The organism is Halomonas jincaotanensis (genome assembly GCF_018448785.1).
Lineage (GTDB): Bacteria > Pseudomonadota > Gammaproteobacteria > Pseudomonadales > Halomonadaceae > Halomonas > Halomonas jincaotanensis.
On record NZ_JAHCLU010000006.1, the window covers coordinates 55,442 to 169,447 of the forward strand.

Genomic DNA, 114,006 nt, shown 5'->3' on the forward strand with positions numbered 1-114,006 from the left:
GATGGCCCAGAAGGGCAGCAGGGCGATCAGGATGAAGATGACCTCGCCGGCGAACATGTTACCGAACAGACGAAGGCCGAGACCTAGTGGCTTGACCAGCAGGCCGATGACCTCGAGCACCAGGTTGAAGGGAATCAGGGCCCAGTGATTGAACGGCGTCAATGAAAGCTCCTTGGCGAAGCCGCCGGCGCCCTTGACCTTGATGCTGTAATAGATGATCAGGCAGAAGACGCCCAACGCCATGCCCAGCGTCGCATTGGGGTCGGTGGTGGGCACGATCTTCATGTAATCGACGCCGAGGCGGATGAAGAGCTCGGGGAAGTAATCGACCGGGATGATCTTGAGCGTATTCATGAGCAGGATCCACACGAATAGCGTCAGCGCCAGCGGGGCGATGACCGGGTTTCTACCGTGGAAGGCCGAGCGCACGAGATTCTCGATGAATTCAACGACCATCTCGACCGCGTTCTGCAAGCCGCTCGGCACCCCGGTGGTCGCCATGCGGCCCGCCTTGCGGAACAACCAGATAAACAGTGCCCCCATGGCGATGGACCAGCCCATGGTATCCAAGTGCAGGGCCCAAAACCCCATCTCGCGAGCCTCGAGAGCGGAATGGGCCATCGACCAGCCATTCTCGGGGTGATAACCGAAGGTCAGATTCTGAAGGTGGTGCTGAATATATTCCGTCGGCGAGGGGTTGTTACCAGCCATGGATCTGCCTCTCGTTGGGGTCGGTCAGGCACGCAGCAGCCAAGGGGACAGCCAGTGCATAAGGTGAACCGCCACGTATGCGCTAAAGAAAAAAACCGGGTTTGAGGGAGGCGCTGACACGAATACTAGAGCGAACAGTGCCACCGTCAAACCAAACTTGCCTGCTTCGGCGCGATAGAAATCGATCACGAAGCGTGTTGTCTGCCGTCTACCCTTGGCGGGGATGAGTCGCCAGACGAAATACAGGTTAGGCAGAAAACACACCAGTCCGCCACCTAGCGACGATATAGCGGCCTTGGGTCCGCCGAACATCAGACCGAGCAGAGTTATGGCCAACACTGCCAAGCCTTGACTCAGCAACAAGCGTCGAAAATCAGGCCCTCGTCGCATGACTGCCGGCCCGTGCCTGCGCCTTATCTGGCAGTCTTATCGACCTCGCCTTGCTCGGAAAATCTGGCCTCCGCCAAGCAAACAAACACCGGCGGATTATAGGGAACCCCCCCTGACCATTCAACCAAAGAGGCGGCGATTCAAGCATTAAACGGTTTTTTTTCGACCAAAGGGGGACGCTAGCCCACCCTGGATGAGCAAAAGCAGGACATGCCCGACTTACGCTCAATGTATATGCTCCAGGATGCCATCCAGCTCGTCGAGGCTGGCATAACGAATTGTGACCCGTCCCTTGCCACTGCGCCCGTGCTGGATCTTGACCGGCGCCCCCAGCACTTCGCCCAGACGGGTTTCCAGGCAGGCCACATCGGGGCTCGGCGACGGCGTTGTCGGTTTGGCGGTATCGCCCGCCACCAGCCGCTTGACCAGTGCCTCGGTATCGCGAACGGTAAGATCCTTGTTGACCACCTCATGGGCCGCCTTGCGTTGCTTAGCACCGGACAACGCCAACAGGGCACGCGCGTGGCCCATGTCCAGGTCGCCACGCTCGAGCAGCGTCTGGACCTCGGGGTCGAGCGCCAGGAGGCGCAGCAGGTTGGCGACCTGGGCCCGCGAGCGACCCACGGCATCGGCAACCTGCTGCTGGGTCAAGGCGAAGTCCTCGAGCAGGCGCTTGAACGCCATCGCCTCTTCGACGGGGTTGAGATCTTCGCGCTGAATGTTCTCGATCAACGCCAGGGCCAGTGCGACCTCGTCACTGACCTCTCGGATAACGGCCGGGATGGTGTCGAGCTCGGCGAGCTGGGCAGCCCGCCAGCGTCGCTCGCCAGCGATAATCTCATAGCGCGACTCGCCGATAGGCCGCACCACGATGGGCTGCATAACGCCCTGGGCGCGGATCGAGTCAGCCAGTTCCTCAAGCGCCTCGGGCTGGATATCGCGCCGCGGTTGATACTTGCCGCGAGTCAGCTGACCCAGCGGCAGGCGCTCGAGTCGCTCTTCGGCGACGGGTGATGCGTCAGGCTCGCGGTCATCACTCGCTATGGCCGGATTGAATTCCGGCAGGTCCAGGCTCTCGCGGCGACGGGCGTTGGCACCGATCAAGGCATCCAGGCCACGTCCCAGGGCGCGTTTACGCGTCATCGACTTTCCCTCATCACGGCAGACGGTGTGTCAGCGCTGGTGCTACAACGACAGGCGCCGGATCAATTCCTTGGCCAGCACCCGATGGGCCTGGCTCCCCCGCGAGAAGCGCGCGTACTTGGTCACCGGCAGGCCATGGCTCGGCGCCTCGGCAACCCGCACGTTGCGCGGAATGGTGGTCTTGAGCAGCACGTTGCCGAAATAATCGCGAAGCTGCTTGCTGACGTCGCGCGTCAGGCTGATGCGTGAATCGAACATGGTACGCAGGATGCCGTAGATTTCGAGATCGGGATTCACGCTATCCTTGAGCTGCTCGACGGTATCGAGCAGTGCCGAGAGGCCTTCCATGGCGTAAAACTCGCATTGCAGCGGAATCAATACGCCATCGGCGGCGGTCAAGGCGTTGACGGTGAGCATGTTCAGCGACGGCGGGCAGTCGATCAGCACGACATCGTATTCACCGGCCACCTTGCCGAGCGCCTCGACCAGGCAGCGTTCTCGCCCTTCCTCGCGATCGAGAAGTTCTACCTCGGCGGCCGTCAAATCGCCATTGCCCGGCAGCAGCGCGTACCCAGCGGTGGGGCAGTCGAGAATCACCTCAGTAGCCAGCTTATCGCCCAGCAAGATGTCAAGCACGCTGCCATCGAGCTCGTGCTTGTCTACACCGCTCCCCATGGTGGCATGACCCTGAGGGTCAAGATCGACCAGCAGCACGCGACGATCCAAGGCCGCCAGGCTGGCGGCGAGATTGACGGCCGTGGTGGTCTTGCCCACGCCGCCCTTCTGGTTGGTCAAGGCGATAATCTTGGTCACAATTGACATCCTTGGGGTAACAGAGGCCTCAGGGGAGGTCTTGAGTGGAACCTTGGCGCTCGAGAATCACCAATTGACGGTTGCCCTCCTCGAAGGGCACCGCCAGGGCATGGCGCGACACCAGTGCCACGGCCTCGGGCAGTGCAGCAAGTTCATCCTCCACAGCCGGTCCCTTCATGGCCAGCCACTGGCCATTGGGCGACAGCAGATGCCTGGTGAGGCCAATGAAATCACCAAGGCTTGCAAATGCCCGCGAGATCAGCTGATCGAAGTGTCCCTCGAATGTCTCGACCCGCGCCTGCACCGGGGTGACATTGGTTAGCCCCAATTCCAGCACGGCCTGGCGTTGAAAGCGTACCTTCTTGCCGTTGCTGTCCAGTAGCATGACCGCGAGCTCCGGCTTGAGTATCGCCAGCGCCAGCCCGGGAAACCCCGCGCCCGACCCCACATCGAGAAGGTTCGGACCGATGACATGCGGCAGGACTGCGGCACTATCGAGGAGGTGACGAGACACCATCTGCTCGGGTGAGCGCACCGCGGTGAGGTTATAGGCGTGGTTCCACTTGTGCAACAGTCCTATCAGCGCCAGCAAGTCCTGGCGCTGGCGGTCGCTCACCACGAGATTGAGACGCGCTAAACCGGTGACCAGGCGGTGCTCGACGGTCGACGGCGTGACACTCGTCATCCGTTGGCGACCCGGTCGTCCTGCACCAAGCGGCGCTTCTTGAGATGGATCAGCAGGATCGACACCGCGGCAGGCGTCACCCCGGAAATCCGCGAGGCGTGCGCCAGCGTCTCAGGGCGTGCCTCCTCGAGCTTCTGGCGGATCTCGTTGGACAAGCCCTCCACTCGGCTGAAGTCCAGGTTGCTGGGCAGCGGAGTGGCTTCGTGGCGCTTGAGCTTGTCGATCTCGTCCTGCTGACGGTCGATGTAGCCTTGATACTTGGCCTGGATCTGCACCTGCTCGGCGACGGCCGGGTCCGTCGCGGCCTCACCGGCGATGTCCGGCAGATCTGCGAGATCGGCATAGGTCAGCTCAGGACGCTTGAGCAGGTCACTCAGCCGGTACTCACGGGATAGCGGCTTGCCGAGTTTCTCGTCGATCACCGCGGCGGCGGCGGAGCCAGGCTGTACCCAGTGGGACTCGAGTCGAGTGGTTTCCTGTTCGATCGCCTCGCGCTTGGCGACGAAATCGGTCCAGCGTTGATCGTCGACCAGCCCCAAGGTGCGGCCGGCCTCGGTCAGTCGTAGGTCGGCGTTGTCCTCGCGCAGCAGCAGCCGGTATTCGGCGCGGGAGGTGAACATTCGATACGGCTCCTTGGTGCCCAAGGTGATCAGATCGTCGACCAGGACCCCGAGATAAGCCTCGTCACGGCGGGGCCACCAGGCCTCGAGCCCCTGGGCGCGTCGAGCGGCATTAAGGCCCGCCAGCAGACCCTGTGCGCCCGCTTCCTCATAGCCGGTGGTGCCGTTGATCTGCCCGGCGAAGAACAGGTTGTGGATAAATTTCGTCTCCAGCGAATGCTTGAGGTCGCGGGGATCGAAGAAGTCGTACTCAATGGCATAGCCTGGGCGGGTGATGTGCGCGTTTTCCATGCCCTCGATGGAGCGCACCACCTGAAGCTGGACATCGAAGGGCAGCGAGGTCGAGATGCCGTTGGGGTAGAGCTCATGGGTGTCCAGTCCTTCGGGCTCGACAAAGATCTGGTGGCTCGTCTTGTCAGCAAAACGGTGGACCTTGTCCTCGATCGACGGGCAGTAACGGGGCCCGACACCCTCGATAACGCCCGAGTACATGGGTGAGCGCTCGAGGTTGGCCAGTATGATCTCGTGGGTGCGCTCATTGGTATGGGCAATATGACAGCTCACCTGGCGAGGGTGCATGGCCTGCGAACCGCGGTAGGACATCACCGGCACGGGCATATCCCCTGGCTGCTCCTCGAGTCGTGACAGGTCGAGGCTCCTGGCGTCTAGGCGCGGCGGCGTGCCGGTCTTGAGGCGATCGACCCGGAATGGCAAGGCACGAAGTCGCTCAGCAAGGGCGTTGGATGGCGCATCACCAGCACGTCCGCCGCGACTGATGTCGAGTCCGATGTGAATCACCCCGCCAAGAAAAGTCCCGGTGCACAGCACTACGCTTTGAGCGTGAAAGCGAATCCCGGTTTCGGTGATCACGCCACGTACGGTGTCGCCGTCGACGAGCAAATCCCCGGCCGCCTGCTGAAAGAGCGTCAGGTTGGGCTGGTTTTCCAGCATGCTGCGAATTGCTGCCTTGTAGCGGACCCGATCAGCTTGAGCACGGGTCGCGCGAACTGCGGGACCCTTGCGGGCATTTAGCACGCGAAACTGGATACCACCCTGGTCGGTGGCAAGTGCCATGGCCCCTCCCAACGCATCGATCTCCTTGACCAGATGACTCTTGCCGATCCCGCCGATAGCGGGATTGCAGGACATCTGACCCAGCGTCTCGATGTTGTGCGTCAGCAGCAGCGTTTGACAGCCCATACGAGCGGAGGCCAGTGCGGCTTCGGTTCCCGCATGACCACCGCCGATGACGATGACGTCGAAGCGGTCGGGGTAATCCAAGGTACACCTCGTTGGGCGCCGTAGCGCCTGTGTTGCAGCAAGTCAGTAACGAAATCAGCCCGGCAGTATAAACCTCCTGTGGGTAAACGTCAGGGTTTTCCACATCCGATCTTGGGTTTCTCGAGCCCTTCAGCGTTATTATTAAATTAAACAAAATATAAAGAGAAGTTCTGTTGTTGTTGTAACTACTGGTGTGGACAAAATCCGTGGATAACCCTGTAAACTTACTATCTAACAGCATCTTGCATTGTTGACTATCATACGGATAAACGGCGAATGGACTGCGTACTGCCTGCAGGGAAGCTGTGGACGAAAAGCCGCTTTGTCCACCGCACCCAAACCGCACCGCTTATCCACCGTCGAGTACCTGGTTTGTCACCGTGGTCGTGAACATCCGCGTCCTGAGTGGCAAAACCCTTGCGACATCACGGTTTCAGGGCAATAAGGCGATGAAAGCCGTTTATGTTATCCACAGCCATAAAAACATAAAAAAGGCCCTGTCGATAACGACAGGGCCTTGGATGTTGCAAAAACAGCGGTAGGTCAGTGTTTCAAAACCCGCGAAAGAAAGCTGCGGGTACGCTCGTTGCGTGGCGCATCGAAGACCTGTGCGGGAGGTCCTTCTTCGGCAATCTCACCTTTGTGAATATACACGACACGATCGGCCACCTCGCGGGCGAAGCCCATTTCATGGGTGACGATCATCATGGTCATGCCTTCCTTGGCGAGTTCGCGCATGGCATCGAGTACCTCACCGATCATCTCCGGGTCTAGGGCCGATGTCGGCTCGTCGAAGAGCATCAGGCGGGGTTCCATGGCCAGCGCCCTTGCCAGGGCCACGCGCTGCTGCTGGCCGCCGGAGAGCTGGGTGGGGTATTTGGCCGCTTGATCGCTGATGTCGACGCGCTCCAACAGCCGCTCGGCGGTTTCGGTGGCATCTTCCCGATTCCAGCCTCGTACCTTCATCGGCGCCAGCGTGACGTTGTCGAGCACGCTAAGGTGGGGAAAGAGGTTGAACTGCTGGAAGACCATGCCGACTTCGGTACGGATCTTCTGCAGTGCCTTGGTCGCCTTGCCATGGGGCACCAGATCGTTGCCGTCGACCTGAATATGCCCTTGCTGGAACTCTTCCAGGCCGTTGATGCAGCGGATCAGCGTCGACTTGCCCGAACCGCTGGCCCCGATGACGACCACGACCTCGCCGGAAGCGACGGCCAGATCGATGTCCTTCAGCACGTGGAGACTGCCGAAATGCTTGTTGACCTTGTCCAGGCGCACGATGGGGTCGGCGCCGGAAAGGGACTCGTCATGGTTCATGTCACGCATTCCTTATTGTCCGACCAAGCCTTTGCGCTCGAGCATGCGCAACGCAAACGAGAGGGTGAGGGTGATCGCCAGGTAGAGCATGGCGACCATCAGATAGACTTCCAGGGCGTTGAAGGTGGTGGCAATGTAGACCTGGCCCTGGCGCACCAGCTCACCGACCCCGATCACCGAGAACAGCGAGGTGTCCTTGATGCTGATGATGCCCTGGTTGCCCAGCGAGGGAATCATGCGCCGGAACGCCTGAGGCCAGATGATGTAGCGGAAGGTCTGGCGTCGCGAGAGACCTAGCGAAAGGCCCGCCTCGCGTTGACCGCGCTCGATGGACTGTACGCCGCCACGCACGATTTCCGAGATATAGGCACCGGAATTGACCGCGATGGCGGCGATACCGGCGACCAGCGCATTGATCGGGCTACCGATAATTTGCGGCAGGCCATAGAAAATGAACAGCACCTGGACCAATACCGGGGTGCCACGGAACACTTCGATATAGACCACGGCTGGCACACGCAGCCAGGCGGTGGGGCTGATTCTCAGCAATCCGAAGAGGATGCCGATCAGAAAGCCGATGGCAAGGCCCCCAAACGAGATCAACAGCGTGTAGGGGATGCCCTTCAGCAGAAAGGGAATGGAGCCGAAAGCGGCCTGCCAGTCGAATTGAAAGGTGACGTCCACAAGGTTCTCCCATCAAGAGGCGTCGTAAAAAGAGAGGAACGGCGAGATAGGATGACCAAACGCAACGGGGTCGGGCACTCGACCCGACCCCGTACGGCGTTTAACGTGCGAGCTTACTCGTCGCTGTCGCTGCCGAACCACTTGGCGTGGATGTCATCATAGGTGCCGTCTTCTTTCATCTCGGCCAGGGCCTCATTGACGGGCTCGACCCATTCACTACCCTTGACCAGCACAATGCCGTACTGCTGGCCTTCATAGAGAGGGCCGACGACCTTGACGCGACCTTCGCCACGGGTCTGGGAGAAATACCCCACGTTGGGCGCGTCGTAGAAGACCGCATCGACACTGCCGCCGAGCAGGGCCATGTACATGTCGCTGCTACCCGGATAAGGCGTGATGTCGGCCTCGTCGCCGAGGTTTTCCTCGAGATAGTCGTAGCTCGTCGAGCCGACCTTGGTGCCGATCTTCTTGCCCTTCAGGTCCTCGATTTCCTCGACGCTGTCGTCGTCGGCGCTGACCAGGATACGCAGGCCGCTGTCGTAGTAGGGATCGGAGAAGTCGACGATCTCGGCGCGTTCCTCGGTAATGGTCACGCCGGCGATGGCGATGTCGACGTTACCGGTCTGGATGGCGGGGATGATGCCATTGAAGTCCATGGTCTCGAGGTCGTACTCGAACCCGGCACGCTCAGCGACTTCGCTGATGATGTCCATGTCGAAACCCACCATCTCGCCGGTTTCCTGGTCCATCATCTCGAAGGGGACGAAGCTTGGGTCGGTGACCACCGCCAGCGGCTCGTCATTGGCGCTGGCCAGGGGCGCGGTGCCCATTCCCAAGGCAATGCACGAGGCCAAGGACGCCATTTTCAGTTGATGTTTCATTACGTTTCCCCAATGGATGAAATTATTGTGGTGTACGTCATCAACCATGGCGAGTTAGCGAGTAAGCGTCAAGCCGGGGGAAATCAATCGCTTCCCTGATGGGTTAACGCTCAGGCGTCAAACCATGAAGGAGGCCCCGCACCCGCAGGTGGTGGTGGCGTTGGGGTTCTGGACCAGAAATCGAGCACCGGCGAGGCCTTCCTCGTAGTCCACCGTTGAGCCGACCAGGTATTGATAGGAGAGCGGGTCGACTACTAGGGCGACATCGCCAAAGGGGATCAAGGTGTCATCCTCCGCAATGGCGTCGGCAAAGTCGAAACCGTACTGGAAGCCCGAGCAGCCCCCGCCGGTCACGTAGACCCGCAACTTGAGTTCGTGATTGTTCTCTTCCTCGATCATGCTCTGCAGGCGCGCTCGGGCGCCGGCGGAGAGCATCAAGGGGGTAGGAACGAAGGATTCTGCACCGCTCATGGGCGGACCTCCCCAGAGCCGAGCAGCCCTATGGGCAGGACCCGGCAGGCTGCTGAATGAATGTTCTCCCGGTGATTATCCCTAATCCCCAGCAAAAGGGTCAACTTTTCCCGATAGGCTCGATGCCTGGCAGAGGTCGAGTCGGCTCAGGGCATGATCGCCGGTGCGTCGAGTCCTGCTGTTTCACGCAGGTGAAACATCAGGTTGAAGTTATGGATCGCTTGACCCGAGGCGCCCTTGACCAAGTTGTCGATCACCGCGAGGACTACCACAGTGTCGCCGTCGTCGGGCTGGTGAACCGCCAGTCGGCAGAGGTTGGCGCCCTTTACGCTGCGAGTCTCGGGGTGACTGCCCGCCGGCATGACGTCGACAAAGGGCTCGCCGGCAAAACGCGTTTCGAAGAGGGATTGCAGCTCGCCAGGCTTCGTGGTCAGCCGTCCCGATCTTAGCCTGGAATAAAGCGTCGCGTGTATGCCGCGGATCATTGGTGTCAGGTGGGGCACGAAGGTGAGGCCGACCCGGCGTCCGGCGGCGTCGCCGAGTCCCTGGCGGATCTCGGGCAGGTGGCGATGCCCGGAGGCGCCGTACGCCTTCATCGACTCGCTGGCCTCGGCCATCAGCGACGGCACCTTGGCCCCGCGGCCTGCGCCGGTGACGCCCGACTTGCAGTCGGCGATGAGGTGGTCGGTCTCGATCAGGCCGGCCTCGAGCAACGGCAGCAGTCCGAGTTGCACGGCGGTGGGATAACAGCCCGGGACGGCGATCAGCCGCGCGTTACGGATCGCTTCACGGTTGACTTCCGGCAGACCATAGACGGCGCGTTCGAGCAGTGCCGGGGCGCCGTGGGGCTGGCCGTACCAGGCGGCCCACTCCTCGGCATCGCGCAGGCGGAAGTCGGCCGACAGGTCGATCACACGAGTCCCCTTGTCCAGCAGTTCCTCCGCTAGGGCGTGGGCGACACCGTGAGGGGTGGCAAAGAACACGGCGTCGCAAGCGCCTAGGCGCTCGATGTCGGGCTCGCTGAAGCACAGCCCGTCATAATGCCCCCTGAGGTTGGGGTACATGTCGTCGACACGCATGCCGGCTTCGGAGCGAGAGGTAATGGCCTCGACCTCAACGTCGGGATGCTGGGCCAGCAGTCTGAGCAGTTCGACGCCGGTGTAACCGGTGCCACCGACTATTCCGACCTTGATCACGTTTTGCTCCTTCCTGACAGTTCGATTTATGGCGACTCATTGAGCCCGATGGATGGGAAGAGTCGTCTCGCCCGATGACAACCGGGGCGGGACCTCTGAGGATGATTATGATACACAAGAGCTGGGTGACCTACCCAACTCAGGGTCTCCCATCAAGACCCGGATGAACAGGACCCTCAGCGTGCCGCGTTTTTCATTCCCCGATCTCAGCCTGGAAGCCTTTCGTCGCCAGTTGGCCAGCGTCGACGCGCTGCCCCAGCTTTGCCTGCTCGGGGTCGTGTCGGGACTGATCACCGGTGGATTGATGGTGGGTTTTCGGTTGTTGCTCGAGGTAGGCGCTATGGCTTTCATGCCGGCAGGGGACCCCGAGGCATTCGAAGGTCTTCCCGCGTTGGGCCGAGCCGTGATGCCGGTGATCGCGGTGGTGATCATCGGCAGCCTGCTGTGGCGCCAACCGGCGGCGGCGCGCAAGCTCGGCGTCGGCCATGTCATCGAGCGGTTGACCTACCACCAGGGCCGTTTTCCGCTGCGCAACTGGCTCAATCAGTGGTGGGTCGGTGTGGTCTCGGTACTCGGTGGCCTTTCGGCCGGACGTGAGGGACCCGCGATTCACCTGGGGGCAGCCGCATCCAGCGGGGTGGGGGAGCGGCTCAGGTTGCCGCACAACAGCCTGCGGGTGCTGGTGGCCTGCGGGACCGCGGCGGGGATCGCGGCCTCGTTCAACACCCCCATCGCCGGGGTCATTTTTGCCATGGAAGTGGTGATGATGGAGTATACTATCGCCGGTTTCATGCCAGTGATTCTCGCCTCTTCCATGGGTGCGGTGGTGGCGCAACTGGTCTATGGTTCTGCACCGGCTTTCCAGGTGCCGACGGTAAGCCTGGGCTCGATGGCCAACCTGCCCTGGATCGTGGTGACGGCCTTGCTGATCGGCCTGCTGGCCGGGCTCTTCATCCATGTGGCCAAGAACAAGAAAATCGCCGACCTGCCCGTCTCGTGGCGGTTGTCGCTGGTCGCCATGGCCACCGCCGGGGTCGCCTGGTGGTACCCCGAGGTGCAGGGCATCGGCTACGACAGCCTGGCGGCGTCGCTTTCCGGTGAACTGGCCATCGACGTATTGGTGGTGCTGGTGGTGGCCAAGCTACTGCTTACCGCGTTGACCGTGGCCAGCGGCATCCCGATCGGCATCATCGGCCCGGTCTTGGTCGTGGGGGCTGCGGCGGGTGCGCTGATGGGCATGGCGGGCAGCTGGATGTGGCCGGGTAACGCGGCTGATCCGGGCTTCTATGCCATGCTCGGCATGGCGGCGATGATGGGCGCGGTACTGCAGGCGCCGTTGGGCGCGTTGATGGCGTTGCTGGAACTCACGCACAATCCCAACATCATTCTGCCCGGCATGTTGGCCGTGGTGGTCTCCGGGTTGACCTCGCGTCAGCTGTGCCGCTGTGATGGTTACTTCATCAGCGTTACGCGTCACGGCCTGCACCCTCTTCAGCAACCCTTGATGCAGGCCCTTTCGCGCGTGTCGGTACCGGCAGTCATGGAGCGCAGCCTGGTGCGCACGCTGCGCATGGTGACGCATGAGCAGGCGCGGCGGCTGCTCGAAGCCAAGCCGGTATGGATACTGATCGAGCGTTCCCGTGACGACAAGCCGACCCTGGCGCTCAAGGCAGCCGACCTGGCGCGCTTCTTGATGGAACACCCTCTGCCACCCGAGGGTGAAGACGGCGAAATGATCGATCTGCTGGAGATTCCTGGCCTGCGACTGGACATGGCGCCGATCCATCTCCAGGCGACCTTGTCCGAGGCCTTTTCCAGGCTCAACGATCAGGCACTGGATGCGCTTTACGTCGAGCACGGTTACCGACCGAAACAGAAGCGGATATCGGGTATCATCACACGCGGTGCTATCGAACGTTACTATCGCTACAACGACCGATCCCCCGATTCGGATTCCCCTTCTTGAGGAGCATTAATGTACCTGTGGATTAAGGCCCTTCACCTCGTCGCCATGGTGACCTGGTTCGCCGCCCTGTTCTATCTCCCGCGTCTCTATGTCTACCATGCCATGGCGCGGGACCGTGATGAGCAACAGGCCATTGCGCATTTTGCGGTAATGGAGCGCAAGCTCTACCGCGGCATCATGACGCCGTCGATGATCGCCGTGCTGGTATTCGGTGGCGCCCTGCTGGTGCTCAATCCGAGCTGGCTGGCCCAGGGTTGGATACATGCCAAGTTACTGCTGGTAGTCCTGCTGGTGGGCTATCATCACCTCTGCCTGGCGTACCTGAAACAGTTCGCCGAAAGGCGCTGTGCGCGGAGCCATGTGTTCTTTCGATGGTTCAACGAGGTGCCAGTGATTGCGTTGCTTCTGATCGTTTTCCTGGCCGTGCTCAAGCCCTTTTGATGGTGATGGTGAACGAGGTGGAGGCCCACTTGCCGGTCGTTCTGGTACTGGCCGGTCATGATCCCACCGGCGGGGCCGGCCTGGTCGCCGATGCCGAGGCGGTTGCCGCCTGCGGAGGCTGGGCGTTAACGATACCTACCGCCCTCACGGTGCAGAACTGCCGAAATGTCACCGAGGTGATGGCAGTGGATCCGGATGCCATCAGGCGCACGTCCGATGCGCTGGGGGAATTCGAGATCGCCGCCATCAAGGTCGGCCTGATAGCGGATATGGCGTCCCTGGATGCCGTGACCGACGTTATTCGACGCCGGCCCGGCGTTCCGGTCGTGGTAGATCCGGTACTCAGAGCCGGCGGTGGCAGTGAGTTATCCACCGCCGAGTTGGTCGATGCCTTTCGCGATAGATTGCTACCCCTTGTGGATATCCTGACGCCGAATCGATACGAGCTGGCGCACCTTTGTCGCGACGCTCTCGAAGACGATACGCATCGTGCGGTGGAGTTGATGAGACAGGGGTGTCAGGCGCTGTTGGTGACCGGCACCGACGACCCGACCGGGCGGGTTCCTGCTGACCGCGTCGAGCACACGTTGCATGCGCCCGATATCAGTCGGCAATGGTCCTGGCCGCGTCTGGAAGGCCGGTTTCACGGCTCTGGTTGTACCTTGGCGTCGTCATTGGCGGCACGACTCGCCGCTGGCGAATCCTTGGTGACGGCCTGCGAGCAGGCTCAAGCCTTCACCTGGCAGGCGTTGGCCCATGGCTGGCAGCCGGGACGAGATCAGTCGCTACCAAGGCGGCTCTGGCGGCTTCCGGCGGTGATAGAATCTGCCACCCAGACGCTACGCAATTGAGAGCTGGCCATCGTTGCGGCAAGCACCGAGAATGGGAAAATAGTTCGCGTCAGGGCAGGCTTTTTAACGTCTTTTCACTGCTTGCTCGCAACTTGTCCAGAGATTTATCCACAACTTGAGGTAGACATGACCACTTCCGCTCAGCTCTTCGAACAGGCTTGTCGCCATATTCCCGGTGGCGTCAATTCGCCGGTACGTGCCTTCAAGGGGATGGATCGTCCGCCGGTGTTCATGGAGCGTGCTCTGGGGGCCTGTCTGTTCGACGTCGAGGGTAAGCGTTACGTTGACTATGTCGGATCCTGGGGACCGATGATTACCGGCCATGCCGACCCGGATGTGCTTGGGGCGGTGCGTGAGCGCCTCGACAACGGGCTCTCCTTCGGCACACCCACGGCCCTCGAAACCACCATGGCCGATCTGGTCTGCGAGATCATTCCCTCCATCGAGATGGTGAGAATGACCAGCTCCGGCACCGAGGCCACGATGTCGGCGATTCGCCTGGCGCGCGGTGTCACGGGGCGCGACAGAATCGTCAAGTTCGAAGGCAACTATCATGGCCACTCCGATTCGTTGCTGGTCAAGGCGGGCTCGGGAGCGCTGACCCACGGTGAGCCGAGCTCACCGGGCGTACCGGCCTCTCTCGCCGAGCAGACCATCACCCTGCCCTACAACGATATCGATGCCGTGGAGCAATGCTTCGAAGAAATCGGCAGCGAGATCGCCTGCATCATCGTCGAGCCGGTCGCCGGCAACATGAACTGCATTCCCCCCCAGCCCGGCTTTCTGGAAGCGTTACGTCGGGTCTGCAATACCCATGACAGCGTGCTGATATTCGATGAGGTGATGACCGGTTTCCGCGTTGCTCTGGGCGGCGCCCAGGCGCATTACGGCGTCAAGCCGGACCTCACCTGCTTGGGCAAGATCGTGGGCGGCGGCATGCCGGTTGGAGCGTTCGGGGGCAGTGAGACGATCATGTCGAATATCTCGCCGCTAGGACCGATTTACCATGCCGGTACCCTGTCGGGGAACCCGCTGGCCATGGCCGCCGGGGTGGCACTGCTGACCAAGCTGCGTACACCGGGGTTTCACAACGCCTTGGCACAGCGGGTTGATACGCTTTGTCACGGGTTGCAGGAGCGTGCCGATGCGGCAGGCATCGAAATGATCACGCAAAGCGCTGGCGGGATGTTCGGGCTTTTCTTCACCCGCCAAAGCCGTGTCGACAACTTTGCCCAGGCCACTGCCTGCGACGGCGATGCCTTTCGCCGCTTCTTCACGGCGATGCTCGACGAAGGGGTCTACCTGGCGCCGTCGGCTTTCGAGGCCGGCTTCATGTCTAGTGCCCACACCCCAGAAGATATCCAGCTGACGCTGGACGGTGCCGAGAAGGCTTTCGCGAGACTGAATCGAAAGAACTAAGCCGCCTCGCGATAAATCGCAGCACTTGTTCAACAAACAGGGAAAACGCCCGATGAGCCTGACTCGAAAGGACGACGCCTCATCCCACGACGTAATCTTTGAGTGGGACGCATTGGTCGACGATTTGGTCGCCTATCATCGAACCCCCACGGCTCAGGGTGTGTCCGCTGATGACGGACGACAGGCGACGAACCAGTTTGTCCATGGTGAGATCGCCGCTCTGCGGGAACACCTTGCTGGTGCTGAGGATGGTCAACGCTTGGCACATCTCGAGCACTGGCTGGAAGAAGAGCTTGGACGTCTTGCGCCGGTAATGGCCAGACGCAATGATCATCGGCGCCGCAGTTGGGCATGGGAGTATCCGAACAGCCGGCTTTGTCATCAGGGGAGGTCGCTGTTGTGCAACGCCATTGGACAGAATCTCCCGGGGGATGGCGAAGGGGTAATGCTGGACGCTGCGAATGATCTGGCTTCACTATTGGTACGGCTGGAACTCTGCGGAGAACCTCTCCTCGCTCATCGGGCCCTGGATCGCTATCTGCGTCTTACTGGCGACTATGAGCTGACGCAGGTGCTGTCGCTGTTCCGGGTCTGCCAGGCGTTGGCTGGCGCAAGGCGTGTCCTGCAACGCCTGTCGTCACCGGGTCAGGATCCTGAGCACCCGGCGTTGCTTGCCGAGATCATGGGGGAATGCCGCCAGCACTTCACCCTGGCTGAGCGTTATGCCAACTTCCGCTTTCCGCCCTTGGTGATCTCGGTCGGTGTCCCGGGCAGCGGCAAGAGTCGCTTCACGGTGAACCTGGTCGAGCGCTTGGGTGCGATACGCCTCTGTTCCGATGTGGAGCGTCGCCGTCTTGCTGGAATCGATCCACAGGCAGAGTCGACACCTCCTCCTGTGGATATCTTTACCGCCGGGGCTACCGAGCAGACCTATCAACGGCTCGCCGAGCTCGCCGGCATCTCACTGGATGCCGGCCTTTCGGTCTGTGTGGATGGAACCTTTCTGCGGCGCTGGCAACGCGACCTGCTGCGTCAGCAAGCCGAAGCCAGAGGGCTACCGTGTCTGATGGTCAGCTTCGAGGTGGACGAGGCCTCTCTACGACGACGTATCGAGAAACGCGCACGCCGTCATCAGCTGCCGGTGGAAGAGAGTCTGTCGATACTCACGCGTCAAATGGCGCTGTTCGAAGCCTTCGGCGACGAGGAACGGCTACATCTGGTACATCTCGACACCACTGCCGATAATGCCACCGACACCTTGGTGACGTTGATTCAGCGGCATATTATTTGACAATGGTTTCAATCGGCAAGTGAAGCAGAGGGGTAACACTGAGGCCTCTCTTCTTCTAAGATCATGCGCGAGGCGGTCACCGAACAGCCACTGCTCAAGCCGATGGCGAAGGCCCTGGCGACACTGGAGCGGCACGCCGAGCAGGTGGTAAGGCGATGGATGTCCGGCCTGACCAACGCCCGTCTGGAGGGCATGAACGGTCTGTTCCAAGACGCCCGGTCACGCGCACGCGGCTACCGGAACGAGGCCAACTTCATCGCCATGATTTACCTGATCGGCAGCCCGGTGGGCCGCTTGCTTGATCAAGCCAAATCCACATGAAACGTCGAAGACATGATGGATTGACCTGCCTCACCTCAACGTCGTGGGTTACGTTGAGGTGGGGGCACCTAAACCCAGAGCCACTATTGAGGGAGGCAGGTCATGACACAGTCTAACGCAACGCATCAAGCCGTTGTTGAGCGCACTGACGCCGAGCGGCTCAGCGCCGCCAGCGACGTCCATGCCGCCTATATTGGCTTGGACGTGCACAAGGCCACCATTGCGGTATCCCTCGCCGAGGCAGGGCGGCATGAGCCCGAGTTTCGTGGCGAGATCCCCAACGCGCCCAAGGCGATCGACACACTGGTCCGCCAACTGAGCCAGCGTTTCGAGGGGCAGCCTCTACTGTTTAGCTACGAGGCCGGCCCTTGCGGCTATGGGGTCTACCACCAGATTCAGGCCAGTGGCCATGACTGTGAGGTGGTCGCCCCGTCCTTGATCCCCCAGCGTGCCGGGGATCGCGTCAAGACCGACCGGCGAGACGCGAAGATGTTGGCACGTCTATCGCGTTCCGGTGAACTGACGCCGGTGTGGGTCCCCACCCCGGAGCAGGAGGCGGTGCGCGACCTGACGCGGGCCCGTGAGGACATGAAGGCGATCGAGTTCAAGGCCCGGCAACGCCTGGGTGCCTTCCTGTTGCGTCATGGCAAGGTCTATGCCGGCAAGAGCAAGTGGACGCAGGCCCACTTCCACTGGCTGGAAACGGTTCGATTCGACATCCCCGTTCAGCAGATCGTGCTGGAGGAGTATGTCGATGCCGTGAAGGAGGCTCAGCGCCGCGTGGCTGGCCTGGAAAAGCAGATGGCAGCGGCATTACCGAGTTGGTCGCTGGCCCCGGTGGTCGAGGCGCTGATGGCGATGCGCGGCGTGAGCCTGATCACGGCAATGCCGGTGCTCGCTGAACTCGGTGACATCAGCCGCTTCGACTCGCCCCGTCAGCTGATGGCCTACCTGGGCCTGGTGCCCAGCGAGCACTCCAGTGGCGGCAGACGGCGCCAGGGCGGCATCACCAAGACCGGCAACGGTCACGTACGACGCGTGTTGGTGGAGGCCGCCGGCGCTACCGCTTCCCGGCGCGCAAGACACGCATCATCCAGCAGCGAGCCGAGCGAACCTCGCCGACGATCCAGGCCATCGCCTGGGAGGCACAAAAGCGCCTGTGCGGGCGTTACCGCCGGCTGATGGCCACAGGCAAGATCAAGCAGCAGGTCATGACGGCGGTGGCGCGAGAGCTGATGGGGTTCTTGTGGGCGGTTGCCTGTGAGGTCATGGGCAAACCTCACGGCAGCCGAGCCACGGCATGATGGCCACGTCCCAGTGCCTACGTGTCAGGGAGCGTCGGGCCGGTTGGAGACCCCCTGGCGGTTCTATGAGGCCCTTGCCTTCCGGGCCAGGATGACCCTCGAACGAAGAGCTGGGTAGCTCCGCGACGAAGTGATGACAGGTCGGTACCCAACCCACGAATACCAGAGAGATCCACCGTCGCTGATAGCCCTTCGCTTCCTGACCCGTAGGCATTGAGGAAACCGAATGCACTGGAGATAACCGAACCATTGACAGGTCAATCCATACCAGAACCCCATTTCATCGATAGCTTTTTGTTCTTCGACCCCGCTACCGGGAACTCCTGCAGAACTCGTTCCCGGCGACGAGGGCCGCTGTGCCTGAACGGGCTGCCCTGCGATGGTCACGATCACGAGCAATAGAGAAGAAGCCTTGATAGGCCCCAGGGTTCTCATGACGGATCGTCCTTACCCCGGCTCCGACCGCGACCCCGGCTCAGGGGAGGCGGAGCCCCCAGGTTTTGCCTTGCCCAGTTCACTGCCTGGATACGGTTATGGACCTTGATCTTGCGGAAAATGTTATAGAGGTGGGACTTGACAGTGTGTTCACTGACAAACAGCCGATCGGCAATTTCGGTATTTGAAGCCCCGGTGCCCAACATGGCGATCAATTCCAATTCCCGGTGGGTCAGTCCACAGACGGGACGGTAGGAATTGAGCTGCTGGCGGCGAAAGAACAGGATCATTCGTGTCATCAAGGAGCGCGACATCCATAGATGGCCCTTCATCAGGTTATCAATCCCCTTGCAGATCAAGAGCAAGGAGTCGCTTCGATAGAAGATGCCCTGAAAATTGATTCCCGAAAGCACATCGGCGGCATGATCTTCGTCACGTAGATTGAAGGCTGCCAGCGATAGGGTCTCGTCGTCTGCCGCCTTCGTGTGCCAGTGCTGTAGACTGGTTTCGTCAATATGGTCGGCATCAACCAGTATCACGGTATGCTCAGCCTCAGTGGGCTGCCATTCCATGGTCGGAGTCACGACCGTAACGTCGCAGTCAAGCTGCTTATGCAAGTAATCCGTGAATAACTGGGTCTGAGGATTGTTGAGTGTGACCAACAACACCAAGTTTTTATCTTGATTCATCATGCATTCCCTGCTGGTTGTGCGCCAGTCGGCCCTGCGTAGTGACGTAGCTGCGCTGTGAAGTGGATAACCGTAGTGAAGTGTTGGTCATTTTGTTAACTAATGTAACTATTTTTTTTTCATAAGCAGGGAGTATAGAATGATAAAAAAGCACTATGGCGATAAACATTCATTATAAATCATATGCTTAACATTATATTAGAAAAATTGATTTAAGGTGGGTTGTTACAAAAATGGTTGAACTTTTTTGTGACTCGCCCTCATTCTATCCCGTTTTGTGCCTGGCCAACGGCCCCTATCGTTTCGTCCAAGTCGCTTTCAGTAACACCCTCATGCTGCCCCGACGTTTCCCTGCTGGTGTCGGGCCCGTAGAATGGCCCCTCTGTCCCTGCTGAGAGCCCTGTGACGATGTCCAATCCTCTGGTGCTGGCCAGCGGCAATGCCGGTAAATTGCGTGAGTTCCATCGACTGCTCGCTCCGCTGGGACTCGAAGTACTCCCTCAATTAAACTTTCGCGTGACAGATATTGAGGAGACGGGTCTCACGTTTGTCGAAAACGCCCTGCTCAAGGCTCGCCATGCCTGTCGGGTTAGTGGTTTGCCTGCGTTAGCGGATGACTCCGGACTGGAAGTCGATGCCCTGAATGGTAGCCCAGGAATCTACTCCGCTCGCTTTGCCGGTGAGCCGAGAAGCGACGCACGCAACAACGCGCTATTACTCGATAGGTTGTCTGAGGTTCCCGAGGGAAGCCGTGAGGGTCGCTATTGGTGCGTGCTGGTGTATCTGCGCCATGCTGAGGACCCGGTGCCATGCATTGTGCAGCAGGCGTGGGAAGGCGAGATTCTCGCTCATCCTCGTGGAGATGGCGGGTTTGGCTACGATCCCTTGTTCTGGTTGCCGGAGCTTGGTATGAGTGCCGCCGAACTCTCGGCTGATGAAAAGAACCGGCTGAGTCATCGTGGACGAGCGCTTCAGGCATTGGTGCAAGCCTTGGGCCATCCTTTATCAGGTGTCGTGCATGACTGAGTTGACCCCGCTACCCCCGCTTTCGCTCTATGTCCACGTGCCTTGGTGCGTGCGCAAGTGCCCCTACTGCGATTTCAATTCCCATGGAATGGGCCGTGGCGCCGAGCCTCCCGAGACGGCCTATCTTGACGCCTTGATAGCCGATCTAGATGCTGATTTGTCGCTGGTGACGGGTCGACAGCTGGTCAGCATTTTCATCGGTGGGGGAACGCCGAGCTTGATGTCGGCTGACTTCTACCAGCAGCTTATTACTGCCATAAAGCGCCGCTTACCCTTGACCAAAGGGTGCGAGATTACCCTCGAAGCCAACCCCGGCACTCTGGAGCGCGGTCGTTTTGCGGGCTACCGCTCGGCGGGTATCAATCGTCTGTCGCTAGGAATTCAGAGCTTTCAGGATGCCCAGCTGTATGCGCTGGGCCGCATCCACTCCGGTGACGACGCGGTGGTAGCTGTGCGGGAGGCTCGCCAGGCTGGCTTTGATAACCTTAATCTGGACCTGATGCATGGGCTACCGGGTCAGACGTCTGAGTTGGCGCTGGACGACATCGAACATGCGTTGTCACTCTCGCCCGAACATCTCTCCTGGTATCAACTGACGCTTGAGCCCAACACCGAATTTTATTCCTCGCCCCCTGTGCTGCCGGAAGAAGAAGTGTTGTGGGATATCCAGGATCTGGGCCATGAACGTCTGCATGAGGCTGGCCTGGTGCGTTACGAGATATCCGCCTATGCGCGTCAGGGGCGACGCGCGCAGCACAATGTCAATTACTGGCAGTTCGGCGACTATCTCGGTATCGGGGCCGGGGCGCATGGCAAGCTCAGCATGTCTGGTGTAGATGGCTTGCATATCGAGCGGCGCTGGAAGGTGCGACAACCGGATTCCTACCTGCAGCGCCTGAACGATCTGCGAGGCTTCGTTGCCGGGAGTCAGCCTGTCGTCGAGCATGAGCTGCCCCTGGAGTTCGCCATGAATGCGCTGCGCCTTGTTGAGGGAGTGCCCATGTCGAGCTGGGAAGCATATACTGGCCGTGAAGCGACGCAGCTCGCCAAGCGTCTGGTGTCGGCTCGTGAAAAAGGACTTCTGGTGCAAGACAGCGACCGGCTGCAGACATCCCCGCAGGGACTACTATTCTTGAACGATTTGCTGACCATGATCAGTGACGAGCCGGTCAGCAACGCGAGACATTCGTCAACCCGAGAGAGACTGACTTCATGACCAACGTATTACGCTTGATAGCCCCGCTGGCGGCCGCGCTTCTGATTGCCGGTTGCGCCACCACCGACCCCTATTCCGGCCAGACCCAGCGCAACAAGACTGGCGTCGGGGCGGCGGTTGGTGCGGCAGTGGGAGCGGCAGCCGGTGCGCTTAGTGGCGACGGCAGCACGAGCCGCCGTGATCGTGCGCTGATCGGGGCGGCCGTGGGTGCCGCTGCCGGCGGCGGTGTGGGCGCCTACATGGATCGCCAGGAAAACCAACTGCGCCAAAGCGTGCAAGGCACCGGAATCGAGGTGGATCGTCGCGGCGACGATATTGTGCTCAACATGCCGAGCAGCGTGACCTTCGGCTTTGATTCCAGCGAACTTACCTCGAGTGCACGCACTGCCTTGAATGATGTGGGGTCGGTCCTTCAGCAGTATCCGGATACGCGTGTCAATATTGCTGGGCATACCGACAGTACTGGCAATGACAGCTACAATCAGCAGTTGTCCGAGCGTCGTGCCCAGGCGGTGGGTAACTATTTGTCTCAGTCCGGTGTTACACGCGATCGTCTCAATATGACCGGGTACGGGGAAAGCCAGCCGGTGGCGAGCAACGACAATGAGCAGGGGCGTGCTCAGAACCGTCGGGTCGAGATTACCTTGACGCCGATTCAGGACCGCTTCGAGCAGCAATAATTGGGTCCAGAAAGACTGGACGCATGGGGCCCGCCACTATCAAAGTGGCGGGCCCCTTCGCTTTCCGCTATATGAGTATCCATACATGCTTTCCTACCAGCATGCCTACCACGCCGGTAACTTCGCCGATGTTCACAAGCATCTGACGCTGTTTGCTGTCATCGACCACCTGCTGCGAAAAGCCTCTCCGATCACCTATATCGATACCCATGCAGGTCGCGGTCTCTATCCCTTGGCAGCCGAGGAGACGGCGAGGCTCCAGGAATACCAAGACGGCGTCGTGCGGCTTTGGCAGGCGCGGAACCGTCTCAGCGAGACGCCGCTGCTCGGCGAGTGGCTCTCGGCGCTGGGTCGGGTCCAGGATCAGGATAACCGGCTCGACTACTATCCCGGCTCACCTTGGTGGTTATCCGATCGGCTGCGGCAACAGGACAGTCTCAAGCTCATCGAACTGCACCCAGTGGAGCATGGTCATCTAATGCAGCAGTCCCTGCCATCCAACGTGCAGCGATTGCACGGCGATGGACTCAAGGAACTGGATCGGCGACTACCGGTGAAGACGCCACGGCTGTGCGTGCTGATCGACCCGAGTTACGAGCGCAAGGACGAGTATGACGAGGTGGCCAGGACAGCCATCAAGGCCATGGCCAAGGTGCGCCATGCAGTGTTGCTGATCTGGTATCCACTACTGCCATCAGGCCGGCACCGGGAATTGCTTGATGCCCTGCGAACAGGCGGCCTGCGCAAGGTGTGGCGCAGCGAGCTTATCCGCCCGGCGTCCCTGGGCCAACAGCATGGGATGCAGGGTAGCGGGATGCTGGTGATCAATCCGCCCTGGGGACTGGAGGAGCGCCTTGTCACGGCCATGAGCGCTATCACGCTTCTGCTCGGCGAAGCGGTTCGCTACCAGCATGATTGGTGGGTAGTCGAGTAGCCAGATGGCCTCACTTGCCGATGCAGAAACTTCCGAAAATCTCGCCGAGCAGGTCGTCGGCGCTGAATTCCCCGGTGATCTCGCCCAATGCTTGCTGGGCATCTCGCAGATCCTCGGCGAGCAGTTCACCGGCGCCAAAGCCACGTAATTGACTCTCGCCGTTAGTCAGCGCTTGCTTCGCGCGGTCCAAGGCGTCCAAGTGGCGTCGCCGGGCTGAGAAGCGACCCTCTGTGGTCATGGAATAGCCCATCACCGCCTTGAGATGCTCCTTCAGCGTTTCCACCCCGGCGCCGGTCTTCGCCGAGAGCCGCACGATCGGCGTTGCCGCTGATACGCTGACTCCCGGCGCTTCTCGGCTGGTATCGATCTTGTTGCGCACCAGCGTAAGACGTGAGGCGTCCTGCAGGCGATCAACAAAGTCGGGCCAGATGGCCCTGGGGTCGATTTCCGTCGTGGTGCTGGCATCCACCAGCAGCAGGATACGATCAGCTTTTTCGATCTCGGCCCAGGCGCGGGCCACGCCGATCTTCTCGACGGCGTCTGGCGTGTCCCGCAACCCGGCCGTATCGATGATATGCAAGGGCATGCCGTCGAGGTGAATTTGCTCGCGAAGCACGTCACGCGTGGTGCCCTCGATTGCGGTGACGATGGCAGTTTCATGTTCGGTCAGCGCATTGAGCAGGCTGGACTTACCGGCGTTGGGGCGTCCGGCAATCACCACGTTCATACCCTCGCGCATCAGCGCCCCCTGACCCGCGGCGATGCGCACCTGGCCAAGTTCCTTGATGACAACCTGGAGCATTTCGGCGACCTTGCCATCGCCCAGGAAATCGATCTCTTCCTCGGGAAAATCGATGGCCGCCTCGACATAAATACGCAGTTCGATGAGTCGCTGGACCAGCGCCTGCACACGATGTGAAAACTCACCCTGCAGTGAGCGCAAGGCATTCTCGGCGGCGGCGCGTGAGCTGGCTTCGATGAGATCAGCGATGGCCTCGGCCTGGGCCAGGTCGAGCTTGTCATTGAGAAAGGCGCGTTCGGAGAATTCGCCGGGGCGCGCCAGGCGCGCGCCTAATTGAACACAGCGCTCCAGCAGCAGGTCCATGATCACGGGGCCCCCGTGGCCCTGCAGTTCCAGCACGTCTTCACCGGTGAAGGAGCGAGGCCCAGGAAAGAACAGGGCGATGCCCTCGTCGAGAATGGCTGTCTCGCCGTAGAAGGGGCCGTACTGCGCCTGACGAGGGGTTGGGGTATGAGGCAGCATGGCCGCTGCTATCTTGCTGCAGGTCGGTCCGGAAACACGGATGATGCCCACACCACCGCGTCCCGGCGGGGTGGCGAGAGCCGCGATGGTGTCCTGACGATAAAGCATGTCCGGCATCGTCTTCTCCTCGGGGTGCAGCGCCATTGTCGGTATCGTTTGTCACAAACACCAGGCCCCCGCACAAAGGCGGGGGCCTGGAGGTGGACAGCAGGGTGAGGCCTATTTGGTCTTTAGGCCCTTGCCGATGCTGGGGTCCCTCTCGATCTTGCGCGTGATCACGTACTGTTGGGCAATCGAGATGCAGTTGTTGACCACCCAGTAGATGACCAGACCAGCCGGGAACCACAGGAAGAAGAAAGTGAAGACGATTGGCAGCATCTTCATGATCTTCGCCTGCATGGGGTCCGGCGGCGTCGGGTTGAGCTGCTGTTGGACGAACATCGAGGCGCCCATCAGGATCGGCAGGATGAAGTAGGGGTCCTTCACCGACAAATCTTGAATCCAGAAGATGAACGGCGCATGACGTAGTTCCACTGATTCCAGCAGCATCCAGTACAGGGCAATGAAGACCGGCATCTGCACCAGGATCGGCAAACAACCACCCAGAGGATTGATCTTCTCCTTCTGGTAGAACTTCATCATCTCCTGGGACATCTTCTGGCGATCGTCGCCGTACTGTTCCTTGAGACGTTGCATCTCCGGACCCAGTTTGCGCATGCGACCCATGGACTTGTAGGCCTTGGCGGAGAGAGGCCACAGTGCCAGCTTGACCACGATAGTCAGAACCACGATGGACCAACCCCAATTGCCGAGCAGGTCATGGATCTGATCGAGAAGCCAGAACAACGGATTGGCAATGAACCATAGCCAACCGAAATCGACGGTCAGTTTAAGGTTGGGCGCCACCTGTTCGAGATAGTCCTGAACCTTGGGGCCCATATACAGGGTGGCGCCGAGGCGTGCCTGTCCGTCGGCTGCCAGGTTCTGGGTCGCACCAGCGAAGGCGGCGACATTACGATTCTGCGAGTCGGTCGTCGCGTAGTAGAGGTTTTGCTGATCTTGGGGTGGTGCCCAGGCGGACACGAAGTAGTGCTGGATGATGGCGACCCAGCCACCTTCGGCATCCCGGTTGGGGAAGTCGCCACTCTTGATGGCATCGAAGTCGATCTTCTGGTATCGGTCCTCTGGCGAGGAATAGGCGGCTCCCAGGTAGGAGCTCATCCCCATGGCAGGACCGCTGGTGGGATCCGGGCTCTCATCGCGGGCCAACTGGCCAATGAAGCGGGTCGTCAGGGCCTCTTCGGTGTTGTTGGTCAGAAAATATTCGACGTCAACTGCATAGTCCCCGCGCTCGAACGTCAGCCGTTTAGTGATGTCGACACCGTTTACCTCGGCAGTCAGATCCACCTCCAGGCGATCGTCATCCTGCGTCATGCGATACTCGTTCTGCTCGGCACTGAACGCGATGCGTCCCTCGTGGCCTTCCAACTGGAGGCCGGAGCGGGCCACATAGCTGCGCGTCTGGCTGTCGGAGAGCAGAACATAAGGCCGATCGGAGTCCAGCGTGAGGCGATGGTCGGGAAGCGCCGCGTAAACGATATCGCCCCCTTGAGGGTCGATTCGTACGTCGAGCACATCAGTGACCACTGCTACCAGATCGCGGGTATTGTCGGTGGCCGGGGCGTCGGGCATTGCCTCGGCACCTTGATCCTGGCTCGAGGAGGTCGAGGGGACCGCCAGGTCACCTCCGTTGGTGTCAGCAGGTTCGCGCTGCTCGTCGCCGGAAATGGCCGGGGCGTCGGGCAGCGTGGTCACTTGCCCGTAATCCTGATTCCACTGCACCACCAGCAAATAGGCGAGCAGTGCCAGAGGAACCAGCAATAGGAGTCGTTTTACGTCCATGAGGGATCTGCCCGATGGGGGGTTAACATTCCGATAGCCATCTTGCGGCTGCATGCCTGATAGACGCAAAAGCCTGGCAGGGGCAGGCTGCATGTCGGTCGCGACGATACTTCGCTTGGTGCGCTAGCAAACAGGCGGTTCCGGATAAGGGCCGTCATACAGTCTCCATGAGGCTGTCGATTGGCTTGACTGAGACGTGGTGGTAACGGTGGTCGCACGAGGTTTATCGCTTTAGGTCGTTATCAATGACGCATTGCGTGCATCACGCTCAAGGCGTCGCCACATACCGTGGATCTGACGATGCAAGGTGTCATTATCCAGCTCCTGGACCCCTCGCTTGGCCAATACGACAATATCCACAGCGGGCAAACGGCCTTGTTGCAAACGCACCGACTCACGGACTAACCGTTTGAAGCGGTTGCGATCAACGGCACGTCGAACGTTCTTCTTGCTCACGATCAGCCCGAGCCGAGGATGACCCAATTCATTGGGCATGGCCAAGGCCATTAGCCCTTTGCCATGAACCTTGTAAACAGCTTTGTCGAATACATTCCTGTACTCCTCGGCGTTCAGCAAGCGAAGACACCGAGGGAAGCTCTGACGAGACACTAATGAGCCGCGTTCAGGCGCTTAGACGCTTGCGACCCTTGGCGCGACGACGTGCCAGAATGGCGCGACCGTTCTTGGTTGCCATGCGAGCACGAAAGCCGTGCACACGCTTGCGCTTGAGAACGCTAGGTTGAAAAGTGCGCTTCATAACTGGTTATTCCCACGTGATTTTTTAGACAAATCGGCAAGTTCGAGACATCTGAGCTACCCGTTAGGGTATCAGGGGTCGTTTGACTCAAGACCGGAAATTGTAGTGATTTCGCTGCGCGGGTGCAATTCTTCTTGTCGATATGCTGAGATCAGGCCAGGAGAAACATCGACGAAACCCGCGAGTGAAAGGCTGGCTCGGCATCCGGCACAGGTGGCTGCACGGACAATGCTGGGGATCTTTTCTGTTGATAAAGCGTAAAATATTTTAATTATCAGTAATTTAATGTGTTATTTGTTTTGTGAACAAAGCATACAATTGTAGCTTGACCATCCTTATCCGATGCTCTGAGCGGTGAATGTGATTCACACGTGAGGCGGTGCGTAATCGAAGAGAGGTGCCTGGTTTGTCTTAGGATGCGGCTTTTAGAGGATGTCGTTTTCCACAATCTATCGCAAGGCAGGGCTCGTGTGGATAACTTTGCTGCTGGACGATACAATACTCGGCCGTTTTCCGATCAATGGTGAGGTCGCGTGTCGCTTGCGCTTTGGCAACAATGTCTGGACTCCCTACAGGACGAATTGAGCTCACAGCAGTTCAATACCTGGATCCGTCCCCTGCAGGCGGAAGAAGGCGAGGCCAATGAGCTGTGTCTGCTGGCGCCGAATCGGTTTGTCCGTGACTGGGTCAGCGACAAGTATGCCAAGCGTATCAGTGAGCTGATGCGAGATCTCTCGCCGGCCAAGCCCCCGAAAGTAGTGTTGACGGTGGGCAGTCGCCGTCGAACTACCCCCCCTCAGCCGCGCGATCTCGGCAACCCCGTATCAGCGACACCACCAGTCCAGCAACAACCCGGAACGCCCTCGGTGCGAACGCCGAGGCGGGGTACGAGAGATGATGAGCGTGAGATAGACGTGCTACGCGAGGAACAGGAGGGGACGCGTCGGCCCGCAGAGCGGCAGGTACAGGTGGAGGGTGGCCTCAAGCATCACAGTGGCCTTAATCCTAATTTCACCTTCGAAACCTTCGTTGAGGGTAAATCGAATCAGCTTGCCAGAGCGGCTTCTCGACAGGTTTCCGAGAATCCCGGCGGAGCTTATAACCCATTGTTCCTTTACGGTGGCGTAGGCTTGGGCAAGACGCACCTAATGCATGCAGTGGGCAACGCTCTGTCCATTCGACGTGAGAATGCGCAAGTGATTTACCTGCATTCCGAGCGTTTCGTGGCCGACATGGTCAAGGCACTTCAGCTCAACGCCATCAATGACTTCAAGCGTTTCTACCGTAGTGTCGATGCTTTACTGATCGATGATATTCAGTTCTTCGCCGGTAAGGAGCGTTCACAAGAAGAGTTCTTCCACACCTTCAACGCTCTTCTTGAAGGTGGCCAACAAATGATCCTGACCTCGGATCGTTATCCCAAGGAAATCAGCGGTGTAGAGGAACGTCTCAAGTCACGTTTTGGATGGGGTTTAACAGTTGCCATTGAGCCTCCCGAGCTCGAGACGCGTGTGGCGATTCTGATGAAGAAGGCCGACCAGGCGAAGGTCGATCTGCCAAATGATGCAGCCTTTTTTATTGCTCAGAAAATACGCTCCAACGTGCGTGAGCTGGAAGGCGCCCTGAAAAAGGTGATTGCCGACTCCCATTTCATGGGTAAACCGATCACTCAAGATTTCATTCGTGAGTCACTCAAGGATCTGTTGGCGTTACAAGACAAGCAGGTTGGCGTCGATAACATCCAGCGTACCGTAGCCGAATATTACAAGATTAAGCTTTCCGATCTCTTGTCCAAGCGGCGTTCGCGTTCAGTGGCCAGGCCTCGTCAGGTCGCCATGGCGCTAGCCAAGGAGCTGACCAATCACAGTTTGCCGGAGATCGGCGATGCTTTTGGGGGGCGTGATCACACCACCGTCTTGCATGCCTGCCGCAAAGTGAAATCCTTGCAGGAAGAAAGCGCGGATATCCGCGAAGACTACAAGAATCTGCTGCGGTTATTGACGAGCTGAACATCAGTAACCCCGCTCAGTTGGCCGCTATGTACCGGTCATCACCCCTATCAGCACAAGATGTGGAGCTGACATGAAATTTTCCATCTCCCGAGAAGCTCTGCTGCGCCCGTTGACGCTGGTTGCCGGCGTAGTGGAGCGTCGCCAGACCTTGCCGGTGTTGTCCAATGTGCTCATTCAGGTCGATAACGATCAGTTGGCACTAACCGGCACCGATCTTGAGGTCGAGCTGATCGGGCGCACCGTCGCTAGCCTGGTAGAGACCCCCGGTGCCGTTACAGTGCCAGCTCGCAAACTGATGGATATCTGCAAGTCGTTGCCGGAGCAGGCCGATATTCAGCTCGCACTGGAAGATGGGCGTGCCGTACTGCGTAGCGGTCGCTCGCGATTTACCTTGTCGACGCTTCCCGCCGCCGAATTTCCCAACATTGAAGAGAGCGAGGGGAGTACCGAGCTGAGTCTGCCGCGAGGAACACTCAAGCAGCTGATCGACACGACGTCCTTTGCGATGGCGCAGCAGGATGTTCGCTATTATCTCAACGGTATGCTGCTTGAGCTACGTTCCAATCTGGTGCGTGCTGTGGCCACCGATGGCCACCGTCTGGCCGTGTGCGCGCGTCCGGCGGAAATACACGTTGAGACGCCACAGCGATTGATCGTACCGCGTAAGGGCATTATCGAGCTCGCCAGGCTGCTGGACGACAGTGATGAGCCCGTTACGCTGACCTTAGGCTCCAACCACCTGCGTGCGCACACCGGTGATTTCACGTTCACGTCTAAGCTGGTGGATGGCAAGTTCCCCGATTATGAACGTGTGGTCCCCAAGGGCGGCGACAAGGTGCTGATTGCCGATCGTACCGAGTTGCGTCGGGTGCTGTCACGCACGGCGATTCTGTCCAACGAAAAGTATCGGGGTGTCCGCCTTCACTTGGAGGAGGCCAACCTCAAGGTGATGGCGAATAACCCTGAGCAGGAAGAAGCCGAAGAGAATGTGGCCATTGAGTATTCAGGCCCGGCGATGGAAATTGGCTTCAATGTCGGGTATCTGGTCGATGTGCTGGGTGTATTGGACGAGGATCGCGTCCAGATGACGCTCGCCGACTCCAACAGTAGTGCTCTGCTAGAAGAGCCTGGCGGCGGCGATGCGCTGTATGTCGTCATGCCAATGCGCCTCTAAGTGGAATAGTGGCGCTTCCCCAGCGTCGCCTAACGGACTTCCTCGTGCCTCTCGATCGTCTTGTTTTCCAGGGCCTGCGTAATCTTGAGATCCTCGACCTGAGACCCGGGCCGAGGATCAACCTTGTTAGTGGTCCCAATGGTAGCGGCAAGACAAGCCTTCTCGAAGGTATTCATATACTTGGCATGGGTCGCTCCTTCCGCACCCGCCAACTTCGCCATGCCATCTGCCACGATGCTGAGGCCTTGACTGTTCATGGACGATTCGTCGGCGACCCACCAACTCCCTTCGGTGTACGCCGTCATCGCAAGGCCAGTGAACTCGAGATACGCATTGCCGGTGAGCGAATCAACCGCATTGCCGAACTGGTCGACCTTCTGCCGCTTCAGCTGATCAATTCCGATGCTTTCCGCCTTCTGGAAGGTGCCCCGTCTGCTCGGCGGGAGTTTCTCGATTGGGGTGTGTTTCACGTGAAACATGAGTTCCTTGATGCCTGGCATCGGGTTCGCCGGGCTCTCAAACATCGGAACGCCCTGCTCAGGCATGGTAGAATACACGATGCTTCTATGTCGGTTTGGGAGCATGAGTTGGTGCATTGGAGTGAGCGGATCGACGCCATGCGCCGTGATTGGATGGCGGCTTTCCTGCCGGTCTTCGAGAATACCTTAGACGGTCTGTTGCCCTTGCAAGGCCTCGAGCTTCGTTACTCCCGCGGATGGGATGCTCGACGCGAGCTCGCCGACATCCTCCGTCTGGGACGTGAAACAGATCGTCAGATGGGTTTCACGCAGCAGGGGCCTCAACGCGCGGATCTACGCATACGCTTGGCGCGGCGTCCCGCTGTTGAGGTATTGTCTCGCGGTCAGCAGAAGCTGGTCGTTAGTGCCTTGAAGCTTTCCCAAGGACGGCTCCTCGAAGCGAGCACTGGTCGCACCTGCATTTACTTGATCGACGATCTTCCCGCGGAACTCGATGGCCATCATCGGCGTGCCTTCTGCGGTTGGCTCGAAAGAATGCATTGCCAGGTTTTCATCACCAGTGTTGAACATGGTGTGCTGACAGACCTATGGCGATCCGACACATCAGTGGAGATGTTTCACGTGGAACACTCCGAGAAAGGAGCAGGACGCTTGCTGCCCTTTGACAGACAGACTTTATGATGGAGTAGTCAATGAGCGAACATGCTTACGACTCAACGAGCATTAAAGTGCTCAAGGGATTGGATGCAGTACGCAAGCGACCGGGAATGTACATCGGCGATACTGATGATGGTACCGGGCTTCACCATATGGTCTTCGAGCTGGTGGATAATTCCATCGATGAAGCGTTGGCGGGGCATTGCAGTGAAATACGTGTATTAATTCATCCCGACGAGTCGATCACTGTCAGCGATAACGGTCGCGGTGTTCCCACCGATATGCACGAGGGCGAAGGAGTCTCGGCAGCAGAGGTCATTATGACGGTTCTCCATGCAGGGGGTAAGTTTGATGACAATTCCTACAAGGTATCCGGTGGTCTGCACGGTGTCGGCGTTTCGGTAGTCAATGCGCTGTCGGAAGAGCTGAAACTGACGATTTGGCGTGCAGGCGAGGTGCATGAGCAGATCTATCACCATGGGGTCCCGATCTCACCACTATCAGTCGTCGGAACAACCGAGAAAAGTGGTACACGGGTACACTTCAGACCCTCGACAGACACTTTTAACAATATCGAGTTTCACTACGATATCTTGGCCAAGCGGTTGAGAGAGCTTTCGTTCCTTAACTCTGGTGTTGCTATCCGTCTGCTCGATGAGCGTAGCGGTAAGGAAGAGCTCTTTCACTACGACGGTGGGCTCAAGGCATTTGTTGACTACTTGAACACCAACAAGACAGTGTTGAATCCAGTTTTCCACTTCAATGCCGAGCGAGACGATGGTGTGGGTGTCGAAGTGGCAATGCAGTGGAACGACTCGTTTACCGAGAATATTTTCTGCTATACCAACAACATACCTCAGCGCGACGGGGGTGCTCACCTGGCCGGATTTCGTGCTGCGCTGACACGTAGCCTCAATCATTACATCGAGGCCGAAGGCTTGCTCAAGAAGTCTAAGATCAACACCTCGGGCGATGACGCGCGTGAAGGCCTGACGGCGATTATTTCGGTAAAGGTGCCCGATCCCAAGTTTTCGTCTCAGACCAAAGACAAGCTGGTGTCTTCCGAAGTGAAGACAGCGGTGGAGCAGGAGATGGGTCGTCTGTTCTCGGAGTATCTGATCGAGAAGCCCAACGAGGCCAAATCGATCGTCAACAAGATGCTCGATGCGGCCCGTGCCCGCGAAGCCGCCCGCAAGGCGCGCGACATGACGCGCCGCAAGGGCGCCCTGGATATCGCTGGGCTACCCGGCAAGCTGGCTGACTGCCAGGAGAAGGACCCAAGCCTCTCCGAGTTGTTTCTGGTTGAGGGTGATTCGGCCGGGGGTAGCGCTAAACAGGGCCGTGACCGGCGTACCCAAGCGATCCTGCCGCTCAAGGGCAAGATTCTTAACGTCGAGAAGGCGCGGTTCGACAAGATGTTGTCGTCGGCCGAAGTGGGAACCTTGATTACGGCGCTTGGCTGCGGGATTGGGCGCGAGGAATTCACCCCCGACAAGCTGCGTTATCACTCCATCATCATCATGACGGACGCCGATGTCGATGGCTCGCATATCCGGACCCTGCTGCTGACGTTCTTCTTCCGGCAGATGTCCCAACTGATCGAGCGTGGGCATGTCTTCATCGCCCAGCCGCCTCTCTACAAGATCAAGCGTGGCAAGCAGGAGCTCTACCTTAAGGACGAGCAGGCGATGATCGACTACCTGACGGCCACCGCTCTGGATGGTGCGCGTCTCTATGTCAACGCGGACGCACCGGGTATTGCTGGCGCTCAGCTCGAAGCCATCGTCAACCAGTACCGCGACGTCATGAAGCGGATCGATCGTCTCTCACGCGTCTATCCCAACGAGGTGCTGCGCAAGATCGTGCATGCCGCTCGTCTCGATGGTGAAGCCGCGTTGCGAGATCGTGTGACGATCCAGAATTGGATCAAAGACCTACAGGCCGAGATGGATACCCTGGTCGCCTACGAAGGCGGGCCGCGTTATACCTTCCACATCGAGGAAGATGCAGAACGCGGGCTGTTCCTGCCAGCGGTCACACTGGCTGCACACGGCGTTACCACTGACTACGTATGGGGGATCGATTTCTTCACCAGCGCGGATTACCGTTCAATCACTGGTCTGGGTGAAACTCTCGACGGATTAATGGAAGAAGGCGCCTACATTGCCCGCGGCGAGCGGCAAAAGACAGTGTTGACCTTCTACGACGCTCTTGAGTGGTTGATGAATGAGGCGCAGCGAGGGCTTTCCATCCAGCGCTACAAGGGGCTCGGTGAAATGAACCCTGATCAGCTGTGGGATACCACCATGGATCCCGAAACGAGGCGCATGCTTCGAGTTACCATCGAGGATGCCGTCGCCGCCGACATGATGTTTAATACGTTGATGGGTGATGAAGTCGAGCCTCGTCGGGATTTTATCGAGCGGTTTGCCTTGGTAGCCAATCTGGACGTTTGAGCCCTGCCCGACAGGTATGATGTTTCACGTGGAACATTGATCGCTTTATCAATAGAATCCGGCCCGTTTCGTCACAACGGGCCGGATTCTGTTTAGGCATTAATATTAGCCTTGGCTTTATCCATCACCCAGCAGCCAGTTCACAAAAGCGGATAGGTCATCGAAGATCATCGTTTTCCCCAGGCCTTTTCCATTGACCTCTGTGCGCCGCCCCTTCCCGGTTCTCACCAGTACGCTTTGACACCCCTCGTATTCGCCGGCCTGAAGGTCGCGAAGGCTGTCACCGACCATCCAACAACCCTCAAGACTCTCCAGGTGCAACGCCTCGCGTATCTGCACGAGAAGACCGGAGAGTGGTTTCCGGCATTCGCAATGATCGTCGGGCCCGTGTGGACAGTAGGCGATGTGAGCAATCTCACCCCCAGCGTCGCCAACGCGGCGCCTCAATTCTGTATGGATGGCTTCAAGTGTTGCCACATCATAATAACCACGTGCGATGCCGGATTGGTTCGTTGCGATTGCCACATGCCAGCCAGCCTGACTTAGCCTGGCGATAGCCATTATGGCGTCCGGGTAAGGATGCCATTCCTCGAATGACTTGACGTATTCGTCGGAGTCTTGATTGATGACACCATCGCGGTCGAGGATAACCAGTCTCTCTGGAGTGCGAGAATGCATAAAGTCGTCACTGCATTTGATATGGAAGGAATGGATAAAGTGTTTCACGTGAAACATCTTGGTGCTATAGCGGAGCGATATAGGGCATCCCTCGACCGTGAAGATACGAAGCAATGTTTCACGTGAAACAGCGAAGGAGGTGTCGGAGGGCTAACTGAGGCGGGATGAAGCTTCATGAAAAGGGCCACCGAAGTCTGTCCTCGATGGCCCGGTCGATCGACTTAGTCAGTCGTTATTGCTGAAGCTGAGCGATATCGGCCACTTCTAAAAATAACGCCTGAAGGCTTGCCAATAGGGCCAGTCGATTATGGCGAACGGCCTCGTCATCGGCCATGACCATGACCTGATCGAAGAAATCATCGACAGGTGTGCGCAGACTGGCCAGAGCGTCCAGTGCTTCATGGTAGCGTCCTTCGGCGAACAAGGGCATCACCGAGTGCTGGCAGCTCATCACGGCCTCGTAGAGAGCCTTCTCGGCGGCTTCCTGCAACAGCCCCGGCTCGACGTCAGCGACATCGCCAACGTCCTGCTTGGCGAGGATGTTCGACACGCGTTTGTTGGCAGCGGCGAGTGCCGCGGCTTCATCGCGCTGGGTGAAGGCTTGAACGGCGCGCAGCCGCCGTGCGAAATCCAGTGGGTGGGTCACGGGCCGGGCGCGAACAGCCAAGTAAATTTCTGTCTCGATGCCTTCCTCGTGTCCCCAGGCACGGAAGCGATCGAGCATATAATCGAGAACCTCATCGACCAGCTTGTGGGTATCGACGAGCGTTTGATGCTGAGCGACGGCCAGCTCGAGCAGCTCGCGGAGATCCAGGTCCAGCTCGCCCTTGACGAGAATGTTCAGCACGCCAATCGCTGCGCGGCGCAGCGCAAAGGGGTCCTTGGTGCCGCTCGGTCGTGCCCCGATGCCGAAGATGCCTGTGAGGGTGTCGAGCCGGTCAGCCAGCGCCAGGGCCTTGCCGGTGTCGCTGTCGGGGATCGTGTCACCGGCAAAGCGCGGCAGGTATTGCTCTTCCAGTGCCTTGGCGACCTGGTGGGGCTCACCGTCCTGTGCGGCATAATAGTGGCCCATGATGCCTTGAAGCTCAGGAAACTCGAGCACCATCTCGGTGACCAGATCGCACTTGCCGAGCGCCGCTGCGCGGCGTGCCTGGGCGGCAGAGCCACCGATGCGCTCGGCGATGAAGGCCGCTACCTCGGCATTGCGGTGCGCCTTGTCTGCCAGCGAGCCGAGCTGCTTCTGGAAGACCACACCAGCAAGCGCCGGGGCACGGTCGGCGAGGGGGCGTTTGCGATCGGTGGCGTAGAAGAAGGCGGCATCGGCCAGGCGGGGGCGGATCACCTTCTGATTGCCCTGGATCACCTGCTCCGGATCTTCGCTGTCAATGTTCGAGATGGTGATGAATGACGGCCTGAGGCGGCCATCGGCATCGAGAAGGTGGAAGTATTTCTGGTTGGCTTTCATCGAGGAGATCAGGCACTCGGACGGCGCCTCGAGGAAGCGTTCGTCGAAGCTGCCGGTCAGGGCCACGGGCCACTCCACCAGACCGCTTACCTCGACGAGCAATGCCTCGTCGATGACCGCCGTGGCATCTTGTACCTCGGCCTCGGCGAGGACCTGTTCGCGGATCCGTTCACGCCGCTTGCCGCGATCCGCCAGTACCCAGGCGTTCTCGAGCACGCTCAGGTAATCATCGGCGTGCGTCAGCTCAATGGGCTCGGGAGCATGAAAGCGATGACCACGCGTCATCCGACCGGCGCTCAGACCCAGCGACTCGCCTTCGACCACCTCATGGCCGTAGAGCATCACCAGCCAATGCACGGGACGAGAAAACTCTACCCGCGAGCTGCCCCAGCGCATGTTCTTGGGTACCGGGAGGGAGGTGAAGGCCTTGTCGACGATGCCTGGCAGCAGGCTCGAGGTCGTTTCGCCTCGTTGCTGCTCACGATAGCCGAGCCAGATGCCCTTGTCGGTCTCGAGATGAATCAGCTGGTCAACCGCGACGCCACAAGAGCGCGCGAACCCCTCGGCGGCCTTGGTGGGCAGGCCCTCCTTGAAGGCGGCTGCCAGTGCGGGCCCGCGTCGCTCGACCTCGCGGTCGGGCTGCTTGTCGGCCAGCTCGACGATCTGCACGGCAAGGCGGCGCGGGCTGGCATAGGCCCTCACCGCGCCGTATTGGACGTCGGCCTCGTCGAGTCCGCGGCGAATGCCGTCGGCGAGGGAGTCAGAGAGCAGGTCGATGGCGCTCGGTGGCAGCTCCTCGACGCCCAGTTCAACCAGTAGGGTGTTGGCAGCCATCAAGCATTTCCCTCTTCGGTAAGCGGTTCTTCGGCGAGGCATTCATCACGCAGTGCGGCGGGGGCCAGCGGAAAGCCGGCGGCCTTGCGCGACTGGTAATAGGCGCGGGCTACATCTCGTGCCATCGTGCGCACGCGGAGGATGTAGCGCTGACGCTCGGTGACCGAGATGGCGTGGCGGGCATCGAGCAGGTTGAAGGTATGCGAGGCCTTGAGCACCTGTTCGTAGGCGGGGAGCGGCAGGTTCGCCTCGAGCAGCTTGCCGCATTCACGCTCCTGGTGATCGAAGGCCGCGAACAGGAAGTCCACGTCGGCATGCTCGAAGTTGTAGGCCGATTGCTCACGCTCGTTCTGTAGATAGACATCGCCATAGGTCACGCGGGTGCCATCCGGCGCCACGGTCCATACCAGGTCATAGACGCTATCGACATCCTGCAGGTACATGGCAATGCGCTCGAGCCCATAGGTCAGCTCGCCGGTGACGGGGTAGCACTCGAGGCCGCCGGCCTGCTGGAAGTAGGTGAACTGGGTCACTTCCATGCCGTTGAGCCAGACCTCCCAGCCCAGGCCCCAGGCGCCGAGGGTAGGCGATTCCCAGTTGTCCTCGACGAAGCGGATGTCATGGACTAGCGGGTCGAGCCCCAGGTGCTTCAATGAGCCCAGGTAACGCTCCTGAAGGTCGATGGGGGAGGGTTTCATGACGACCTGAAACTGATAGTAGTGCTGCAGGCGGTTGGGGTTCTCGCCATAGCGACCATCGGTAGGCCGACGGGAGGGTTGCACGTAGGCGGCGTTCCAGGTTTCGGGACCGATGGAGCGCAGGAAAGTGGCCGGATGGAAGGTGCCGGCTCCGACTTCCATGTCCAGGGGTTGCAGGATCACGCAACCCTGTTCGGCCCAGTACTGTTGCAGGGCGAGGATCAGGCCCTGGAAGGTTGCCACGTCTGGCGTTGACTGTGTCATTGCAAAAGCACCGTTGGCCATGAATTCACTGGGCGTCAAGTATACAATCACAGGCAGATCGGTTATAGGCGCAGGCCGCTGCGCCGCAACGAGGACTCCCCATGATCGTAGTGACAGGCGGTGCCGGCTTCATCGGCGCCAATCTGGTCAAGGCTCTCACTGCCCGTGGCCACGAGGTGCTGGTGGTCGACGACCTCAGCGACGGCACCAAATTCGTTAACCTGGCCGATTGCACCCTTGGCGATTACCTCGATAAGGACGACTTCTTAGCGAGGGTCAAGGCGGTACTGCATGGCCAGCCGTCTGGCCTGCCGCCCATCGAGGCGATCTTCCACGAAGGAGCCTGCTCCGATACCACCGAGTGGGATGGCCGTTTCATGCTCGAGAACAATTTCGAGTATTCCAAGGTCTTGCTGCGTTACTGCCAGCACGTCGGCATTCCCTTTCTGTATGCCTCGTCGGCCGCCACCTATGGCGGCAGCGAGGTGTTCGTCGAAGCGCCAGAGCACGAGAAGCCGCTCAACGTCTACGGCTATTCCAAGCTCCTGTTCGACCAGTACGTACGTACCCGGCACGACGATTTCACTAGCCAAGTGGTGGGGTTTCGCTACTTCAACGTCTACGGCCCTCGAGAGCAGCACAAGGGCAAGATGGCGAGCGTCGCCTTTCACCATCATAGCCAGATCAGCGCCGGGGCAGACCTGAAGCTGTTCGGGGCCTGGGATGGTTTCGACGCCGGGATGCAGAGCCGGGATTTCGTCTATGTGGGCGACGTGGTCGACGTTAATCTCTGGTTTTTCGACCACCCCGAGGTGTCGGGGATCTTCAACTTGGGAACCGGCCGCGCCGAGCCTTTCAAGGCGATCGGTCAGGCAGTAATTGATTATTATGGCCGTGGGAAGATCGATTACATCGATTTTCCCGAGGAGCTCAAGGGGCGCTACCAGAGCTATACCTGCGCCGATATCACTAAGCTGCGCAAGGCCGGTTACGACGGAAAATTTCGCACCGTGGCGGAGGGGGTGAAAGCCTATCTGGAGTGGTTGCATGGATGATGCAACCGCATCCTTGCTTGATCCTTCATCGAGCGCATCGGGTGAACGGATTCTGGTGGTGGGGCCATCCTGGGTGGGGGATATGGTCATGGCCCAGAGCCTGCTGATGACCCTGAAGGCTCGACATCCCGGTTGCTTTATTGGCGTGGTCGCGCCTGGCTGGTCGAGGCCTATTCTTGCGCGCATGGCAGAAGTCGACGAAGTGGCCAGCCTCGAGGCCGCTCACGGTGAATTTGGCTGGCGGGCTCGGCGCTTGCTTGCCCGGCAGCTGCGTGGCCGCTTCGAGCGTGCCATCGTGTTACCGCGTTCATGGAAGTCGGCGCTGGTCCCCTACCTGGCCCGTATTCCTCGTCGTACCGGGTTTACTGGCGAGCAGCGATACGGCTTGCTCAACGATCGTCGCCCTCTGGACAAGACGGTGCTGGACCAGACCGTCAAGCGTTTCGTGGCCTTGGGGGTCCCTGCCGATGAGGCCGCAACGGGAAACTTTCCCCTCCCGCATCCGTGGCTGACGGTGGATCCCGATAACCTGGTGGAAAAACGGTTGGCCCTTGGGCTGTCGTCACGCCCGGCCATTGGCATGATGCCTGGTGCGGAATATGGCCCGGCGAAGCAGTGGCCACTCGCCTATTTCCGTGAGCTGGCGGGCAGACTCAGCGCCGAAGGCTTCGAGGTGCGTGTATTGGGGGGGGGGAAGGACGTTGCGGCTGGCGATCTGATCAGCGAGGGGCAGCCCCATGTGCACAACCTGTGCGGGCGCACCCGCTTGGAAGATGCTGTCGATCTGTTGGCAGATTGTTGGCAGGTGGTGACCAACGACTCGGGCCTGATGCATGTTGCCGCGGCGGTGGGCACCCGGATCCAGGCATTGTATGGGTCGTCTTCACCGAGATATACGCCACCACTGACACGCAGTGCCGAGATTCACACGCTTGAGCTTGTCTGTTCTCCCTGCTTCGCTCGCACCTGCCCGCTGGGCCATACCCATTGCCTAGTCCAGATGCCCCCTGAACGCGTCCTGGCGTCGATTCTGTCTTCCGGGTCGGTCATCGCCCGTGGCTGAGACGTGATGATTACTGAACGTCGGCGGGTTGCTCGCCGGTAGCGTCTTCCGGAGTCTCGACGACCTGTTCGGTAGTAGAAGCCTCCTCATCGTGTTGTTGTTCCGGTACCAAACCTTCCCAGAGCCGATTCTGAAGCGCAGTTTCCTCGCGCATTCGAGTATTGACGTTCTCGACGCCATGCTGCTCCACCAGTGTTGGGTAAGGAGACAACAGTGAAACGCCGAGGCCGGCGCGATGCTCATCGATTTCGAAGCTCATCGCCTCGAGTATGGTAGGAAAGACATCGAGCGTCGACGCGGAGCGATCGACGTTACCTGGTGGCACATCATTGCCGAGCAGCATGAAGGTATTGTAGCGCTCGCCACTGACCAATTGCTCCCAGGCCGAAACCCGCATCGTCAAATGGTCGCTTGCGATCACCACCAGCGTGTTTTCCAGTAAGCCCTCGTCTTCCAGTCTGTCGATCAGATCACGCGCTAGCCAGGCCGAACACTTCACCGAGTACAGAATGTCGATGCCATCGTAGTCCCCTTGGCGCTGTTCACAGCGACGCGCCGGATAACCTTCCGGCGCATGGCCGGTGAGAGACAGGTTGACGATGGCCCACGGGGCCTCGCCCTGGCTGAGCTGACGCACTTCTTCCACGGTGATGTCGTAAAGCGTGTCGTCGTATAATCCCCAGTTATTGAGGTAGTCGGGGTCGTCCAGTCGAGGCGACAGCTCCTCTCGGCCCATTACACGGTCGAAGCCATGATCCTCGTAGAAGATGCCCTTGCCGGCAAACGCGGTGCTGGCGCCTCCCATATAGGTGAGATGGTAGCCCTGCTCATCGAGCAGGTCACCGAGGCAATCCACACCGGGCACCACCTTGCCCAGGGGCTCGAACTGACTGTCATGGAGCAGGCCAGCGGGCATGAGGGGTGCCCCGCACTGGGTGGCGATCATGCCGGCCATTGTCCAGCCAGTATTATCGAGCTGCTGGATACCTTCGAAGACGCGCGCTCGCTGACCAAGCGCGGCCAGGTCAGCATAGGCATCGCCAAAGCGCTCGGTATCGGCATAGGTGCGCTCAATACTTTCCAGATACAGTAACAGCAGGTTGGGAGGGTCAGCAGGGGCCTCGTTAATGACTGGCGCGACATAGCGCCGTTCCAGCCAGGCGCCGTCATCGGTGACGATCGAAGCACTGCGCTGGCCTACCCCATAAAACAGCGGGTTGCTGGCCAATAAAAGCAAGGCTAATGGTCTTTCGCTTAGTCGCCAACGGTGGTCGACCCGGATCAGCCAGGTAAATGCGATCAGCAGCAAGACCATGGAGAAGGTATAGAGCACAGCGGCGATATTGCGATCGGCGCCGCCATGATCTTCCATACCGGCCTGGAGATGGAAAAAGACCGCACCGAGATCGACATCACCGAAGCTGTCGGCCAGATAGACATAGAGCCCCCCGATCGCGATCGGCAACAATGACCAGGGCCAGACGCGGGTCGGTTCGCGTGGACGACGTGGTGCCCCCCAGCGAAACAGCCAGCCCAGGCCGAGCCAGCCAGCCAGTACTGGCACCATTGTCCAGGGCGGTAGCAGGCTCAGGGTCGCAACGGAATGTGCAATCCATGAGCCAATGATCAGGAGTGCCCACCAGCGTGGTTGGCGAGCACAAGAAAATATTGCAGGGAGAGGCATGACCATGGCGCCGGAATGAATTTCCTGTCAGCTTACCAAGGCCGGGCGGTATAGGGCAGTCCCGGCCGGTGGCCATCGACGCGAGTCACTTCCGCTCGAGGCGTTCCTGCTCGTGTAGTTCATTGAGCTTGGCGTATTTCATGAAAGCATGAAATGCTGTGGTGATCGTGACGGTCATGCCATCAGTGCCTTGCAGAATGCCACCCTTGAGGAACAACTTGCGAATCACGGCACTGCTTGCATGCAACGTTGGACGCCATGGCGAGGGGCCGACTCCCCGCTCCTTCATGGCCCACGCATCGCGAGTCGACAGCTGATCGATGCGTTGCATCCAGTGTGACAGGTTCTCGTAGGTGAAATGGCGAATGTGCGTGCCGGTGTCTTCGACACGTGGAGATGCTACCGAGGAGTGTGCTTTCTTCGGCAGGTAGCCCGAGGTGGTCCGGTTATAAAGCCTGACGACCTTGTCGGGGTAGAAGCCTGCCGCCTTTACCCAATGGGTGCCGCAGAAGTTCCGACGGTTGAAGCGATAGGCGATGTTCGGGTCGTCCAGCGGCAGCGCCTGAATGGCCGCCACGGCATCGTTGTCCAGCCGTTCATCGGCATCCAGCGCCAATATCCAGTCGTGTGAAGCATAGGAGACGCCATGGGCTTTCTGAGGACCGTCACCGAGATACGCCTGGGTCAGGACGCGAGCACCGCAGGCCTCAGCAACATGAACGGTGTCATCTTGGCTCAGCGAATCGACCACGAGGATTTCATCGCAGACCTGCTTGAGGGATTCCACACAGTCGGCGATACGCGACTGTTCGTTTAGGGTGATGACAATACCGGTGATGGGCGTCATGAGATAGGCTCACGAGAGGTTGACGATACAAGAAGCGAGGCGATGTTCTGGGCCGCCGATTCGACATCGAGACGTGACATGTCCTGTTCTCCCGCAGTGGGAGGAGGACAGAAGGCCAGGCGGTGGTCGGCTTGGTTGCATGTCTGCCAGCGCAGCGGCGTGGAAGAGCGCTTGGCCGGATAGAAACCCGCCGTGGGGATATCCAGACAACCGGCGATATGCAGCGGGCCGGTAGAGCCGGCGATGACCAGGTCGGCGGCCGACAGGCTCACGGCGAATTCGTCGAGTCCTTGCCGAGGCGGGTGCAGAGTCGCCTCGAGACCCGCGGCGATCAGCCGTTCATGAAGCCCTCGTGCGCCAGGCTCCTCGCCGGGACCCGCGGTCAGCACCCAGAGGGGCCTGCAGGATGGTGCCAAGCGCGCGTCGATGGTCGTTATCAGACGGGCGTACTGTTCGGCTGAGAGGTTGACCGCCGAACCCCCGCTACCGGCATGCACGAAGACCCAGGGGCGCGTTGTATCCAGTCCGCGCTCCTCGCGTAGCCGCGCCCGCCAGGCCTTGCGGCTCTCGTCGGACAGCGGCCAGTAGGGCGGCGCGGGGCGTGCCGGCAGAGCGTAGCCCATGGCGTCGAGCAACGCCTCGGCCAACTCGAGGTTGTAGACGTATTCGGGTTTCTCGGATCGAGACCTGCGCTGGGTGGTGCGCTGGTTGTAGAATACTTGTGCCCACTTGGTGGCCGGTGCCAGCCGCAGGGGAATGCCGGCTCGCCAGCCCAGCCAACCGACGCGAGGGGTGGAGAAGAGCGTCAGCAGCGCATCGAAGCGGCCACTACGCAACCGGCCCAGCAGTTCGCGCCTGGCCCCCCGACCCTCGCCCGGATCGACGATGATGGCGTCGATCCATGGGCATAGCCTGGCCATTGGGGCCGTGTAGGGCGGAACGAGGACACTGACATGCATCATAGGGTTTGCCGTCTTCAGGCGGGCCAATGCTGGCCAGGCCAGCATGAAATCGCCCAGTTTGTCGTTGCGGACCACCAGCAGGCGAGGCGCCTTGTCATTCATAGCCGCTTTAGACGTTGTTGCCATTCGGGCTCCCGAGCCCCGCGACCTGAAAGGAGCCAACCTTGTCCCACAAGGTCATGCACATTTGCCTCTCCTCTGGCTGGGGCGGACTGGAAATGTATCCTGCGCGGATTATACCCGAGCTGAGGCGTCAGGGGGGCGAGGTTCACGGCCTGGCCCTGGCCGGGTCGCGCGTCGCCGCGAGCCTTGCCGAAGCGGGCGTGACGCCGGTGACCGTGGCATCGAAGGCGCGTGCCCTGCTCGCCGTACCGAAGCTGCTCGGCTACCTTCGGGGTCAGGATATCGACGTGTTGCACTGCCACAAATCCAGTGACTTGCGGTTGGGGGCCTTGCTGGTGACCCTCATGCCGGGGCTGAAGCTCTTCTTTACCGATCACATGGGCGTCACACGGCCCAAGAAGGATCTTTACCATCGTTGGGCCTACGGTCGCGTGACCACGCTCTTTTCGATCAGCGAAGCGACCCGGCAGCGCAACCTCGTAGCGTTTCCGCTACCGGCCGAACGCATACAGCGGCTCTACCTCGGTATCGATCCGACGCCCTATGCCCCTTGCCTGGTTGCGCCGGCGCGCCAGGCACTGCGCGATGCCTTGAACATCCCTCCCGGCGCGGTGGCTATCGGCCTGCCGGGACGGTTGACCGCCGGCAAGGGACAAGCTGAGTGGATCGAAGCCTTGAAAGCGCTTCACGAGAAGGCGCCCGACCTGGCCTGGCAAGGGGTGCTGATCGGGGGTCTGCATGCCGACGAGGGTAGCAACGAAGACTATGTAGCGTGTCTGCGTGAACGCGTGTCGTCATCGGGGCTGGACACCAGGATCACCTTCACCGGCTTTCGGAAAGACTTGCCGCGATTGTTCGAGGCGCTGGATATTGTCTGTGTGCCGTCGCGTAACGAGGCCTTCGGGCTCACCGTGATCGAGGCCATGGCTGCCGCCAAGCCGGTCATCGGCGCCGCCAGCGGGGCCATTCCCGAGCTGATCGATGCCGATACGGGACGCCTGGCACCGCCGGGTGATGCCGACGCCTGGGCAACGGCCATGGCCGAGCTTGCCACCGATGCAGCACTTCGCGAGAGACTCGGTGCTGCTGCCCAGCAGCGGATTGAGCAACACTTCACACTAACGGCTCACGTAGAGGCACTGCGCCGGGCTTACCAAGGCTAGCCTCGAGCGCCGCTATACCCCTGCCGAATGGCGGGCATCGACTCGGCGGCGTCGAATTTGCCGAGCGAGCGTTGCAAACGCTCGAGATTGGCCTCCCGCCACTTGCCCGGCTGACGTTGTCGGCAGCGATCCAGATCGATCAGCCAGACCTTGCCCTGCGGGTCGACGAGCAGATTCCGGGCGTTGAGGTCGACATGATCGAGGCCAGCGTCATGGAAGCGGCGTACGGTGGCACCGACGCGTTCGAGCAAGACCGCGTCGGCCTCACCGCTTAGCAAAAGTTCGGCCAAGGCTCGGGCGCCGGCGATTCTGATGGTGATCAGCGCAGCCTCATAGGTAGGGCCATGGAGGGTGACGCCGGCGGCCAGCGGGCGTGGCACGGGCAGGCCGCGCTCGTACAATTCGGCGGTCAGGCGCATTTCACGAAAGGCACGGGTACGCTCTAGGCCGGTCCATAGGTAGCGGCGCTCGCTGAGCCGGGCAATCAGGCCACCACGGCGATAAGGGCGCAGTACCCACTGTGCCTTGCCAACATTAAGAAACAGGCTGGCGCCGCGTCCCGGGGCCTCGCCGATGACTTGGCCGCTGTGTCGCCAATGGTCGGGGTCGAAGAATCTGGGATCGGTAGGGGGTGTCGTGAGAGCGTCACATAAAGCGCTTGCTTCATATAGAATGAACGATCTACCCGTTCGACATGTTGCCAAGTGCATGAAGCATCCTCTGCCTGCTCGACCCCGGCACATCGGTGTGCTGCGACTCTCCGCCCTGGGTGATGTGTGTAACCTGGTGCCGACGGTTCGTGCACTGCAGCGCCAGTGGCCCGAGGCGCGCATTACCTGGATCATCGGCAAGAGCGAGCACAGTCTACTGGCCGGTCTTTCCGGGGTCGAGTTCGTCGTCTATAACAAGAGTACGGGGGTGGCCGGCATGCGCGCCCTGTGTCGTGAGCTGGCCGACACTCGCTTCGATGTGCTCCTGCACATGCAGCAGTCGTTGCGGGCAAGTCTGCTGTCGCTGGGTCTCAAGGCGGACTTCCGGGTCGGCTACGACAAGGCACGGGCCAAGGACGCCCAGCATTGGTTCACCCATCACCACCTCGACCCTCATCCCCGAGCGCATGTGCTGGAGTCCTTCCTGGACTTCGCGCGCCTGCTCGGGGTCGAGGACCTGTCGCTGGAATGGCAGCTGCCGATACCGGCTGTGGCCTTCGATGAAGCCAGAGCGTTGAGCGGTGAGGCCCCCTACCTGGTGATCAATCCGTGCAGCAGCATGCGACTGCGCAATTTTCGTAACTGGTCCGCCGAGGGCTATGCGTCGGTGATCGAGCATGCCTGGGTGCACCATGGCCTCAAGACGCTGCTGACGGGGGGCAGCAGCACCCAGGAGCGCGAACTTGGCGAGCGCATTCAGTCCCTGTGCCGTCCTGATACGGTGATCGATGCCATTGGTGGCACGTCGCTCAAGGGGCTGCTGGCGTTGATACAGCGCGCGCGTCTGCTGGTGGCACCCGATACCGGGCCCGTGCACATGGCGAATGCACTCGGCACGCCGGTGCTGGGCCTTTACGCCACCTCGAACGTCGACCGGACGGGTCCCTATCTCTGGCGAACCTTCGCAGTTGATCGCTACCCCGAAGCCGTGCGTACCTACATGCACAAGGAGCCCGAGGAGCTGAACTGGGGTCAGCGGGTTCGCCATCCCGACGCCATGTCGCTGATTCGAACCGAAGAGGTGATCGAACGCCTCGACGCCCTGCTCGCGCAACCGCCAGCCCCACAGGACACGGAGACCCGCGCCGATGAAGCTTGATCTCACAGCCCTGGAACACACGCGCCTGCTGGTGGTGGGTGACGTGATGCTCGATCGCTATTGGCACGGCGGCACCTCGCGTATCTCGCCGGAAGCGCCGGTCCCGGTAGTCAGTGTCAACGAGTGCGAGGATCGCCCGGGCGGTGCCGCCAACGTGGCCCTCAACATCGCCTCGCTTGGGGCTCATGCGGCGCTGGCCGGTCTGGTCGGCGATGACGACAACGCCACGCGCCTCGACAGTCGTCTCCAAAGCGCCGGAGTGAGCACTCACTTCGAGCGTAGCCCCGGCGTTCCCACTATCACCAAGCTGCGAGTGATGAGTCGCAACCAGCAACTGATCCGCCTGGACTTCGAGGAAGGACTCGGCGACGTCGATACCACAGGACTGTTGGCGCGGGTCGAACACGCGTTGTCCGACTGCGATCTGGTGATTCTTTCCGACTACGGCAAGGGCACCCTCAACCGGGTCGAGGACCTGATTCACTTGGTCCGTCGCAGCGGCAAGCGCGTACTGGTAGACCCCAAGGGCAGCGATTTTCGCCACTACCGCGGGGCGAGCGTGATCACGCCCAACCTGACCGAATTCGAGACGGTGATGGGGCCTTGCCGCGACGATGCTGAACTCGCCGCCAAGGGTGAGGCGCTGCGTGCCGAGCTTGATCTCGAGGCGCTGCTGATCACCCGCAGCGAGAAGGGCATGACGCTGATCCGCTCAGGGCATGAGCCGCTGCATTTGCCGACACGCGCCCGCGAAGTCTTCGATGTCACCGGTGCCGGCGACACCGTGATCGGTGTGCTCGGGCTGGCGCTGGCAGCAGGTCATGGCTTCCCCGAGGCGATGACCCTGGCCAATCTGGCAGCCGGTCTGGTCGTGGCCAAGCCCGGCACCGCAACGCTTTCCATTGCCGAACTTTATACCGCCCTGCACGGTGACAAGCTGGCCGAGTTCGGTCTTATCGAGGAGGCGCCGCTCATCGAGGCCGTGCAGGCCGCGCAGGCGCGCGGCGAGCGCGTCGTCATGACCAACGGCTGCTTCGACATCCTGCATGCCGGCCATGTGGCCTACCTGGAGCACGCCCGCCAGCTCGGCGACCGCTTGATCGTGGCGGTCAACGACGACGCCTCCATCGCCCGCCTCAAGGGGCCCCGCCGCCCGATCAACCCGCTGATGCGGCGCATGCAGGTACTGGCTGGGCTCGGCGCGGTGGACTGGGTCGTACCCTTCGCCGAGGACACGCCCGAGCGTCTGATCGAGGCGGTGTTGCCGGACGTACTGGTCAAGGGCGGCGATTATCGCCCCGAAGAGATCGCTGGCGGCGAGGCCGTGCGCAGGGCGGGAGGCGAGGTGCAGGTGCTCGGCTTCGAGGATGGCGTTTCCACCACGGCGATGATCTCCACCATTCTCGACCGCGAGCGCTGATGTCCCGTCCGCCAGTTACCCGCAAGCGCAGCCCCTGGGCCCGCTCGCTCTACGGGGTCGCGCTCTGGCTGCTCGCGCCGCTGATCGTTTGGCGAGTCTGGCGTGAGCACCTCTCAGCAAGCCCGCGCCGGGAGCGGCTGGGCTATATTGCGCCGACCGCCGAGGGGCAGCGTGTCATCTGGTTGCACTGTGCCTCGGTGGGCGAGGTGCAGGCGGCCCGGCCGTTGATCAAGGCCTTGCTCGTGCTCTATCCGAGCTATCGTCTCGTCATCACCACCATGACCGCTACCGGTGCTGAACGGGTGAGGGCCCTGGCGAATGGATTGCGTGAACAGGGCGTCTTGGGCGAAGTAAGTCATCACTTCATTCCGTTGGATTTCCCCGCTTCGGCGAGGCGCTTCGTGTCTCGCTTGCACCCGGCGCTTGCGCTTTTCTTCGAAACTGAACTCTGGCCCAACCTGCTGGCCGCCTGCGTCCGTTCGGGCGTGCCAGTGGCGGTGGTCAACGGACGCCTCTCGCCGGGGGCCTATCGCGGTTATCGTCGTCTGGCGCCCTTGATGCACGAGGCCCTAGGCCAGGTGGACTGGCTGGCGGCCAAGTCCCGTGACGATGCCGAGCGCTTCCAGGGGTTGGGTATGGCACCCGACAGGATCGATGTCGTGGGGTCGTTGAAGTTCGCGTTGTCGATCAATGACGCGGATCAGCAGGTAAGTGAGCACTTGCGCACTCGGTTGGGAAATCGGTCCATCTGGGTAGCCGGTTCGACCCACGAAGGCGAGGACGAGCAGCTGCTGGCCGCCCATGGCCGGTTGATCGAGACATGTCCCGATGCGCTGCTGATACTGGTGCCGCGTCATCCGCGACGCTTCGATGCCGTTGCCGCGCTCTGCGCCCAGAAGGGCATGAGCCTGGCAAGACGCTCTAGAGACGAGTGGCCCGCGGCCGACACGGCAGTCTACCTGGGCGATACCATGGGCGAGCTACTGTCGCTCTATGGGGCTGCCGATCTGGCCTTCGTCGGCGGCAGCCTGGTGCCAATCGGCGGCCATAACCTGCTGGAGCCCGCGGCGTTGGGTGTGCCGGTGCTCAGTGGTCCAGCGCTGGACAACTTTGCCGACATCGCCGAGGTCATGCGCGAGGCGAGGGCGCTGGTGGAAGTGGCCGATGTCGATGAACTCGTCAATGTCCTGCGGCGACTCTTCGCCGATGCTGGCGAACGCCGTCGCCTGGCAGCGGCCGGGCGCAGCGTGGTCACCGCCAATCGCGGGGCGCTCGACCGCACTCTGGTGGGCCTGGCGCGGTTGCTGCCGCCCGCCTGAACCAGCTTCGGCGCTTTCAAGCGGGTAACCGTCAGACAGGCAATAGACGCTGCACGCCGTCGCGCGTGCCGAGCAACAGCACGTCGGCGCCGCGGGCAGCGAAGAGGCCGTTGGTGACCACGCCGACGATGGCGTTGATCCGCGCTTCCATGGCCACCGGCTCATCGATCATGAACTCGTAGCAGTCGATGATCTGGTTGCCGTTGTCGGTGACCACGCCCTGGCGGTAGACCGGCTCGGCGCCGAGCTTGACCAGCTCACGAGCCACATAGGAGCGCGCCATCGGGATCACCTCTACGGGCAGGGGGAAGTCACCGAGGCGTTCGACCTTCTTCGAGTCATCGGCGATGCACACGAAGCGCTCGGCGCAGGCGGCGACGACCTTCTCGCGCGTGAGGGCTGCACCCCCGCCCTTGATCATCTGCAAGTGAGCATTCACTTCGTCTGCACCATCGATATAAACCGGGACGGTGCCGATGCTGTTAAGCTCGAATATCTCGATGCCGTGGCGGCGCAGACGCTCGGAGCTGGCCTCGGAGCTGGCCACCGCACCCTGGAAATCGTGGCGCAGGGGTGCCAGGCGGTCGATGAAACGATCGGCGGTGGAACCGGTACCGATACCGAGCACGTAGTTTCTATCCAGCAGGGGACGGATCTCATCAATGGCCGCGGCGGCTACGGCGTCTTTCATTGCATCCTGGGTCATGCGTCTGGCTCCGGCGAAGAATGGGGGCGATCGTTGGCGTGCCATTATAAGTCAGCAGAGCGTCGCTGCCGATGACGGGTGCTGGACGCCATGGCAACGGTAATGCTACCAATAGGGGTTCTCTGCACTGCAGCACCGCAGTTCGTCTTTCGCGCCATTCCTCTGGGACATCAGGATGCTAGAAGCTACCGTCAAGAAGATTCTCCAGGCCCGGGTCTACGAGGCTGCCGTGGAAACGCCGATATCGCCGGCACCCTTCCTCTCGCGACGCTTCAACAACCAGATTCTGATCAAGCGTGAAGACCTCCAGCCGGTCTACTCCTTCAAGATTCGCGGCGCCTACAACAAGATGGCGCAGCTCAGCGAGGAACAGAAGGCCAAGGGCGTGATCGCCGCCTCGGCAGGCAACCATGCCCAGGGGCTCGCCATGGCGGCCAAGCTGATGGGCGTCAAGGCGGTGATTGTGATGCCGCGGATCACCCCCGAGATCAAGGTCCAGGCCGTGCGGGCCCGCGGTGCCAGAGTGGTGCTCAAGGGCGATGCCTTTGCCGAGGCGGCGGCGCATGCTCAGGAACTCATCAAGGAGCACGGCTATACGTATGTGCCACCGTTCGATGATATCGATGTGATCGCCGGCCAGGGCACCATCGCCGTGGAGATCCTGCGTCAGCAGAGCGGTCACATCCATGCCGTCTTCATTCCGGTGGGCGGCGGCGGCCTGATCGCCGGCATGGCCGCCTATATCAAGTACCTGCGCCCGGAAATCAAGGTGATCGGCGTGGAAGCCGAGGATAGCGCCTGCCTCAAGGCGGCACTGGCGGCAGGCGACCGGGTGGTGCTGGATCAGGTGGGTGTCTTCGCCGAGGGCGTCGCCGTGGCACAGGTTGGTGAGGCGCCTTTCGCGATCATGCGCGACCTGATCGACGACGTCATCACCGTCACCACCGACGAGATGTGTGCGGCGGTAAAGGATATCTTCGAGGACACCCGGGCGGTCGCCGAGACTTCTGGAGCCCTTTCTCTGGCCGGCCTCAAGAAATACGTCCAGCAGACCGGCGTCGAAGGCGAGACACTGGTCTGCATCAACTCAGGCGCCAATACCAATTTCGACCGCCTGCAGCATATTGCCGAGCGTACCGAGCTTGGCGAACAGCGGGAGGCAATCCTCGCCGTCACCATTCCCGAGAAGCCCGGTAGCTTCAAGAAGTTCTGCAAGACCATCGGCAAGCGCATGGTCACCGAATTCAATTATCGCTATGCGGATCCGGAGAAGGCACATATCTTCGTCGGCGTGCAGGTCAAGCCGGGGGGGGAAGACCGCCAGGGAGTGATCGACAAGCTGCGGGATGCGGGCTATCCGGTGGAGGACTTGACCGACAACGAGCTGGCGAAGCTGCATATTCGCCATCTGGGCGGCGGTCGGCCGAAGGAGCATTTCGAGGAAGAGGTGTATCGCTTCGAGTTTCCCGAGCGGCCCGGCGCGCTGATGAACTTTCTCACTCACCTGCCGCAGGACTGGAACATTTCCCTGTTTCACTATCGTAATCACGGCGCGGCTTATGGCCGCGTGCTGGTGGGGATGCAGGTGCCCAACGGTGATCGCTTACACGTCGAGGAATATTTCGATGAGATCGGCTATCGCTACTGGAAGGAAAGCGATAATGCCGCCTACCGACTGTTCATGGCGTGAGTGAGCAGTGGCTTACCGGCAAGCCGTCGCATTCAGTATTGTTTAAAAATGTAATACTTAATGAGTGACGGTTGTCACATGATCGGTGTTGGCCCTATAGTTCCCTACGGATCGGGTGCCATACCAATGATGGCCCCGTCAACTTTCAGGCATTACACCGACCACCGCGGTCATGTCTCCATGGAGTCGACAATGAAGCGCAAGCCCGATCTGGTCATGACTCTGGTGTTGCTGTTTGGCATCGGCGTGGTGGCGACCGGCTACGCCCAGGCGTTGGTGGGTAGCTGACCCTCGAGGCAACCCGAGCCCCTCGACGAGCGTCCCGATACGCAACCGACGGCCGATGTACATCATCGGCCGTCGGCCTTTTTGGTAGGGCGTATCACGCGTTTGTCGCTGACGATGGCATCCAGAGGGACGTCCCAGGGTGCGATTGGCAGGCGTTCTACCCGCTGGCAATCGTGGGCCAGGCCGAATAATCGGGGGCGAGGTCCTGGTCGGCGGGTAAACGCCAGCGTGCGATCGTAGAAGCCGCCACCCATGCCGATACGCTGCCCGTGATCGTCGAACCCCACTAGCGGCAACAGGATCAGGTCCAGCGCCCAGGCGGGAAGACGCCTCGCACGATGTGCGCCGTGACGTGTCATTGGCTCGGCAATACCGAAGCGATTGGTCACCATCGGTGTGTCGGCATGATAATGGACGAACCACAGGGCATTGAGGGATAGCGGTCGCAGCACCGGCAGGTAGACTCGAGCGTGGCGCCGCCGGAACCAGGTTATCAATGGGGTCGGGTCGATCTCGCCATCGTTGGGCAGGTAAAGGGCGACACGACGGGCGCGTCGGATTTCCGGCAGCTGACGAAGATTCCGGCAGAGTCGTTCGGTGGCCTCACGGCGTTGCTCGAGGGTCAGCGCACGACGCCGGCGACGCAGTTCGCGGCGCAGGTCATGACGAGGTCTGTCGTGAGACAGGGGAGCGGCGATTTCCTTCATGGTAGGCATGTCGGATAAGGTTCCCCAGAGTGCCGCTGTCGTTCTGGCCCTTGAACCCATTGGTTCAAGGTGGGTGGCCGCAGCCGAACCGTCAGGCTTTCCGACGCACGGACGTGCACACGGGTCCGGCTAGCATTTGGCCCCCTGGGTATTGCGCATAGGCTCGAGGGACGATAACGACTGGCAAACACCCCAGGGAACCCCTTCATCCTAACAGAGCGGGAGTGGGGTCCAAAGCAATGAATGCGCGGTCAGCGTTGCGGTGTGTCCACCAGTGCCTGGTCGAGTCGCTTGCTGAGCTGGCTCAGCTGCTGCTCGTCGCTGCGCTGTGTTTCCAGTGCCTCGAGGAGTTCATTGGTGATATTAAGCGCTGCCATGATGGCGATTCGTTCGGACCCCAGTACCTTGCCGCGGGCGTGAATGCCCTGCATGGCACGGTCCAGGTAGCGAGCCGAGCGCTCAAGCTTGTCCTGCTCGTCGGGAGAGCAGGCGATGACGTAGCTGTGCCCGAGCAAGGTGATTTCGGTGGTCGGCCGCGTGGCGTCGTTCATGACTGGCTCCGGTTCGGTCCGGTCGGGGCGATTGCCGCGCGTCCCGGCGTCCCGATGCGTTAACATCAATGGGTGTAAGCGATTCAAACGCCACTATAAGAGAGCCTTTCTCGGCCGGTCAACGGCGCGCGTTGCCGCCGGAGGATACCACCATGGCTCTCAACATGTGTGGCCTCATCACGGATTTTTCCATGTCATTGATCAATGAACGCCTCGACTTTTCCACCATCGCCGATCTGTTCCTGCTGCACGGCAGCATGCAGTCCCCGGCCTTTCTCGATGGCAGGCTGTGCGCCGCACTGGCGTTGCACGATATTTCCGTTGAGGCTTGGTTGCAGGAAGTCTGCCTGACGCTGGGTGTGGAGCAACCACGCGACGAACAAGCCGCCGAGCGGTTCCTGGCCTGGCGCCGACAGACGCTTGACGCGCTCGCCGCGGTCGAGCTCGATTTCGAGCCGCTGTGGCCGGACGAGCTTTTCACACTCGGCGAGCGGGCACAGGGTCTCAAGGAGTGGACACTTGGCTTTCTTGAGGTCGTCAGCGACGCTGGAGACACGCCCCGCGATGCCTGGTCGAGCGCCTTGCGCGAGGCCCTGGCAGACCTGGAGGGAGTGGCCGCAATGGACACCGATATCGACGACAGCCCCGAGAACGAGAACGACCTGTTCGCGTTGGCCGAGCATGCTCGTATGGCCGCCATGTTGCTCTATACCGAGCAGCATCCCGGCATGCCCCAGGTCGAGCAGACCGACGCCCCGACCCAGCACTGAGAACTTCTCTTCATCCTTCGCCATCGAGGAGCCGCGATGCTGCCCGAGAGTCTGCCCCGCCCCGCCCCTATCAGCAATGCGGAATACTGCCAGCGCCGTGAGGCCCTGATGGCTTCGCTGCCCACCGATACTGCAGTGCTGCTGCCCGGGGCGTCGCTGATGACACGCTCGCGCGACAGCGAGTTTACCTTTCGTCAGGACAGTGATCTGCACTACCTGACCGGCTTTCCCGAGCCGGACGCCCTGCTGGTCCTGTTGCCAGGCCGCGAGGAAGGGGCGAGCGTGCTGTTCTGTCAGGACCGTGACCCGGCGCTGGAGGCCTGGACCGGCATTCGTCTGGGTGCCGACGGGGCCGTTCGCGAACATGGACTCGACCAGGCCTTCGAGAACGCCGAGCGTGAAGAGCGTCTCGAGGCGCTGCTCGACGGGCGTACCACGCTTTACCTCCCGCTGGCGGACGGCGAGGCGCTGGCGCTGGCCGAAGACATGCGCCAGCGCCTCGCCGCTCGGGCACGACGCGGTGCTCGGGCTCCCGAGGTCTTCGCCGACCTGGCTCCCCACCTCCACGAACGTCGCCAGATCAAGAGCGAGTCGGAACTCGCCTTGATGCGCCATGCCGCGTTGATTTCAGCGCAGGCGCATCGGCGTGCCATGCATGTCTCTCGACCGGGCCTTGCCGAGTACCAGTTGCAGGCAGAGCTAGAGCACGAGTTCCGTTGGCGGGGCGGTAGTGGCCCCGCCTACGCCAGTATTGTCGGCGGCGGTCGCAATGCCTGTGTGCTGCACTACATCGAGAACCGCGATGTCCTCCGCGACGGCGAGCTGGTATTGATCGATGCCGGGGCCGAGTTTGATCTCTATGCCGGCGACATCACCCGCACCTTCCCGGTCAACGGCCGTTTCAGCGCAGCGCAGCGTGCACTCTATGACGTGGTGCTGAGTGTGCAGATACAGGCCGTGGACGCCGTACGCCCCGGGGTGACGCTGCTCGAGATTCATGACGCCGTCGTGCGCGGTCTCACCGAAGGACTCATCAGCCTGGGGCTGCTCAAGGGGGAGGTGCAGGCGCGCATTGACGACGACAGCTACCGGCGCTTCTATCTGCATTCGACATCGCATTGGCTAGGGCTCGATGTGCATGACGTCGGGCCCTACCGTTGTGATGGTGCCCCGTTGCCGCTTCGCCCTGGCATGGTCCTCACGGTTGAGCCCGGTCTCTACATCCCCGCTGACGAAGATATTCCCGAGGCCTTTCGTGGGATCGGCATTCGCATCGAGGACGACGTCGCGGTGACCGAGGCAGGACATGACATTCTCACCGCTTCGGTCCCCAAGCAGGTGGCTGAGATTGAGGCATTAATGATCAAGAAATGACCAATGGGTAAAGGGCCTATCATGCCTTTACGTAATGTACATTATGAAATTATCGGGAGCCGTGATGCACGTGACGGCTGAAACGCAAGTAGATATCGCCATTATTGGCGGCGGGCTGGTAGGGGCCAGCCTGGGCTGCGCCTTGGCACCCCTGATCGAGCGACTGGAATTGACGGTGGCGGTCATCGAACCCGCGTCCTTGAATCAGCGGGTTGAGGCGCCCTGGCAACCCAGCTTCGATGCCCGGGCCAGCGCCATCGCCCAAGGGTCGGCGATCCACTTTGCCAGAATGGGCGTATGGCCGGACATGCGCGACCAGGCGACACCGATTCGACAGATCCACGTCAGCGAGCAGGGGCGTTTCGGTGCCACGCGATTGCGTCACGAGGACCTGGGCGTCGACGCGCTGGGGTACGTGATTCCCAATGCCTGGATGGGACGGGTATTGCACCGCCGCTTGAAGACGCTGCCCCTGGACTGGCATTGCCCCGCCGCGGTTGAGGAAATTACTCCTGCGGCGAGGGGTTACCGGCTAGGGCTCTCCACCGGTGAGCACTTGCAGGCCGGGTTGACGGTGCTGGCCGACGGAGGGCGATCGGGCCTCAAGGAGCGCCTCGGCATCGATAGCCGTGAGAAACCGTACGACCAGGTGGCGATCATCGCCAGCGTTGAAACCAGTGAGCTCAATCACAGCACGGCATGGGAGCGATTCACGCCGGAAGGACCGATTGCGCTGCTACCGCTGCAGGGCCAGGCGATGGAACTGGTCTGGACCCACGAGGCCGGCCGCGAGAGGCGCCGCCTGTCGCTGACCGATGGCGACCTGCTCGACGAATTACAGCAAGCCTTCGGTGATCGGGCAGGGCGCTTTCGTCGGATCGGCAAGCGCCATGCCTATCCCTTGTCTCTGATCACCGCGCGGGAAACGATACGCCCCGGGCTTGCCGTGCTGGGCAATGCCGCGCATTCCTTGCACCCGGTGGCCGGGCAGGGATTCAACCTGGCCCTGCGCGGGGTCATGGATCTCGTCGCCGCGCTCGACTCGGGGCTGTCGCAGGGCGAGGACGTGGGTAGCCTGGCGGTGCTGAACGACTTCGATGCTCGGCGCAGCGCCGATCGGCACAATGTGATCCGCTTCAGCGATGGCTTGATACGATTGTTCGGCATCGATAGCCCGATGCTCTCCCATGCCCGCGCGGCGGGGCTGGTGGGGCTCAACCTGGTGGGGCCGATGAGACGCACCCTGGCCAGGCGGGCCATGGGGCTGGAACGCTAGTGCTAGGGCCATAACATGTCGATTGAGGTTGCCCATTAGGGCAATGCCGGCAACGGACCTTTGACACCATGAGGTAGCACGAGATGCAGCACCCCGCTCAGAATCCAGACACCTTCGCTGTGGTCATTGTCGGCGGCGGCATGGTGGGCGCCTGTCTGGCCTGCCTGCTGGGCGAGGCAGGTATCGAGGTGGCGCTGCTGGATGCGCGAAGCGCTCCTCTCGCCGCCGAGACAGTCGGTAAGGGCAATCCAGGTCAACGTGTCAGTGCACTGACCCCAGTGTCGCAACGGCTGCTGGAGGGCATCGGCGCCTGGCCCTGGATACAAGCCCGACGTGCCAGCCCCTATCGGTTCATGCAGGTATGGGACGGCGAGGGCAGCGGAGAGGTGAACTTCTCCGCCGATCAGGCCAGGGTTTCGGTGCTGGGGCATATCGTCGAAAATGACGTGATCCTCGCTGGCCTCGAGGCGCGCCTCGCCGGCCTGCCCTCGGTCCACCCGCGCTTCGACGCCAGGGTCACGGCGCTGGAAGGGGGTGACGATAAGCGAGTCGTGCGTCTCGAGAATGGCGACCGATTGGCCGCACCGCTGGTGATCGCCGCCGATGGCGCTCGTTCACCGTTACGTGACCTGGCGGGTATCGATGTGCAGAGCCGCGAGACCGGCCATTCGGCGCTGGTGACCACGGTCCGCACACAGCGCCCCCATGGCGAAGTGGCGCGTCAGGTATTCTTGCCGACCGGGCCGCTCGCCTTCCTGCCGCTGCTCGTCGATGATGCCCAGCATCACTGCTCGATCGTCTGGTCGACCTCGCCGCAGGACGCCGAACGCCTGGCGGCCCTGATGCTCGAGGCGCTCGGGGCCGAGATGGGCGCCGCCCTGGAATATCGGCTGGGGGAGGTGGAGGTGATCGACCGCGCCGTCACGGTGCCCCTGACCCAGCGTCACGCCGAGTGTTACTCGATGCCGGGGCTGGCGTTGGTGGGCGATGCCGCGCACAGCATCCACCCCCTGGCCGGCCAGGGGGTGAATCTTGGCTTGATGGATGCTGCTGTGCTGGCGGAAGAACTGTGCCGGGCCCGCCGCCGAGGTGTCCCGTTAGGTGATGCGCGCGTGCTCGCGCAGTATGCGCGCCGTCGGCGCGGTGACAACGCCGCCATGCTGGCACTGATGGACGCTTTCCGACTGCTGTTCGGCGCGCGCCATCCGGCGATCAGCCTGGCACGCAATCTCGGCCTGTCCGGCGTCGATCACCTGGTGCCACTCAAGCGCCTGCTGATGCAGCAGGCGATCGGCCATCGCGGCAGGCTGCCAGCCTCGTGCCGCTGAGTTCAGCGATCGCGCTGGCTGAGCACATTCAGCGCCTTGAGTAGATTAAGTGCTTCGCCGAGCTGATAATCCTCACGCAGGCGCTCACTCATCTCGCTGCGCCGGCGGGGGCCGTTGCGGTTCTCGAGATGGCCCTGCAGGTCTGCTTCGCGCACTTCCAGGCGGCTGGATTCGGCGACTTCGATCCGTCCGCGCACCACTTCCACGTCGGGCTCGATGCCCTGGGCCTGGATCGAACGGCCGTTGGGAGTGAAGTACAGCGCCGTGGTTAGCTTGAGGCCTTCGTCATTGCCTAGCGGCATGACCTGCTGAACCGACCCCTTGCCGAAGCTGCTGGTACCCATCACCACGCCGCGGCGCTGGTCCTGCAGGGCGCCGGCGACGATTTCCGCCGCTGAGGCGCTGCCGCCATTGATCAATATTACCAGCGGGACATCGGCAGCGACGGTGGCGCGGTTGGCCGAGAAGCGCATACCCGAGTCGTTCAGGCGTCCCTCGGTGTAGACGATCAGGCCTTCATCGAGGAAGGCGTCGGCGACGTCCACCGCCGCCTGCAGTACGCCCCCGGGATTGTTGCGCAGGTCCAGTACCAGACCATCGAGCGGCCCATCGCGCTGCATGTCAGTGATGGCATCTCCGACTTGCTCGCCGGTGCGGTTCTGGAACTGACTGACCCGCAGGTAGCCGAAGCCGGATTCCAGCAGTTCACTCTTGACGCTCTCGGTGCGAATGATCTCGCGGGTCAGCGTGACATCGCGCGGCGCGTCGGCGCCCTGGCTGAGGATGGTCAGCCGGATCTCGCTGCCTGGCTCACCGCGCATCAGGTTGACGGCTTCCTGCAGGGACAGCCGGTCGGTAGGCGTATCGTCGATACGCAGGATCGCATCCTGGGCTTGCAGACCGGCCCGCGACGCTGGGGTGTCGTCGATGGGCGTGATCACCGTGAGCTGGCCATCCTGCAAGCCGACCTCGATGCCCACGCCGCCGAATTCGCCCTGGGTCGACTCGCGCAGGCTCTCGAACTCCTCCTTGTCGAGAAAGGCGGAATGCGGATCGAGCTCGCTGAGCATGCCGCGCATGGCGTTGCGCAGCAGGGTGCTGTCATCGACCTCCTCGACATAGGCGCGCTTGATGCGCTCGAACACCTCGGCGAAGGTCTGGATGTCTTCCACGGGAAGCTCATCCGGTCGAGCCTCGCCCTGCTGACCCCCATTCTGCTGGGCCCTGTCTTGCTGGGCTAGGGCAGCTAACGGCAGGGACAGCAGAGCAACAGCGCTCAGCGTCGTCAACAGGCGTCGCGTCGGACGTCGTCGCTTCGGGCGCAGTCGCGCAAGGGTAGGACCGGCGGGACGTGAATACATGCAAACTCCGCAGTTCCAGCAACAAGGTTGCCCAGCATAGCCCGCCCCCGGGCGACAAGGGAATAGCGCTAGCGGCTGGCGACCCAGGATTGCGGGTCAATGGGGTCGCCATCGCGGCGGACCTCGAAGTACAAGCCGGGACGATCCTGGCCGCCGCTGACGCCGACACCGCCGAGTGTGTCGCCGCGAGAAACTGCTTGGCCGACCTGCACGACGAAATGCTGCAGATGAGCATGTAAGGTCATCACCTGATCACCATGGTCGATGATCAAAAGGTTGCCGAAGCCGCGCATCCAGTCGCTGAAGACCACCCGGCCGGCATGCACCGCCGTGACCGGTGTGCCTTCCGCGGCCAGGATCAGCATGCCATTGCGATGCACCCCCTCACCGTTCTGGAAGCGCGATGCCAGCGAACCCTGGACTGGCCAGGGCAGCTTGCCGCGGGTCCGCTCGATGGCGGTGGAGGGCGGAGGCCGCTCCAGGCGTGCCAGCTCCTCCTGTACCTGGCGCAGCACCCGCTCGGCATGGGCGCGGTCCTGGTTGAGGTCCTCGAGGCGTGCCTGCTCGGAGACATAGCGGCCTTCGAGCGCAGCCAGCAGCGTTTTGCGCTCCGCCATGCGCTCGGCCAGCTCGGCACTGCGCTTAGCCAGCTCGGCGGCCAGGGCATCGAGACGCTCGCCTTGGGTCTGGAGGTTGCGACGATTGTCAGTCAGCGCGGCATCCAACTGGTTCAGCTGGTCGAGGCGCCGGTGACGGGCCTCGGCCAAGGCGTTGAGGTAGCGCTGCAGGCGGTCTAGCCGGGCGGGGTCGTCCTGGTTCAGTAGCAGCTTGAGCTGCGGAGTCGGACCGAGGCGATAGAGCGCCTTCAGTTGGCCTTCAAGCGCCTCAACCTGCTCGGCGCGTTCGGCCTGGAGGTCGTCGCGCCTGGCCTGAAGAGTCTCGATCTCGACGGTGAGCTGGCGACGCTCGGCCTGCAGGGCGTCCAGGCGCCGGTGGGTCTCGGCCAGTGAAGTCTCCACGTCGCGCAGCGCCTCGCTGGCCTCATCGCGAGCCAACTGGGTGGACGAGAGGCGCTGGTTCAGCGCCTGGATATCCTCACCGATGGCGTCGAGTCGCTGCCGGGCTGCCGCCTCGTCGGGCGGCGAGCCCGTCTGGGCTAGCGTGGGCTGAGCTAGCATGGCAAAGCCCAGGCCGATACCAAGCAGCAGCACGGCAAGCCTGTTGATACGCTTCGCTCTCCCTTGGTCATCGGCTCGCGGCATCAAGAGACGTCGATCAGCACCCGGCCGGTCATGTCCTCGGGGACGGGCTGGCGCATCATCGCCAGCAGCGTCGGTGCCAGGTCGCACAGGCGGCCATCGTCGCGAAGCGATGCCTCACGGGTGCCAACATAGACCAGGGGCACCTCGAAGGTGGTGTGGGCCGTCTGCGCCGCGCCGGTCTCGGGATTGACCATCTGTTCAGCGTTGCCGTGGTCGGCGGTGACCAGACAGGCGCCACCGGCGCGCTGCAGGGCTTCCACGGCCCGGCCGAGACAGGCATCGACGGTCTCGATGGCCTTGACCGCGGCGTCGAAGTCGCCGGTGTGCCCGACCATATCGCCATTGGCGTAGTTGCAGACGATCAGGTCGAAAGTGCCCGAGTCGATGGCTTCGACCAGCCTGTCGGTGACTTCGACGGCACTCATCTCCGGCTTCTCATCGTAGGTCTTCACGTCACGCGGCGACGGCACCAGGATGCGCGTCTCGCCGACGTACTCGTCCTCGCGGCCACCGGAAAAGAAGAAGGTTACATGAGGATACTTCTCGGTCTCGGCGATGCGCAGCTGGGTCAGGCCGCGCTGCTCCATGACCTCACCCAAGGTGTTGTGCAGCGCCGTCGGCGGAAAGGCGGCGGGGGCGGAGATGTTGTCCGCGTACTGGGTCAGCGTCACCAGGCCGTCAGCGGCAAGCGTCGGGCGCACCCGGCGTTCGAAGCCCTCGAAATCCTCATCCACCAAGGCGCGGGTCAACTCGCGGGCGCGATCGGCACGGAAGTTCATGAAGATGGCGGCATCGCCGTCCTCCATCGTGACCGGGGCGCCGTTGGGGCGCAGACTGGTAGCGGTGACGAACTCGTCGTTCTCGTTGCGGGCGTAGGCATTTTGCAGCCCGATTTCCGCACTGGACGCCTCGAACTCGCCCACACCCTCGGTGACCAGGCGATAGGCCTTCTCGACGCGATCCCAACGATTGTCGCGGTCCATGGCGAAGTAACGGCCGATGATCGAGGCCACAAAACCGTTCTCGGCACCCACCAGTTCGGCCAAGTGTGCATTGGTGCGTTCCAGCGACCTCATGGCGCTTCTGGGCGGCATGTCGCGCCCGTCCAGAAAAGCGTGCACGAAGATGTGCTGGGCACCGCGGCGAGAGGCTAGTTCGGCCATGGCCAGAACGTGATCTTCATGGCTGTGCACGCCACCCGGCGACAGCAGGCCAAGCAGATGCACTGCCTTGCCCGCGGCCACGGCGGCATCGATGGGCCGCGTCAGGACGTCGATGGTATCCAGTTCACCATCTTCGATGGCCTTGGTGATGCGGGTGAAGTCCTGGTAGACGATGCGTCCGGCGCCCAGGTTCATGTGGCCGACTTCCGAGTTGCCCATCTGGCCGTCCGGCAGACCGACGTGGTGGCCATCGGTATGGATCAGGCTGTGCGGGTGCGACTGCCAAAGCCGGTCCATGACCGGCGTGCGGGCGGCCAGCACGGCATTGTTCTCGGCATCCGGGTTGTGGCCGTAGCCGTCAAGAATAATCAGGGCGACGGGACGTGGCGCTGAGGTCGCGGAATCGGTCATGGGAGGTGCCTCGTGGTGGGGGCGACCCCACGAAGAATACGGGACGCTAATCGGGGTCGCGACTTGTGGCTGCATGCGGCATCATATCGCACGGTAGCGTCGGGCGTCATGACCGACCCCACGGCCGTGGCGCGCTGGCGCTTCGTGTATACTGGTTTTCGCCCGGCGAGGTGCATTGGCACCCTGTCGGCCCAATATCCATCAAGACCCCCGACGAGAGCTATCAGGACCCATGATCGACCAGCTGATCGACTTCGTGCAGAACCACCCGCTGCTGGTGGGTGCTTTCCTGCTGGTGCTGACCGCCTGGATCGCCTACGAGATCCGCAGCAGCGGCGCCAGTGGTGTGACATCCAGCCAGGCCACCCAGCTGATCAACCGCGAGGATGCGATCGTCGTCGACATTCGCGAAGCGGGCGACTTCAAGGCCGGCCACATCGCGGGCGCACGCAATTTGCCTCAGAGCCGCCTCGACACGCGCCTCAGCGAACTCGACAAGTTCAAGGACAAGCCGGTCATCGTGGTCTGCAAGCACGGCCAGAGTTCCGGTGCGGCACTTGCCAAGCTGGTGAAAGCCGGTTTCGAGCGCGCGGTCAAGCTCAAGGGCGGTATGAGCCAGTGGCAGGCCGATGGCTTGCCGGTGGTCAGGAAATAACCGACCCTTTTTTCTTATTTCGTATTATCGTTTCAAAGGACCTTTCCCCATGGCGGAAGACAACAACCAGAACGCTGGTGCGGCGGCCGGACAGCAGGACAAGCCGCAGCTGCAGTTCGCCCTTCAGCGTATCTACGTCAAGGACATCTCCTTCGAGTCGCCGAACTCGCCGGCGGTTTTTCAGAAGCCGTTCAAGCCCAAGGTCGGCCTGGATTTGAATACCTCCAGCCAGCAGATTGACGAGAGTCTTTATGAGGTCGTGATCAAGGTCACCGCTCAGGTCTCTCACAGTGAGGAAGGCACGACGTCCTTCCTGGCCGAGATCGAGCAAGCGGGCCTGTTTCGTATCAGCGGCATCGAAGGGCAGCAGCTCGAGCACACCCTGGGCGCCTTCTGCCCCAATGTGCTCTTTCCCTACGCCCGCGAGTGCATCGACAACCTGGTCAACCGGGGCGGTTTCCCGCCGCTGATGCTGGCACCGGTCAACTTCGAGGCGATCTACGCCCAGAAGAAGAAGCGCCAGGCCGAACAGGCCAAGCAGCAGGGCGAGCAGACGACTCAGTAAGCGTTTCGGGGCCCGCTATGAAGACGCCAACGAAAGCCCCACGCCTTTTCGTCGCCGCCGACTTCACCGTCGGCGGCGACGTCGTTCTGCCCGAAGGCCCGGCCCGCCATGTGGCACGCGTGCTGCGCCTGTCGCCGGGGGCGCCCGTGGTGCTGTTCGATGGGCACGGACGCATCGCCAGGGCGCTGCTCGTCGAGGCCGACCGCAAGCGGGTCGTGGCACGCGTCGAGGCCGTCGAAGCCGGTCGCGGCGAGTCGCCCTTGGCGGTTCACCTGGGCCAGGCGATCTCCAAGGGTGATCGCATGGACTTTGCGATCCAGAAGGCGGTGGAGCTGGGCGTGGCGGCGATCACGCCGCTCTACACCGAGCATGGCGATGTGCGCCTCAAGGGCGAGCGTGCAGCGAAGAAGCTGGCCCACTGGCAGGCGGTGGCCGCCAGCGCCTGCGAGCAGTGCGGCCGCGCCACTTTGCCGCCCGTGCATCCGCCGCTGCCGCTTGCCCGGTGGCTCGCCGACCGCGACGAGGCGTTGCGCCTGGTACTGCATCCCGGCGCCGCCGCTGGCGCTCTGGGCCAGGCCGAGTCGCCCGCCAATGCAGCGCTGCTGATCGGCCCCGAGGGCGGACTCTCGGTAGATGATTTGGAGGCGGCGTTTTCCAGCGGCTTCTCGCCGCTGTCGCTCGGCCCGCGCATCCTGCGCACCGAGACCGCCCCGGTGGTGGCGCTGTCGTTGCTGCAGTACCGCTTCGGCGATCTGTGAACGCGGACTCGCTTCAAAACCTTTCCCTTTTCCCTTTGCCCTTCGCCCCTCACTCCATACTCTTTATATATTGCACCGGAGGTCCGCCATGCCCGATTCCCGAGATCGTCGCCCGCCGTGTTCCGCCCCGGCACGCCCGGCAGGCACGCGCAACTATCGCGCGCCCAGGGTGGCGGTGGGCGATGTTGCCTACCTCGAGGTGGTCACCGTCAATGAGACGGGCGCCTTTCTCGATTGGGGGCACCCCCGCGACCTGCTGCTGCCCTACGGCGAGCAGCGTTTCCGCCCCGATGTCGGCAAGCGCGTGCTGGTGGTCGTCTATGCCGATCAGCAGGGCCGCCCGGTGGCCTCCCAGCGACTCGATCGGCACATCGAGGATGAGTCATGCGGACTGGCGCCGGGTGATGCGGTGCGGCTGGTGATCGCCGAGCAGACCGATCTGGGCTTCAAGGCGGTGGTCGAGCATCGTTTCTGGGGGCTGCTCTACCGTGACGATGTCACCCAGCCACTGCGGCGGGGCCAGCGCCTCTCCGGCTATGTGAAGCGCGTGCGCGACGACGGCCGCCTGGACCTCTCGCTGCTGCCACCCGGCTCGGCGCGCCTCGACGTGGTCGGTGATTCGGTCCTCAAGGCGTTGCGCGAGAGCGGTGGTTATCTGCCGCTCTCTGACAAGAGCTCGGCGGAGGAGATCAAGCGCCGGCTCGGGGTCAGCAAGAGTGCTTTCAAGCAGGCTATCGGTCGGCTCTACAAGCACCAGCGTATCGTCATCGATGGGGGCGGGATTCGGCTGGTGCCCGGCAGCCAGGAATCAGGCGAGCGTTGAGTGCCCTTGGTGTTGCTCATGGCCCTGCGGCATACTCACCCTATTCACTTGCCAAGTCAGGAACGCTGATCCGATGAGCGAACGCACCCTCCGGGTGGGTGTGGTGATGGATTCCATTGCCGACATCACCTACAAGAAAGATACCACCATGGCCCTGCTGTGGGCAGCGCGGGTCCGTGGCTGGTCGCTGCATTATCTGGAACAGGAGGATCTGTTTCTGCGCGAGGGGCGTGCTTTCGGCCGCCTGCGTGACCTCGAGGTGCATCGCGACCCGAGCCACTGGCATGACCTGGGCGCGTCCGAGGTCATGCCCCTGGCGGATCTGGACGTCATCCTGATGCGCAAGGACCCGCCGGTGGATGCACACTTTCTCAACGCCGTGCATCTACTGGGCTTTGCCGAGCGTGAAGGCGTGTTGGTGGTCAACCCAACACGGGCGCTGCTCGAGTGCAACGAGAAGCTCTTCGCCCAGCAGTTTCCGCAGTGCTGCACGCCGACGCTGGTGTCGTGCCGCGATGCGATGTTGCGCGCCTTTCACGCCGAGCATCACGACGTGATCTTCAAACCGCTGGACGGCATGGGCGGGAGCGGGATCTTCCACGTGCAGCCCGAGGGGCGCAATCTCGGCGCGATCATTGAAACGCTCACGGAGCGCGGCCAGCGCCAGATCATGGCCCAGCGCTACATCCCCGAGATCAAGGACGGCGATACCCGCATCCTGTTGGTGGATGGCGAGCCTGTGCCCTATGGCCTCGCCCGAGTCCCCATGGCCGGCGAGACTCGCGGCAATCTGGCCGCAGGGGGTAACGGCATCAGTCGCGAGCTCACCGATCACGACCATTGGCTGGTCGACCAGGTCAGGCCGATGATCCGCGACAAGGGACTGTTGTTCGTGGGCCTCGACGTGATCGGCGACTACATCACCGAGATCAACGTCACGAGCCCCACCTGTGTGCGCGAGATCGACGACCAACGCGGCACCGATATCGCCGGCCTGCTGATGGACGCCATCGAGCGCCGCCTGGGGTAAGGCATGTCGGTTCTCATCAGCGACCCCACCCATTATGCCCCGGTCACGCGGCCCTACCGCCGCTGGCTGGCCGTGTCGCTGGCGCTGTTGATCCACCTGGTGGTCATCGGCGTGGTGGCGAGCTGGCAGTTCACCCCCGCGCCGGCCGAGCGCACTAGCCTCGATGTGGTGCTGGTCACGCGTCCCACCGCGCCGCCCACGGAGGCCGAGGCCATCGCCGACGCCGATCAGCGGGCCGCGGGCCAACAGCAGGAGCAGGCCCCGGCCGAGACGCGAGCTGCGACCAGCGACGTCGACCCTGCCACCCAGGCGCTGGCGCAGCAGCCCGATCGGGCCGACCCCGACGCGCTGCCCGCGGCCAACGTGTCGCCCGGCGAGACCCAGACGCTGCCCGAGCCGAGTGTCAGCGCCCCCCCGACCGTCGCATCCGCTGAGCGGCCCACGGCGGCGCCTTCGGCGTCGGGTCGCGATCTGCTGGCCCAGGCAACCGCCAGCATCCGCGAGCAGGGGCTGGCCGCCGAGACCCTTGGTCCCGGCGGCGATACTCACCAACAGGCCGCGCGGCGTGCCGCCGAGGCCCGTTATATCGATGACTGGACCCGACGGGTGGAGGATTACGGCAACCGCGTGCATCCCGCGCCCCGCGAGTTTTCCGGCCAGCTACGTATTCGGGTCGTGGTCGGTCGCGATGGCGAGCTTCGCCAGGCGGAGGTGGTACAATCGTCAGGACACGCCGAACTCGACCAGGCGGCACTGGATACCGTGCACGGCGCGGCGCCCTACCGGCCCTTCGATCCGGGTATGGGCGATCTTGACAGCCTGTCGATTACCCGCGTCTGGCGGTTCGGCCAAGGCAACCATTACGGCGTGCGTTAGGACCGCCGAGGAGTCTCATGCAATCCTTGCAAAACTTCGGCTTGAAGAATCATTTCCTGCTGGCGATGCCGCACCTGGAAGATCCCAACTTCGCCGGTAGCCTGAGCTATCTCTGCGACCATGACGAGAACGGCACCATGGGCGTCATCGTCAATCGTCCATTGGAGCTGACTCTCGATGCGTTGTTTGAGCAACTCGAGCTCAAGGGCGACGACAGCCCGCATCGTCAGGCGCCGGTCTATTATGGCGGCCCGGCTCACAAGGACCGCGGCTTCATTCTGCATCGTGGTGACAGCACCCCCTGGGATTCCAGCATCCAGGTCGCCGAGGATATCGCCCTGACCACCTCGATGGACATCCTCCAGGCGCTGGCTGCGGGCACCGGACCCGAGCAGTTCCTCGTCTGTCTGGGCTGTGCCGGCTGGGAAGCCGGTCAGCTCGAACAGGAGCTGCTGGACAACGCCTGGCTGACCGTCGACGGGCGCACCGACATCCTCTTCGATGTGCCGGCCGAGCAGCGCCTGGGCGCCGCGGCGGGCATTCTCGGGGTCGACCTCAACCTGATGACCCGCGAGGCAGGACATTCGTGATGATTGAGGACAGGCACTCTTGAGGGTCGTGCCGGGGTGGGCTTGATGGCCAGGAGGAAGGGTTCCGATGGCTGAGCCGGGCCAGCGCACGGTGCTGGCTTTCGATTTCGGCACTCGACGCATCGGCGTGGCGGTGGGCAACGAGCTGCTCGGTAGCGCCAGCCGGCTCGACCCGCTGACCGCACGCGATGGTATTCCCGACTGGCAGGTGGTCGAACAGCTGGTCGCGACCTGGCAACCGGATCTGTTCGTCGTGGGCCTGCCGCTTGAGCTCGACGGCAGCGAGCGCGAGATATGCCTGCGCGCCCGAAAATTCGGCAAGCGCCTGTTCGGCCGCTTCGGCGTTCCCTGCGATATGGTCGATGAGCGCGGATCGACACGTGAGGCCAAGGCGATTGCCCGCGAGGAGGGCCATCAGGGCAACTATCGGCAGGAGGGTGTGGATGGGATCGCGGCCGCCCTGATTCTCGAGAACTGGTTCATCCGGCATGAGGGAGCGCCGCCGAGCGCATGAGCCACATCGGCGGCGTGGTCAGTCAGCCCGGGCGGGCTCAGGCGGCCGGCGCCTTGTCGTTGCCGTGCTGGGCGCGAAGATCCTGAAGCGTGATGCACGTGAACGTCTGTATAAAGTAGGCGAGTGTCGAGGGACGCTTGAAGCTCTTCTCGAAGGACTCTTCCTGCTCGCCGTAGCGGCGTGTCACGCTGGCGCGATAGCGATCGCCTGTCTTGACCATTCTTACTTTTGCCTGGCGATCGGCTTCCTGCTTCTCGACGACCAGCTCCGGCTGGCTTTCCAGCAGCTGCCCCAGATGCGCGCCTTCCTCGATTTCCTCATCCGACGCCCAAAGTTCCTGGTCGCGATCGCCATAGCGATAGAGAATCGCGAGCAGCATCGCCGAGAAGATAGCGCCGCTGAGCAGCCAGGTAATGTCGGCATTGGTGACCGGCATGGTGAACACCGCCAGCAGTTGCAGCACCACCCCGATGGCCAGCAGCGCGGTAAAGGGCCGCCAGCTATGAGAGTTCATGAATCCCTTGCCGAGGATATAGCCCCAGAGACCGAGTACTGCCACGGCACCCACCAGCAGCTGTGCAATGGATACCAGCGAACCGGCTCCCAGCGTCAGGGCGATCAGGCCTACGACAATCAAGGCGCTGTAGAATACCGCCAGCAGAATATAGGCGCGTTGCAGGTTCATGAGATTCTCTCTCCTTGTTATCGGTTTGCCATTCGCAGCAGGTATCTTCTCGTAATGCGGGCGATATCACCACCAGCGCCGCCTCCTTCGCTCCTCGATGGGTCACTAGCTTAGGCGATCTCGGCGCGCCCGGGTACCGCTTATAGCGCCGGGTCGTCAACGCCAAGAGTGGGCGGCACGAACCAGCGTACCGGGCGCAGGTCATGCTCGATCAGCGCGTCCACCCCCAGCAAGGTGGCGAAGATCGCCATGCGCACGGGGATGCCATTGTCGGTCTGACGGAAGATCGCCAGCCGCGGGTCGCCGTTGAGGTCGGTATCGAGATCGTTGGCATCGGCACGGCTGTCGCGGGGCAACGGGTGCATGACGATGGTGCTGTCCGTGCAGCGATTGTCGAGAAAGGCGCGATCCACGGTGAAGTCGCGGCTGAGCCCACCGAAGCTCTCGTCCATTTCGGCGGTGAAGCGCTCTTTCTGAATGCGGGTGGCGTAGATCACGTCCAGATCGCTGAAATTGCCGGCCAGGCTGTCGCGTTGCTCTACCCGGTGGCCGCGTGACACGACCCGGTCAATTACCTGGCTTGGCATCTCGAGCCCCGGCGGTGAGACCAGCGTGAAGCGCATGGGTGCGTAGAGCGAGAGCAGCTTGATCAGCGAATGCACGGTGCGCCCGTACTTCAGGTCGCCAGTAAGCAGCACATGGGCACCGGCCAGCCGCTTGCCGAGCCGGGTAAATTCCTTGTCGATAGTATAGAGGTCGAGCAAAGCCTGGCTGGGGTGTTCGCCGGGGCCGTCGCCCCCGTTGATCACTGGTACGTTGGTTGCCGCGGCGAATTCGGCCACCGAGCCCTGGTCGGGATGGCGCATGACGATGGCGTCGCAATAGCCGCTCATCACGCGGCTGGTGTCGTAGAGCGATTCGCCCTTGGCCATCGACGAAAACGTGAAGCCGGTGGTGTCGCAGACGCTGCCACCCAGCCGGCAGAAGGCTGCATTGAAGCTTACCCGGGTGCGGGTGCTGGCCTCGAAGAACAGGTTGCCGAGTACCGCCCCCTCCAGTACCCGTGTCACCTGTCGACGCTGGGCGATGGGCTCCATGCGCGCGGCGACCCGCAGCAGATGATCGACATGATCGCGGGACAGGGAATCAACGGACAGCAGGTGGGAACTCATCGAGGCGGCCTCGGCTTAAGACGGAGAACGAGGGCTAGTGTAACGCTACCCCGCGCTGGCTTCACGAATCGTGCAGGGCTTTGTCGGGGTCGTATGAGTGTCAGGTGGTCGGTGGCACTCGGCCGCCGAACCGCGCGGTGATCTCGGCGGCGGTATCGCGCACCATTGTCCCAAGTTCCGGCAGCCTCGCTTCCGGAATGCGGGCGACCGGACCGGACACCGAGATGGCGGCCAGCGGGATGCCGTATTCGTCGTGCAGGCAGGCGGCCACGCAGTGCAGGCCGATAGCATGCTCTTCACGGTCGCAGGCATAGCCCTGGCGTCGCACCTCGAGGAGACCCTCGCGCAGCACCTCAGGGCTGTGCAGGGTATTCGCGGTGAGCTTTTCCAGGCCGTGCTCGTCGAGGATGTGCTCGAGCTCGTCGTCTGGCAGCCAGGCCATCAATGCCTTGCCGACCCCCGAGGCATGCAGCGGCGCCCGCGAGCCGAGCCGGGTGATCATGCGCATCATCTGCGGCGACTCGCTCTGGGCGAGGAATACCGCCGTGCCGCTATCACGCACCCCGAGGTTGGCGGTCTCGCCAGTCCGGGCGGTCAGGCGACGCAGCAAGGGGCGGCTGGCGCCGACGAAGTCACGCGCTTCGAGGAAGCTGTTGCCGATACGAAAGGTCTTGACGTCGATCTTCCAGACGCCGAGTTCGTTGTCCTGGGTGACGAAGCCCTGGCTCTGCAAGGCCTGCAGCAGGCGATGGGTGGTGGAGGGCGCCAGATCGGTCTGTTCTGCCACTTCGGAGAGCACCAGGCCGCCGGGACTGAGTGATAGACGCTCAAGGAGGTTGAGGCCCCGTACCAGCGATTGACTATGCCCGCTGGTGCTCTTGCCTGAGCCGGCGGGCCGCCCCGCCGTTCTGCGCTTGCTTTCACTCACCTGCTTTCTCCTTGAGCCGTCTTGATGCCGGGTGACAGGATACCGCCTCGCGACGGGACTGTCTTGATGCGGAAATGCGTTCCACTGTTTGGCTCGGCCATGACCCTCTTCCCCTCAGGTGAGAATTTTTGAACGTTTAAGACAGTAAGGTCTCATTTTATTAACCGTTAACCCGGTCCATGCTGTTTTCATGACAATAACCGCGAACCCGCAAGAGGACAGGACCATGTTCGATCTGGGCACCCATCTCTCATCTGCCAATGATCACGCCGCGCAGCCCAGCAACGCCGGCGGCGCCGCGCTCAATCATCATTACTGGATGCCGTTCAGCGCCAACCGCGATTTCCACGACCACCCGCGAATGATCACGGCGGCGGATGGGCGTTACTTCATCGACGATCAGGGACGGCGGTTGTTCGACTCGCTCTCGGGCCTGTGGACCTGCGGCGCCGGCCACAACCGGGTCGAGATCCAGCAGGCGGTGGCCGCTCAGCTCGGCAGCCTGGATTTCGCACCGGGCTTTCAGCTCGGCCATCCGCTGGCGTTTCAGCTCGCCGAGAAGGTTGCGAGCTTCACCCCGGCGGGTCTCGATCATGTGTTCTTCACCAACTCCGGGTCGGAGTCCGCGGATACCGCCGTGAAGATGGCCAAGGCCTACTGGCGGCTCAAGGGGAGGCCCGAGAAGACCCGCATGATCGGGCGTGCCAAGGGCTATCACGGGGTCAATGTCGGCGGCACCAGCCTCGGCGGCATCGGTGGCAACCGCAAGCACTACGGCCAGCTGATGGACGTCACCCACCTGCCGCATACGCTCCAGCCGACACTGTCCTTTACGCGCGGCCAGGCCGAGTCGGGCGCGGCGCTCGCCGATGCACTGCTCGACCAGATCGCCCTGCACGATGCCTCCAACATCGCCGCGGTGATTGTCGAGCCCATGTCCGGCTCGGCGGGTGTGATCGTGCCGCCCAAGGGATATCTTGATCGGCTACGCGAGATCTGCACCACCCACGACATATTGCTGATCTTCGACGAGGTGATCACCGCCTTCGGGCGTAGCGGGGCCAGGACCGGGGCCGAGGCCTTCGGCGTGACGCCGGACCTCATGACCCTCGCCAAGCAATTGACCAACGGTGCCGTGCCCATGGGCGCGGTGGTCGCCTCCGGCGAGATCTTCGATACCTTCATGCACGCCGGGGGGCCGCGCCACGCCATCGAGTTCCCGCATGGCTATACCTATAGCGCCCACCCAGTGGCCTGTGCGGCCGGGCTGGCCGCCCTGGGGATGGCCGAACGTGAGGATTTCCCGGGTCAGGTACGCCACATCGCCCCGGTATTCGAGGACAAGCTGCATGCCCTGAAGGGGCGCCCGCACGTGGTCGATATCCGCAATTACGGCCTGGCCGGGGCGATCCAGCTGGCACCGCGCGATGGTGACCCGACCGTTCGCCCGCGCGATGCCCACATGGCGTTGTGGGAGGCCGGCTTCTACGTGCGTTACGGCGGCGACACCCTGCAGTTTGGCCCTCCCTTCGCCACCACACCCGAGGAGCTCGAACGGCTGTTCGACGCCGTGGCGACCACCCTCGACATGCTGGGTTGAGCCACTCGACAAGGCGTCTCGACAGCCTGTTGCGATGCCTTGTTATAGTTAATGACTATCGATAAAGTAGGATCGGTTGATTTTAGACTTTCGGCTAATGCCGTTACGCTGCCAGGACATTTTTACACTCTGTCAATCGCAAGGAGCGACACCACCAATGTCTCTGATCAATACCGAAGTTAAACCGTTCAGTGCTACGGCTTACCATAATGGCGAGTTCATTGATGTCACCGAGGATAGCCTGAAGGGCAATTGGAACATCTTCTTCTTCTATCCGGCCGACTTCACTTTCGTTTGCCCTACCGAGCTGGGTGACCTCGCCGACAAGTACGAGGAATTCAAGCAGCTGGGCGTCGAAATCTATAGCGTTTCCACCGATACGCACTTCACCCACAAGGCGTGGCACGACAGCTCCGAGACTATCGGCAAGTTGCAGTATCCGATGCTCGCCGATCCGACCCACACCCTCTCGCGCAACTTCGAGGTGCTGATCGAGTCCGATGGCGTCGCCGAGCGCGGCACCTTCGTGGTCGATCCCGACGGCAAGATCCAGATTGTCGAGCTCAATGCCGGCAATATCGGCCGCAATGCCGAGGAGCTGTTGCGCAAGGTCAAGGCCGCTCAGTACGTGCGGGCCAACCCGAACGAAGTCTGCCCGGCCAAGTGGGAAGAAGGCGAAGATACCCTCGCACCGTCCCTCGATCTGGTCGGCAAGATCTAAGCGATTCGACCTGCCGACGAAGCCCGTTCTCGCTTCGTCCGTTCACGCCCGGGTCCGGTGTCAATGACGCCCGTCCGGGTTTTTTCCCAGGAAACACGATACGCCATGTCCCGCATGGTGGGCGCGCGATGGCGCCATGTTTCCGATTCTGTTACCCCGACATCAAGGACCGCCGCTGTCATGTTGGACGACAATCTGAAAAGCCAGCTTAGCGCCTATCTGAACAAAGTCACTCAGCCGTTCGAGATCGTCGCGTCCCTCAATGACGACGCCAAGTCTCAGGAACTCCACCGACTGCTGACCGACATCGTCGGGCTGACCGACAAGATCACTCTGACCACCGACGGTGACGATACTCGCAGGCCCTCCTTTACCCTGAAGCGCTCAGGGCAAGAAACCGGCATCGTCTTCGCCGGCATCCCCATGGGGCACGAGTTCACCTCGCTAGTGCTGGCCCTGCTGCAGGTCGGTGGCCATCCGCCCAAGGCTTCTCAAGAAGTCATCGAGCAGATCAAGGGTCTCGAGGGTGAGCTGCATTTCGAGACCTATTACTCGCTTTCCTGCCAGAACTGCCCCGATGTGGTCCAGGCGCTGAACCTGATGGCGATCCTCAACTCGGGCGTCCACCACGTGGCCATCGATGGCGCACTCTTCAAGGACGAGGTCGAGACGCGCGAGGTGATGTCGGTGCCGAGCATCTACCTCAACGGCGAGCCCTTCGATCAGGGTCGCATGGGCCTTGAGCAGATCCTCGCCAAGGTCGATACCGGCCTCGCCGAGCGTGAGGCCGCCAAGCTCAGCGAGAAACCGGTCTTCGACACCCTGATGATCGGGGGCGGCCCGGCCGGCGCCGCGGCGGCGATCTATGCCGCGCGCAAGGGCATCCGCACCGGTGTGGCTGCCGAGCGTTTCGGCGGCCAGGTACTCGATACCATGTCCATCGAGAACCTCATCTCCGTGCCCCATACCGAAGGGCCCAAGCTCGCCGCGGCGCTGGAGGAGCACGTCAAGGAGTACGAGGTCGATATCATGAACCTGCAGCGCGCGGTGGCGCTGGCACCAGCAGCTGAAGCCGGCGGCGAGCACGAGGTTCACTTCGCGTCCGGCGCCAGCCTCAAGGCCAGGACCCTGGTGCTGGCGACCGGCGCCCGTTGGCGCGAGATAGGGGTGCCCGGTGAGGCCGAGTATCGCAACAAGGGCGTGGCCTACTGCCCGCACTGCGACGGCCCGCTGTTCAAGGGTAAGCGTGTGGCGGTGATCGGCGGCGGCAACTCCGGCGTCGAGGCGGCCATCGATCTGGCCGGCCTGGTGGCTAAGGTGACCCTTATCGAGTTCATGGACGAGCTGCGCGCCGATGCGGTGCTGCAGAAGAAGCTCGCCAGCCTGCCCAACGTCGAGGTCATCAAGGGCGCACGCACTACCGAGGTCAACGGCGATGGCAAGCGCGTCAACGGTCTGACCTACGAAGAACGCGCTAGTGGTGAGATCCGCAAGGTCGAGCTGGAGGGCGTGTTCGTGCAGATCGGCCTGGTACCCAACACCGAGTGGCTAAAGGGTTCGCCCATCGAGCTGTCGCCGCATGGCGAGATCATTACCGACGAGCGAGGCATGACCTCGGTGCCCGGTATTTTCGCCGCCGGCGATGTCACTACCGTGCCCTACAAGCAGATCGTCATCGCCCTGGGCGAAGGGTCGCGTGCGGCGCTGGGCGCCTTCGACCATTTGATCCGTAGCTGACCCGGCTGCTCGGGTCTTGGACCTGTGGCTAATAGCCGAGCTTGAGAGAGCGTGCGAGGATTCGCCGCGATGTCAACGAGGGCAGGATTGATCGGGTAAGCCACACCGGCGGCCAGCAGGCCGTCTTTATGCCTGCTGCCGGGTATTGGCCGGTGCAGGTGATGGTTGATCAATCTTTTCGTAGCCAGCCCTTTTCGTGGCCAGCCCTTTTCGGAGATAGGCCACTATGCCTACCGCGTCACCAAGCATCCGTGGCCCGGTGAGCGCGACCCAGCCCAGCGGCTGTGTGCTGATTCTCGATGCCGATGCCTCGCGGGTCCTGCAGACCAGTGCCAACCTGCCGGAGATACTGGGTGTATCAGTCGATGCGGCGCTGGCAGAAGGGCCGGGGCGCTTGCTGGGTCATGACTTGGCTCGACGCCTGCGCCGCGAGTTGCAGGGCCGCCAGCGCCTCCCTGGCGCCCTGTCGATCAAGCGTCGGGTGGCTGGCGGGTTGCGCAGCCTGCAGCTCGATGCTCGACGCAGCGGTGATCGGGTTCTGGTTGAAATCGAACCGTTGATCCGGCAAGGCAAGCGGCGGTTGTTGGCGACGCTTAATGCCTGGCTGATGCGCCTGGCCGCCGCCGATCATCCCGACGAACTCCTCGATTCGCTAGTGGCCGGGGTGGCCGATCTCACTGGCCATGACCGAGTGTTGGTGTGCGGCTTTGACGCAAACGGCCACGGGGCGGTGGTCGCCGAAAGATGTGCCCCTGGCGTGCCATCGTTCATTGGCATGCGCTTTCCCGCCAGTGATTTCCCCCCGCACATGCGCGAACGTTCCGATGTCAGGGCAGCTGCGGTGCCACTGATACCGGCCCTCGATCCTTGCCGCCAGACGCGCGCCGATCTGTCGACGAGCTTGCTGCGCAGTATCTCGCCCGAGCAGCAGCGCTACCTGACGGGTATGGGTGTGGCGTCGCTGTTGTCGATCGGCATGCACGGCGATGGCGGTCTCTGGGGTCTGGTGCTGTGCCACGGTATGGCGCCGCATGCCTTGTCGCCAGCAGTGCGCGATGCAGCCCTCGGTCTGGTGCAGATGGCCACTCAACGGCTGTTTCTGCTGCGCGCGCGCTCCGAGGCGCGATTTCTGCAGCGCGTTCAGGAGAGCCGCGCGTTGCTGGACGCCGAGCTGTCGGTCCCGGATACATTGCTCCGGCGTCATGGCGACAATTGGCTGGAGCTATTTAGTGCCCAAGGGCTGGTGCTGGTGATGCCTGAAGGCAATGGGCAGCTTGGCCAGGTTCCCCGAACTGCGAGCCTGGCGTTGCTGGTTGAGCGTCTCGAGACCACTCATCACCGTCCCGGCCCCTGGGTGAGCCAGGCGTTGGGCCACGAGCCCCTTACCTCCGATCTGGCGCTTGATGGCGCCTGCGGCCTGCTGGCCGTTGCCTTTTCGCTGGGGGAGTGGCGGCGCGGCTGGCTGCTGCTCTTTCGCCCCGAGCAGCGCGAGACCTATGCCTGGGTGGGGTTGCCTGACAGCGGGCTTGAAGCCGCCTGCCCGGGCGAAGCCCTTCCTGACGAACAAAACTTGCTGGGGCGGCTGTTCAGCCAGTGGCAGGAGGAAATCAGCGGCCATAGCGCCGCCTGGGAGCGAATCGAGCGTCTGGCAGCCCGAGATCTCGCCGAGCAACTTGCGGTCGTGGCCTCGGCCCAGGAGATCAATCGGCTCTACTGCAGCCTGCGTCAGGAGCAGCAGGCGCTGGCCGAGGCTAACCGCCGGCTCGAGCACCTGGCCCACCACGACGCCCTGACACGAGTATGGAACCGCTATCGCATCGAGCAGGCCATGGATGCCGAGCTTACCGCTGCCGAGCGCTGTAGCCGGCCCATGGCGGTATTGCTGTTCGATATCGATCACTTCAAACGCATTAATGACGACCATGACCATGAGATGGGTGACCGCGTGCTGACCATGCTGGCTCGTGAGGTGGAATCGACCTTGCGCGGCTGCGATTACCTGGGCCGCTGGGGCGGCGAGGAGTTTGTGGTGCTGGCGACCAGCAGCGATCTCGACGCCGGCCTGGGCTTGGCCGAGCGCCTCAAGCAGCGGATCGGCGCTATGGCGATTCCCGGCCTGCCGTGCCGGATCACTGCCAGCTTTGGCGTGGCTGCCTGGCGCCGCGACGACACCCGCAAGAGCCTGCTCTCCCGCGCCGATGACGCCATGTATCGCGCCAAGGAGGCGGGCCGCGACCGCCTCGAAGCGCAGGGGTAGCATTTTTCTAATAAAAGGCGTAACCATGCGTCTAGTCAACGTCATCCTTTTTACAGGACAGCGCCCATTGGCGTCGGCAGCGTCCGTCGAATAGACGAGAGCGTCGGCGTTTCATCGTTCACCGGGGAAGCGAACCATGGTGACAGCCGAAGAGGCCTTTCGACAGCTGGCCGACGGTCTCGGGCGCAGCGGCGCTGACGATTTTTTCGAGACCCTGGTCCAGCGTCTGGCCACACTGCTGCGGGTCGGCCACGTGATGATCGCCGAAGTCATGCCGGGCGAGCATGCCCAGACGCTCGCGGTGTGGTCCGGCGATAAACTGCAGGCGAACTTTCGTTATGCGCTGGCCGGCAGCCCCTGCGAACGAGTGGTGGGCCACGAGGTCTGCTTCTTTCCCGCCAATGTCGGCAAGCTATTTCCCGGCGACAGCCTGCTTCAGACCATGGCGATCGAAAGCTATCTGGGCATGCCGTTGTATGCGAGTGATGGGTCTTCGCCGGGGTGGCTCGCGTTGCTCCACGACCACTCGATGCAGCTCGACCCCCTGGCCCACGAAGTGCTGCGTATCGCTGCCGCCCAAGCCGGGGCCGAGCTGGGGCGGCGCCATGCCGAACGCGCGCTGACGCTCAGCGAGGCCAGTGCCCGCGAGAGCGAGCGCTGGCTCGACGCTCTGATGCACCAGCTTCCCGGCATGGTCTACCGTTGTTGCAACGACCGTGACTGGACCATGCAGTTCGTCAGCCATGGCGCGCTCGCGCTGACCGGCTACCGCCCCGAGGCACTGCTTGGCAACCAGGCGACGAGTTTCGCCAGGCTGATTCATCCCGGCGACCGTGACCGCGTCTTCGACGAGGTGCAGGACGCCGTGGCGCGCCATGTGGCCTTTCGCGTGATCTATCGCCTCGCCTCGGCGGACGGCGCGATGCGCTGGGTATGGGAGCAGGGGCAGGCCGTCTATGGTGGGGAGGGCGAAGTGGAGTGGGTTGAGGGCTTCATCACCGACATCACCGAGCAGCACGCGTCGCAGCGTATCCAGCAGGCGGTGATGCAGGTTGCGACCACCGTCTCCACCCGGCTCGGCGACGACTATTTCCACCAGCTGGTGCGCAACCTGGTCGAGATCCTCGAGGCCGATGCCGGCTATGTGGCGACGCTAGACGCGATTGATGAATCCGAGACAACTTTGACCACTCAGAGCTTGGTGGTCGACGGTCAACGGCGCGATAACGTCACCTATCTGCGGGAGGGCTCGAAGTGTTCGCAGGTGCTCGCCGATCAGGAGTGCCTGGAGGCCGCCGGTGAGGCTGTTACGTTTTCCTGTGACGCGCCCGACCGGCTACCGGCCCAGGCCTGGATTGGCCGGCGGCTCGACAACGCCAAGGGTCTCCCCATCGGCGTGATGATGGTGCTGTATCGCCGCCCGCTGGAAGATGACAACTTTCCCCTTTCGGTGTTGCGCATTCTCGCCACCGGTGCCGCTGCCGAGCTGGAGCGCCGCCGCGATCATCAACGCATGCAGCAGCTCGCCTATCGCGATTTGACCACCGGCCTGCCCAACCGCGTCAGTTTCATGGAGGTGTTGGCCGAATGGCGGGCGCTTGCCGAGAGGCGCCAGCGCCCGCTGGCAATGCTATGTCTCGACGTGCGCCGTTTCAAAGAGATCAACGACACTCACGGCCACCAGGTCGGCGACCAGCTGTTGGCGATGGTAGGCCGGCGTTTTCAGGCAGTGCTCGCCACCGGCGAGTTTCTCGCCTGCCTGGCCGGCGATGAGTTCGCGCTGCTGCTTGCCGATGCCGACGAGGCGACAATAGAGGACACGCTCCGGCGCGTGCCGGCAGCCCTCGCCAGGCCCATTGCGCTGGGGCATCGCAGCTTCACGCTCGAGGTCAGTGTCGGCGTCGCCCAATATCCGCGGGATGCCCTGACGCCCGATGATCTCTTCACCGCCGCGAGCATTGCGCTCTTTCATGCCAAGCAGCACGCCAAGCAGAGCGGCAGCGGCAGCAGCCATTTCGATGATGCCATGGCGCGTGAGCTTCACCATCGTCAGCGGATGACCGAGCGCTTCCTGGCCGCACTGAATGGCGATGGCCTCGAGCTCAATTACCAGCCACAGTTCGATCTGGCTACCGGCGAGCTGATCGGCGCCGAGGCGCTGTGCCGCTGGTATGACCCCGAGTGGGGCTGGGTCAGCCCCGGCGAGTTCATTCCACTGGCCGAGGAGCGCGGGCTGATACGCCCGCTCGGCGACTGGGTGCTGCAAGAGGCTTGCCGCCAACGAGTAACCTGGCGTCGCGCCGGGCTGCGCCTGCCAGGTCGGTTGTCGGTCAATGTCTCGGCACAGCAGTTCGACGACCCAGAGCTCGCCGAGCACATCGTTACGCTGATAAAGGATACCGAGGCCGCCTCGATTGCCCTGGAGATCACCGAGAGCGACTTCATGCGCGACCCCGAGCAGGCCGTGGAGATCACCCGCGCCCTGCGCCAGGCCGGCTTTGCGTTGTCCATCGACGATTTCGGCACCGGCTATTCGTCGCTGGCCTACCTGCGCCGCTTCGCCGCCGATGCGCTGAAGATCGACATCTCCTTCGTGCGCGACATGCTCACTAGCCATCACGACCGCGCCATCGTCGACACCATTATCGCCATGGCCCGCGCTCTCGGGCTCAAGACCGTGGCCGAAGGCGTGGAAACCCGCGAGCAGGCCGAGGCGCTGGCCGAGATGGGCTGCGACCAGGCCCAGGGCTATTACTTCGGCCGGCCGGTCACGGGCGAGGCGTTTCTCGAGCAGTGGGGTAGCGCCATGCGGCAGGACTGACACCAGTGCGTCCGGCCGCCCGGCGAGATTCAACGCGGCCTTGATGCGGCCACTTGGTTGCGTCCGCCGTGCTTGGCGCGATACATCGCCTGATCGGCGCGTACGACCAATTGCTTGCGCGTGTCGCCGGGCTGCCAGCTGGCCACGCCGAGGCTGATGGTCACCTGGCCCAGCTCGTCGAACGCGAGGGCCTCAACGCACTGGCGCAAGCGCTCGGCCAGGCGGGTGCCACCTTCGAGGTCGGTGTGGCTCGCCAGTGCGATGAATTCCTCGCCGCCCCAGCGGCCCAGGGCGTCGCTGTCGCGCAGGCCGGCTTGCACGGCCCGGGTCAGTTCGACCAGCACGCGGTCGCCCGCCTCATGACCGTGGGTGTCGTTGAAGTGCTTGAAGTGGTCGATATCGAACAGCAACAGCGTGAAGGGCTGGGCATGGCGCTCGGCCGCATTCAAGGCGGCGTCGATGGCCTGTTCCATGCGGTAGCGGTTCCAGGCCCCGGTCAGGGCATCGCTGTAGGCCAGGGACTTAAGCTGGGCGTTGACTTGATTAAGGCGCCCATTGAGCTTGGCGATTTCGCGCCCGGAGACCAGCACGGCGAGATCCTCGGCGAGATCGCCGGCGGCGCGGCGTTCGATCTCGCTCCAGCCGTGGCTGCGGCCCTTTATCTCTTCCTGCCATTGGCCGAAGGAGCGGCGCGGGGTCATGATCAGCTGGCCGTGGCGTTCCATGGGAATATCCTCGGGATTACCGGCCCAGCGGCGTGTCTCGCGCTGTTCGGTACGAAACAGCATCAGCCAGTGGGATTGCCGGGTATCGCTGGGCAGCGGGGCGGCGAGCAGCCCGCAAAGATCTCCCTGCTGCCACTCGGCGAGCGGCGTGTCGACAAGCCGCTGGCTATACCAGGGTGCGTCGTGCTGTTGGTGGCGGTTGAGCCACTCGGCCATGCCCAGCAGGTGAGTGGCGTCTGGCAGTCGCCCTACGCCACTCACCCGGCCATGCAGCACCAAGGCCACGCCGCTGGCGCGCAGCAAGTCGAGCCACTGTTGGCCATGGCGCTGCAGCATGGCTTCGGGGTCTTCCAACTGGCCGCGCTCGCCGGCCAGCAGGTCACGGCTGTCATGGACGTCGTGCAGTAAGCGTGCCTCGGCCCTGGCACGCAGCAGCATCATTCGGGGCAGGGTGATCTGCACCAGGGCGCGTGCGGCATCGCGCACGGCGGGTGAGAGCTCGCGTGGGCCGAAGCCATGGCAAGCGAGCAATCCCCAGAGCCGCCCTTCATCGTGCATGGCGATGGACAGCGAGGCGCTCACGCCCATGTTGGCGAGGTATTCCCGGTGGATCGGTGATACGGCGCGCAGCGAGCCCCGGGAAAGATCAAGGGGCGTTGCGTCCTGGGGGTCGCGGGCTGGCATCAGCGCCACGGGCGCTGCGGCGGCATCGGGGATGCTACGCACGCGGTTGATGTCATAAAGCCTTCGCACCTGGACGGGGATGTCACTGGCCGGGAAGTGATGGCCGAGAAAGGCGCCGGCCTCGGCCACGCGGTGCTCCGCCACTACCTGGCCGTTCCACTGCTCATCGAAGCGATAGACCATCACACGCTCGTAGCGGGTCAGCTGCTGTACGCCGCGCGTCAGCGCTTGCAGCAGTGCATCAAGGTCGTCGAGTTGGCTGACCTGAACCAGCCATTCATTGACCGTGGCGAGCAGGCGTCGCTCGCCTGGCTGATTCAGCGGCTCGAGTTCCACCACGACCCTTGAGCCGCTGCGGTAGGCCACCACATGAAACCGCCGCATCCGCTCCTTGACCCGGCGCTGGGCCGTCAGGGCATTGGGCAGGCACTCCTGGTCGAGAAGAGCCTGGCGCAAGCGTGTCAGCAGCCGCTTGCCGATCAGGTCGCTGGGGTGTGCTTGCAGGGCCTCGGCCACGCTGACGCCGAGAAAAATTTCTATATTGGCGCTGACCTGGCGTACTTGACGCATTTCGCTGTCAAGGCTGATCAGGCAGCCCGCCGATTGAATGGCGCCGGGAATGTGTACCGGCTCGCGGGCGCAGGCGTCCAGGGCGGCGTCGATCTGCGCCCGAGAGTAGGGGATGGATTGGTTCACTTGGCGCCCTCGAGGCCGACAAGCGGTCGGCCGAGGTGGTCTTTGCGGCTCAGAATGGCCGGGCTGGTGTCCAGCGAGTGCTGAAACAGCGCGAAGGCTGCCCTGGCGCCGAGTGCCGCTTCATCAGCGCTTGCCACCGGGCCACGAGGCTCAGCAACGGCGCGTTCAGAAAAGAGACGCTCGGCAAAGGTAATGAAGCTCGGCCAGTGCGTGGCGCCGTGGGCCTCGGCGAAGAAGCGCAGCGGAACCGTCGGGCCTAACGAGGCGCGCACATGCTTGGCGATGACGCGGGCGCCCAGGCGCGAGCCTTCCAGCACATACAGCAGGCCAAGCAAGGTCTCGAGACGAGGAACTGCCAGGGGGGCAAACGCCCCATCGAACGGCTTGCCGCCCAGGCGTTCAAGATCGTCACGCAGCGCCGGGGCGCGTTCGTCGAGACGATAGCCCTCGCCTGCTGGCAGGACGACAACCCGCGATTCGAGGCCTCGGCGCACCGCATCTTCCAGGCTCGACTGGGCGCCATGCAGGCCCACCAGGGCGTCTACATAGCTTTCCGGGTCGAGGTCGCTCTTCAGCAAGCGACTCAGTCTGGGGTGACGGTCGAGGCGGTGGTGGTCATGGTGCGTGGCCTCGCGCAATCGTGCGAGCAGTGAACACAAGGTGTTGGCAACCCTCAGGTAAAGGTGAAAGGTAAGATGTCGCTTGTACCATGTGTTGTCATAGGCTGGAAGGTGAGGTCTCGGGTTACGGCATCATCAAGGTGGCCTGGCGGGGGATTGGCGCTGCCATTGCCATCTGCCATTGCTATCAGAGCGCCGAGAGAAAGTTCTTCAGGCTGTATTCATCGGAGAGGTCTCCATAGAGCACTCGGCGCTTTCCCGACGCATCGATGTGCATCAGGGCGGGTGTGGCGAAGATGCCGAAGCTGATGGCCTCTTGCGGTTCACGCAGGAGGTCGATCTCGCGGGTTGGGGCGTCGTCGATACTGTTGGCCTCGAGGGCGGCCGTCAGGTTGTGGTGGGCCCGCCGGGAGCGGGGCGCTTCACCGGTCACGAAGAGGATGAGAGTGGCATTGTGCTGGTGGTTGTCGTCGGCGAGTGCGCGGTTCACTGGTCCTGCCCTCCCTGGCTGGGATTCCGGCGTCTCAGGATGCTGTCCTGATGGCGGTCCGCCCCGCGATCGGTTTGTGTCTGGTCGCGATGCTCGGTCACCAGTTCCTCCTGCAGGCGCTCAAGCTCTGTCTGGCCCTGCTGGATCAGAGTGCGGGTCCTTTCTATCTCCACTTCCAGTCGTTGCTGCTGGCGAACGCGCTCCTTGACCTGTCGCTGTCGCATGGCGGCTTCCTCGCTCTCCTTCTGGACGCGCGCCGTGCCCATCAAGACCTCGCTGCCGAAGGGGTAGACATCGGCGAGATCGACGCCTCGAGGGGAGAGAATCATCTCGCGGACCTGATTGGAGTGGGCCGTGCCCCTCGACTTGACCACCGACAGCGAGCGATTGCGCTCGCCGCCGTTGATCTGGTAGCGCAGCACGATCCAGGTATCCGCAAGGGTCGAGGCATGGCTCAGGCTGGATTCACCGAAGGGGTCATCGGCCTCGGACAGCGAGGTGAGCATGGTGGTGATGCCCCGGGTGCGTGTGACGGCGAGGAGATGCTCCAGGGCGAGGAAGGCGCTTTCGGCACCGGACGACTTGAGCAGGGCCGAGGCCGGGTCGATGACCAGGCATTCCGGCTGGAAATCATCGAGCAGGGCAAGCACGGCCATGTAATGCTCCTCCACCAGGCCATCCCAGCTTGCCCGGGCGACGACGCTCAACTGGCCACTGTCGATGGGCGACTGCAAGTCGATGCCCAGGGTGGCGACATTGCGTACGATCTGGCGGGCGAACTCATCGAAGCTCAGCAGTAGTGCTCGCTCGCCTCGCTGGGCGGCGGCGGCAACAAAGGCCGCCCCCAGTGTCGTCTTGGACGTCCCGGGCTGGCCGGAGATCAGAGTGGTCGAGCCACGATAGACACCACCCTCGAGTATCTTGTCGAGGCGCTCGATGCCGGTGCTGATACGTTGACCGGCGGCCGGCACCGACGCGGCGACGAAGGGCTCGGCATAGGGAAGATGGATGCCGGCATCGTCGATCAGCATGGCAAGCTCATTGGGGTTGTGGCGAGTGCCCCGGTACTTGGCGATGCGAAAGCGTCGGTTGAGTCGCTTGTCCACCAGGGTGCTCGACAGCACCAGGATGGTGTTCAGCATGAACTCGATGCCGGTGAGGTGATCCGGGTGGGGACTGTCGTTGCCCGTGTGCTTGCCGGTCAGCAGCAGTGAATACCCCTTCTCGATGCTCCAGTCATTGAGCTGGGCGATCTGGTCGATGGCGCTCTGGCTGTCGGGTTGGCGACGCAGCAGCTGGTCGATCCCGTCGAGGATGATCCAGTTGCCTTCCACACGCCTGGCGCAGAGGTCCAGCACGGCGAGCAGTCCGTCGATGTCGAAGGTCCCCGAGAATTCGGCTCCCTTCATCGACTGGCCGTCGATGATCTCGCAGCGTGACTCGCGCAGTCGCGGCCCCCAGCGGAAGGAATCGGTATTGCGCAGGATCTGCTCGCGGGATTCCTCGAAGCTCATGAAGACCCCGCCCTCCCCCCGTGCCAGGACGCTGGCCAGTATCTGGAGGCCGATGATGGTCTTGCCGCACCCCGGCTCGCCGATCACCAGGGTCGCGCCCCCGGCCAGTAGCCCCCCGTGGGTGACCGTATCCAGGTGATGAATACCGGTGGCTCGCTTGACGAGTCCGTGCCCCGCTGTGGTGTCGTTCATCAGGTCTCCAAACTGCCAATCTTGAAACCGCAAGGGTCCTTGCTTCATCGTGCGTCGTCTTGTGTCATCCTCGCTGAGGGGAGTGGCACCAGGGGTAGACGGGAGTGTTTCGCCAGCAACCAGCGGAAGTCCTCTACTTCCAGCGGCATGCTGTAATAGTACCCTTGGCCGATACGGCATCCCAGTTCGAGCAGGACATCACGCACGGCGGTATTCTCTACCCCCTCCGCCACGGTGTCGGCCCCGAGCACTTGGCTGATGCCCAGGATCATCGACACGATATTGCGGTTGAAGGGCTTGTCGAGGATTCCCCGCACGAACCCCATGTCGATCTTGATCTCGTCGAAGGGATATTGCTGGAGGTAGAGCAGTGACGAATAGCCGGTGCCAAAATCGTCGAGGGACAGCCTGACGCCAAGCGCATGCAGGTCATTGATCTGTCGGCGCAGCAACTCGGACTCCTCGCTGAATACACTCTCGGTGATCTCCAGAGTGAGCGCGGCCGGGTCGATGGCATGGGTCTCGAGGGCTTCGCGCACCTTGTGGTTGAAGTCGCCTAGACGGAACTGGTCCACCGAGACGTTCACCGAGACCCGGACCAGGTCGAGGCCCGCATCCTGCCATTCGCGCAGATGGTGGCATGCCTGGAAGAGCACCCAGTCACCGATCGGGCCGATCAACTGGCTCTGCTCGGCGATGGGAATGAACTGGCCGGGCATCTGCATGCCGCGCTGCGGGTGCATCCAGCGGATCAACGCCTCGCAGCCGATTACCTCGCCGCTGGCCAGGTTCACCTTGGGCTGGTAATGTAACTCGAACTGATCTTCCTCCAGGGCCCGGCGAAGGTCACGGGTCAGATCGAGGCGGTGCTGGGCGATCCGATCCATTTCCCGGTTGTAGCGATAGAATTTGCTGTTGTCGCGCAGGCGGGTCTCGTGCAGGGCGATCTCCACTTCGTGCAGCAGAGTTTCGGCGCTGCGCTCGTCCTCGCCGAGCAGGGTATAGCCCCCCCAGACCGAGATCTCGATGAGGATCTCTCCGATGCGAAACGGCCGCTGAAACATCTTGGCCAGTGAATCGAGACGCTCGGGATGGTCTCTGGCGTGGTCATCGGGCAGGAAGAGGATGAACTGGTCACCGCTGATACGGCCGATGAGAGCGTGGTCGCAGAGGTGATTTTCCAGGCGGCGCGCCAGCTTGATCAGCAGGCGGTCTCCGATGTTATAGCCATGGGCATCATTGACGTTGCGCATTTCCCTGATGTCCAGCAGGGCGATGATATCCTGCGGATTCCATCCGTACCGGCCGATGTGGCTCGAAAATGCCGCGCTGAAGCCCGGTCGATTGGCGAGGCCAGTCAGGGAATCCTGATAGGCCTGTCGCTTCAGCTCCTCTTCGGCCAGCTTGCGTTCGGTGATATCCACATGCATCACCACGGCCCCCGGGAAGCCCTCGGTTTCATGGCCAGGTGCCAGCCGGGTGGCCATCATACGAAACCAGCGTGGCTGGTCCGGGGAATGGCAGGGATACTCCAGGGCGAAGGTTTCCTGGTCGCCAGCCAGCACGGCCTGCAGGCCCTCGGCGGTCTGGAGAGCCTCCTCGGCGCAATCGCCGGTAGCGGCACGGCAGATCTCGAGGTAGTTGCTGCCAACGCCGAAGTTGGCGTCCCGGAAGTCATTGTTGGTCGCGAAGTGTCGCCACTGGTCGTTGACGTCGAGGATCCTGCCGTCGCCATCCAGCAGGGCGATGTGGGCGGGAAGTGAATTGATCAGCGCCCGGCGGTCGGTCAGGGCGTCGGAGAGTGACTCGACCATGGCGGCCTGCTGGTCGAGCATCCGATTGAAGGTGCGCGCGAGGTCGGCGAACTCGTCCGACCCCGTGACCGGGACTCGAGTGTCTTGATCACCGGCTTCCACTCGCCGGGTGGCGTGGGAAAGCGCCCGCAGGGGACCGTTGATGCGTCGGAAGATCACGCCGAAGGCGAGGATACAGAGGGCGCCGAAAAGCGCCGCGGCCACCCCGAACCCCATGGCGAGCCATCGGGTATCTCGGGCGATTCTCGCCTGGTGTTGATGCACTACCTCCTGAAGGGCCGTATCCAGGGTGGTGCCCAGGTCGGCCACCCGGCTCACGACCTGGCTGTCGCTGACCAAGGAGGAAGTGTCGATGCGGCCCTGAAGTGCCATCAAGGAGGCGATCTCGTCTTGCCTGTCCTGCATCGATGACAGGCTGTGGACACCCATGAATACCAGCATGGCAAGTCCCAGCAAGCAGCCAACGATGCTGACGAGCGACAGGCGAAGCAGCTTCATGGCGAGGGTGCCTCGAGGGTTGGATTGTGCACGGGGATGCCCACGGCGCCCGGCAGCAAGGTTTGCAATGCCACCATAGCTGGTCATCTCATGCGTTAGGATGATACACAGGTATACGAGTTTTTTGGCGTTTCCCTAGGGCCATCATGGCATCATTAAAGCTTACTTTATTCTCATCGATTCACACGGGTAAGCGGCGCGGCGCCGGCGGACAACGGGGCGGCGTGCTTTTGAGCGCTAGATAACCGTGCAAGGTTCCAGGCACCTGGCATCCAGGGAACGAGGGGAGGGCGGCCATGTCGATTGGCGGGTGGCGGTGGAGTCTGGCCTTTCTGGTAGGGGTGAGTCTCGGTGGATGGGCGCAGGAAAGCCCTGAAGCGCAAGCGCGATCCTTGCACGGGGGCGACGAGATACGCCTGGTGATCCCCTTCGGCCGGGGTGGGGCAACTGACGTGCTGTTTCGTCAGATCGCCGGGCCCGTCAGCGAGCGACTGGGTCGGCGAATCGTGCTGGAGAACGTCTCCGGGGCGGCCGCGACGCGCGGCGCCCAGCGTGTGAGGGAGGCGGCCCCGGATGGTCGCACACTGCTGGGTAGCCATCAGACCTTGATCCTTTCGTTCCTGTCGGGCATCTCGGCGCATGAATTCCAGGACTTCGTCCCGGTGGCGCTGTTGATGCGCACGATCAATATTCCCACTACCCACTCGCAGCATCTGGTGCAGTCTGCCGCCGGGTTCGCCGAGCATGTCAAGTCGCAAGCGACGCAGAAGGGCGCGCGGTCGGTGCGTATCGGCATGATCAAGGGATCGACCGATCACTTCTTCTGGTTGCAATTCCTGAAGGCAGTGGGGGTCGAGCCCGCGGCGGTACAGATGGTGGGCTATCCCGACACTGTCTCCCAGGTAGCGGCATTGCTCGGTCACGAGATCGACTTCTCAATGCTCAATCTGCCCTCGGCGGGCGAGATGTACGAGAAGGGCATGCTCCGCCCGCTGGGAGTGGCGGCTGATCAACGCCTTGTGGGCCTACCCGAGGTGCCGACCCTTGAGGAGCAAGGCATCGCGGTAATCAATACCACCAACCGAGGGTTATTCGCTCCGCTGGGCACGCCTCGTGAACAACTGGAGCCGGTGGTCTCGGCCCTTGCCGTCACCCTGGGTGACGACGCGCTGGCCGAACGGCTCGAGCACGAGTTCGGTACCCGAGTGGATATGCGCCTGTTCGAGGATTACGCCGCCTATCTTTCGAACCGCACCCAGGCGCTCAAGTCGCTTGCCGATGAGTTGGGGTTTTCCAGATGACCGGCCGCCACCCAACCAAAGGACGCGCGGGCTCAGCGATGCCTTACAGGGCGCGCGACATCGCGTTGGAAACGGCACTGGCGATGACGGCGGCCACCTTCATGGTGCTGGGCATGCTGGGTCTGCTGGCGTTCGCGGTGGGCCTGTCCTATCCCCTGCGCAGTGTACTGGTACCCGATGCGGCGCTGGCGGCCCTGCTGGGCGGGACCGGCCTTCTAGCCTGCACGTTTGCCTGGCATCGTACCCGGCGCCTCGCCGGCGCCGTGCTGATGGTGCTGGTCCTGTACTCGCTATTCCAGGAGCTCATCGTCCCTGAGAGCGGCTCCTGGCTGACCGGTCGTGAGCGTATTGTGCCCGCAGCGTCCAGCGTGCTGCTCGGCGTGGCATTGTGTCTGATGCTGGGCATTCGAGGCCGCGTTCTTCGCAGGCTATGGGCGGGGGTGGGGCTGACGCTGACCGGGCTCGGCGTGATATCGCTAGGCGTACTTTTGCTGGGCGGTGACAACCTCTGGACCGAGGTCTACGTTTCATCGCCCATGGCGGCCACCTTGTGTCTGTTGATCTGCGGCCTGGCCATGGGATTGATGGCACAGCGTGGCGAGCGACAGGCGCTGCAGGTGGGCAGGATGGCCATTCTGGCGGGGCTGCTGGGTATCGTGCTGAGCGGATCGGCCTGGTACTTGCTCAGTTGGCAGTATCAGGACAGCAAGCGCCAGCAGGCGAGCTACGTCCTCGACAATATCCAGTTGAACACCGAACAGATGATGGCTTCGCAGCTATTGCTGGTGCAGCGCATGGCCGAACGGCTGGAGGCGGCGCAAGGCCGCTTCGAACAGACGGTATTGGAGCGGGATATCCGCAACTACCTTCGGGATGCCCCGGGGCTCCAGGCTATCGGACTTTTGAATGCTCAAGGCGCCAGGGTCTGGGGACAGGGTCGCGATGATCCGGCGTGGGACTGGTTAGGCCGGACACTCATCGACAGCCGGGTGGAAGCCTGGCTTGATCTCGACTTTCCGCAGCCGCGCTTGCTACTTCCTGACGACGAGGCCGCTCAGATGGCGCTGATGGCGATGCCGGTCATGACATCGGGCCATCGGCTGGTGGCCAGTCTGGATATGGCCATCCTGCTCGATGAGCAGCTGCGGGTGCAGTTGGGCACGCATCTCGTGCGCATTCACCGGGATGACCAGACGCTGCTCGAGATCCGAGCGCCGGGTCGTACGGCAGCGCCGAGCGAGAGTCTGTTTCCGCGCCTGGAACAACGCCATGTCGGATTGCCGGGCGGTATCATGCTCACGCTTGAAGTGTTCCCCGATTCGGCGCGGGACATGCTCGAGGCCGACCTGGTACCTGGTGGCGTGGGGATTGCCGGGCTGATGCTGAGTTACCTGCTGGCCTACAGCCTGGGGCTGGCGCAGCTGGTGCTTGGCCGCTCACGTGAGCTCGCCGCGGCACACCGTTATCTGGAGGCACAGCAAGGCATTCAGGCGTCGATCGCCCGCGATGCACCGTTGGAGGAGACACTGCGTCGGGTCTGTCGGATGCTTGAGCAGCAGATACCGGGGGCGCTGTGTTCGGTCATGCAGCGCCGTGGTGAGAAGCACCTGGTGCTGATGTCGGGCGACAGTCTGCCGCCGGCGTTTCGCGAGGCATTGGGTGAGATCGAGATCGGTGCCGATGTGGGTGCCTGTGGCAGTTCGGCCTTCCGACGCGAAACGGTGATCTGCGAGGATATCCTCTCGGATACTCGCTGGCAGGGGTTTCACGCCATTGCCGCCGCCGCCGAGTTGCGCGCCTGCTGGTCCTGCCCGGTAATCGCCTCGGACGGTCGGGTGCTGGGCACCTTCGCCACCTATTATCGCGTCATCGGGAGTCCGGATGAGCACGAACTCGAGCAAATCCACAAGGCGGCGGAGTTGGTAGCCTTGGCCATCGAGCGCCAGCAGGATCGCCATTCGTTGTGGCAGAGCGAGCAGCGCTACCGCTCGCTGTTCGCCTACAACCCCGATGCCGTGTTCTCGCTGGACCCCATGGGTCACGTCGACACTGCCAACGCTACCTGTGGCGAGATCACCGGGCTCGACAACGAGGCGATCATCGGGACGCACTTTTCCCAGCTCATTCAGCCCGAAGACGTTGCTCGCAGCCAATGGCAATTCGAGACAGCGTGCGCGGGGAAGACGGCGCGTTTCGAGTTGAGTCTGATCAATCGAGACGGCGAGGAGCGGATGCTCGACCTTACTATTCTGCCGATTATGGTGGAGGGACGCATCCAAGGCGTCTACGGCATCGCCAAGGATATTTCCGATCGCAAGGTATATGAAGCGCAGCTAGCCCACCACGCCAGCCACGATGCACTCACTGGGCTGGCCAATCGCTCCCTGTTCGAGGATCGACTCGCCCACGACTTCGCTCTTGCCTGTCGCCATGGTTATTGTCTTGCGGTGCTATTCGTCGATCTCGACGACTTCAAACCGATCAACGACAGTTTGGGGCATGCCCTGGGCGACAAGGTGCTGATCGAGGTAGCGAACCGGCTCACCACAGGCATACGCACCGGCGATACGCTGGCGCGCCTGGGGGGCGACGAGTTCGTGGTGCTGCTCCCCGACCTGACCGACGAGCAGCAGGCACTGCAGATGGCGGAGCGCTTGTTGTCCCTGATCGCGCAACCCTACTGCATCAATGATCTGGAATTACACCTCACCTGCAGCATCGGTATCGCTGTGAGCGATGGGGATACTGAACATTCCATGATGCTGATCCAGCAGGCCGACATGGCGATGTACAGGGCCAAGCGGCAGGGGCGTAATGCGTATCAATGGTTCACCCGCGAGATTACCGCCAAGGTCAACGAGCGGGTCGCATTGCGCAACGAGCTACAGGAGGCGATCGACAAGCAACAACTGGAACTGCATTACCAGCCGCTGCTGGATCGTGAGGGCGAGGTGGTGAGCGTCGAGGCGCTTCTGCGCTGGAAGCATCCTGCCAAGGGTTATATCCCGCCGGACGTGTTCATTCCGCTGGCCGAGGAAACCGGCCAGATCATGCCGATAAGTCAATGGGTACTGGAGCGCGCGTGTCTGGATATGGGCCATCTGGAGGCGAGTGGCTACGGTGCTCTACGTGTGGCAGTGAACCTCTCTCCGCTGCAGTTCCATCGCTCAGGTTTCCTGACGACGCTGAGTGAGACGCTCACGACCACTGGACTGCCGGCCGGGCGTCTCGAGCTCGAGCTCACCGAGGGCATCCTCATGAACGATACCGAGGCCGCCATCGAGATCCTGCATGCCCTTCGCGGCATGGGCATCGAGGTCTCCATCGATGATTTCGGCACCGGCTTTTCCAGTCTCAGCTATCTCAAGCACCTGCCCATCGGCAAGGTCAAGATCGATCGCAGTTTCGTCAAGGAGCTGGCGCGGCGCGCCGACGATGCTGCGATCGCCCAGGGCATCATCTCCATGGCGCATCACCTGGGACTCGACGTGGTTGCCGAGGGCATCGAAACCAGCGAGCAGCATGGCCTGTTGCTGCGCTATGGTTGTGATGTCTTCCAGGGCTTTCTGCTCGCCCGCCCGATGCCGCTCGCCCGGTTGGAGGAATTCCTTGCGCAGCGGGTCGTGGTGTGAGTGCCGCCTTAGGGAATCAAGAACAGGACAACGAACGATGGATTATTGTGCAAGGGTCGTGGGCCACTGCGGCCGCTGTGAGGGCGATCTGCCCTTCGACTTCACCATGGCCTTTCAACCGATCGTGGATCTGGCCGAGGCCAGGGTAGTGAGCTATGAAGCGTTAGTGCGTGGAAGGCAGGGCGAATCGGCCTGGAGCATCATTTCCCAGGTGACCGACGAGATGCTCTACCGCTTCGATCAGGCCTGCCGGGTGAAAGCCATCGAGCTTGCCAGCGAACTGGGCATGCGCGAGACATTGTCGATCAATTTTCTGCCCAATGCGGTCTATGAGCCCCAGGCGTGTATCCAGGCTACACTCGAAGTGTCTGAGCGCGTGGGTTGGCCCACCGACCGTATCGTGTTTGAAATCACCGAGACGGAAAAGGTCAGGGACCGTCGGCATCTGCGCAATATCATCAATGCCTACCATGCCATGGGATTCACCACGGCATTGGATGACTTCGGCAACGGCTATGCCAATCTGGATCTGCTGACCGACTTGATGCCGGATCGGCTCAAGATCGATCGCGAGCTGGTCATGGGCTGCGATACCGACTTTCGCCGGCAGGCGCTGGTGCGCGCTGTTAAAGGCCTCGCCGACGAGTTGAACATTGGGTTGATCGCTGAAGGGGTAGAAACCCACGAGGAAGCCATGTGGCTGGGTCGCTTGGGAATCAATCGTCAACAAGGTTTCTACTTTGCGCGGCCGGTTGTCGAGTCGCTGGGCGAGGATCTTCGTCCCCGATTGAAGGCATTACGCGAGGAGATGCGCTTCAGTATGGAGGCCGGCCTGCCATGATCACCGGGACGTCGTGATACGCCTCCAGGGAGAGCCACCATCGATGGCAGCAAGACCACCAGACGGGGAAGATCAGGAAAAGGGTGACGGCGACGTTCGATCCGCTGTCGTGCGTTTCCTGAGTTGCCCGGAAAGCTACCCCGAGCCGACCTCGGAGGTGGAGCTTCGCGAGACGCACCTTTCCTGCGTATTCCTGACGGATGAGTCCGTCTACAAGTTAAAAAAGCCCCTACGCTATGACTTCCTGGATTTCAGCACCCTCGAGGCACGGCGGCGCAACTGCGAAACCGAGGTCAGGCTCAATGCCGAGCTGGCGCCATCCATCTACGAGGGTGTGGTGACCCTGGCCGAGGATCCTCATGACGGCCTCAACCTTGAGGGGCGAGGTGAGCCGATCGAGACCCTGGTGAAGATGCGGCGTTTGCCGGATGAGTGGAATCTTGAGAACCGCCTGGGCGAGGATCGGGTCAGGGCCCGGGATGTCAAGAAGGCGGCCAGGCAGCTGGCGCGATTCTATGCCGGCCAGGACGCCAAAAGACGGGTCAAGGCCGACGACATCGAGGATAAGGTCGGCGAATGTCTGGAGGAGCTGGCGGATCTGCCGGTCGATGTCGATGAGGAGATGACGGCCCTGGGGGTTGCCCTGCGGGAAGCGCTCCGCTCCCAGCGCCAGCCGCTCGAGCAGCGACACCAGCTGGACGTTCATGGTGATCTGCGCCCCGAGCATGTCTATCTCGGCGAGGAGCCGGTGTTCATCGACCGGCTGGAATTCGATCCCGAGCTGCGCCTCATGGATCCGCTGGAGGAGCTGAGCTTCTTCGCCATGGAGTGCGAGAGGCGGGACGGCGGCTGGATTGGCAGTCAGTTTCTCGACGTTTACCGGGAGGAGACCGGGGACCCTGCCCCTGAGGCCCTGGTAGCGCTCTATACGGCGTATCGTGCCCTTCTCTGGGCCGTTCTCGCCGCCCGCCACCTGGAGCGAGAGGACCACCGCAAGCCTTGGGGCCGCATCACCCGCGACTATCTGCGACGGGGACTAAGGGCCCTGGGCTCGTGAGACGCCCCCTGTCCCTGGGAGTGCCTACTTCCCGTGAAGCGTCTCGACCGCCCGGGCGAAAAGGTCGGCCACCGGGATGACCGTCACCCTGCCCTTGCCCTCCGTGGGCATCTCCAGCCGGGGCTTGACGCTGTCGGTGATCAGTAACTGGTCGAGTTCCTCGGCATCGAAGAGCTTTTCCGAGCCCGGCCCGAACAGGGCATGGGTGATCACCCCGTAGACCTGGGTAGCGCCCTTGTCCCGGCATGCCTGGGCGGCGCGCAACAGGGTGGTACCGCCGGCGACCAGATCGTCGACGATGATCGCCACCCTGCCCGACATGTCCCCGACCACGGCCTCGCCCGATACCACCCCTTCGCTTCGCTGCTTTTCCATGAAGGCGCTGGGCGGTTGGCTGCCGGTGCGTGCGTCCCAGACGTCACGGAATCGGTCCACGCGCTTGGCGCCGCCGGCATCGGGGGAAACGATGACCACGTCACTATCATGGTGGTCGTGCAGAGCGTCCACGAAGAGCTCATGGGCCTCGAGGTGCTCCGTCCGGCAGCGAAAGGCGTTGTCGAAGGCGGCCCGGTTGTGGACTTCCAGCGCCACCATGCAGTCCGTGCCCAGCGCCTCGAAGAGCTGGCCAACATAGCGGGTGGTTACCGGGTCGTGTTCCTTGGTGCGACGATCCTTGCGGGCATAGGCGAGATAGGGAACCAAGGCGATGACGCGGCGGGCCCCGGCATCCTTCGCCGCGCCGATGAAGAACAGCAGACGCACCAGCTTGTCGTTGGCGCTGGATGTTGCGTCCCCGAAGAGGGTGTGAAGAACATAGACATCCTGCCCGTGGAGATCGACCAGGGAGCGTGCCTTGTGCTCGCCATCCTCGAAGTGGCGTTCCTCGTGAGAGGCGAGCTTGATGCCCAGTCGTGAAGCCACCGACTCACCGAGTGTTTGGCTGCCCTCCAGGGCAAACAAAACCGGTTCGCTCTGCATAGTGCCTCCTCATGAAATGACAGCGTCTCTTCAGTGAAACTCGCTCGGTGGATTCTTGCCAGTTCCGGCTGAGAAAATCGGTCATCGAGACGAATTCACCGGTCTCCCTGGGTCGGGAGAAATGTCAATCGATCAGCCACACGAAGGGCAGCAGCGAGAGGGCGAGGACGACAGCGGCGACTGTGGTGAAGAAGAGAACTCGAAGAGGATGGTGCCGAAGGCGTCTCCAGAGGCTGGGCGCCTGGCCCTTGGCGGCGAGATCGTCGTGTTCGCGGCGGACGCGTTCGCCGAGCGCCTGCTGGTACTGGTCGATCACCTGACGGGCGCTTGCCAACTGTTTATCGTCCTGCAGCCAGATCGCTGCCACGCCCAGCCCCCAGAAGCCGGCCCGGGTCTCGTAGGTGTCGAAGCCATGGTCGTCAAGCAGGGCGCGAACCTCGTCGGCTTCTTCGTCGGGCACATTGTTCAAGCGAAACAGTAGGGTTGCCACCAGAATCTCCCGCGTGTCTGAAGAGTCAGTATGCCATGCAGGCTCACGCCAGCAGGGTGACGCTGGCCGGTGCCAGAGCAGGGCGGTCGCGGTGTTGGCTCAAGGGGCGGCCTTCCAGGGCGGTCAGCAGGATCTGCAACGGATCGCCGTGGCTGACCAGCAGGATGGTCTCCCCGCTGAACGATGCCTCGAGCGATTCGATCACCGCACGCATTCGCTCGGCCACGGCCGCTACGGGCTCGACCCCATGCTGGCCGTGACTCGGATCACGGGCATCCAATGCCCATACCTCCTCATAGCGGCTGGCCTGACCGGCCTCGAGGTCACCGAAGAGGCGCTCGCGCAAACGTGCCTCGGGCTCGGGGACGATACCGAAGCGCTCGCCTACGCGAGCAGCCGTCTGGGCAGTGCGCAGAAAATCCGAGTGAACGATGCGGCTCGGACGGGGCCATTGCCAGCCTTCGACGAGCCGCGACAACTGATCTTCGCCGACGCGCGAGAGCCCGTAGTCGCTCAGGCCGTGGCGCGGGTCGCTGATGATCAGGCCGCGTTCGTTCGCCTGGCTGTGGCCGTGGCGCATCAGCAGGTAGCGGTTGGCCCTGGGCGAGAGGGCGTTTAAAGCGTCGTATGTCATTTGCTTGTCATAAAGCCTGAATTGGTCGACAGTTTCGCTATGCGGAGAGTTTACGCGGAGATACGTTCGGTTTCGCTCATCCGCCTGGCCTTTTCCTTTCAAGGTCAACAATAACCATAAATCGAGGCACGCCATGACAATCTCACTACCGGCTGGAAAGTTTCCCCTGGCGGCGCTGACCGCTGCCACCCTGTTGCCGCTTTCGATGCTGATCACCGCACCGGCGCAGGCGCAAGAGGACTGTGAACGAGGCGCTCTGGCTGATATCTACTGCGACGAGGATGGCGATATGGTCGCCGACCGTCCCGACGATGAGTCGGAGTGGGCCAATCCCGACACGCTGATCTTCGCCTACACCCCGGTCGAGGATCCTGCGATCTACTCGGATATCTGGCAGCCGTTCATCGATCATCTCGAGGAGGTGACGGAGCGTGACGTGCGCTTCTTCGCCGTACAGTCCAACTCGGCCCAGGTCGAGGCCATGCGCAGCGGTCGCCTGCACATCGCCGGTTTCTCCACCGGCCCGACGCCTTTCGCGGTCAACCTGGCCGGTGCGGTGCCCTTCGCGCTGATGGGCTCCGACGATGGCCGCTTCGGCTATACTCTGCAGCTCTATACCCACGTCGATTCCGGCATCGACGAAATGGCGGACCTAAAGGGCAAGCGGGTGGCCCACACCTCGCCGACCTCCAACTCGGGCAACCAGGCGCCGCGCGCGCTCTTCCCGGAGGAGGGTATCGTGCCCGACGAGGACTACGAGGTGGTCTACTCCGGCAGCCACGACCAGTCGATGCTCGGCGTAGTTGCCCAGGACTACGACGCCGCGCCGGTGGCTTCCGAGGTGGTCGAGCGCATGGCGGCACGCGGCCTCTACGATGAGGAAGACGTAAAGATCATCTACGAATCGGACCGCTTCCCGACGACCTCCTATAACTACGCGCACAATCTGCATCCCGATCTGGTCGAGAAAATTGAAGAGGCCTTCTTCAGCTTCGACTTCGCGGGCACCGAGCTGGGCGCGGAATTCGAGGGCGTCGAGAAATTCATTCCGATCAACTACGCGGAAGACTGGAAGGTCATCCGCACGATCCAGGAGGCCAACGGGGTCGAGTACACCCCCGACAACCTCGAGGAGTAGATGCCGAACCAAGCACTCGGTTCAGCTCTCTCGGCCTGACCTCGCCGGCGGCCCTCCTCGCAGGGCCGGCGGCGGGGTTGTCATGACCCCTTTCCCAGCCTGGATCCGCGATGCTAGAAATTTCCCATCTGATCAAGCGCTACGGACACGACGAGCCGGTTCTCAAGGGGCTCGACCTGCGCGTGGAAGACAACAGCGTGGTGGCGATCGTGGGCGCCTCGGGTGCCGGCAAGAGCACCATGCTGCGCTGTATCAACCGCCTGGTGGAACCCACCTCGGGCTCGATCAACCTCAACGGCATGGAGCTGGTCGCGCTGCGCGGTGGCGCCCTGCGACGGGCGCGGCGCAAGATCGGCATGGTCTTCCAGGGCTTCAACCTGATCGACCGCCTGACCGTGATGGAGAATGTGCTGGCCGGCCGGCTCGGCTATGTCAGCCTCTATCAGGCGATCTCGCGACGCTTCCCGCAGGCCGACATCGAACGCGCCTTCACGCTGATGGAGCGCGTCGGTATCGCCCAGTACGGCAACAAGCGGGCCGACGAGCTGTCCGGCGGCGAGCGCCAACGGGTCGGCGTAGTGCGGGCGTTGATGCAGGAGCCGGAGCTGCTGCTCGCCGACGAGCCGACGGCCTCGCTGGACCCGCGGACCTCCGAGCAGATCATGATGCTGCTGCAGAGCCTGGCCAGTGAATTGTCGCTGCCGGTCTTGATCAATATCCACAATGTCGCCCAGGCCAAGACCTACACCGAGCGTATCGTCGGTCTTCGGCATGGCAAGATGATCTTCGATGGCGCCCCCGACGACTTCAACAAGGACGCGCTGGACGCCATCTACGGGGGAATCGAGGCCCCCGATGACGCGATCGCCGAGTCGCCGGCGGCGGCTCAGGGGGTGGGTCATGACGCGACCTGAGGCAGGCGCCAAGGCAGCGCCACGTACCTGGCGCAAGCCGCCATTCATCGCCAACCCGCTGCTACGTTACGGCCTGCTGGCGGTGCTGGTGGTTTATCTGGTCTGGGCCTTTGGCAGCCTGCCGTTCAACTGGGCGCGCATCGCTGAGGGCCTGCCGCGGGCCGGGCGTATCTTCGGGGGCGGTTTTCCCCCGAGCTTCGAGCGTTTCGACCTGCTGCTCACCGGCTTCAAGGAGAGCCTGCAAATCGCCGTGCTGGCCACGCTACTCGGCGTGCTGCTGTCGATCCCCTTTGCGGTGATGGCGGCGCGCAACGTCGCGCCGCTGCCGGTGTACTTCCTGGGACGCGCGGTGATCATCCTCTCGCGCAGCTTTCATCCGGTGATCGTCGCCATCCTCTTCGTGGCCGCGGTGGGCTTCGGTCCGCTGGCGGGCATCCTCACGCTGACACTCTATTCGATCGGCTTCGTCGGCAAACTGCTCGCCGAGGAGATCGAGGAGATCGACTGGGGGCAGGTGGAGGCGATGAAGGCGACCGGCGCGGGCTATTTCGCGATTCTCGTCTACGCCGTCTTTCCCCAGATCCTGCCGCGCCAGGTGGGGCTCTCGATGTATCAGCTCGACAGCAACCTGCGCGCCTCGGCGGTGGTCGGCATCGTCGGCGCCGGCGGCATCGGCGGCACCCTGATGAACGCCTTCGGGCGCTACGACTACGCGTTCGCCTTCGCGATCCTGCTGGTGATCATCGCGGTGATCCTGGTCAGTGAGGGTGTCAGCGGCTGGGTAAGGAAGAAGATATGGTAGATCAAGCCGGTGCCCTGGCGGATCGCGTCTGGAAACGCTACGACCGCCGCGAACGCCTCATCCGCTACGCCGTGATGCTGGTAACGCTGATGGTGGTGGTCTGGGCGGTACGCGACATCGATATCTTCTGGCCCTGGGTGTGGGACGCGCCGAACCAGATCTCGTCGCTGGGCGCGCGCATGTGGCCGCCCGACCCGAGCCGCCTGGAAGAGATCGTCAATGCGATGATCGAGACGGTGCATATCGCCACGCTGTCGACGATGCTGACCATCTTCATCGCGCTGCCGGTCGCTTATATCGCCGCCCAGAACACCACCCCCAACCGTGCCTGCCTGTGGCTGGGACGCTTCATCCTGGTCTCCAGCCGTTCGGTGAATACCATCATCTGGGCGCTGCTGTTCGTGGCGATCTTCGGCCCCGGCGTGCTGGCGGGGATACTCGCCATCATGTGCCGCTCGGTGGGCTTTATCGGCAAGCTGATGGGCGAGGCCATCGAAGAGATCGACCGTCGGCCGGTCGAGGCCATGCAGGCCACCGGCGCCTCCAAGCTCCAGGTGATCGCCTATGCCGTGGTGCCTCAGGTGATGCCGGCGTTCTTCGCCATCGTCATCCTGCGCTGGGACATCAATATCCGCGAGTCCACGGTGCTGGGGCTGGTCGGCGCCGGGGGCATCGGGGTCATCCTGCAGGGGTCCATCGATACCTTCGCCTGGACCACGGTGGCGACCATCCTGATCGCCATCGTGGTACTGGTGCTGATCGGCGAGGCGATCACCAGCCTGCTGCGACGCAAGGTGATCTGACGGCGGGGCTCATGGCGCCTGGAGGGAAGCCGCGGCGCAGCGCTGGCTCATGCGGGCGATAGCGGCGTCGGCGCCGTCGAGGCTGAAGGTCATGAACCAAGGATCGTCCTCGCCGCGCATCAGGCGCAGGCGCAGCGACTCGCCGGCGCGCATCTCCTTGAGTAATTGCGCCTGCTGCTCGAGATAGAAATGCACGTAGAAGCCCCGGTCGCCGCGCTCGGTGACGAACTCGGCACGTCCGCTGTGGATGGTGGCCTCATCGACCCGCAGGTCGGCGGGAACGACATTCACCGCGCGACTCTCGTCCTGATACGCCTCGAGTTCGACGCGCAGCTCCAGCCAGGGCAGCTCGCAGACGCCCGGGGTGGCGTTAACGCTGAGGATCGAGTCGCTGTAGCTCTGCGCCTCCATGGCTCGCCAGTGGCGCTCGTCGCCCAGGGTCAGGGCCAGCGAATGCCAGGCGCCATGCGGCTGGACTTCGCTGGTGTTGAAGTTGGTAGCCGATGCCGCTCCGGCCAGGGCCAGGCAGAGCGGCAATAACAGGTAAGAGACGAGACGGGAGATGCAGGGCATGGCGAGAGGCTTCTTCGGGCCGACGATCAGCCCGAGGCTAGCATGCTGGAGGAAGCCGGCCTATCCCCGGCACTCCGCGCCCTCGCTATTCATGGCCGTGCGTGTCCTCCATGCCCTCGTCGATACGGCTACCCCGCTCGCTTCAGCTCAGGCGGCAGGCTCAAAGACATCCCTCAGGATACTGAAGGCAGGCCGGAGATCAGGGCTCCAAGCTGGCGTAGTAGGCGGCGATGTCGGCGATGTCCTCGTCGCTTAGCCCCTTGGCCTGTGGAGTCATCATGGCGGCCATGGCGCCGCCGCGCTGGTCATCACGGTACGCCTTCATGGAATTCTCCAGATACGTGGCTTTTTGGCCGGCAAGGTTGGGGTAGATCGGCGCGGTGCCAATGCCATCAGTGCCATGGCAGGCGGCGCAGGTAGAAATCTTGCCTTCCCCGGCTTCTGGATCACCGGCAGCCTGCGTCTCCAAGGCGAGGAAAGCGCCACTCAAGAGAGTGGCAACGAGGAGTGACTTCATAACATACCTCCAAGATGCATCTTTAAGTACCTGAAAAGACTCGGATCGAGCAGCAGCCTCGCAAGTCAGTTAAAACCATGATGCCAGTCGACGTCCGCGTAAGGCTTGACGTGCGTCATGTTCAGCCTAGAACGAGAGGCACAAAAGGCAAATGAACGGCTAATGCAGAGCGTATGGGGGTGGGACAGGGCTCGACGGAGGCATCATGGTGGTTCCAAGTGCAGCAATTTGATCAGCTCCGGTCTATGCGGATCCAGCATATCGGCCAGCGTGTAGCGATCCAGCACGCCGAGGAAGGCCTCCAGGGCCTCTCTGAGGATCGGTCGCAGCCGACAGGCCGGAGTGATCGCACAGGCAGCGGGGTCAGCGAAGCATTCGACCAGCGCCATGTCGCGCTCGGTATCGCGGACCAGTTCGCCGAGGATAATATCCTCAGGGGGGCGCTTGAGTATCAGGCCACCATGTTTGCCGCGTACAGCGGTGATGTAGCCCTTGTGGTTGAGCTCCTGGACCACCTTCATGAGGTGGTTGCGCGAAATTTTGAAGCGCTCGGCAATCTCGCCGATCGTCGAGCGCTGCTCGCCCTTGGTCGCCAGGAAGATCAATACGCGCAGCGAATAGTCGGTGTAGCGGGTCAAGCGCATTAAAAAAATTCCGCGCGGTTAGCGTCTGTTGGTTGTTGGATCGGCCGATTAATCCTTCATTCTACCATTTTACTTATGATGCCATCACGCTCGGGTGCGCTCGGCAATCAGCCGGCCTTCGACGGTGAAGGCCCGCTCGCTTGATCTGGGTCAGCTATCCCTTGAAGGGTACCGACGCGCCCGATCTTGGCTGGCATAATTCGCCCATGCGGTGGCGGCCCCGGCCGCCGCCTTACGGTTCCAGAGGCTCGATTCGATCATGCAAGACACCCTGCCGTTCATCCGCCCCCTGGTCGAGAAATACGACCGCCCGGGGCCACGCTATACCTCCTATCCCACGGCGCCGCAGTTCCAGGCAGCTTTCGCCGAGGACGACTATCGCGCCGCCGCCCAGCGCAGCAACCGGGCCGCGGCGCCCAAGCCGCTGTCGGCTTACGTGCACATCCCGTTCTGCGAAAGCCTCTGCTACTACTGCGCCTGCAACAAGATCATTACCCACAACCGCGAGCGGGCGGCGGAGTACCTCGCCTGGCTCAAGCGGGAGATCGCGCTCCAGGGGGCGCTGTTCGACGACGCCCGGCGCATGACCCAGCTGCACCTGGGGGGTGGCACCCCCACCTACCTGAGCAACGACCAGCTCGGCGAGCTGATGGCCGCGCTGGATGCCGCCTTCCACTTCGCCGAGCCCGAGGCACGGGAGTTCTCCCTGGAGGTGGACCCTCGCACCGTCACCCCCGAGCAGATCCACGAGCTCCAAGCCCTGGGATTCAACCGCCTGAGCTTCGGCGTGCAGGACTTCGACGCCAGGGTCCAGGAGGCGGTCAACCGCATCCAGAGCGAGGCGCAGGTGGTGGAGCTGGTGACCGCGGCCCGCGAGGCCGGCTTCCAGTCGGTGAGCGTCGATCTGATCTACGGCCTGCCGCTGCAGACCGTGGCGAGTTTCGACGCCACCCTGGACAAGATCATCAGACTGCACCCGGACCGCATCGCCGCCTACAGCTACGCTCACCTGCCGGCGCTGTTCAAGGCCCAGCGGCTGATCCGTCCCGAGGACATGCCGCCGCCGGAGCGCAAGATCGAGCTGCTTGAGCTGACCATTCGCCGCCTCACCGAGGCAGGCTATGTCTACATCGGCATGGACCATTTCGCCCTGCCCGAGGACGAGCTCTCGCTAGCGAAGGTGAACGGCACCCTGCAGCGCAACTTCCAGGGCTACTCGACCCATGCCGACTGCGACCTTATAGGCCTGGGCAATACCGCCATTGGCAAGGTGGGCGACAGCTACAGCCAGAACGTCAAGGAGACCGCCCAGTACCAGACGCGCCTCGAGGCGGGACGGCTGCCGGTGATGCGCGGTTACCGCCTCAACGCCGACGACCGGCTGCGTCGCGACGTGATCAACGCCCTGATGTGTCATGGCCGCATCGATATTGCCGCCATCGAGGCGGCCCACGGCATCGATTTCCAGGACACCTTCTCCGGCGCCCTCGACGAACTCGCCGAGATGGAAGCCGATGGACTCCTGGCGATCCGCGAGAACGAGATCGAGATGCGGCCGGCCGGGCGGCTGATGATGCGCAATGCCGCCATGGCCTTCGACGCCTATCTGGCACGCAGCGAGGGTCGCTATTCGCGGACCGTCTAGCGACGCCCCTCGGCCGTACTCAACCCTTTCTCGCCAGCAGGCCCGCCACTAGCGGGCCTGTCTCGTTGAACGATTTTTTTCGCGCATCTTGTGCTTGAAGCGGGTGAGTGGACTATATATGGTATGCTGACGCCGCCAATACGGTTTATCTGTTTCCCGCTAGTTGTTGAGGGGAGTCCCCTGTTTCTTGTCCGCGAGACCATGCAATGAGCGGCGTGGACATCGGCTCGCCCCCCTAGCGCCTACTTTCTGTTACGCCTGTAAACCGTCCATCCAGACACTGTCGGAGCCCCCCCAATGAGCACTCCCACCAAGGCCGTGAAGACCTCCCAAGAGGTGCCGCTGCAATTGCCTTCCCGTGATATCTGGGATTCCAAGTATCGGCTCAAGGATCGTCACGGACGCCCCGTCGACAAGGACGTGGGCGCGACCTGGGAGCGGGTGGCACGGGCGCTGGCCGCGGTGGAAGGCGATCAGGCCGAGGCCTGGCTCACGAAGTTTCGCTGGGCGCTGGAGAACGGCGCCATTCCCGCCGGGCGCATCATGTCCAACGCCGGCGCCGAGGACTACAAGCCGGCGGTGAGCCTGATCAACTGTACCGTCTCGCGCACCATTCGCGACTCCATGCACGACATCCTCGACTCGGTGGTGGATGCCGGCATGACCCTGAAGGCGGGCTGCGGCATCGGCTACGAGTTCTCCACCCTGCGCCACAAGGGCGCCTTTGTATTCGGCGCCGGTGCCGGCACTAATGGCCCGCTGGCGTTCATGGATATCTACGACAAGATGTGCTTCACGGTGGCCTCGGCGGGGGGGCGCCGCGGTGCCCAGATGGGGACTTTCGATATCGGCCATCCCGATGTGCGCGAGTTCATCGAGGCCAAGCGCGAAGCGGGCCGGCTGCGCCAGTTCAACCTGAGCCTGTTGATCACCGACGAGTTCATGGAAGCGGTCAAGCATGACACCGACTGGCCGCTGGCCTTCCCGCTGCATGCTGGCGAGAAAGCCGACGTCAAGGAAGACGAGCTGATCTATCGCGACTGGCCGGTGGTCGAGGACGGTTATACCGTCGACGAACAAGGCCGCGTGGCCTGTCGCATCGTCGAGGTGATCAAGGCCCGCGAGCTATGGAACACCATCATGAAGTCGACCTACGACTTCGCCGAGCCGGGCTTCATCCTGATCGATCAGGTCAACCGCATGAACAACAACTGGTTCTGCGAGGAGATCCGGGCGACCAACCCTTGCGGTGAACAGCCATTGCCGCCCGAGGGTGCCTGCCTGCTGGGCTCCGTGAACCTGACGCGTTTCGTCATCGACCCCTTTGCCGAGAAGCCGCGCTTCGACTGGGAGCGCTACCGCAAGGTGGTGGCCATCTTCACCCGCATGCTCGACAACGTGGTGGAGATCAGCGGCCTGCCGCTTGAGGGTCAGCGCAAGGAGATCGAGGCCAAGCGCCGCCATGGCATGGGCTTTCTGGGCCTGGGCTCGACCCTGACCATGCTCAAGATTCCCTACGGCTCGCCGGAGTCGCTGGCCTTCACCGAGGAGGTGAGCCGCAACCTCGCCATCGAGGGCTGGAAACAGGCCCTCGAGCTCTCCCGCGAGAAGGGCATGGCGCCGATCCTCGCCGAGGATGTCGAGCTTACGCCGAAGATGATGCGCGAGCGGCCGGAGCTCAAGCAGGACGGCTACGAGATCGGCGACCAGGTGCCGGGACGCATCCTGCATGCGCGCTACAGCCGCTACATGCAGAAGGTCGCCGAGGTGGCGCCGGAGCTGGTCGCCTCATTGGCCGAGCATGGCGCGCGCTTCACCCACCACAGCTCCATCGCCCCGACCGGCACTATCTCGTTGTCGCTGGGCAACAACGCCTCCAACGGCATCGAGCCATCGTTCTCGCATCGCTACTTCCGCAACGTCATCCAGGCCGGCAAGAAGACCAAGGAGCAGGTCGAGGTGTGCTCCTTCGAATTGGCCGCCTATCGGCATTTCATTGCCGCCGACGCGGTGGAGAGCGACCTGCCCGACTACTTCATCACCGCCGATGCGGTGACGCCGCCTCAGCATGTGGCGGTGCAGGCCGCCGCCCAGAGCTGGGTCGACTCGGCCATCTCCAAGACGGTCAACGTGCCGACGGAGTTCGCCTTCGACGAGTTCAAGGACCTCTATCTGGACGCCTACACCAGCCAACTCAAGGGTTGCACCACCTTCCGCTTCAATCCCGAGGCCTTCCAGGGGGTGCTGGTGCGTGAGGATGACTTGAAGAATACCACCTACGTCTTCGAACTGGACAACGGCGAGACCGTCGAGTTGACCGGCGACGAGACGGTGATCTACGACGGCGAGGAGCACAACGCGGCGAACCTGTATGACGCACTAAAAGAGGGAACTTATGGGAAGTGGTAATCGCCCGATCTTTTCATGCGTCATGAAGACAAGCATTCAAGGAGCCCGCTGATGGCCGTCGAAATCAAGTCCAAGATCGTTTCCTACAGCGTCAAGAAGGCGGTCGAGCCGCCGCCGCTGGCCGACGAGAACCCGCTCACGGTGCGCATTCCCTCGCGCCCCGAGGGCACCCTCGAGGCCGTGTCGGAGAAGATCTCCTACGTGGGCGCCGAAGGGCGCAAGAAGGTCTACCTGCTGGTGTCGTTCATGCCGGTGGAAGGCGTCTTGAACGGCAAGCGGGTGATCGTCGAGCGCCCGGTGGAGTTTTTCTTCCCCTCCGGCCAGCTCTCCAGCGAGCACCAGTGGATCACCGCCACCATGCGCAGCCTGTCGCTGGCCGCACGCGGCGGTTACGTCACCCAGGCGGTGGCGGATCTGCGCAAGGTGGCCTGGGACAAGGGCCTGGTGCGCTGCGGCATGAACCGCTGGGGCAAGCCGATGTTCCACGATTCCGAGGTCGCGGCCATCGCCTGGTCGATCCAGCAGATCCTCTATCGCCGCGGCTTCCTCGACCAGGACGGCAACCAGGTGCCAGCGGAGGAGCTGGTCAGCCGCTACGCCCACCGCCTGACCCACGGCCACCCCTGGCAGCCACCCGCGCATGAGGAAGAACCGGAGGCCGCTGGCGCCGTGTCCGCGATCGGTGTCGGTGAAGCCACCAGCAAAGGAAAAGGCGACGGCCCCACGGTGGTCGGCCACTGTCCCGAGTGTCGCGGAGAGCTGATCATGATGGACGGCTGCCCGACCTGCTATGCCGGCTGTGGCTGGTCGAAGTGCGGCTGAGGCATGAAGGAGGCGGCGCGTGAGTCGCCTCTGTTGACTCACGTCACATGATGCGTACGTAAGGAACGGTAGCCAACGACGCAAGCGGCTATCTCGCCTAGTCTTGGCATAGGATCGCCATGCGACAGCCGCTATGGACGTAGAGCAGCTCTTCGAAAACAGCTATCGGCGCGTGCTGGAACGCGAGGTCGATGGTCAAGCGTTTTTTGCCGCTTTTTATGATGGTTTTATCGCAGCCTCGCCGGAGGTGGCGATGAAGTTTCGCCATACCGATATGCAGCGCCAGCGTTCCATGCTGAAGAAGGCTTTCTATCACCTTCTGGCGTTCTATGGTTCGAGTCATGCCGATTACTACCTGCATCAGGTGGCACTGAGCCATGGCCGTACTCACCTCGACATTCCCCCTCGGCTCTATGACCTCTGGCTCGAAACACTGATCGATACGGTTCGCCGTTTCGATGATCGCCTCACTGACGAGGTCGAGTTGGCATGGCGGCTGGTGATGGCGCCGGGCATTGTCTATATGAAGTTCCATTACGACCGACACCAAGAGGGATATCGCTTTTGTCGCGGCCATGACTGATCGCGGTCTCCCACGTCATCGCCACTCACTTCCAGACCGTTGCCGCGGCCAACGACTATTGGCGTGACTGATGCGCCACGAGGCCGCTGCCCCAGTCAAGAACCTACAACCCGATGCGATGGGCCCGGTGGGTGAAGAAGATGCCGCTGGGCGATTCGCTGTCGAGCCGGGCGACCTCCTCCAGGGTGTGGGTGTCATAGACCACCACCCGGTCGCTGTCGCGAGCCGAGATCCAGGCATGCTCGCCTTTCGGCGTGAACTCCATGTGCAGGACGGACTCTCCGGGCGAGAGGGTGGCGACGATCTCGCGGCCCTCGGTGTCGATCACTTGCACCACGTTGTTGTCGGGGTGGGCGAAGTTGACCCATACCTGGCGCTCATCCGGGCGGGTCATCACGAAGATCGGCTGGCCGTGGACTGGAATGCGCTCCGAAAGCGACCAGCCGCCGCTGTCGGCGACCAGCACCTCGTGCCGGCCCACCGCCGGCAGCCAGGCCTCGCCGCCGGCCATGGCCCAGCCCTCCAGATGCGGCATCTTGTAGACCGGTAAGCGCTCCTCGCCGCGGCCGTAGTCGGGCAGGATGCGCTGCACGCCCTCCTCGAGATGCCAGAGATCGAGCAGCGCCAGGCCGTCCTCGCCGAACAGGCCGGCGATGTAGTAGCGCCCGTTGGGGCCGATCAGGGCGTCGTAGGGCGCCTCACCGATATCGCTGAAGCGGCTCACCTCCGGGGTGTCGCCGTGCATGTCGACCAGATGAATCTCGCCGGCCTCGAACAGGCTGTAGACGAAGCGGTTACCGGGGGCATCCACCAGCCCCACTACCTTGGAGCGCTGCTCATCGCCGTCATCGTCCCGATACGTCGCTGGAATCTCTGCCACCTCCTCAAGCGTCTCGCTGTCGAAGACCTTCACGCCGCCCGGATCGTAATTGGCCACCGCCACCAGTGAGCCGTCCTGGGAGACGGCGCCGCCGATGCTGTTGCCGGATTGCATCACCCGGTGGGTGATCTCGCTGGTTAGGAGGTCGACGCGGCTCAGCCCTCCGTCGCGGCCGAACACGAAGGCGTAGCGGGCGTCGCGGGAGAACTTCACCGAGGCGTGGGAAAGATCACCCAGCCCTTCCACGCGGTCGAGGATTCGGTGGTGGCTGGTGTCTACCACCGCCAGGCTGCCGGTGGCGCGCTCGACGATCACGCCGAGGTCACCGGTGCCGCGCAACTCCGCGCTTGGCGTGGCCTGGCAGCCGGCCAGCAGGGCGAGCAGTGCGATGGCGACGAGGGCCTTGCGAAGGACTAGGGGAATCATGGCCATTCCTTGTGGGGTCATCGAGATTGCTCACTCATCCAAAGGATTGTCGTTCTGCAGGTGGTCGGCGAGCCAGAGGGCCTCTTCCTCGGTCAGCAGCCTTTTCCAGCCAGGCATGGCGGTGCCGGGAATGCCGTGGAGGATCAATGCTGCCAGGCCCTCGCGGCTGTAGGCGTTCATGCGCGACTCGGGCAGTGACGGGCCCAGTCCGCCACGCAGCGTCATGCCATGGCAGGAGCCGCAGTCTTGATAGAGCAAGGTCTTGAGCTCCTGTACTCGCTCGGCAGAGAGCGAGCTGTCGGCAAGAACCGCGACCGGCAACCAGCAGAGCGCCAGGATTAGCAAGCGGCGGGAGGCGGGCTGGGTCATGGCGTCTGCAATTGGCATGGCGGCTCCCGGTGTTCATGCTGGCGGCCGGTCGTGCTTAACAGGGTTCAATGCGTGCCCTGAAAGCCACATGAAGCATTAATCATTCGGGCTCGCAATGTTTGCTTGGCGTCGGGTCAGTGCCTCTTTGACGTAGATCAATCTTGTCACGGAAAGCGACGCAAGACCCGCCAAAGGTGCAGGAAAAATGCGTATTACTGAACCACGCTCTGCGCAGGGAGGTCATCGGCCGGGCAGCACCGGTTAGCCATTCGGCGAACGACAACAACGACTCGCCCATGACCTGGCGACAGTGTATTCAAGGATCATGACAGAGGTGGAACGATGATGAAAAAAGACTGGTATCTCAAGCCCCTTGCGGTGGCAGTGACCACCGTCGCGCTGGGCATCAGCGCGGCTCACGCCCAGGATGAACAGGAACAACATAACCTGGACGAATCACAGACGGCCTATCAGGGCACCGAGTCTGCCGTGGATCCGAAATCCGCCAAGTCGGTGCGCACCCCCGGGGCGCCGGACATAACGGAAGCCGAGTTCGAGAAGGCCAAGGAGATCTACTTCCAGCGCTGCGCCGGGTGCCATGGCGTGCTGCGCAAGGGGGCCACCGGCAAGCCGCTGACTACCGACATTACCCAAGAGCAGGGTATCGAGTATCTCAAGGCATTCATCACTTACGGTTCTCCGGCCGGCATGCCCAACTGGGGTACATCGGGCGATTTCACCGACGAAGAAATCGAGCTGATGGCCAAGTACATCATGCACGAGCCGCCGGTGCCGCCGGAGTTCGGTATGCCCGAGATGATGGACACCTGGGAGGTGCTGGTCGCCCCCGAGGATCGCCCCACCGAGCAGATGAATGACCTGAACCTTGATAACCTCTTTTCGGTCACCTTGCGTGACGCCGGCCAGATCGCGCTGATCGACGGTGACTCCAAGGAGATCGTCAAGGTCCTCGACACCGGTTACGCGGTGCACATTTCGCGGATGTCCGCCTCCGGGCGCTACATCTTCGTCATCGGTCGCGATGCCAAAGTCGACATGATCGACCTGTGGATGGAGGAGCCGGAGATCGTGGCATCCATCAAGATCGGCATGGAGGCACGCTCCGTCGAAACCTCCAAGTATGAGGGGTATGAAGATCAGTATGCGATTGCCGGTGCCTACTGGCCGCCGCAGTACGTGATCATGGACGGTCAGACCCTGGAGCCGAACAGGATCGTCAGCACCCGTGGCATGACCGTCGACACCCAGGAATATCACCCGGAGCCCCGCGTGGCGGCCATCGTGGGGTCACATCAGCATCCCGAGTTCATCGTCAACATCAAGGAGACCGGGAAGGTCCAGCTGGTCAACTATGAGGACCTCGACGCCCTCTCCACGGTCGAGATCGAAACCTCCCGCTACCTGCACGACGGCGGCTGGGACGCCTCGGGACGCTACTTCCTGACCGCGGCCAACGAGTCCAACCAGATCGTGGTCATCGATGCCCAGGAGCGAGAGCTCGAAGAGATCATCGACGTGGGCAAGATCCCGCACCCCGGGCGCGGCGCCAACTTCGTCGATGCCGAGCATGGTCCGGTGTGGGCCACCAGCCACTTGGGCGACAATACTATCTCGCTGATCGGTACGGATCCGGAAGGTCATCCGGATAATGCCTGGAAGGTGGTGCGTACCCTGGAAGGTCAGGGCGGCGGTTCGCTGTTCATCAAGACCCATCCGGAGTCCGACAACCTCTATGTGGACACCGCGCTCAACCCCAACGAAGGGCCCAGCCAGAGCGTAGCGGTCTTCGATATCAACGACCTGGAGGCCGGCTACGAAGTCCTGCCGATCGCCGAGTGGGCCGACGTGGGCGAGGGTGTCAAGCGGGTCGTGCAGCCAGAGTACAATCAGGCCGGTGACGAGGTGTGGTTCTCCGTCTGGAACACCATGGAAGAGACCTCCGCGCTGGTGATAGTGGATGACGAGACCCGCGAGCTGAAACACGTGATCAAGGACGAGCGTCTGGTCACGCCGACCGGCAAGTTCAACGTGATCAATACCCAGAAAGATATCTACTGACCGAAAACGGCGGCGGGCCTACCTATGTCCCGCCTGCCTATCCGACACATTAAGTGAGCTGTGCCGATGCATTGCCATCCCCGAGACTTCGATAGCCTGGATCGAGGCCTGATCGACATTTACCAGCGCGGCCTGCCGGTCTGTACCCGCCCCTTTCTTAGCGTGGCCGAGCGTCTGGGCACTTCGGAGACCGAGGTGATCGCGCGACTGGAGCGCCTGCATTCGCTGGACGTGCTCAGCCGCGTGGGGCCGGTGTTCGACCATGCTCGGGCCGGCGCAAGCCTGCTGGCGGCGGTGGCCGTACCGGAGGAGACGCGCGATGCCTTCGCAGCGCTCATCAACGCCGCCCCCGGCGTCAATCATAACTATGCACGTGAAGGTCTGGCCCGGGAGCAGGGCTACAACCTGTGGTTTGTGATGACCGCGCCCGATGAACCCGAACTCGAGGCGCGGCTCGATGCCTTGGAGGCGCATCTAGGCGTGCCGATCCTGCGCCTGCCGATGCTGGAGGGCTATCACATCGACCTGTCCTTCCCCATTCCCTGGGCCGAACTGGAGTGCACATGAGCGCCGCGACCCCACTGCCCCTCGATGCTGTCTGCTCACTCGACGAGCCGGCCGCCCATCGCCGCCTACGCGCAGTGCTGGAACAGGGGCTGCCGCTCACCCCGAGGCCCTGGAAGTCACTAGCCGAACAGGCCGGCATGGCCGAGGAAGAGGTAATGGCCTGTGTGCGTCGCTGGCAGGCCGACGGCATGATCAAGCGCTTGGGACTGGTGGTGCGTCATCGCCGGCTGGGGATCGAGGCCAATGCCATGGTGGTATGGGACGTGCCGGACGATCGGGTCAACGAGGTAGGCCGCCGGCTAGCCCAGGAAGCCGCAGTGACACTCTGCTACCGCCGTCCGCGGCGCCTGCCCGACTGGCCCTATAACCTCTTCTGCATGATTCACGGCGCCCGTCGCGAGCGGGTGCTGGCGGAGCTCGCGGCCATCGCCGAACGTCTGGCACTCGGCGAACTCGAGCACCGGGTGCTGTTCAGCACTCACGCCTATCGCCAGTGCGGCGGCCGCTACGTGCAGGAGGGAGTGGCATGACACTCGACGACCTGGATGGCGTGGACCGTCGCATGCTAAATCGCCTGCAGGATGGCCTGCCGCTGGTGGCGCGCCCCTATGCGGCGGTGGCCGATGAGCTGGGTATCGACGAGGGCGACCTACTCGAGCGCCTCGAGCGCCTGTGCGGGGGGGGAGTATTGAGCCGTTTCGGCCCCATGTTCCACGCCGAGCGGTTGGGCGGTGGCCTGACCCTGGCGGCGCTGGCGGTGCCCGAGGCCGACTTCGGGCGCGTCAGCGAGGCGGTCAACGCCCTCCCCGAGGTGGCCCACAACTATCGTCGCGAGCATGAACTCAACATGTGGTTCGTGCTGGCCACCGAGACGCCCGAACGCATCAACGAGGTGATCGAGGAGGTCGAGGCGGCCACGGGGCTTCCCGTCTTCAACATGCCCAAGGAGGAGGAATTCCATGTCCGTCTCCACCTCCCTGTCTAGGCCGGCCCCGAATAGCGATGTCCATAATCGCGACGCCCAGCAACGCGACGACCGGGGGCTCGATGCCGCCGACCGCGCCATCGTGCTCGCCACCCAGACCGGCCTGCCGCTGGTGCCCGACCCCTGGAGCGCGGTGGGTCGCGAGGTGGGCATGAGCGGTGAGGAGGTGCTCGAGCGCATGCGGGCCATGCAGGCGCGCGGGGTGATCCGCCGGGTCGCCGCGGTACCCAACCACTACCGGCTCGGCTATGTGGCCAACGGCATGACCGTGTGGGACGTGGATGACGCCCAGATCGCCCGCCTGGGCCGCGAGGTGGCCGCCATCGAGGGCGTCAGCCACTGCTATCGTCGCCCGCGCCACCTGCCCCACTGGCCCTACAACCTGTTCGCCATGCTCCACGGCCGCAGCCGTGACGAGGTCGAGCGCCAGGCGGCAGCGCTGCGCGAGCGCCTGGGCGAGGCGTGTCGCGACCACCGCATCCTCTATAGCTCGCGCATCCTCAAGAAGACCGGGCTACGCCTGGCCGGCGCTCGACCGGGCACAGCTTCTACAGCCACCGAAGGGCGGGGCTGAGTCGCGCCCGCTTGTATTACACAGCTCAGCAAACCTCAGCAGGAGTACGCCATGTTCCGCGTCACCCGCTACATCAAGTCGCTGATCGAACCGGGCCCCATCCCACCGGCCCGCAAGCCGCCCGGCCCGGTGGTGATCTGGAACCTGATCCGCCGCTGTAACTTGACCTGCAAGCACTGCTACACCACCTCGGCCGATATCGACTTCGCCGGCGAGCTTTCTACCGCCGAGGCCCACGCGGTGCTTAAAGACCTGCACGCTTTCCGGGTGCCGGCGTTGATTCTCTCTGGCGGCGAGCCGCTGATGCGCCCCGACATCTTCGAGCTCTCGCACCGCGCCCGGGAGCTGGGCATCTACACCGGGCTTTCCACCAACGGCACGTTGATTACAGAGGAGAATATCGACGCCATCGCCGAAGTCGGCTACGACTATGTGGGCATCAGCATCGACGGCCTGGAAGAGACTCACGACACCATCCGCCAGCGCCAGGGCGCCTTTCGCGAATCCATGCACGCGGTCAAACTATGCAAGGCGCGCGGCATCAAGGTGGGCCTGCGCTTCACCTTGACCCGCGAGAATGTCGAGCAACTCAGCGACATCCTGGCGCTGATCGACGAGCACGACGTCGACAAGTTCTACCTTTCGCATCTCAACTACGGCGGCCGAGGCCGGCGCCACAGCAAGCAGGACGCCTGGTATCGCATGACCCGCGACGCCATGACCCAGCTGTTCGACCACTGCCGCAGCGAACTCGAGCGTGGCGTGGAACGCGAGTACGTTACCGGCAACAACGACGCCGACGGCCCCTTCCTGCTGATGTGGGCCCGTGAGCACTTCCCCGAGCAGGCCGAGGCCCTGGCGCAGCGGCTGCTCAACTGGGGGGGCAACGCCTCCGGCGAGCATATCGCCAATATCGACAACCTGGGCAACGTTCACCCCGATACCTTCTGGTGGGACCATGACCTGGGCAACGTCCGCGACCGGCCCTTCTCCGAGATCTGGCGCGACCCCCGGGATCCGCTGATGGCCGGCTTCCGCCAGCGCCCGCGTCCGCTCAAGGGGCGCTGCGCCGAGTGCCGTTTCCTGTCGATCTGCAACGGCAATACCCGGGTACGCGCCTGGAAGGTGACCGGTGATCCTTGGGAAGAAGATCCCGGTTGCTACCTGACCAACCGCGAGATCGGGGTCGTCGACGAGGGCGCGCGCCGGATCTGTGCCCCCTATGAGGCCATCCAGGCCGTCGAACTTCCGTAAGGCTGACGAGAGGAATACCGCCATGCCGTCACGTCGCGTTTCCTATGATCTCGCCGAGGCGCCACTGGCGCCCGGTGAGGTGGCCATCGTCGGCGCAGGCCCTGGCGATCCTGGCCTGCTGACCCTGCGCGCCCTGTCGCTGCTCGAGCAGGCCGATTGCCTGGTCTTCGACCGCCTGGTCTCCAGGGAGGTGCTGGCCTTGGCGAGCCCCCGGGCCCGGCGCTTCTATGTGGGCAAGGCGTCGCGTTGCCATGCCCTGACCCAGGACGAGACCAACGCCCTGCTGGTGCGCCTGGCCGGGGAGGGCAGGCGGGTGGTGCGCCTCAAGGGCGGCGACCCCTATATCTTCGGTCGCGGCGGCGAGGAGGCCGAGGCGCTGATCGAGCA

The 114,006-nt window shown here is 62.5% G+C and carries 102 protein-coding genes, 1 other RNA gene and 2 pseudogenes (2 of these 105 only partly in view); 59 read left to right on the top strand and 46 right to left on the bottom strand.

From position 1 onward, the window contains the following. The 11 genes from atpB to argC all read right to left on the bottom strand — a co-directional run. A protein-coding gene (gene atpB, locus KG088_RS06870) for a F0F1 ATP synthase subunit A (RefSeq protein ID WP_213824765.1) crosses the window boundary here: on the bottom strand, positions 1-711 show its 5' portion. The gene continues 114 nt to the left of window position 1, outside the view; only the first 711 of its 825 coding nucleotides appear in the window; it begins with the start codon at positions 709-711; its stop codon lies beyond the left edge, outside the window. Positions 712-735: 24 nt separating this feature from the next. Beyond that, positions 736-1,101 (bottom strand): ATP synthase subunit I, encoded by a 366-nt coding sequence (locus KG088_RS06875; protein ID WP_213824766.1) that lies wholly within the window; start codon positions 1,099-1,101, stop codon positions 736-738. Positions 1,102-1,326: 225 nt separating this feature from the next. Continuing rightward, on the bottom strand, positions 1,327-2,244 hold the full coding sequence (locus KG088_RS06880; protein ID WP_213824767.1) for a ParB/RepB/Spo0J family partition protein: 918 nt from the start codon (positions 2,242-2,244) through the stop codon (positions 1,327-1,329). Between the two features lie 42 nt (positions 2,245-2,286). Further along, a complete protein-coding gene (locus KG088_RS06885) occupies positions 2,287-3,057 on the bottom strand; it encodes a ParA family protein (RefSeq protein WP_213824768.1) in 771 nt (256 codons plus the stop codon). A gap of 28 nt (positions 3,058-3,085) precedes the next feature. Then, the gene (gene rsmG / locus KG088_RS06890) at positions 3,086-3,742 is read right to left on the bottom strand and encodes a 16S rRNA (guanine(527)-N(7))-methyltransferase RsmG (protein ID WP_213824769.1); all 657 of its coding nucleotides are present in this window, start codon (positions 3,740-3,742) and stop codon (positions 3,086-3,088) included. Next, positions 3,739-5,643 (bottom strand): tRNA uridine-5-carboxymethylaminomethyl(34) synthesis enzyme MnmG, encoded by a 1,905-nt coding sequence (gene mnmG, locus KG088_RS06895; RefSeq protein ID WP_213824770.1) that lies wholly within the window; start codon positions 5,641-5,643, stop codon positions 3,739-3,741. Before mnmG ends, rsmG begins: the two co-directional genes overlap by 4 nt. A 543-nt stretch (positions 5,644-6,186) precedes the next feature. Beyond that, positions 6,187-6,960, bottom strand: coding sequence for an amino acid ABC transporter ATP-binding protein (locus KG088_RS06900; RefSeq protein WP_250148114.1), 774 nt, complete (start codon positions 6,958-6,960; stop codon positions 6,187-6,189). A 12-nt stretch (positions 6,961-6,972) separates the two neighbouring features. Beyond that, on the bottom strand, positions 6,973-7,644 hold the full coding sequence (locus KG088_RS06905; RefSeq protein ID WP_213824771.1) for an amino acid ABC transporter permease: 672 nt from the start codon (positions 7,642-7,644) through the stop codon (positions 6,973-6,975). A gap of 113 nt (positions 7,645-7,757) precedes the next feature. Further along, complete coding sequence (locus KG088_RS06910; RefSeq protein WP_213824772.1) at positions 7,758-8,525, bottom strand: transporter substrate-binding domain-containing protein; 768 nt, start codon at positions 8,523-8,525, stop codon at positions 7,758-7,760. Between the two features lie 117 nt (positions 8,526-8,642). Continuing rightward, on the bottom strand, positions 8,643-8,996 hold the full coding sequence (erpA, locus tag KG088_RS06915) for an iron-sulfur cluster insertion protein ErpA (RefSeq protein WP_213824773.1): 354 nt from the start codon (positions 8,994-8,996) through the stop codon (positions 8,643-8,645). Between the two features lie 146 nt (positions 8,997-9,142). Then, positions 9,143-10,192, bottom strand: a complete 1,050-nt coding sequence (gene argC, locus KG088_RS06920; RefSeq protein WP_213824774.1) for an N-acetyl-gamma-glutamyl-phosphate reductase — start codon at positions 10,190-10,192, stop codon at positions 9,143-9,145. Positions 10,193-10,373: 181 nt separating this feature from the next. Between argC and KG088_RS06925 the strand changes: the two genes are divergently transcribed. The 7 genes and pseudogenes from KG088_RS06925 (at position 10,374) to KG088_RS06955 (ending at position 17,785) form a co-directional block, all read left to right on the top strand. Continuing rightward, positions 10,374-12,158 (top strand): chloride channel protein, encoded by a 1,785-nt coding sequence (locus tag KG088_RS06925; protein ID WP_213824775.1) that lies wholly within the window; start codon positions 10,374-10,376, stop codon positions 12,156-12,158. Positions 12,159-12,167: 9 nt separating this feature from the next. Continuing rightward, positions 12,168-12,599, top strand: coding sequence for a protoporphyrinogen oxidase HemJ (gene hemJ / locus KG088_RS06930; RefSeq protein ID WP_213824776.1), 432 nt, complete (start codon positions 12,168-12,170; stop codon positions 12,597-12,599). Between the two features lie 5 nt (positions 12,600-12,604). Continuing rightward, complete coding sequence (gene thiD, locus KG088_RS06935; RefSeq protein WP_213824907.1) at positions 12,605-13,450, top strand: bifunctional hydroxymethylpyrimidine kinase/phosphomethylpyrimidine kinase; 846 nt, start codon at positions 12,605-12,607, stop codon at positions 13,448-13,450. A gap of 126 nt (positions 13,451-13,576) precedes the next feature. Next, the gene (gene hemL, locus KG088_RS06940; protein WP_213824777.1) at positions 13,577-14,869 is read left to right on the top strand and encodes a glutamate-1-semialdehyde 2,1-aminomutase; all 1,293 of its coding nucleotides are present in this window, start codon (positions 13,577-13,579) and stop codon (positions 14,867-14,869) included. A gap of 52 nt (positions 14,870-14,921) precedes the next feature. Beyond that, a complete protein-coding gene (locus KG088_RS06945; RefSeq protein WP_213824778.1) occupies positions 14,922-16,160 on the top strand; it encodes an AAA family ATPase in 1,239 nt (412 codons plus the stop codon). Between the two features lie 66 nt (positions 16,161-16,226). Next, positions 16,227-16,481 (top strand): annotated as a pseudogene (locus KG088_RS06950) (transposase); the annotation flags it as partial. A 192-nt stretch (positions 16,482-16,673) separates the two neighbouring features. After that, a pseudogene (locus KG088_RS06955) lies at positions 16,674-17,785 on the top strand (IS110 family transposase). A 431-nt stretch (positions 17,786-18,216) separates the two neighbouring features. On the opposite strand, the gene KG088_RS06960 reads toward KG088_RS06955, so the two are convergent. Next, positions 18,217-18,912, bottom strand: a complete 696-nt coding sequence (locus KG088_RS06960; protein WP_319941398.1) for a response regulator transcription factor — start codon at positions 18,910-18,912, stop codon at positions 18,217-18,219. A gap of 405 nt (positions 18,913-19,317) precedes the next feature. On the opposite strand from KG088_RS06960, the gene rdgB reads away from it, so the two are divergent. The 4 genes from rdgB to KG088_RS06980 all read left to right on the top strand — a co-directional run bounded on the left by rdgB (position 19,318) and on the right by KG088_RS06980 (position 22,765). Then, entirely contained in the window at positions 19,318-19,935 is a 618-nt protein-coding gene (gene rdgB, locus KG088_RS06965; protein ID WP_213824780.1) for an RdgB/HAM1 family non-canonical purine NTP pyrophosphatase, read from the top strand. After that, the gene (gene hemW, locus KG088_RS06970; protein ID WP_213824781.1) at positions 19,928-21,151 is read left to right on the top strand and encodes a radical SAM family heme chaperone HemW; all 1,224 of its coding nucleotides are present in this window, start codon (positions 19,928-19,930) and stop codon (positions 21,149-21,151) included. Before rdgB ends, hemW begins: the two co-directional genes overlap by 8 nt. Next, the gene (locus KG088_RS06975) at positions 21,148-21,831 is read left to right on the top strand and encodes an OmpA family protein (protein ID WP_213824782.1); all 684 of its coding nucleotides are present in this window, start codon (positions 21,148-21,150) and stop codon (positions 21,829-21,831) included. Before hemW ends, KG088_RS06975 begins: the two co-directional genes overlap by 4 nt. Before the next feature lie 85 nt (positions 21,832-21,916). Next, positions 21,917-22,765, top strand: a complete 849-nt coding sequence (locus KG088_RS06980) for a 23S rRNA (adenine(2030)-N(6))-methyltransferase RlmJ (RefSeq protein WP_213824783.1) — start codon at positions 21,917-21,919, stop codon at positions 22,763-22,765. 10 nt (positions 22,766-22,775) lie between these two features. Here KG088_RS06980 and mnmE read toward each other — a convergent pair whose 3' ends face one another. The 4 genes from mnmE to rpmH form a co-directional block, all read right to left on the bottom strand. Next, positions 22,776-24,146 (bottom strand): tRNA uridine-5-carboxymethylaminomethyl(34) synthesis GTPase MnmE, encoded by a 1,371-nt coding sequence (gene mnmE, locus KG088_RS06985; protein WP_213824909.1) that lies wholly within the window; start codon positions 24,144-24,146, stop codon positions 22,776-22,778. A 102-nt stretch (positions 24,147-24,248) separates the two neighbouring features. Next, a complete protein-coding gene (yidC, locus tag KG088_RS06990) occupies positions 24,249-25,931 on the bottom strand; it encodes a membrane protein insertase YidC (RefSeq protein WP_213824784.1) in 1,683 nt (560 codons plus the stop codon). Between the two features lie 231 nt (positions 25,932-26,162). Next, the gene (gene rnpA / locus KG088_RS06995; protein ID WP_213824785.1) at positions 26,163-26,540 is read right to left on the bottom strand and encodes a ribonuclease P protein component; all 378 of its coding nucleotides are present in this window, start codon (positions 26,538-26,540) and stop codon (positions 26,163-26,165) included. Between the two features lie 13 nt (positions 26,541-26,553). Beyond that, positions 26,554-26,688 carry a 50S ribosomal protein L34 gene (rpmH, locus tag KG088_RS07000; protein ID WP_213824786.1) on the bottom strand — a complete coding sequence of 45 codons (135 nt, stop codon included), beginning with the start codon at positions 26,686-26,688 and terminating at the stop codon, positions 26,554-26,556. Positions 26,689-27,221: 533 nt separating this feature from the next. Here rpmH and dnaA point away from each other — a divergent pair. From dnaA to gyrB, 4 genes are all read left to right on the top strand, one after another. Then, entirely contained in the window at positions 27,222-28,697 is a 1,476-nt protein-coding gene (dnaA, locus tag KG088_RS07005; RefSeq protein ID WP_213824787.1) for a chromosomal replication initiator protein DnaA, read from the top strand. Positions 28,698-28,770: 73 nt separating this feature from the next. Next, the gene (gene dnaN, locus KG088_RS07010) at positions 28,771-29,874 is read left to right on the top strand and encodes a DNA polymerase III subunit beta (RefSeq protein WP_213824788.1); all 1,104 of its coding nucleotides are present in this window, start codon (positions 28,771-28,773) and stop codon (positions 29,872-29,874) included. Between the two features lie 44 nt (positions 29,875-29,918). Beyond that, positions 29,919-31,034 carry a DNA replication/repair protein RecF gene (recF, locus tag KG088_RS07015; RefSeq protein ID WP_213824789.1) on the top strand — a complete coding sequence of 372 codons (1,116 nt, stop codon included), beginning with the start codon at positions 29,919-29,921 and terminating at the stop codon, positions 31,032-31,034. 11 nt (positions 31,035-31,045) lie between these two features. Next, on the top strand, positions 31,046-33,466 hold the full coding sequence (gene gyrB, locus KG088_RS07020; protein ID WP_213824790.1) for a DNA topoisomerase (ATP-hydrolyzing) subunit B: 2,421 nt from the start codon (positions 31,046-31,048) through the stop codon (positions 33,464-33,466). A 117-nt stretch (positions 33,467-33,583) separates the two neighbouring features. Here gyrB and gmhB read toward each other — a convergent pair whose 3' ends face one another. The 3 genes from gmhB to glyQ all read right to left on the bottom strand — a co-directional run bounded on the left by gmhB (position 33,584) and on the right by glyQ (position 37,405). After that, entirely contained in the window at positions 33,584-34,144 is a 561-nt protein-coding gene (gene gmhB / locus KG088_RS07025) for a D-glycero-beta-D-manno-heptose 1,7-bisphosphate 7-phosphatase (RefSeq protein ID WP_213824910.1), read from the bottom strand. A 232-nt stretch (positions 34,145-34,376) separates the two neighbouring features. Beyond that, complete coding sequence (gene glyS, locus KG088_RS07030) at positions 34,377-36,443, bottom strand: glycine--tRNA ligase subunit beta (protein WP_213824791.1); 2,067 nt, start codon at positions 36,441-36,443, stop codon at positions 34,377-34,379. Next, complete coding sequence (glyQ, locus tag KG088_RS07035; protein WP_213824792.1) at positions 36,443-37,405, bottom strand: glycine--tRNA ligase subunit alpha; 963 nt, start codon at positions 37,403-37,405, stop codon at positions 36,443-36,445. Before glyQ ends, glyS begins: the two co-directional genes overlap by 1 nt. A gap of 101 nt (positions 37,406-37,506) precedes the next feature. Between glyQ and rfaD the strand changes: the two genes are divergently transcribed. Continuing rightward, positions 37,507-38,460: an ADP-glyceromanno-heptose 6-epimerase gene (rfaD, locus tag KG088_RS07040; protein WP_213824793.1), complete on the top strand. Its 954-nt coding sequence runs from the start codon at positions 37,507-37,509 to the stop codon at positions 38,458-38,460. After that, a complete protein-coding gene (waaF, locus tag KG088_RS07045; RefSeq protein ID WP_213824794.1) occupies positions 38,453-39,523 on the top strand; it encodes a lipopolysaccharide heptosyltransferase II in 1,071 nt (356 codons plus the stop codon). Before rfaD ends, waaF begins: the two co-directional genes overlap by 8 nt. Positions 39,524-39,533: 10 nt before the next feature. On the opposite strand, the gene KG088_RS07050 is transcribed toward waaF, so the two are convergent. The 3 genes from KG088_RS07050 to KG088_RS07060 all read right to left on the bottom strand — a co-directional run bounded on the left by KG088_RS07050 (position 39,534) and on the right by KG088_RS07060 (position 43,142). Beyond that, the gene (locus tag KG088_RS07050) at positions 39,534-41,207 is read right to left on the bottom strand and encodes a sulfatase-like hydrolase/transferase (RefSeq protein ID WP_213824911.1); all 1,674 of its coding nucleotides are present in this window, start codon (positions 41,205-41,207) and stop codon (positions 39,534-39,536) included. A gap of 85 nt (positions 41,208-41,292) precedes the next feature. Then, positions 41,293-42,054 carry a glycosyltransferase family 2 protein gene (locus KG088_RS07055; protein ID WP_213824795.1) on the bottom strand — a complete coding sequence of 254 codons (762 nt, stop codon included), beginning with the start codon at positions 42,052-42,054 and terminating at the stop codon, positions 41,293-41,295. Continuing rightward, positions 42,051-43,142 (bottom strand): glycosyltransferase family 9 protein, encoded by a 1,092-nt coding sequence (locus KG088_RS07060; RefSeq protein ID WP_213824796.1) that lies wholly within the window; start codon positions 43,140-43,142, stop codon positions 42,051-42,053. The genes KG088_RS07055 and KG088_RS07060 overlap by 4 nt, the downstream gene beginning before the upstream one ends. 38 nt (positions 43,143-43,180) lie before the next feature. Between KG088_RS07060 and KG088_RS07065 the strand changes: the two genes are divergently transcribed. After that, entirely contained in the window at positions 43,181-44,302 is a 1,122-nt protein-coding gene (locus tag KG088_RS07065) for a glycosyltransferase family 4 protein (RefSeq protein WP_250148116.1), read from the top strand. Here KG088_RS07065 and KG088_RS07070 read toward each other — a convergent pair. Next, complete coding sequence (locus KG088_RS07070; RefSeq protein WP_213824797.1) at positions 44,299-45,012, bottom strand: 3-deoxy-D-manno-octulosonic acid kinase; 714 nt, start codon at positions 45,010-45,012, stop codon at positions 44,299-44,301. The two genes, KG088_RS07065 and KG088_RS07070, sit on opposite strands and share 4 nt — an antisense overlap. On the opposite strand from KG088_RS07070, the gene KG088_RS07075 reads away from it, so the two are divergent. From KG088_RS07075 to waaA, 3 genes are read left to right on the top strand one after another with little or no spacing between them, the layout of a single operon-like run. After that, positions 45,011-46,111, top strand: a complete 1,101-nt coding sequence (locus tag KG088_RS07075) for a glycosyltransferase family 9 protein (RefSeq protein ID WP_213824798.1) — start codon at positions 45,011-45,013, stop codon at positions 46,109-46,111. The two genes, KG088_RS07070 and KG088_RS07075, sit on opposite strands and share 2 nt — an antisense overlap. Further along, positions 46,101-47,531, top strand: coding sequence for a bifunctional D-glycero-beta-D-manno-heptose-7-phosphate kinase/D-glycero-beta-D-manno-heptose 1-phosphate adenylyltransferase HldE (hldE, locus tag KG088_RS07080; RefSeq protein WP_213824799.1), 1,431 nt, complete (start codon positions 46,101-46,103; stop codon positions 47,529-47,531). Before KG088_RS07075 ends, hldE begins: the two co-directional genes overlap by 11 nt. Then, on the top strand, positions 47,531-48,850 hold the full coding sequence (gene waaA, locus KG088_RS07085) for a lipid IV(A) 3-deoxy-D-manno-octulosonic acid transferase (protein WP_213824800.1): 1,320 nt from the start codon (positions 47,531-47,533) through the stop codon (positions 48,848-48,850). Before hldE ends, waaA begins: the two co-directional genes overlap by 1 nt. 31 nt (positions 48,851-48,881) lie before the next feature. Here the strand turns inward: waaA and rpiA are convergent, their stop codons facing one another. After that, positions 48,882-49,556 carry a ribose-5-phosphate isomerase RpiA gene (rpiA, locus tag KG088_RS07090; RefSeq protein WP_213824801.1) on the bottom strand — a complete coding sequence of 225 codons (675 nt, stop codon included), beginning with the start codon at positions 49,554-49,556 and terminating at the stop codon, positions 48,882-48,884. Between the two features lie 175 nt (positions 49,557-49,731). Between rpiA and ilvA the strand changes: the two genes are divergently transcribed. After that, on the top strand, positions 49,732-51,246 hold the full coding sequence (ilvA, locus tag KG088_RS07095; RefSeq protein WP_213824802.1) for a threonine ammonia-lyase, biosynthetic: 1,515 nt from the start codon (positions 49,732-49,734) through the stop codon (positions 51,244-51,246). Between the two features lie 350 nt (positions 51,247-51,596). Here ilvA and KG088_RS07100 read toward each other — a convergent pair whose 3' ends face one another. The 3 genes from KG088_RS07100 to KG088_RS07110 form a co-directional block, all read right to left on the bottom strand. Continuing rightward, positions 51,597-52,250 carry a 5-formyltetrahydrofolate cyclo-ligase gene (locus KG088_RS07100; protein ID WP_213824803.1) on the bottom strand — a complete coding sequence of 218 codons (654 nt, stop codon included), beginning with the start codon at positions 52,248-52,250 and terminating at the stop codon, positions 51,597-51,599. 8 nt (positions 52,251-52,258) lie between these two features. Next, positions 52,259-52,443, bottom strand: a non-coding RNA gene (gene ssrS / locus KG088_RS07105) — 6S RNA. A gap of 49 nt (positions 52,444-52,492) precedes the next feature. Beyond that, on the bottom strand, positions 52,493-52,792 hold the full coding sequence (locus tag KG088_RS07110) for a cell division protein ZapA (RefSeq protein WP_213824804.1): 300 nt from the start codon (positions 52,790-52,792) through the stop codon (positions 52,493-52,495). A gap of 191 nt (positions 52,793-52,983) precedes the next feature. Here KG088_RS07110 and KG088_RS07115 point away from each other — a divergent pair, with 191 nt between their 5' ends. From KG088_RS07115 to KG088_RS07130, 4 genes are all read left to right on the top strand, one after another. Then, on the top strand, positions 52,984-53,562 hold the full coding sequence (locus KG088_RS07115; RefSeq protein ID WP_213824913.1) for a UPF0149 family protein: 579 nt from the start codon (positions 52,984-52,986) through the stop codon (positions 53,560-53,562). Positions 53,563-53,598: 36 nt separating this feature from the next. Next, positions 53,599-54,936, top strand: a complete 1,338-nt coding sequence (gene pepP / locus KG088_RS07120) for a Xaa-Pro aminopeptidase (RefSeq protein ID WP_213824805.1) — start codon at positions 53,599-53,601, stop codon at positions 54,934-54,936. 64 nt (positions 54,937-55,000) lie between these two features. Further along, complete coding sequence (ubiH, locus tag KG088_RS07125) at positions 55,001-56,212, top strand: 2-octaprenyl-6-methoxyphenyl hydroxylase (RefSeq protein ID WP_213824806.1); 1,212 nt, start codon at positions 55,001-55,003, stop codon at positions 56,210-56,212. An 83-nt stretch (positions 56,213-56,295) separates the two neighbouring features. After that, positions 56,296-57,540: a UbiH/UbiF/VisC/COQ6 family ubiquinone biosynthesis hydroxylase gene (locus KG088_RS07130; RefSeq protein ID WP_213824807.1), complete on the top strand. Its 1,245-nt coding sequence runs from the start codon at positions 56,296-56,298 to the stop codon at positions 57,538-57,540. Between the two features lie 2 nt (positions 57,541-57,542). Here KG088_RS07130 and KG088_RS07135 read toward each other — a convergent pair whose 3' ends face one another. From KG088_RS07135 to gpmI, 3 genes are all read right to left on the bottom strand, one after another. Next, positions 57,543-58,901 (bottom strand): S41 family peptidase, encoded by a 1,359-nt coding sequence (locus tag KG088_RS07135; protein WP_250148117.1) that lies wholly within the window; start codon positions 58,899-58,901, stop codon positions 57,543-57,545. A 68-nt stretch (positions 58,902-58,969) separates the two neighbouring features. After that, positions 58,970-60,163, bottom strand: a complete 1,194-nt coding sequence (locus KG088_RS07140; protein WP_213824808.1) for a murein hydrolase activator EnvC family protein — start codon at positions 60,161-60,163, stop codon at positions 58,970-58,972. Then, a complete protein-coding gene (gpmI, locus tag KG088_RS07145; RefSeq protein WP_213824809.1) occupies positions 60,163-61,737 on the bottom strand; it encodes a 2,3-bisphosphoglycerate-independent phosphoglycerate mutase in 1,575 nt (524 codons plus the stop codon). Before gpmI ends, KG088_RS07140 begins: the two co-directional genes overlap by 1 nt. A gap of 232 nt (positions 61,738-61,969) precedes the next feature. Here gpmI and KG088_RS07150 point away from each other — a divergent pair, with 232 nt between their 5' ends. From KG088_RS07150 to ruvX, 8 genes are all read left to right on the top strand, one after another. Further along, positions 61,970-62,392 (top strand): rhodanese-like domain-containing protein, encoded by a 423-nt coding sequence (locus KG088_RS07150; RefSeq protein WP_213824810.1) that lies wholly within the window; start codon positions 61,970-61,972, stop codon positions 62,390-62,392. A 49-nt stretch (positions 62,393-62,441) separates the two neighbouring features. Beyond that, positions 62,442-62,957: a protein-export chaperone SecB gene (gene secB / locus KG088_RS07155; protein WP_213824811.1), complete on the top strand. Its 516-nt coding sequence runs from the start codon at positions 62,442-62,444 to the stop codon at positions 62,955-62,957. Between the two features lie 17 nt (positions 62,958-62,974). Continuing rightward, positions 62,975-63,715 (top strand): 16S rRNA (uracil(1498)-N(3))-methyltransferase, encoded by a 741-nt coding sequence (locus tag KG088_RS07160; protein ID WP_213824812.1) that lies wholly within the window; start codon positions 62,975-62,977, stop codon positions 63,713-63,715. Positions 63,716-63,803: 88 nt separating this feature from the next. Further along, positions 63,804-64,538: a CvfB family protein gene (locus KG088_RS07165; protein WP_213824813.1), complete on the top strand. Its 735-nt coding sequence runs from the start codon at positions 63,804-63,806 to the stop codon at positions 64,536-64,538. 73 nt (positions 64,539-64,611) lie between these two features. Then, the gene (gshB, locus tag KG088_RS07170) at positions 64,612-65,568 is read left to right on the top strand and encodes a glutathione synthase (protein WP_213824814.1); all 957 of its coding nucleotides are present in this window, start codon (positions 64,612-64,614) and stop codon (positions 65,566-65,568) included. Positions 65,569-65,571: 3 nt separating this feature from the next. Beyond that, positions 65,572-66,444, top strand: coding sequence for an energy transducer TonB (locus KG088_RS07175; RefSeq protein WP_213824815.1), 873 nt, complete (start codon positions 65,572-65,574; stop codon positions 66,442-66,444). Positions 66,445-66,461: 17 nt separating this feature from the next. After that, positions 66,462-67,034 (top strand): YqgE/AlgH family protein, encoded by a 573-nt coding sequence (locus KG088_RS07180; RefSeq protein ID WP_213824816.1) that lies wholly within the window; start codon positions 66,462-66,464, stop codon positions 67,032-67,034. 67 nt (positions 67,035-67,101) lie between these two features. Then, on the top strand, positions 67,102-67,548 hold the full coding sequence (ruvX, locus tag KG088_RS07185) for a Holliday junction resolvase RuvX (RefSeq protein WP_213824817.1): 447 nt from the start codon (positions 67,102-67,104) through the stop codon (positions 67,546-67,548). A 37-nt stretch (positions 67,549-67,585) separates the two neighbouring features. Here the strand turns inward: ruvX and KG088_RS07190 are convergent, their stop codons facing one another. The 3 genes from KG088_RS07190 to KG088_RS07200 all read right to left on the bottom strand — a co-directional run bounded on the left by KG088_RS07190 (position 67,586) and on the right by KG088_RS07200 (position 70,333). Beyond that, positions 67,586-68,233, bottom strand: a complete 648-nt coding sequence (locus KG088_RS07190) for a hypothetical protein (protein ID WP_213824818.1) — start codon at positions 68,231-68,233, stop codon at positions 67,586-67,588. A gap of 140 nt (positions 68,234-68,373) precedes the next feature. Next, positions 68,374-69,405, bottom strand: coding sequence for an aspartate carbamoyltransferase (locus tag KG088_RS07195; protein ID WP_213824819.1), 1,032 nt, complete (start codon positions 69,403-69,405; stop codon positions 68,374-68,376). A 100-nt stretch (positions 69,406-69,505) separates the two neighbouring features. Further along, positions 69,506-70,333: an IclR family transcriptional regulator gene (locus KG088_RS07200; protein WP_213824820.1), complete on the bottom strand. Its 828-nt coding sequence runs from the start codon at positions 70,331-70,333 to the stop codon at positions 69,506-69,508. Between the two features lie 319 nt (positions 70,334-70,652). Here KG088_RS07200 and KG088_RS07205 point away from each other — a divergent pair, with 319 nt between their 5' ends. From KG088_RS07205 to KG088_RS07225, 5 genes are all read left to right on the top strand, one after another. Further along, a complete protein-coding gene (locus tag KG088_RS07205; RefSeq protein WP_250148138.1) occupies positions 70,653-71,933 on the top strand; it encodes an aminotransferase class III-fold pyridoxal phosphate-dependent enzyme in 1,281 nt (426 codons plus the stop codon). A 157-nt stretch (positions 71,934-72,090) separates the two neighbouring features. After that, a complete protein-coding gene (gene ahpC / locus KG088_RS07210) occupies positions 72,091-72,654 on the top strand; it encodes an alkyl hydroperoxide reductase subunit C (RefSeq protein ID WP_213824822.1) in 564 nt (187 codons plus the stop codon). 180 nt (positions 72,655-72,834) lie between these two features. Next, positions 72,835-74,391, top strand: coding sequence for an alkyl hydroperoxide reductase subunit F (gene ahpF / locus KG088_RS07215; RefSeq protein WP_213824823.1), 1,557 nt, complete (start codon positions 72,835-72,837; stop codon positions 74,389-74,391). Between the two features lie 226 nt (positions 74,392-74,617). Then, on the top strand, positions 74,618-76,648 hold the full coding sequence (locus KG088_RS07220; protein ID WP_213824824.1) for a sensor domain-containing diguanylate cyclase: 2,031 nt from the start codon (positions 74,618-74,620) through the stop codon (positions 76,646-76,648). A 136-nt stretch (positions 76,649-76,784) separates the two neighbouring features. Continuing rightward, positions 76,785-79,469, top strand: coding sequence for a GGDEF domain-containing phosphodiesterase (locus tag KG088_RS07225; RefSeq protein ID WP_213824825.1), 2,685 nt, complete (start codon positions 76,785-76,787; stop codon positions 79,467-79,469). Positions 79,470-79,498: 29 nt separating this feature from the next. Here the strand turns inward: KG088_RS07225 and KG088_RS07230 are convergent, their stop codons facing one another. The 5 genes from KG088_RS07230 to KG088_RS07250 form a co-directional block, all read right to left on the bottom strand. Continuing rightward, positions 79,499-81,574 (bottom strand): diguanylate cyclase, encoded by a 2,076-nt coding sequence (locus tag KG088_RS07230; protein WP_213824826.1) that lies wholly within the window; start codon positions 81,572-81,574, stop codon positions 79,499-79,501. Continuing rightward, a complete protein-coding gene (locus KG088_RS07235; RefSeq protein ID WP_213824827.1) occupies positions 81,571-82,233 on the bottom strand; it encodes a biliverdin-producing heme oxygenase in 663 nt (220 codons plus the stop codon). Before KG088_RS07235 ends, KG088_RS07230 begins: the two co-directional genes overlap by 4 nt. A gap of 148 nt (positions 82,234-82,381) precedes the next feature. Continuing rightward, positions 82,382-82,684: a circadian clock KaiB family protein gene (locus KG088_RS07240; RefSeq protein ID WP_213824828.1), complete on the bottom strand. Its 303-nt coding sequence runs from the start codon at positions 82,682-82,684 to the stop codon at positions 82,382-82,384. Continuing rightward, positions 82,681-84,390: an ATPase domain-containing protein gene (locus KG088_RS07245; RefSeq protein WP_213824829.1), complete on the bottom strand. Its 1,710-nt coding sequence runs from the start codon at positions 84,388-84,390 to the stop codon at positions 82,681-82,683. Before KG088_RS07245 ends, KG088_RS07240 begins: the two co-directional genes overlap by 4 nt. Before the next feature lie 44 nt (positions 84,391-84,434). Further along, positions 84,435-86,702 (bottom strand): putative bifunctional diguanylate cyclase/phosphodiesterase, encoded by a 2,268-nt coding sequence (locus tag KG088_RS07250; RefSeq protein WP_213824830.1) that lies wholly within the window; start codon positions 86,700-86,702, stop codon positions 84,435-84,437. A gap of 296 nt (positions 86,703-86,998) precedes the next feature. Here KG088_RS07250 and KG088_RS07255 point away from each other — a divergent pair, with 296 nt between their 5' ends. The 4 genes from KG088_RS07255 to KG088_RS07270 are packed head-to-tail and all read left to right on the top strand — an operon-like array spanning position 86,999 to position 93,533. Beyond that, positions 86,999-88,003 (top strand): Bug family tripartite tricarboxylate transporter substrate binding protein, encoded by a 1,005-nt coding sequence (locus KG088_RS07255; protein WP_213824831.1) that lies wholly within the window; start codon positions 86,999-87,001, stop codon positions 88,001-88,003. A gap of 38 nt (positions 88,004-88,041) precedes the next feature. Continuing rightward, complete coding sequence (locus tag KG088_RS07260) at positions 88,042-91,635, top strand: EAL domain-containing protein (protein WP_250148118.1); 3,594 nt, start codon at positions 88,042-88,044, stop codon at positions 91,633-91,635. A 37-nt stretch (positions 91,636-91,672) separates the two neighbouring features. Further along, the gene (locus KG088_RS07265) at positions 91,673-92,476 is read left to right on the top strand and encodes an EAL domain-containing protein (RefSeq protein ID WP_213824832.1); all 804 of its coding nucleotides are present in this window, start codon (positions 91,673-91,675) and stop codon (positions 92,474-92,476) included. A 43-nt stretch (positions 92,477-92,519) separates the two neighbouring features. Continuing rightward, positions 92,520-93,533, top strand: a complete 1,014-nt coding sequence (locus KG088_RS07270; protein WP_213824833.1) for a hypothetical protein — start codon at positions 92,520-92,522, stop codon at positions 93,531-93,533. 24 nt (positions 93,534-93,557) lie between these two features. Here KG088_RS07270 and KG088_RS07275 read toward each other — a convergent pair whose 3' ends face one another. The 3 genes from KG088_RS07275 to KG088_RS07285 form a co-directional block, all read right to left on the bottom strand. Next, positions 93,558-94,511 (bottom strand): ribose-phosphate diphosphokinase, encoded by a 954-nt coding sequence (locus KG088_RS07275; protein ID WP_213824834.1) that lies wholly within the window; start codon positions 94,509-94,511, stop codon positions 93,558-93,560. Positions 94,512-94,635: 124 nt separating this feature from the next. Further along, positions 94,636-95,001: a DUF6164 family protein gene (locus KG088_RS07280; protein WP_213824835.1), complete on the bottom strand. Its 366-nt coding sequence runs from the start codon at positions 94,999-95,001 to the stop codon at positions 94,636-94,638. 43 nt (positions 95,002-95,044) lie between these two features. Further along, positions 95,045-95,635, bottom strand: coding sequence for a histidine phosphatase family protein (locus KG088_RS07285; RefSeq protein ID WP_250148119.1), 591 nt, complete (start codon positions 95,633-95,635; stop codon positions 95,045-95,047). A 133-nt stretch (positions 95,636-95,768) separates the two neighbouring features. On the opposite strand from KG088_RS07285, the gene phnD reads away from it, so the two are divergent. From phnD to phnE (KG088_RS07305), 4 genes are all read left to right on the top strand, one after another. Next, positions 95,769-96,773, top strand: a complete 1,005-nt coding sequence (gene phnD, locus KG088_RS07290; protein ID WP_213824836.1) for a phosphate/phosphite/phosphonate ABC transporter substrate-binding protein — start codon at positions 95,769-95,771, stop codon at positions 96,771-96,773. A 110-nt stretch (positions 96,774-96,883) separates the two neighbouring features. Next, positions 96,884-97,687, top strand: coding sequence for a phosphonate ABC transporter ATP-binding protein (phnC, locus tag KG088_RS07295; protein WP_213824837.1), 804 nt, complete (start codon positions 96,884-96,886; stop codon positions 97,685-97,687). After that, positions 97,674-98,489 (top strand): phosphonate ABC transporter, permease protein PhnE, encoded by an 816-nt coding sequence (gene phnE / locus KG088_RS07300; protein ID WP_213824838.1) that lies wholly within the window; start codon positions 97,674-97,676, stop codon positions 98,487-98,489. Before phnC ends, phnE (KG088_RS07300) begins: the two co-directional genes overlap by 14 nt. Beyond that, on the top strand, positions 98,483-99,292 hold the full coding sequence (phnE, locus tag KG088_RS07305; protein ID WP_089793863.1) for a phosphonate ABC transporter, permease protein PhnE: 810 nt from the start codon (positions 98,483-98,485) through the stop codon (positions 99,290-99,292). The genes phnE (KG088_RS07300) and phnE (KG088_RS07305) overlap by 7 nt, the downstream gene beginning before the upstream one ends. A 9-nt stretch (positions 99,293-99,301) precedes the next feature. Here phnE (KG088_RS07305) and KG088_RS07310 read toward each other — a convergent pair whose 3' ends face one another. The 3 genes from KG088_RS07310 to KG088_RS07320 all read right to left on the bottom strand — a co-directional run bounded on the left by KG088_RS07310 (position 99,302) and on the right by KG088_RS07320 (position 101,026). Next, positions 99,302-99,865 (bottom strand): hypothetical protein, encoded by a 564-nt coding sequence (locus tag KG088_RS07310; protein WP_213824839.1) that lies wholly within the window; start codon positions 99,863-99,865, stop codon positions 99,302-99,304. 199 nt (positions 99,866-100,064) lie between these two features. Then, a complete protein-coding gene (locus KG088_RS07315; protein WP_213824840.1) occupies positions 100,065-100,382 on the bottom strand; it encodes a c-type cytochrome in 318 nt (105 codons plus the stop codon). 203 nt (positions 100,383-100,585) lie between these two features. Further along, positions 100,586-101,026: an Rrf2 family transcriptional regulator gene (locus KG088_RS07320; protein ID WP_213824841.1), complete on the bottom strand. Its 441-nt coding sequence runs from the start codon at positions 101,024-101,026 to the stop codon at positions 100,586-100,588. A gap of 259 nt (positions 101,027-101,285) precedes the next feature. On the opposite strand from KG088_RS07320, the gene hemN reads away from it, so the two are divergent. The 5 genes from hemN to KG088_RS20025 all read left to right on the top strand — a co-directional run bounded on the left by hemN (position 101,286) and on the right by KG088_RS20025 (position 106,556). After that, positions 101,286-102,671, top strand: a complete 1,386-nt coding sequence (hemN, locus tag KG088_RS07325) for an oxygen-independent coproporphyrinogen III oxidase (protein WP_213824842.1) — start codon at positions 101,286-101,288, stop codon at positions 102,669-102,671. Positions 102,672-102,968: 297 nt separating this feature from the next. Continuing rightward, positions 102,969-105,080 (top strand): adenosylcobalamin-dependent ribonucleoside-diphosphate reductase, encoded by a 2,112-nt coding sequence (locus KG088_RS07330; protein ID WP_213824843.1) that lies wholly within the window; start codon positions 102,969-102,971, stop codon positions 105,078-105,080. A gap of 51 nt (positions 105,081-105,131) precedes the next feature. Next, entirely contained in the window at positions 105,132-105,902 is a 771-nt protein-coding gene (locus tag KG088_RS07335) for a ribonucleoside-diphosphate reductase (RefSeq protein WP_213824844.1), read from the top strand. A gap of 133 nt (positions 105,903-106,035) precedes the next feature. Further along, the gene (locus KG088_RS07340; RefSeq protein WP_213824845.1) at positions 106,036-106,485 is read left to right on the top strand and encodes a globin; all 450 of its coding nucleotides are present in this window, start codon (positions 106,036-106,038) and stop codon (positions 106,483-106,485) included. Positions 106,486-106,502: 17 nt separating this feature from the next. After that, positions 106,503-106,556, top strand: a complete 54-nt coding sequence (locus KG088_RS20025; RefSeq protein ID WP_406565597.1) for a hexameric tyrosine-coordinated heme protein — start codon at positions 106,503-106,505, stop codon at positions 106,554-106,556. 32 nt (positions 106,557-106,588) lie between these two features. Here KG088_RS20025 and KG088_RS07350 read toward each other — a convergent pair whose 3' ends face one another. Both KG088_RS07350 and KG088_RS07355 read right to left on the bottom strand, forming a co-directional pair. Continuing rightward, positions 106,589-107,791, bottom strand: a complete 1,203-nt coding sequence (locus KG088_RS07350; protein ID WP_213824846.1) for a cytochrome D1 domain-containing protein — start codon at positions 107,789-107,791, stop codon at positions 106,589-106,591. A gap of 30 nt (positions 107,792-107,821) precedes the next feature. After that, a complete protein-coding gene (locus KG088_RS07355) occupies positions 107,822-108,178 on the bottom strand; it encodes a c-type cytochrome (RefSeq protein ID WP_250148120.1) in 357 nt (118 codons plus the stop codon). Between the two features lie 324 nt (positions 108,179-108,502). Between KG088_RS07355 and KG088_RS07360 the strand changes: the two genes are divergently transcribed. From KG088_RS07360 to cobA, 7 genes are all read left to right on the top strand, one after another. Beyond that, complete coding sequence (locus KG088_RS07360) at positions 108,503-110,239, top strand: cytochrome D1 domain-containing protein (protein ID WP_319941400.1); 1,737 nt, start codon at positions 108,503-108,505, stop codon at positions 110,237-110,239. A gap of 66 nt (positions 110,240-110,305) precedes the next feature. After that, on the top strand, positions 110,306-110,806 hold the full coding sequence (locus tag KG088_RS07365) for an Lrp/AsnC family transcriptional regulator (RefSeq protein ID WP_213824847.1): 501 nt from the start codon (positions 110,306-110,308) through the stop codon (positions 110,804-110,806). After that, positions 110,803-111,336, top strand: a complete 534-nt coding sequence (gene ahbB, locus KG088_RS07370; RefSeq protein WP_213824848.1) for a siroheme decarboxylase subunit beta — start codon at positions 110,803-110,805, stop codon at positions 111,334-111,336. The genes KG088_RS07365 and ahbB (KG088_RS07370) overlap by 4 nt, the downstream gene beginning before the upstream one ends. Beyond that, entirely contained in the window at positions 111,333-111,791 is a 459-nt protein-coding gene (locus KG088_RS07375) for an Lrp/AsnC family transcriptional regulator (protein WP_213824849.1), read from the top strand. The genes ahbB (KG088_RS07370) and KG088_RS07375 overlap by 4 nt, the downstream gene beginning before the upstream one ends. Beyond that, on the top strand, positions 111,766-112,365 hold the full coding sequence (gene ahbB, locus KG088_RS07380) for a siroheme decarboxylase subunit beta (protein ID WP_213824850.1): 600 nt from the start codon (positions 111,766-111,768) through the stop codon (positions 112,363-112,365). The genes KG088_RS07375 and ahbB (KG088_RS07380) overlap by 26 nt, the downstream gene beginning before the upstream one ends. Positions 112,366-112,416: 51 nt before the next feature. After that, complete coding sequence (gene nirJ / locus KG088_RS07385; RefSeq protein ID WP_213824851.1) at positions 112,417-113,619, top strand: heme d1 biosynthesis radical SAM protein NirJ; 1,203 nt, start codon at positions 112,417-112,419, stop codon at positions 113,617-113,619. Positions 113,620-113,641: 22 nt separating this feature from the next. Then, a protein-coding gene (cobA, locus tag KG088_RS07390; protein WP_213824852.1) for a uroporphyrinogen-III C-methyltransferase crosses the window boundary here: on the top strand, positions 113,642-114,006 show its 5' portion. Its footprint extends 484 nt past the window's final position; the window shows 365 of its 849 coding nt (coding positions 1-365); it begins with the start codon at positions 113,642-113,644; its stop codon lies beyond the right edge, outside the window.

What these genes read in the sequence shown, in the direction of transcription:
- KG088_RS06875 (WP_213824766.1), bottom strand. Translation starts at nt 1,101, where the DNA reads ATGCGACGAGGGCCTGATTTTCGACGCTTGTTGCTGAGTCAAGGCTTG.
- KG088_RS06880 (WP_213824767.1), bottom strand. Translation starts at nt 2,244, where the DNA reads ATGACGCGTAAACGCGCCCTGGGACGTGGCCTGGATGCCTTGATCGGT.
- rsmG (WP_213824769.1), bottom strand. Translation starts at nt 3,742, where the DNA reads ATGACGAGTGTCACGCCGTCGACCGTCGAGCACCGCCTGGTCACCGGT.
- KG088_RS06900 (WP_250148114.1), bottom strand. Translation starts at nt 6,960, where the DNA reads ATGAACCATGACGAGTCCCTTTCCGGCGCCGACCCCATCGTGCGCCTG.
- KG088_RS06910 (WP_213824772.1), bottom strand. Translation starts at nt 8,525, where the DNA reads ATGAAACATCAACTGAAAATGGCGTCCTTGGCCTCGTGCATTGCCTTG.
- erpA (WP_213824773.1), bottom strand. Translation starts at nt 8,996, where the DNA reads ATGAGCGGTGCAGAATCCTTCGTTCCTACCCCCTTGATGCTCTCCGCC.
- hemJ (WP_213824776.1), top strand. Translation starts at nt 12,168, where the DNA reads ATGTACCTGTGGATTAAGGCCCTTCACCTCGTCGCCATGGTGACCTGG.
- thiD (WP_213824907.1), top strand. Translation starts at nt 12,605, where the DNA reads ATGGTGAACGAGGTGGAGGCCCACTTGCCGGTCGTTCTGGTACTGGCC.
- hemL (WP_213824777.1), top strand. Translation starts at nt 13,577, where the DNA reads ATGACCACTTCCGCTCAGCTCTTCGAACAGGCTTGTCGCCATATTCCC.
- KG088_RS06945 (WP_213824778.1), top strand. Translation starts at nt 14,922, where the DNA reads ATGAGCCTGACTCGAAAGGACGACGCCTCATCCCACGACGTAATCTTT.
- KG088_RS06960 (WP_319941398.1), bottom strand. Translation starts at nt 18,912, where the DNA reads ATGATGAATCAAGATAAAAACTTGGTGTTGTTGGTCACACTCAACAAT.
- rdgB (WP_213824780.1), top strand. Translation starts at nt 19,318, where the DNA reads ATGTCCAATCCTCTGGTGCTGGCCAGCGGCAATGCCGGTAAATTGCGT.
- hemW (WP_213824781.1), top strand. Translation starts at nt 19,928, where the DNA reads ATGACTGAGTTGACCCCGCTACCCCCGCTTTCGCTCTATGTCCACGTG.
- KG088_RS06975 (WP_213824782.1), top strand. Translation starts at nt 21,148, where the DNA reads ATGACCAACGTATTACGCTTGATAGCCCCGCTGGCGGCCGCGCTTCTG.
- KG088_RS06980 (WP_213824783.1), top strand. Translation starts at nt 21,917, where the DNA reads ATGCTTTCCTACCAGCATGCCTACCACGCCGGTAACTTCGCCGATGTT.
- mnmE (WP_213824909.1), bottom strand. Translation starts at nt 24,146, where the DNA reads ATGCCGGACATGCTTTATCGTCAGGACACCATCGCGGCTCTCGCCACC.
- yidC (WP_213824784.1), bottom strand. Translation starts at nt 25,931, where the DNA reads ATGGACGTAAAACGACTCCTATTGCTGGTTCCTCTGGCACTGCTCGCC.
- rpmH (WP_213824786.1), bottom strand. Translation starts at nt 26,688, where the DNA reads ATGAAGCGCACTTTTCAACCTAGCGTTCTCAAGCGCAAGCGTGTGCAC.
- dnaN (WP_213824788.1), top strand. Translation starts at nt 28,771, where the DNA reads ATGAAATTTTCCATCTCCCGAGAAGCTCTGCTGCGCCCGTTGACGCTG.
- gyrB (WP_213824790.1), top strand. Translation starts at nt 31,046, where the DNA reads ATGAGCGAACATGCTTACGACTCAACGAGCATTAAAGTGCTCAAGGGA.
- gmhB (WP_213824910.1), bottom strand. Translation starts at nt 34,144, where the DNA reads ATGCATTCTCGCACTCCAGAGAGACTGGTTATCCTCGACCGCGATGGT.
- glyS (WP_213824791.1), bottom strand. Translation starts at nt 36,443, where the DNA reads ATGGCTGCCAACACCCTACTGGTTGAACTGGGCGTCGAGGAGCTGCCA.
- glyQ (WP_213824792.1), bottom strand. Translation starts at nt 37,405, where the DNA reads ATGACACAGTCAACGCCAGACGTGGCAACCTTCCAGGGCCTGATCCTC.
- rfaD (WP_213824793.1), top strand. Translation starts at nt 37,507, where the DNA reads ATGATCGTAGTGACAGGCGGTGCCGGCTTCATCGGCGCCAATCTGGTC.
- waaF (WP_213824794.1), top strand. Translation starts at nt 38,453, where the DNA reads ATGGATGATGCAACCGCATCCTTGCTTGATCCTTCATCGAGCGCATCG.
- KG088_RS07050 (WP_213824911.1), bottom strand. Translation starts at nt 41,207, where the DNA reads ATGCCTCTCCCTGCAATATTTTCTTGTGCTCGCCAACCACGCTGGTGG.
- KG088_RS07055 (WP_213824795.1), bottom strand. Translation starts at nt 42,054, where the DNA reads ATGACGCCCATCACCGGTATTGTCATCACCCTAAACGAACAGTCGCGT.
- KG088_RS07060 (WP_213824796.1), bottom strand. Translation starts at nt 43,142, where the DNA reads ATGGCAACAACGTCTAAAGCGGCTATGAATGACAAGGCGCCTCGCCTG.
- KG088_RS07075 (WP_213824798.1), top strand. Translation starts at nt 45,011, where the DNA reads ATGAAGCATCCTCTGCCTGCTCGACCCCGGCACATCGGTGTGCTGCGA.
- KG088_RS07070 (WP_213824797.1), bottom strand. Translation starts at nt 45,012, where the DNA reads ATGCACTTGGCAACATGTCGAACGGGTAGATCGTTCATTCTATATGAA.
- hldE (WP_213824799.1), top strand. Translation starts at nt 46,101, where the DNA reads ATGAAGCTTGATCTCACAGCCCTGGAACACACGCGCCTGCTGGTGGTG.
- waaA (WP_213824800.1), top strand. Translation starts at nt 47,531, where the DNA reads ATGTCCCGTCCGCCAGTTACCCGCAAGCGCAGCCCCTGGGCCCGCTCG.
- rpiA (WP_213824801.1), bottom strand. Translation starts at nt 49,556, where the DNA reads ATGACCCAGGATGCAATGAAAGACGCCGTAGCCGCCGCGGCCATTGAT.
- ilvA (WP_213824802.1), top strand. Translation starts at nt 49,732, where the DNA reads ATGCTAGAAGCTACCGTCAAGAAGATTCTCCAGGCCCGGGTCTACGAG.
- KG088_RS07100 (WP_213824803.1), bottom strand. Translation starts at nt 52,250, where the DNA reads ATGCCTACCATGAAGGAAATCGCCGCTCCCCTGTCTCACGACAGACCT.
- KG088_RS07110 (WP_213824804.1), bottom strand. Translation starts at nt 52,792, where the DNA reads ATGAACGACGCCACGCGGCCGACCACCGAAATCACCTTGCTCGGGCAC.
- KG088_RS07115 (WP_213824913.1), top strand. Translation starts at nt 52,984, where the DNA reads ATGTCATTGATCAATGAACGCCTCGACTTTTCCACCATCGCCGATCTG.
- pepP (WP_213824805.1), top strand. Translation starts at nt 53,599, where the DNA reads ATGCTGCCCGAGAGTCTGCCCCGCCCCGCCCCTATCAGCAATGCGGAA.
- ubiH (WP_213824806.1), top strand. Translation starts at nt 55,001, where the DNA reads ATGCACGTGACGGCTGAAACGCAAGTAGATATCGCCATTATTGGCGGC.
- KG088_RS07130 (WP_213824807.1), top strand. Translation starts at nt 56,296, where the DNA reads ATGCAGCACCCCGCTCAGAATCCAGACACCTTCGCTGTGGTCATTGTC.
- KG088_RS07135 (WP_250148117.1), bottom strand. Translation starts at nt 58,901, where the DNA reads ATGTATTCACGTCCCGCCGGTCCTACCCTTGCGCGACTGCGCCCGAAG.
- KG088_RS07140 (WP_213824808.1), bottom strand. Translation starts at nt 60,163, where the DNA reads ATGCCGCGAGCCGATGACCAAGGGAGAGCGAAGCGTATCAACAGGCTT.
- gpmI (WP_213824809.1), bottom strand. Translation starts at nt 61,737, where the DNA reads ATGACCGATTCCGCGACCTCAGCGCCACGTCCCGTCGCCCTGATTATT.
- KG088_RS07150 (WP_213824810.1), top strand. Translation starts at nt 61,970, where the DNA reads ATGATCGACCAGCTGATCGACTTCGTGCAGAACCACCCGCTGCTGGTG.
- secB (WP_213824811.1), top strand. Translation starts at nt 62,442, where the DNA reads ATGGCGGAAGACAACAACCAGAACGCTGGTGCGGCGGCCGGACAGCAG.
- KG088_RS07160 (WP_213824812.1), top strand. Translation starts at nt 62,975, where the DNA reads ATGAAGACGCCAACGAAAGCCCCACGCCTTTTCGTCGCCGCCGACTTC.
- KG088_RS07165 (WP_213824813.1), top strand. Translation starts at nt 63,804, where the DNA reads ATGCCCGATTCCCGAGATCGTCGCCCGCCGTGTTCCGCCCCGGCACGC.
- gshB (WP_213824814.1), top strand. Translation starts at nt 64,612, where the DNA reads ATGAGCGAACGCACCCTCCGGGTGGGTGTGGTGATGGATTCCATTGCC.
- KG088_RS07175 (WP_213824815.1), top strand. Translation starts at nt 65,572, where the DNA reads ATGTCGGTTCTCATCAGCGACCCCACCCATTATGCCCCGGTCACGCGG.
- KG088_RS07180 (WP_213824816.1), top strand. Translation starts at nt 66,462, where the DNA reads ATGCAATCCTTGCAAAACTTCGGCTTGAAGAATCATTTCCTGCTGGCG.
- ruvX (WP_213824817.1), top strand. Translation starts at nt 67,102, where the DNA reads ATGGCTGAGCCGGGCCAGCGCACGGTGCTGGCTTTCGATTTCGGCACT.
- KG088_RS07190 (WP_213824818.1), bottom strand. Translation starts at nt 68,233, where the DNA reads ATGAACCTGCAACGCGCCTATATTCTGCTGGCGGTATTCTACAGCGCC.
- KG088_RS07195 (WP_213824819.1), bottom strand. Translation starts at nt 69,405, where the DNA reads ATGAGTTCCCACCTGCTGTCCGTTGATTCCCTGTCCCGCGATCATGTC.
- KG088_RS07205 (WP_250148138.1), top strand. Translation starts at nt 70,653, where the DNA reads ATGCCGTTCAGCGCCAACCGCGATTTCCACGACCACCCGCGAATGATC.
- ahpC (WP_213824822.1), top strand. Translation starts at nt 72,091, where the DNA reads ATGTCTCTGATCAATACCGAAGTTAAACCGTTCAGTGCTACGGCTTAC.
- ahpF (WP_213824823.1), top strand. Translation starts at nt 72,835, where the DNA reads ATGTTGGACGACAATCTGAAAAGCCAGCTTAGCGCCTATCTGAACAAA.
- KG088_RS07220 (WP_213824824.1), top strand. Translation starts at nt 74,618, where the DNA reads ATGCCTACCGCGTCACCAAGCATCCGTGGCCCGGTGAGCGCGACCCAG.
- KG088_RS07225 (WP_213824825.1), top strand. Translation starts at nt 76,785, where the DNA reads ATGGTGACAGCCGAAGAGGCCTTTCGACAGCTGGCCGACGGTCTCGGG.
- KG088_RS07245 (WP_213824829.1), bottom strand. Translation starts at nt 84,390, where the DNA reads ATGAACGACACCACAGCGGGGCACGGACTCGTCAAGCGAGCCACCGGT.
- KG088_RS07250 (WP_213824830.1), bottom strand. Translation starts at nt 86,702, where the DNA reads ATGAAGCTGCTTCGCCTGTCGCTCGTCAGCATCGTTGGCTGCTTGCTG.
- KG088_RS07255 (WP_213824831.1), top strand. Translation starts at nt 86,999, where the DNA reads ATGTCGATTGGCGGGTGGCGGTGGAGTCTGGCCTTTCTGGTAGGGGTG.
- KG088_RS07260 (WP_250148118.1), top strand. Translation starts at nt 88,042, where the DNA reads ATGCCTTACAGGGCGCGCGACATCGCGTTGGAAACGGCACTGGCGATG.
- KG088_RS07265 (WP_213824832.1), top strand. Translation starts at nt 91,673, where the DNA reads ATGGATTATTGTGCAAGGGTCGTGGGCCACTGCGGCCGCTGTGAGGGC.
- KG088_RS07270 (WP_213824833.1), top strand. Translation starts at nt 92,520, where the DNA reads ATGGCAGCAAGACCACCAGACGGGGAAGATCAGGAAAAGGGTGACGGC.
- KG088_RS07275 (WP_213824834.1), bottom strand. Translation starts at nt 94,511, where the DNA reads ATGCAGAGCGAACCGGTTTTGTTTGCCCTGGAGGGCAGCCAAACACTC.
- KG088_RS07285 (WP_250148119.1), bottom strand. Translation starts at nt 95,635, where the DNA reads ATGACATACGACGCTTTAAACGCCCTCTCGCCCAGGGCCAACCGCTAC.
- phnD (WP_213824836.1), top strand. Translation starts at nt 95,769, where the DNA reads ATGACAATCTCACTACCGGCTGGAAAGTTTCCCCTGGCGGCGCTGACC.
- phnC (WP_213824837.1), top strand. Translation starts at nt 96,884, where the DNA reads ATGCTAGAAATTTCCCATCTGATCAAGCGCTACGGACACGACGAGCCG.
- phnE (WP_213824838.1), top strand. Translation starts at nt 97,674, where the DNA reads ATGACGCGACCTGAGGCAGGCGCCAAGGCAGCGCCACGTACCTGGCGC.
- phnE (WP_089793863.1), top strand. Translation starts at nt 98,483, where the DNA reads ATGGTAGATCAAGCCGGTGCCCTGGCGGATCGCGTCTGGAAACGCTAC.
- KG088_RS07310 (WP_213824839.1), bottom strand. Translation starts at nt 99,865, where the DNA reads ATGCCCTGCATCTCCCGTCTCGTCTCTTACCTGTTATTGCCGCTCTGC.
- KG088_RS07315 (WP_213824840.1), bottom strand. Translation starts at nt 100,382, where the DNA reads ATGAAGTCACTCCTCGTTGCCACTCTCTTGAGTGGCGCTTTCCTCGCC.
- KG088_RS07320 (WP_213824841.1), bottom strand. Translation starts at nt 101,026, where the DNA reads ATGCGCTTGACCCGCTACACCGACTATTCGCTGCGCGTATTGATCTTC.
- hemN (WP_213824842.1), top strand. Translation starts at nt 101,286, where the DNA reads ATGCAAGACACCCTGCCGTTCATCCGCCCCCTGGTCGAGAAATACGAC.
- KG088_RS07330 (WP_213824843.1), top strand. Translation starts at nt 102,969, where the DNA reads ATGAGCACTCCCACCAAGGCCGTGAAGACCTCCCAAGAGGTGCCGCTG.
- KG088_RS07335 (WP_213824844.1), top strand. Translation starts at nt 105,132, where the DNA reads ATGGCCGTCGAAATCAAGTCCAAGATCGTTTCCTACAGCGTCAAGAAG.
- KG088_RS07340 (WP_213824845.1), top strand. Translation starts at nt 106,036, where the DNA reads ATGGACGTAGAGCAGCTCTTCGAAAACAGCTATCGGCGCGTGCTGGAA.
- KG088_RS07350 (WP_213824846.1), bottom strand. Translation starts at nt 107,791, where the DNA reads ATGATTCCCCTAGTCCTTCGCAAGGCCCTCGTCGCCATCGCACTGCTC.
- KG088_RS07355 (WP_250148120.1), bottom strand. Translation starts at nt 108,178, where the DNA reads ATGCCAATTGCAGACGCCATGACCCAGCCCGCCTCCCGCCGCTTGCTA.
- KG088_RS07360 (WP_319941400.1), top strand. Translation starts at nt 108,503, where the DNA reads ATGATGAAAAAAGACTGGTATCTCAAGCCCCTTGCGGTGGCAGTGACC.
- KG088_RS07365 (WP_213824847.1), top strand. Translation starts at nt 110,306, where the DNA reads ATGCATTGCCATCCCCGAGACTTCGATAGCCTGGATCGAGGCCTGATC.
- ahbB (WP_213824848.1), top strand. Translation starts at nt 110,803, where the DNA reads ATGAGCGCCGCGACCCCACTGCCCCTCGATGCTGTCTGCTCACTCGAC.
- KG088_RS07375 (WP_213824849.1), top strand. Translation starts at nt 111,333, where the DNA reads ATGACACTCGACGACCTGGATGGCGTGGACCGTCGCATGCTAAATCGC.
- ahbB (WP_213824850.1), top strand. Translation starts at nt 111,766, where the DNA reads ATGTCCGTCTCCACCTCCCTGTCTAGGCCGGCCCCGAATAGCGATGTC.
- nirJ (WP_213824851.1), top strand. Translation starts at nt 112,417, where the DNA reads ATGTTCCGCGTCACCCGCTACATCAAGTCGCTGATCGAACCGGGCCCC.